Annotated in this window: 99 protein-coding genes and 1 other RNA gene; 57 read left to right on the top strand and 43 right to left on the bottom strand. The window is 50.8% G+C overall.

The annotated features are described in order from the left end of the window. Positions 1-90 precede the first annotated feature (90 nt). Both H6F91_RS11710 and H6F91_RS11705 read left to right on the top strand, forming a co-directional pair. Positions 91-720, top strand: coding sequence for an adenylate/guanylate cyclase domain-containing protein (locus H6F91_RS11710; protein WP_190772323.1), 630 nt, complete (start codon positions 91-93; stop codon positions 718-720). 167 nt (positions 721-887) lie between these two features. Continuing rightward, positions 888-1,349 (top strand): GNAT family N-acetyltransferase, encoded by a 462-nt coding sequence (locus H6F91_RS11705; protein WP_206754927.1) that lies wholly within the window; start codon positions 888-890, stop codon positions 1,347-1,349. 159 nt (positions 1,350-1,508) lie between these two features. Here the strand turns inward: H6F91_RS11705 and H6F91_RS11700 are convergent, their stop codons facing one another. Both H6F91_RS11700 and H6F91_RS11695 read right to left on the bottom strand, forming a co-directional pair. Further along, positions 1,509-1,883, bottom strand: a complete 375-nt coding sequence (locus H6F91_RS11700; RefSeq protein WP_190772321.1) for a hypothetical protein — start codon at positions 1,881-1,883, stop codon at positions 1,509-1,511. Between the two features lie 40 nt (positions 1,884-1,923). Next, a complete protein-coding gene (locus H6F91_RS11695) occupies positions 1,924-2,517 on the bottom strand; it encodes a glyoxalase-like domain protein (RefSeq protein WP_190772320.1) in 594 nt (197 codons plus the stop codon). Between the two features lie 723 nt (positions 2,518-3,240). Between H6F91_RS11695 and H6F91_RS11690 the strand changes: the two genes are divergently transcribed. From H6F91_RS11690 to H6F91_RS11640, 11 genes are all read left to right on the top strand, one after another. Then, the gene (locus H6F91_RS11690) at positions 3,241-3,933 is read left to right on the top strand and encodes a response regulator transcription factor (RefSeq protein ID WP_190772319.1); all 693 of its coding nucleotides are present in this window, start codon (positions 3,241-3,243) and stop codon (positions 3,931-3,933) included. 1,451 nt (positions 3,934-5,384) lie between these two features. After that, positions 5,385-6,791, top strand: a complete 1,407-nt coding sequence (locus tag H6F91_RS11685) for a GAF domain-containing sensor histidine kinase (RefSeq protein WP_190772318.1) — start codon at positions 5,385-5,387, stop codon at positions 6,789-6,791. Positions 6,792-6,992: 201 nt separating this feature from the next. Further along, on the top strand, positions 6,993-7,130 hold the full coding sequence (locus H6F91_RS11680; RefSeq protein ID WP_190772317.1) for a hypothetical protein: 138 nt from the start codon (positions 6,993-6,995) through the stop codon (positions 7,128-7,130). 3 nt (positions 7,131-7,133) lie between these two features. Continuing rightward, entirely contained in the window at positions 7,134-7,592 is a 459-nt protein-coding gene (gene aroQ / locus H6F91_RS11675) for a type II 3-dehydroquinate dehydratase (protein WP_190772316.1), read from the top strand. A 277-nt stretch (positions 7,593-7,869) separates the two neighbouring features. Next, entirely contained in the window at positions 7,870-8,703 is an 834-nt protein-coding gene (gene larE, locus H6F91_RS11670; RefSeq protein WP_190772315.1) for an ATP-dependent sacrificial sulfur transferase LarE, read from the top strand. A 469-nt stretch (positions 8,704-9,172) separates the two neighbouring features. Further along, positions 9,173-9,550: a DUF3110 domain-containing protein gene (locus H6F91_RS11665; protein ID WP_190772314.1), complete on the top strand. Its 378-nt coding sequence runs from the start codon at positions 9,173-9,175 to the stop codon at positions 9,548-9,550. Next, positions 9,550-10,479 (top strand): N-acetylmuramic acid 6-phosphate etherase, encoded by a 930-nt coding sequence (gene murQ / locus H6F91_RS11660; protein WP_190772313.1) that lies wholly within the window; start codon positions 9,550-9,552, stop codon positions 10,477-10,479. The genes H6F91_RS11665 and murQ overlap by 1 nt, the downstream gene beginning before the upstream one ends. Before the next feature lie 829 nt (positions 10,480-11,308). Beyond that, on the top strand, positions 11,309-12,811 hold the full coding sequence (locus H6F91_RS11655; RefSeq protein ID WP_190772311.1) for a site-2 protease family protein: 1,503 nt from the start codon (positions 11,309-11,311) through the stop codon (positions 12,809-12,811). Between the two features lies 1 nt (position 12,812). Further along, positions 12,813-13,595, top strand: a complete 783-nt coding sequence (locus tag H6F91_RS11650; RefSeq protein ID WP_190772310.1) for a hypothetical protein — start codon at positions 12,813-12,815, stop codon at positions 13,593-13,595. An 8-nt stretch (positions 13,596-13,603) separates the two neighbouring features. Beyond that, entirely contained in the window at positions 13,604-14,359 is a 756-nt protein-coding gene (locus tag H6F91_RS11645; RefSeq protein WP_190772309.1) for an AAA family ATPase, read from the top strand. Between the two features lie 103 nt (positions 14,360-14,462). Beyond that, entirely contained in the window at positions 14,463-14,918 is a 456-nt protein-coding gene (locus H6F91_RS11640) for a hypothetical protein (RefSeq protein ID WP_190772308.1), read from the top strand. A 113-nt stretch (positions 14,919-15,031) separates the two neighbouring features. Here the strand turns inward: H6F91_RS11640 and H6F91_RS11635 are convergent, their stop codons facing one another. The 3 genes from H6F91_RS11635 to cobS form a co-directional block, all read right to left on the bottom strand. Continuing rightward, positions 15,032-15,682, bottom strand: coding sequence for a response regulator transcription factor (locus H6F91_RS11635; protein ID WP_190772307.1), 651 nt, complete (start codon positions 15,680-15,682; stop codon positions 15,032-15,034). Between the two features lie 807 nt (positions 15,683-16,489). Beyond that, positions 16,490-16,882, bottom strand: a complete 393-nt coding sequence (locus H6F91_RS11630; protein WP_190772306.1) for a ferredoxin — start codon at positions 16,880-16,882, stop codon at positions 16,490-16,492. A gap of 74 nt (positions 16,883-16,956) precedes the next feature. Beyond that, positions 16,957-17,709 carry an adenosylcobinamide-GDP ribazoletransferase gene (cobS, locus tag H6F91_RS11625; protein ID WP_190772305.1) on the bottom strand — a complete coding sequence of 251 codons (753 nt, stop codon included), beginning with the start codon at positions 17,707-17,709 and terminating at the stop codon, positions 16,957-16,959. A 593-nt stretch (positions 17,710-18,302) separates the two neighbouring features. On the opposite strand from cobS, the gene H6F91_RS11620 reads away from it, so the two are divergent. Next, positions 18,303-18,761, top strand: a complete 459-nt coding sequence (locus tag H6F91_RS11620; protein ID WP_190772304.1) for a hypothetical protein — start codon at positions 18,303-18,305, stop codon at positions 18,759-18,761. A gap of 276 nt (positions 18,762-19,037) precedes the next feature. Further along, positions 19,038-20,291 (top strand): tRNA guanosine(34) transglycosylase Tgt, encoded by a 1,254-nt coding sequence (tgt, locus tag H6F91_RS11615; RefSeq protein ID WP_190772303.1) that lies wholly within the window; start codon positions 19,038-19,040, stop codon positions 20,289-20,291. A gap of 211 nt (positions 20,292-20,502) precedes the next feature. Here tgt and hisG read toward each other — a convergent pair whose 3' ends face one another. The 5 genes from hisG to H6F91_RS11590 form a co-directional block, all read right to left on the bottom strand. Continuing rightward, positions 20,503-21,150, bottom strand: coding sequence for an ATP phosphoribosyltransferase (gene hisG / locus H6F91_RS11610; RefSeq protein WP_190772302.1), 648 nt, complete (start codon positions 21,148-21,150; stop codon positions 20,503-20,505). Positions 21,151-21,219: 69 nt separating this feature from the next. Continuing rightward, complete coding sequence (locus H6F91_RS11605; RefSeq protein WP_190772301.1) at positions 21,220-22,176, bottom strand: NAD(P)-dependent oxidoreductase; 957 nt, start codon at positions 22,174-22,176, stop codon at positions 21,220-21,222. Positions 22,177-22,435: 259 nt separating this feature from the next. Beyond that, positions 22,436-23,497, bottom strand: coding sequence for a uroporphyrinogen decarboxylase (gene hemE / locus H6F91_RS11600; protein WP_190772300.1), 1,062 nt, complete (start codon positions 23,495-23,497; stop codon positions 22,436-22,438). 46 nt (positions 23,498-23,543) lie between these two features. Then, positions 23,544-23,744, bottom strand: coding sequence for a hypothetical protein (locus tag H6F91_RS11595; protein WP_190772299.1), 201 nt, complete (start codon positions 23,742-23,744; stop codon positions 23,544-23,546). A 167-nt stretch (positions 23,745-23,911) separates the two neighbouring features. Continuing rightward, the gene (locus H6F91_RS11590) at positions 23,912-24,574 is read right to left on the bottom strand and encodes a dienelactone hydrolase family protein (protein WP_190772298.1); all 663 of its coding nucleotides are present in this window, start codon (positions 24,572-24,574) and stop codon (positions 23,912-23,914) included. A gap of 241 nt (positions 24,575-24,815) precedes the next feature. Between H6F91_RS11590 and H6F91_RS11585 the strand changes: the two genes are divergently transcribed. Both H6F91_RS11585 and folB read left to right on the top strand, forming a co-directional pair. Further along, positions 24,816-26,135: a glutamate-5-semialdehyde dehydrogenase gene (locus tag H6F91_RS11585; protein WP_190772297.1), complete on the top strand. Its 1,320-nt coding sequence runs from the start codon at positions 24,816-24,818 to the stop codon at positions 26,133-26,135. 110 nt (positions 26,136-26,245) lie between these two features. Further along, the gene (gene folB / locus H6F91_RS11580; RefSeq protein WP_190772296.1) at positions 26,246-26,617 is read left to right on the top strand and encodes a dihydroneopterin aldolase; all 372 of its coding nucleotides are present in this window, start codon (positions 26,246-26,248) and stop codon (positions 26,615-26,617) included. Positions 26,618-26,873: 256 nt separating this feature from the next. On the opposite strand, the gene H6F91_RS11575 is transcribed toward folB, so the two are convergent. From H6F91_RS11575 to H6F91_RS11565, 3 genes are read right to left on the bottom strand one after another with little or no spacing between them, the layout of a single operon-like run. After that, positions 26,874-28,358 carry a DUF4335 domain-containing protein gene (locus H6F91_RS11575; RefSeq protein ID WP_190772295.1) on the bottom strand — a complete coding sequence of 495 codons (1,485 nt, stop codon included), beginning with the start codon at positions 28,356-28,358 and terminating at the stop codon, positions 26,874-26,876. A 59-nt stretch (positions 28,359-28,417) separates the two neighbouring features. Beyond that, the gene (locus H6F91_RS11570) at positions 28,418-28,996 is read right to left on the bottom strand and encodes a DUF3038 domain-containing protein (protein WP_190772294.1); all 579 of its coding nucleotides are present in this window, start codon (positions 28,994-28,996) and stop codon (positions 28,418-28,420) included. A 40-nt stretch (positions 28,997-29,036) separates the two neighbouring features. Then, the gene (locus H6F91_RS11565) at positions 29,037-29,195 is read right to left on the bottom strand and encodes a hypothetical protein (protein ID WP_190772293.1); all 159 of its coding nucleotides are present in this window, start codon (positions 29,193-29,195) and stop codon (positions 29,037-29,039) included. 390 nt (positions 29,196-29,585) lie between these two features. On the opposite strand from H6F91_RS11565, the gene H6F91_RS11560 reads away from it, so the two are divergent. Continuing rightward, positions 29,586-30,119, top strand: coding sequence for a cyclic nucleotide-binding domain-containing protein (locus tag H6F91_RS11560; protein WP_199307773.1), 534 nt, complete (start codon positions 29,586-29,588; stop codon positions 30,117-30,119). A 315-nt stretch (positions 30,120-30,434) separates the two neighbouring features. Here H6F91_RS11560 and H6F91_RS11555 read toward each other — a convergent pair whose 3' ends face one another. After that, the gene (locus H6F91_RS11555; RefSeq protein ID WP_190772292.1) at positions 30,435-32,111 is read right to left on the bottom strand and encodes a glycosyltransferase family 39 protein; all 1,677 of its coding nucleotides are present in this window, start codon (positions 32,109-32,111) and stop codon (positions 30,435-30,437) included. Between the two features lies 1 nt (position 32,112). After that, on the bottom strand, positions 32,113-33,732 hold the full coding sequence (locus H6F91_RS11550; protein ID WP_190772291.1) for a glycosyltransferase family 39 protein: 1,620 nt from the start codon (positions 33,730-33,732) through the stop codon (positions 32,113-32,115). Positions 33,733-33,992: 260 nt separating this feature from the next. On the opposite strand from H6F91_RS11550, the gene H6F91_RS11545 reads away from it, so the two are divergent. Then, positions 33,993-34,547 (top strand): superoxide dismutase family protein, encoded by a 555-nt coding sequence (locus H6F91_RS11545; protein WP_190772290.1) that lies wholly within the window; start codon positions 33,993-33,995, stop codon positions 34,545-34,547. A 62-nt stretch (positions 34,548-34,609) separates the two neighbouring features. Here H6F91_RS11545 and H6F91_RS11540 read toward each other — a convergent pair whose 3' ends face one another. The 3 genes from H6F91_RS11540 to H6F91_RS11530 all read right to left on the bottom strand — a co-directional run bounded on the left by H6F91_RS11540 (position 34,610) and on the right by H6F91_RS11530 (position 38,964). Further along, positions 34,610-36,436 (bottom strand): WG repeat-containing protein, encoded by a 1,827-nt coding sequence (locus H6F91_RS11540; protein ID WP_190772289.1) that lies wholly within the window; start codon positions 36,434-36,436, stop codon positions 34,610-34,612. 179 nt (positions 36,437-36,615) lie between these two features. Then, positions 36,616-37,989: a TIGR03279 family radical SAM protein gene (locus H6F91_RS11535; RefSeq protein WP_190772288.1), complete on the bottom strand. Its 1,374-nt coding sequence runs from the start codon at positions 37,987-37,989 to the stop codon at positions 36,616-36,618. A 27-nt stretch (positions 37,990-38,016) separates the two neighbouring features. After that, positions 38,017-38,964, bottom strand: a complete 948-nt coding sequence (locus tag H6F91_RS11530; protein WP_190772350.1) for an undecaprenyl-diphosphate phosphatase — start codon at positions 38,962-38,964, stop codon at positions 38,017-38,019. A gap of 944 nt (positions 38,965-39,908) precedes the next feature. Between H6F91_RS11530 and H6F91_RS11525 the strand changes: the two genes are divergently transcribed. The 4 genes from H6F91_RS11525 (at position 39,909) to nadB (ending at position 44,771) form a co-directional block, all read left to right on the top strand. Next, positions 39,909-40,559 carry a DUF3120 domain-containing protein gene (locus H6F91_RS11525; RefSeq protein WP_190772349.1) on the top strand — a complete coding sequence of 217 codons (651 nt, stop codon included), beginning with the start codon at positions 39,909-39,911 and terminating at the stop codon, positions 40,557-40,559. 328 nt (positions 40,560-40,887) lie between these two features. Then, on the top strand, positions 40,888-41,874 hold the full coding sequence (locus tag H6F91_RS11520; protein WP_190772287.1) for an FHA domain-containing protein: 987 nt from the start codon (positions 40,888-40,890) through the stop codon (positions 41,872-41,874). A 377-nt stretch (positions 41,875-42,251) separates the two neighbouring features. Beyond that, complete coding sequence (gene psbU, locus H6F91_RS11510) at positions 42,252-42,677, top strand: photosystem II complex extrinsic protein PsbU (RefSeq protein ID WP_190771698.1); 426 nt, start codon at positions 42,252-42,254, stop codon at positions 42,675-42,677. A 420-nt stretch (positions 42,678-43,097) separates the two neighbouring features. After that, positions 43,098-44,771 (top strand): L-aspartate oxidase, encoded by a 1,674-nt coding sequence (nadB, locus tag H6F91_RS11505; protein ID WP_347280032.1) that lies wholly within the window; start codon positions 43,098-43,100, stop codon positions 44,769-44,771. Positions 44,772-45,070: 299 nt separating this feature from the next. On the opposite strand, the gene H6F91_RS11500 is transcribed toward nadB, so the two are convergent. After that, positions 45,071-45,289 carry a hypothetical protein gene (locus H6F91_RS11500; protein ID WP_206754926.1) on the bottom strand — a complete coding sequence of 73 codons (219 nt, stop codon included), beginning with the start codon at positions 45,287-45,289 and terminating at the stop codon, positions 45,071-45,073. 438 nt (positions 45,290-45,727) lie between these two features. Here H6F91_RS11500 and H6F91_RS11495 point away from each other — a divergent pair, with 438 nt between their 5' ends. The 3 genes from H6F91_RS11495 to H6F91_RS11485 are packed head-to-tail and all read left to right on the top strand — an operon-like array spanning position 45,728 to position 49,305. Next, the gene (locus H6F91_RS11495; RefSeq protein WP_190771695.1) at positions 45,728-47,248 is read left to right on the top strand and encodes an NAD(P)/FAD-dependent oxidoreductase; all 1,521 of its coding nucleotides are present in this window, start codon (positions 45,728-45,730) and stop codon (positions 47,246-47,248) included. Positions 47,249-47,305: 57 nt separating this feature from the next. Then, entirely contained in the window at positions 47,306-48,388 is a 1,083-nt protein-coding gene (locus H6F91_RS11490; RefSeq protein ID WP_190771694.1) for a M50 family metallopeptidase, read from the top strand. Between the two features lie 29 nt (positions 48,389-48,417). Beyond that, positions 48,418-49,305 carry a DMT family transporter gene (locus tag H6F91_RS11485; RefSeq protein ID WP_347280031.1) on the top strand — a complete coding sequence of 296 codons (888 nt, stop codon included), beginning with the start codon at positions 48,418-48,420 and terminating at the stop codon, positions 49,303-49,305. A gap of 116 nt (positions 49,306-49,421) precedes the next feature. On the opposite strand, the gene H6F91_RS11480 is transcribed toward H6F91_RS11485, so the two are convergent. Continuing rightward, the gene (locus tag H6F91_RS11480; RefSeq protein ID WP_242035743.1) at positions 49,422-50,345 is read right to left on the bottom strand and encodes a LysR family transcriptional regulator; all 924 of its coding nucleotides are present in this window, start codon (positions 50,343-50,345) and stop codon (positions 49,422-49,424) included. A 233-nt stretch (positions 50,346-50,578) separates the two neighbouring features. On the opposite strand from H6F91_RS11480, the gene H6F91_RS11475 reads away from it, so the two are divergent. Then, positions 50,579-50,860 carry a hypothetical protein gene (locus tag H6F91_RS11475; protein ID WP_190771691.1) on the top strand — a complete coding sequence of 94 codons (282 nt, stop codon included), beginning with the start codon at positions 50,579-50,581 and terminating at the stop codon, positions 50,858-50,860. A gap of 454 nt (positions 50,861-51,314) precedes the next feature. Continuing rightward, the gene (locus tag H6F91_RS11470) at positions 51,315-51,557 is read left to right on the top strand and encodes a hypothetical protein (protein ID WP_190771690.1); all 243 of its coding nucleotides are present in this window, start codon (positions 51,315-51,317) and stop codon (positions 51,555-51,557) included. Between the two features lie 66 nt (positions 51,558-51,623). Here the strand turns inward: H6F91_RS11470 and H6F91_RS11465 are convergent, their stop codons facing one another. Both H6F91_RS11465 and H6F91_RS11460 read right to left on the bottom strand, forming a co-directional pair. Further along, positions 51,624-52,691, bottom strand: coding sequence for a low specificity L-threonine aldolase (locus H6F91_RS11465; RefSeq protein ID WP_190771689.1), 1,068 nt, complete (start codon positions 52,689-52,691; stop codon positions 51,624-51,626). Between the two features lie 8 nt (positions 52,692-52,699). Then, entirely contained in the window at positions 52,700-53,641 is a 942-nt protein-coding gene (locus H6F91_RS11460) for a tetratricopeptide repeat protein (protein WP_199307770.1), read from the bottom strand. A 754-nt stretch (positions 53,642-54,395) separates the two neighbouring features. On the opposite strand from H6F91_RS11460, the gene H6F91_RS11455 reads away from it, so the two are divergent. Next, complete coding sequence (locus tag H6F91_RS11455; RefSeq protein WP_190771687.1) at positions 54,396-55,364, top strand: hypothetical protein; 969 nt, start codon at positions 54,396-54,398, stop codon at positions 55,362-55,364. Between the two features lie 259 nt (positions 55,365-55,623). On the opposite strand, the gene H6F91_RS11450 is transcribed toward H6F91_RS11455, so the two are convergent. The 3 genes from H6F91_RS11450 to H6F91_RS11440 form a co-directional block, all read right to left on the bottom strand. Next, the gene (locus H6F91_RS11450; protein ID WP_190771686.1) at positions 55,624-56,850 is read right to left on the bottom strand and encodes a homocysteine biosynthesis protein; all 1,227 of its coding nucleotides are present in this window, start codon (positions 56,848-56,850) and stop codon (positions 55,624-55,626) included. Positions 56,851-57,182: 332 nt separating this feature from the next. Further along, complete coding sequence (locus tag H6F91_RS11445; RefSeq protein WP_190771229.1) at positions 57,183-57,869, bottom strand: hypothetical protein; 687 nt, start codon at positions 57,867-57,869, stop codon at positions 57,183-57,185. A 547-nt stretch (positions 57,870-58,416) separates the two neighbouring features. After that, entirely contained in the window at positions 58,417-58,767 is a 351-nt protein-coding gene (locus H6F91_RS11440; protein ID WP_190771228.1) for a hypothetical protein, read from the bottom strand. 440 nt (positions 58,768-59,207) lie between these two features. On the opposite strand from H6F91_RS11440, the gene tmk reads away from it, so the two are divergent. The 5 genes from tmk to H6F91_RS11415 all read left to right on the top strand — a co-directional run bounded on the left by tmk (position 59,208) and on the right by H6F91_RS11415 (position 62,779). Continuing rightward, complete coding sequence (tmk, locus tag H6F91_RS11435; RefSeq protein ID WP_190771234.1) at positions 59,208-59,945, top strand: dTMP kinase; 738 nt, start codon at positions 59,208-59,210, stop codon at positions 59,943-59,945. A 5-nt stretch (positions 59,946-59,950) separates the two neighbouring features. Next, positions 59,951-60,934, top strand: coding sequence for a DNA polymerase III subunit delta' (locus tag H6F91_RS11430; RefSeq protein ID WP_190789327.1), 984 nt, complete (start codon positions 59,951-59,953; stop codon positions 60,932-60,934). Positions 60,935-61,088: 154 nt separating this feature from the next. Continuing rightward, positions 61,089-61,889: a creatininase family protein gene (locus H6F91_RS11425; protein ID WP_190771233.1), complete on the top strand. Its 801-nt coding sequence runs from the start codon at positions 61,089-61,091 to the stop codon at positions 61,887-61,889. Positions 61,890-62,093: 204 nt separating this feature from the next. Next, the gene (locus H6F91_RS11420; RefSeq protein WP_190771226.1) at positions 62,094-62,417 is read left to right on the top strand and encodes a helix-turn-helix transcriptional regulator; all 324 of its coding nucleotides are present in this window, start codon (positions 62,094-62,096) and stop codon (positions 62,415-62,417) included. 92 nt (positions 62,418-62,509) lie between these two features. Continuing rightward, complete coding sequence (locus H6F91_RS11415) at positions 62,510-62,779, top strand: hypothetical protein (protein WP_190789326.1); 270 nt, start codon at positions 62,510-62,512, stop codon at positions 62,777-62,779. Between the two features lie 481 nt (positions 62,780-63,260). Here the strand turns inward: H6F91_RS11415 and H6F91_RS11410 are convergent, their stop codons facing one another. After that, positions 63,261-64,031, bottom strand: coding sequence for a hypothetical protein (locus tag H6F91_RS11410; RefSeq protein WP_190789325.1), 771 nt, complete (start codon positions 64,029-64,031; stop codon positions 63,261-63,263). A gap of 391 nt (positions 64,032-64,422) precedes the next feature. On the opposite strand from H6F91_RS11410, the gene hisS reads away from it, so the two are divergent. Next, positions 64,423-65,706 carry a histidine--tRNA ligase gene (gene hisS, locus H6F91_RS11405; protein WP_190789324.1) on the top strand — a complete coding sequence of 428 codons (1,284 nt, stop codon included), beginning with the start codon at positions 64,423-64,425 and terminating at the stop codon, positions 65,704-65,706. Between the two features lie 214 nt (positions 65,707-65,920). Here the strand turns inward: hisS and H6F91_RS11400 are convergent, their stop codons facing one another. The 5 genes from H6F91_RS11400 to H6F91_RS11380 form a co-directional block, all read right to left on the bottom strand. After that, entirely contained in the window at positions 65,921-66,448 is a 528-nt protein-coding gene (locus tag H6F91_RS11400; protein ID WP_190771222.1) for a universal stress protein, read from the bottom strand. Between the two features lie 871 nt (positions 66,449-67,319). Next, complete coding sequence (locus H6F91_RS11395; protein ID WP_242035742.1) at positions 67,320-68,009, bottom strand: Crp/Fnr family transcriptional regulator; 690 nt, start codon at positions 68,007-68,009, stop codon at positions 67,320-67,322. A gap of 296 nt (positions 68,010-68,305) precedes the next feature. After that, a complete protein-coding gene (locus tag H6F91_RS11390) occupies positions 68,306-68,485 on the bottom strand; it encodes a hypothetical protein (protein ID WP_190771220.1) in 180 nt (59 codons plus the stop codon). Positions 68,486-69,111: 626 nt separating this feature from the next. Further along, positions 69,112-69,502: a transfer-messenger RNA gene (gene ssrA / locus H6F91_RS11385) on the bottom strand. A gap of 253 nt (positions 69,503-69,755) precedes the next feature. Next, positions 69,756-72,284: an Ig-like domain-containing protein gene (locus tag H6F91_RS11380; RefSeq protein WP_190771219.1), complete on the bottom strand. Its 2,529-nt coding sequence runs from the start codon at positions 72,282-72,284 to the stop codon at positions 69,756-69,758. A gap of 428 nt (positions 72,285-72,712) precedes the next feature. On the opposite strand from H6F91_RS11380, the gene H6F91_RS11375 reads away from it, so the two are divergent. Both H6F91_RS11375 and hemH read left to right on the top strand, forming a co-directional pair. Then, entirely contained in the window at positions 72,713-76,417 is a 3,705-nt protein-coding gene (locus H6F91_RS11375; RefSeq protein ID WP_190789323.1) for a hydantoinase B/oxoprolinase family protein, read from the top strand. A 503-nt stretch (positions 76,418-76,920) separates the two neighbouring features. Beyond that, positions 76,921-78,084, top strand: coding sequence for a ferrochelatase (gene hemH, locus H6F91_RS11370; protein ID WP_190771217.1), 1,164 nt, complete (start codon positions 76,921-76,923; stop codon positions 78,082-78,084). 102 nt (positions 78,085-78,186) lie between these two features. Here hemH and trmD read toward each other — a convergent pair whose 3' ends face one another. Next, complete coding sequence (gene trmD, locus H6F91_RS11365) at positions 78,187-78,930, bottom strand: tRNA (guanosine(37)-N1)-methyltransferase TrmD (RefSeq protein ID WP_242035741.1); 744 nt, start codon at positions 78,928-78,930, stop codon at positions 78,187-78,189. A 602-nt stretch (positions 78,931-79,532) separates the two neighbouring features. On the opposite strand from trmD, the gene H6F91_RS11360 reads away from it, so the two are divergent. Further along, the gene (locus H6F91_RS11360) at positions 79,533-80,384 is read left to right on the top strand and encodes a cyanophycinase (RefSeq protein WP_190771231.1); all 852 of its coding nucleotides are present in this window, start codon (positions 79,533-79,535) and stop codon (positions 80,382-80,384) included. Between the two features lie 291 nt (positions 80,385-80,675). Continuing rightward, positions 80,676-83,411: a cyanophycin synthetase gene (gene cphA / locus H6F91_RS11355; RefSeq protein WP_190771216.1), complete on the top strand. Its 2,736-nt coding sequence runs from the start codon at positions 80,676-80,678 to the stop codon at positions 83,409-83,411. Between the two features lie 440 nt (positions 83,412-83,851). Here the strand turns inward: cphA and tatA are convergent, their stop codons facing one another. Both tatA and H6F91_RS11345 read right to left on the bottom strand, forming a co-directional pair. Beyond that, a complete protein-coding gene (gene tatA, locus H6F91_RS11350; RefSeq protein WP_190771215.1) occupies positions 83,852-84,031 on the bottom strand; it encodes a twin-arginine translocase TatA/TatE family subunit in 180 nt (59 codons plus the stop codon). Between the two features lie 231 nt (positions 84,032-84,262). Further along, positions 84,263-85,072, bottom strand: a complete 810-nt coding sequence (locus H6F91_RS11345; protein ID WP_190771214.1) for a serine/threonine-protein kinase — start codon at positions 85,070-85,072, stop codon at positions 84,263-84,265. A gap of 174 nt (positions 85,073-85,246) precedes the next feature. On the opposite strand from H6F91_RS11345, the gene H6F91_RS11340 reads away from it, so the two are divergent. Continuing rightward, positions 85,247-85,987, top strand: a complete 741-nt coding sequence (locus H6F91_RS11340; protein WP_190771213.1) for a phycocyanobilin:ferredoxin oxidoreductase — start codon at positions 85,247-85,249, stop codon at positions 85,985-85,987. A gap of 80 nt (positions 85,988-86,067) precedes the next feature. Here H6F91_RS11340 and H6F91_RS11335 read toward each other — a convergent pair whose 3' ends face one another. Both H6F91_RS11335 and H6F91_RS11330 read right to left on the bottom strand, forming a co-directional pair. Then, complete coding sequence (locus H6F91_RS11335) at positions 86,068-86,601, bottom strand: tetratricopeptide repeat protein (RefSeq protein ID WP_190771212.1); 534 nt, start codon at positions 86,599-86,601, stop codon at positions 86,068-86,070. Positions 86,602-86,851: 250 nt separating this feature from the next. Continuing rightward, a complete protein-coding gene (locus H6F91_RS11330; RefSeq protein WP_190771211.1) occupies positions 86,852-87,571 on the bottom strand; it encodes a Bax inhibitor-1 family protein in 720 nt (239 codons plus the stop codon). Between the two features lie 541 nt (positions 87,572-88,112). On the opposite strand from H6F91_RS11330, the gene H6F91_RS11325 reads away from it, so the two are divergent. Beyond that, a complete protein-coding gene (locus H6F91_RS11325; RefSeq protein ID WP_190771210.1) occupies positions 88,113-88,901 on the top strand; it encodes an RNA polymerase sigma factor SigF in 789 nt (262 codons plus the stop codon). A gap of 194 nt (positions 88,902-89,095) precedes the next feature. On the opposite strand, the gene H6F91_RS11320 is transcribed toward H6F91_RS11325, so the two are convergent. Both H6F91_RS11320 and H6F91_RS11315 read right to left on the bottom strand, forming a co-directional pair. Beyond that, complete coding sequence (locus H6F91_RS11320) at positions 89,096-89,566, bottom strand: tetratricopeptide repeat protein (RefSeq protein ID WP_190771209.1); 471 nt, start codon at positions 89,564-89,566, stop codon at positions 89,096-89,098. A 459-nt stretch (positions 89,567-90,025) separates the two neighbouring features. Next, a complete protein-coding gene (locus H6F91_RS11315) occupies positions 90,026-92,170 on the bottom strand; it encodes a recombinase family protein (protein ID WP_190771208.1) in 2,145 nt (714 codons plus the stop codon). A gap of 349 nt (positions 92,171-92,519) precedes the next feature. On the opposite strand from H6F91_RS11315, the gene H6F91_RS11310 reads away from it, so the two are divergent. Continuing rightward, the gene (locus tag H6F91_RS11310; protein ID WP_190771207.1) at positions 92,520-93,911 is read left to right on the top strand and encodes a proton extrusion protein PcxA; all 1,392 of its coding nucleotides are present in this window, start codon (positions 92,520-92,522) and stop codon (positions 93,909-93,911) included. Positions 93,912-94,086: 175 nt separating this feature from the next. Here the strand turns inward: H6F91_RS11310 and H6F91_RS11305 are convergent, their stop codons facing one another. From H6F91_RS11305 to H6F91_RS11295, 3 genes are all read right to left on the bottom strand, one after another. Next, positions 94,087-95,490, bottom strand: a complete 1,404-nt coding sequence (locus H6F91_RS11305) for an NAD(P)(+) transhydrogenase (Re/Si-specific) subunit beta (RefSeq protein WP_190771206.1) — start codon at positions 95,488-95,490, stop codon at positions 94,087-94,089. Between the two features lie 3 nt (positions 95,491-95,493). Continuing rightward, positions 95,494-95,787 carry an NAD(P) transhydrogenase subunit alpha gene (locus tag H6F91_RS11300; RefSeq protein WP_190771205.1) on the bottom strand — a complete coding sequence of 98 codons (294 nt, stop codon included), beginning with the start codon at positions 95,785-95,787 and terminating at the stop codon, positions 95,494-95,496. Between the two features lie 101 nt (positions 95,788-95,888). Next, positions 95,889-97,055, bottom strand: a complete 1,167-nt coding sequence (locus H6F91_RS11295) for a Re/Si-specific NAD(P)(+) transhydrogenase subunit alpha (protein WP_190771204.1) — start codon at positions 97,053-97,055, stop codon at positions 95,889-95,891. A 1,140-nt stretch (positions 97,056-98,195) separates the two neighbouring features. Between H6F91_RS11295 and H6F91_RS11290 the strand changes: the two genes are divergently transcribed. The 10 genes from H6F91_RS11290 (at position 98,196) to H6F91_RS11245 (ending at position 105,224) form a co-directional block, all read left to right on the top strand. After that, positions 98,196-98,735, top strand: coding sequence for a DUF2808 domain-containing protein (locus H6F91_RS11290; RefSeq protein ID WP_190771203.1), 540 nt, complete (start codon positions 98,196-98,198; stop codon positions 98,733-98,735). Positions 98,736-98,949: 214 nt separating this feature from the next. Then, positions 98,950-99,096, top strand: coding sequence for a 50S ribosomal protein L34 (gene rpmH / locus H6F91_RS11285; RefSeq protein ID WP_190771202.1), 147 nt, complete (start codon positions 98,950-98,952; stop codon positions 99,094-99,096). Positions 99,097-99,181: 85 nt separating this feature from the next. Next, positions 99,182-99,562, top strand: a complete 381-nt coding sequence (gene rnpA, locus H6F91_RS11280) for a ribonuclease P protein component (protein ID WP_190771201.1) — start codon at positions 99,182-99,184, stop codon at positions 99,560-99,562. Further along, positions 99,549-99,932, top strand: a complete 384-nt coding sequence (locus tag H6F91_RS11275; RefSeq protein ID WP_190771200.1) for a PH domain-containing protein — start codon at positions 99,549-99,551, stop codon at positions 99,930-99,932. Before rnpA ends, H6F91_RS11275 begins: the two co-directional genes overlap by 14 nt. 189 nt (positions 99,933-100,121) lie before the next feature. Then, positions 100,122-101,270, top strand: a complete 1,149-nt coding sequence (gene yidC, locus H6F91_RS11270) for a membrane protein insertase YidC (protein ID WP_190771199.1) — start codon at positions 100,122-100,124, stop codon at positions 101,268-101,270. 11 nt (positions 101,271-101,281) lie between these two features. Beyond that, a complete protein-coding gene (locus H6F91_RS11265; protein WP_190771198.1) occupies positions 101,282-101,767 on the top strand; it encodes a R3H domain-containing nucleic acid-binding protein in 486 nt (161 codons plus the stop codon). Between the two features lie 18 nt (positions 101,768-101,785). Continuing rightward, complete coding sequence (locus H6F91_RS11260) at positions 101,786-102,292, top strand: YceD family protein (RefSeq protein ID WP_190771197.1); 507 nt, start codon at positions 101,786-101,788, stop codon at positions 102,290-102,292. A gap of 236 nt (positions 102,293-102,528) precedes the next feature. Continuing rightward, the gene (locus H6F91_RS11255; protein WP_190771196.1) at positions 102,529-104,037 is read left to right on the top strand and encodes an AAA family ATPase; all 1,509 of its coding nucleotides are present in this window, start codon (positions 102,529-102,531) and stop codon (positions 104,035-104,037) included. Between the two features lie 91 nt (positions 104,038-104,128). Further along, positions 104,129-104,614, top strand: coding sequence for an SH3 domain-containing protein (locus H6F91_RS11250; RefSeq protein ID WP_190771195.1), 486 nt, complete (start codon positions 104,129-104,131; stop codon positions 104,612-104,614). A 442-nt stretch (positions 104,615-105,056) separates the two neighbouring features. After that, positions 105,057-105,224, top strand: a complete 168-nt coding sequence (locus H6F91_RS11245; protein WP_190771194.1) for a hypothetical protein — start codon at positions 105,057-105,059, stop codon at positions 105,222-105,224. A gap of 407 nt (positions 105,225-105,631) precedes the next feature. On the opposite strand, the gene H6F91_RS11240 is transcribed toward H6F91_RS11245, so the two are convergent. Further along, entirely contained in the window at positions 105,632-106,339 is a 708-nt protein-coding gene (locus H6F91_RS11240; RefSeq protein ID WP_190771193.1) for a DUF2834 domain-containing protein, read from the bottom strand. Between the two features lie 397 nt (positions 106,340-106,736). On the opposite strand from H6F91_RS11240, the gene H6F91_RS11235 reads away from it, so the two are divergent. Next, positions 106,737-108,188: a glycine zipper domain-containing protein gene (locus H6F91_RS11235; RefSeq protein ID WP_199307768.1), complete on the top strand. Its 1,452-nt coding sequence runs from the start codon at positions 106,737-106,739 to the stop codon at positions 108,186-108,188. Positions 108,189-108,692: 504 nt separating this feature from the next. Further along, positions 108,693-110,288 (top strand): ribosomal protection-like ABC-F family protein, encoded by a 1,596-nt coding sequence (gene abc-f, locus H6F91_RS11230; protein WP_190771192.1) that lies wholly within the window; start codon positions 108,693-108,695, stop codon positions 110,286-110,288. A gap of 257 nt (positions 110,289-110,545) precedes the next feature. Here the strand turns inward: abc-f and H6F91_RS11225 are convergent, their stop codons facing one another. Then, positions 110,546-110,722 carry a hypothetical protein gene (locus H6F91_RS11225; protein ID WP_190771191.1) on the bottom strand — a complete coding sequence of 59 codons (177 nt, stop codon included), beginning with the start codon at positions 110,720-110,722 and terminating at the stop codon, positions 110,546-110,548. Here H6F91_RS11225 and cysK point away from each other — a divergent pair. The 3 genes from cysK to metX all read left to right on the top strand — a co-directional run bounded on the left by cysK (position 110,721) and on the right by metX (position 114,662). Then, positions 110,721-111,713 (top strand): cysteine synthase A, encoded by a 993-nt coding sequence (cysK, locus tag H6F91_RS11220; protein WP_190771190.1) that lies wholly within the window; start codon positions 110,721-110,723, stop codon positions 111,711-111,713. The genes H6F91_RS11225 and cysK overlap by 2 nt on opposite strands. 550 nt (positions 111,714-112,263) lie before the next feature. Then, positions 112,264-113,574 carry an O-acetylhomoserine aminocarboxypropyltransferase/cysteine synthase gene (locus H6F91_RS11215; protein ID WP_190771189.1) on the top strand — a complete coding sequence of 437 codons (1,311 nt, stop codon included), beginning with the start codon at positions 112,264-112,266 and terminating at the stop codon, positions 113,572-113,574. Then, entirely contained in the window at positions 113,571-114,662 is a 1,092-nt protein-coding gene (gene metX, locus H6F91_RS11210) for a homoserine O-acetyltransferase (protein ID WP_190771188.1), read from the top strand. The genes H6F91_RS11215 and metX overlap by 4 nt, the downstream gene beginning before the upstream one ends. Positions 114,663-115,343: the final 681 nt, after the last annotated feature.

Below are 115,343 nucleotides of genomic sequence, written 5' to 3'. Positions count from 1 at the left end.
CTCGGCTCACTTCAAAAAAATTGCCGAGGTCGCTTAAATCCGTCACCTGGTTCCAAACATTTCTCCTTCAAAAATTCCTGAAATCTTGCTATGTCGTGTTCTAATTCCTTCTTTGTCTATCGTGGTAATTCTCAGCCCGAGTTGGAGCGGTTGTTGAGCGATCGCCTTGACCACCCCGATAAACGGGCTGCCATCGACAACCACATCCGCGAATTATTCGTCGAAACTTACGCGGTGCTGGTATTAGATTCCGCCGGTTTTTCTCGAGGCTGTCAGCAGAGCAATATTATTGAAGCCCTCGCCAGGGTGGAACAAATGCGGCGAACCCTGGTACCCCTGTTTGAACAGCAAGGCGGCCAAATCTTCAAAATTGAGGTGGACAATATCTACGCCGTTTTCCCGAATGTTGCAACTGCCCTGACCGTATCTCGGGAGTCTATAAAGCGGCTTGCTCCCTTAAATATGCAGGCCAGCATCGGTATTGGATATGGGGAGTTGTTGATGATGGCCGAGCCAACTCATTACAACAATGTCTACGGTGTTGAAATGAATCTGGCCTCCAAACTTGGGGAAGACGTAGCCGCTGCCAACGAAATTTGGTTGACCGAAGCTGCAGCTCAATGTCTAGACCCAGAACAGGACGCTGTTGAAAGCCATGTCATTCACATCTCAGGGCTCGACTTGAAGGCTTACCGTTGTCGTCAAGAGCAACTATCATAGCCGTCCCTATTTCCATAGCCAGAAACTTAGGAGATTTCCAAATAATGGGGATATTGTTTCTCAGAAATCTCCTTAGTAAGCCAGGGTGTAGCATGTAATACTACGTCCTGGCTTTGTTGCTTAGAACCGTCCCATCCCGATCATGGAAGGAACCGATGGAATCTAACTTGTCTTTCAGATCGGCTACCCCATCAGACATTCCTCGGTTGCTGCCAATGATCCAGGCTTACTATGCCTACGACCAACATCCTGATCCCGGCGATCGCCTTCCTCAAGCCCTGGAAGATCTCCTCGCTCACCCTCACTGGGGTCGCATCTGGCTGATCTGCTGTCCTAACCCCATCGGTTATGTGATGCTAGCCCTGGGCTATAGCCTGGAAGCACTGGGCCAGGAAGCGTGTGTCGATGAAATTTACTTGCAGGAACCCTACCGGGGACAGGGCATTGGGCGAAAAACCTTTGACTTTATTGAAGGCTTTTGTCAGCAGCAGGGCATCAAACGGCTTTACCTGGAGGTCGAACGGCATAATTCATCCGCTCAACGCCTCTACCGAAACATTGGATTTGAGGATAATGATCGCCAACTTCTGACGCGATGGGTCAAGCCTTCACAGGCAGGCCAAGTATAAAAAGAGTGGCGCAGTACATTTCACTGTGCCACTGCTGAAGCTTGCTCAAGAATCACAAATAAAACAACCTGTCATTCTTTCTTGGAAGTGGTGGCTTAGCCACCACTTCCAAGAAAGAATCGCAGGTTGTTCAATGCACGATCCCAAGTGAATTGGATGTTATTGAGGGCGATCGCCCAACGACGTCACGTCCGAGCTGGTTACAGATACCTGCCTATAGGGCACACCCCGGTAAGTCAGCTGAATAACAGGTGCTGCCGCTTGAACCGGGACAGCAGGCTCAAGTTTTATTTCTGGAGGTGCAGGAATCTCAACTGGAGGAGCCTGTACAACTGGCGCTGGGCAGGGTGCTCCTCGATAGGTTAACTGCGGGGGAACTAGCCTTTCAGGTTCTGCGATTTGGTCAAGTATTTGAGCTAGCCGCCGTTCATAGACCTTCCGAGGCTGGAGCAAATAGCTAATAAACAGGCAGAAACCAACAAAGAGAGCCGCCGCAAGGGCTTCAACTAAACCGACTTCGATCAGGGTCTCCATGGATGCCTCCAACCTATTTTAGGTCGTGACTCGGTGACAGCTAATTTGATATTTCGGCCATTTCATAAATGCGCCCCTGCCAATCCTTTAAGAGGAAATTAAGAGGCTTATCGCGACGTATTTTATACTGAGCTCCCCGGGTCTGGGCGCGCATCAGCAACAATTCCATACAATCATGGTCGAAGCAGACATGGCGCTGTCGGTCGTTTTGGCCCATGCTGGCTCCTGAAACAACATGAAGCTGAGTGTTTTTTCTGAGTTGATACCACAGTCCTTCTGGAGCATTAGCTGCCCGTGTCGGTGTAGCACCGTAGGCGGCTGTTGAGAAAAACGTGGGGTCAATTGAGGCAGCCCCCAAAGTTTGCTCGTAGTTGTAGTAGTAGTGCAAAGGCACATCCGCCGCCGACAGATCGAGCACATCTTCATAGATGCGACGGGCCAAATCCAGGTCAGACACCATCACTGTGTAGACCTTAGGTGCACTGGTAAGAAACATCCACATGGCTCCGGCGTAGGCCACCAGGAGCATAACCATAACTCCCTGAGTGGACAGCAACCCATCAACTAAGGGTAGAGCCATCAACACTGAGGAGAGGGACGATAGGGATAAATCAAACGCTGACAGCAGCAACATTTAGGGTTCCGAAAGAAAATTTCCTAAATTAAAAGCAAGGGAATATCCTTGCTTGCTTCCAGTTTATCAGCATCTTTTCGAGGGTGTTGGAAAAGGCTTCGAAAGGGGCAATTTTTCATCCACAATCCCCACTTTGTAAATAACCCCGCTTTGGGATTACCTGAACTATCCATTTTTGTGTGCTTTTTGCACACAAAAATGGATCTTTTCTAGTGCCCCGCAATTCGCAACTCTCGAAAACGTCCTTAACCTGAACTCAAGTTGGATATATCAGGCGGCTTTCTGCTTAGGATCGTGTATTGAATAACCTGTACTTGTTTTTGAGGAAGAAGCAGTTTCGCCCGCCCTCAAAAACAAGTACAGGTTGTTTTATTTGTGCTCCCTAGTACGCTGAGGCGGAAATCCATCACCTATGTTTTGTGTGGGGTGCGAAGCACCCCACACAAAACATAGGTTGCGAACTTAGGCCGCAGCCTACTAGTCCTCACCTCTGTTGTTCTCTAGCACAGGTGAAAAGAGGGATCGGAGTTCTGGTGCAAGCTCCGCATCTATCTATTACTATGCTTCTCTGGAAATTGGGATTTTGGCACGGTACGGTAGGAAAGGGTGAATGCCAGGAGAACGGCAGCATTGAGCTCTATAGCCAAAGCATGCCCCTTTCCTTTCAACTGGTACTCCTGGAAACTCTTGCCCCTAAACTGCATACATGGTGGAGATACGCAAATGACTGGACAGTTGTTGCTGGTAGATGATGAACCAGGTTTACGGCAGGCCGTACAGGCTTACCTGGAGGACAGTGGATTTACCGTGCATGTGGCCAGTAATGCCCGCGAAGGATGGGATTTGTTGGAGCAAACTCTACCCGATCTGGTCATATCCGACATCATGATGCCCCAGGTCGATGGTTATCAGTTTCTCCAGCAAATGCGCGACGACCCCCGATTTGAAACCCTGCCGGTGGTGTTCCTTACAGCTCGCGGTATGACGACTGATCGGATTCAGGGGTATCAGGCAGGCTGTGATGCTTACCTACCAAAACCTTTTGACCCAGAAGAATTGGTGGCGATCGTCAATAGCTTGTTAGAGCGGCGAGCTTCTCTCAGTCGGGCAGCCACTGATGGCGACAAATCCGACATTGCCGACATCCGTGAACAAATTGCTCAAATTCGTTCGATGCTTACCCAAAAAGGCGGTGTGACTCAAACCCCAGCTCCGATCAAAATTGACTTTACTCCCCGAGAGCAGAGTGTGCTTAATTTGGTTGTTGAGGGTCTGATGAACAAAGAAATTGCCCGTCGCCTTGAAACCAGCGTACGTAATGTTGAAAAGTATGTAAGCCGCTTATTCAGCAAAACCGGCACAAATAGCCGTACAGAGCTGGTTCGTTATGCTCTGGAGCATGGCCTGACCAATTAGAACTGGAAACTCGTCTACCCATCCGGACAGTTTTTTCTGAATCCCCTAATTTAAGGAGCGCAGTATTTCAAAAGTCAGGGGTTTTAGAAAGACTGGCCAAAATATTGCTGAAAGTTCGGGGCTGGCACATGTGTGGTATGTAGCAGATTTCAAGCACCGTAAATTCTATGAATGCTTCTGAATGCTCGTATCTAGCTCACTTGTGTGAGCCCCGTGGTTAAACAAGACCCTATACAGGAGTCAGCCCTAGGATTTCTAGGTTCTTCCCTTGAGAAGACAGGCAGAGGAGCGGCAAACCGGTAGCATCGTCATGTTGCTGGGGCATTGGCTTCAGACACTAACAGCAGGAACGGTTCGCTCAAGTTCCCCCAGGGAAGGAGGTTGGTATGCGCATGTCACGGGAAATGATGCAGGGGTTATATCTGGCGGTAGTCCTTGTAGGGGCAAGTGCCGTTGTGTTGTACCTTATTGCACTTGGCACACCCTATGGACCCTTGCATTAGGGACAGAGCACAAGGGATAAGCTGTGGCGATCGCCACAGCTTATCCCTTAATACCCTAATCTCAAATCAATAGGAAGCTATACAGAATGGGAGGAGTGGAACTGCATGCCACTCCTCCCATTCTGTATAGCTTCAGAAAAACGACATTACCTATGAATTTCATGCGTAAAGAAGGTGAGTTGAAAGTAATGCTTTAGATCCATCCATATTTGGCTGTTGTGGAGGCATTCTGTACCCTTTCTTCTACAACACACTCGCGGCACGATAGTCTAATGGTTAAGTTGAACCCATCGCAGACTTATGCTTCGCCCGAAAGTCACTGGCTCAAAAATCCTGACTTAAATTATACAGGACTTTAAGTTATAGGTAAGAAAACAATAAAGACTTCACACAAGATTTGACGAGAGATCCTTAAGAAAACAGTTTCGATTAAGACGTGGCCCCCAGCGAACTGAGCTAAAGATTTTGTAATTTAATAGACATATCTCTAGACATCAGGTATTGCAGCAGTTCCTCGTAATGTTTTGCACTGCTTTAAGCGCTATAAAATGCTTGGGTAGCTGTTGCGATCTTAGACGTCCTTTCCTATTAGAGATGGTGCTTTTCGGAAACCGTCAGTGAAATTGCTTGAATTTAACCTGAGTTGTTTAAGCTCGAATTATGCAACCCTTATAAACTCCTAGAAAACAAGGGTTTTCCTCAACCAATCATTCGTTTCGCCAGTAGAATTACGGATGATTTTATAGGGGCTTATCGATCACTCTGAGCTTACTGCATGACGAGTTTAGACGAAATTCAGACCCTTTGCATGATGGTGCAATTCGCAAATTAACTTAGGGAATCCTGAAAATAGATCAAGGCAATTTGGTGTTTTGAAGTTCCAAACATCAGACCCTTTGTTCCACCCATCTTCGCGCCCACAACATTACCCCTGATCAGAGGGTTCCAATGCTAGACCCAAATTCTAAATTACTTTGCCATTACGACGATGCTGCTGAAGCGCTAGATGAGCATCGACGGACAAAGGCGATATCAGAATTAGGGCTGATGGATATCGAAAGCGTGCCCGTATTCGAGGAGGCAACGCAAACCGCAGCCCATTTATTGAATGCACCTATTTGTATCTTGGGTTTGATGGAGCCAGATCGACAGCTCTTCAAATCGGCCTTTGGGCTTTGCCGCATTGGGCTCATGAATGAGTTGGCAACCTCCCGCCAACTCCCACGTAATGAAGCGTTCTGCTCACAGGTTTTTGATACACAACAGGTTCTTACCTTATCTGATACTCGCTTAGATGAGCGGTTTGCTAACAGCCGTTTGGTTCAACGCTATGGGATTCAGGCTTATGCTGGAGTTCCCATATTTACGTCCAGTGGCTACTGCATTGGAACATTGGCTGTGATGGACCTATCTCCTCGCCAATTTACCAGTCGTGAACTCGAAATGCTGGAGTTGGTTGCTCGCTGGTGTATGAGCGAGTACGAGCGTAGCTATCTACGTAAGCAAACGATCGCAGAAAAAATGGCAGTTAGTGCCCCAGCACCTCTTACAAGTAACATCAGTGCCATTAAAGGAACTCTGCTATCCCACATGGCTCAAGAGCTAAGAACCCCACTTACCTCTATTCTCGGTATGGCTAGTGTTCTCAATCGCGAGATCTATGGCCCCTTGACCGATAAACAGAAGGAATACATGGACATCATCCACAACAGTGGCCAGTATTTACTCTCTGTGCTGAATGAAATGCTGGAGTTAGGGGCTCTGGAAGAGAAGAACGCTTCCCTGAACCTATCCACTGTTGATATTGAAATGCTTTGTCAGCAGTCGCTTACGGCTCTTCAGCAGGCTGCACAACGGCAAGAGCAGCAGTTGCGTTTGACAATGGGGCTGGGGCCGAGCGATCGCATCTGGCTACTCGACAAGGATAAAATTCGGCAAATGCTGTATCACCTGGTTCTCAGTGTGATTCAGGCCGCCAGCCCTGATAGCGATATCCGAGTTCATGTGTCTCGTCGTGACAACCATCTAACCCTGGCTATTTCTGTCTATCATCCCTGGCTAGGAGATGGGCTGCCCCATGCCGACTACTTGTTGCGGCAATTGATGGAAAGCACTCCCGGAAGCACCTGGGATAATGGAGCGAACTATCCTGAGCTTGCTTCAGAAAACATTGATGAAGAAAGCCCTCTTGCGGAAGTGCAACGAGCTAAGAAAATCGCTACCGTCTCCCGCCAAAGCCTGGAATTGAACCTCTGTAAGCAGCTCATTGAGCTTCATGGAGGTGATATCAAGCTACAGGGTACTCCGGAGAGCGGATATCGCTATCTTGTAACAATTCCTCAATTGTCGGAATAAGCCGCAAGCCCCTGAGTTGAAGGTGGGGGCAGATGTTAGCGGCCTCTTCATAGCAGGCAGGCTCAAAAAGTAATACTTGATCATTTTCGATGATTCGTTATGATCTATTTACTGAGATCGAAAGATTAGAGGTTTTGTCCCTGTTAAGCGATCGCTGCAGGGGCAGGGCTGCTCTAAGCTACCTAAGGAGCTAGCAGATCAATGGATTTCATTGAAAATGTACTGGAAAAGCTACGGGAATGGGCACAAAAGCTGATCGAAGCTATCCTTGGGCCTGATGTGCAGCCCGAAGCTGAGCCGATTCCCATTCCTGTTGATGATCGGGGGCGCCGCCGGTAAGCCTTGCTAGACAACACTTCGCCTCTCAATCTTTTGGTTCTTCATGGGCCAAATCTTAATTTGCTGGGGAAGCGTGAGCCCGAAACCTACGGTCGTATAACCCTTCAAGAGATTGATCGTCGCTTGCGGGAAGAAGCGAATGCCCTGGGTAATGTATCTCTCGAAAGCTTTCAGGAAAATCATGAGGGGGCCCTTATAGACCACATCCATGCTGCGATGGGAGTGCGTCATGGCTTGCTGATTAACCCAGGAGCCTATACTCACACCAGCGTTGCTATTCGGGATGCCATTGCTGGCACCGAAATTCCAACGGTTGAGGTTCACCTCAGTAATATCTACCGGCGTGAAGAGTTTCGTCACCACTCTTACATCGCTCCGGTTGCCATTGGGCAAGTGAGTGGGTTTGGAGCCGATAGCTATTACTTGGGCCTGCGTGCCCTTGTGCAATATTTGCGGCGTTGACCGCAACATCTACCTGAAACAGGGAGGGCGATCGCTCTCCCTGTTTTATTTATTCAGGTGCTCTTACATTGCACAGGAAATTTCTGCTTATCAGCATGTTTTTCGTTGGGATGCCCGTTACACGGGCGTTCCAACAAAAAACATACCGTTTCTAGAGGAAGCGGAGTTCATAGCAGGTGGTATTACTCCATTGAAATGGCTTTATCCAGAATTCGTTACACTGTTTGATAGTGTAGCCAGGGAAATTTGACTTGGCGGTCAAATGTTGGGGTGAGTCATGGATTTAACGACGCGAACCTTAGCAGAAAAGTATGAGCAGCTAAAAGCCCTGTTTCAGGAAATGGAACAGGCGCTCATTGCTTACTCTGGTGGTATTGATAGTACTTTAGTAGCCAAGGTGGCTTTTGATGTGCTGGGCGATCGCGCCCTCGCCGTCACGGCCGAATCCCCTTCGCTAATGCCTGAGGATCTGGAAGATGCGCGTAAGCAGGCAGCAGAGATGGGCATTCCTCACAAAATTGTCCAGACGCACGAAATGGACAATCCGGACTACACCGCCAATCCGGTCAACCGCTGCTACTTCTGTAAAAGCGAATTACACGACACGTTAAAACCTTTGGCTTTGGCCTGGGGCTACCCCTACGTCGTGGATGGGGTAAATGCTGATGATTTGGGTGACTATCGTCCAGGAATTCAGGCTGCTAAGGAACGGGGAGCGCGATCGCCTCTGGCAGAAGTTGGCATTTCCAAGTTAGAAGTGAGAGAGCTCTCCCGTAATCTGGGTCTGCCTTGGTGGGACAAACCTGCTCAGCCCTGTCTCAGTTCCCGCTTCCCCTACGGCGAAACCATTACCGTTGAGAAATTGCAACGAGTCGGTCGGGCTGAGCGCTATCTGCGGCAATTAGGCTTGAAGAATTTGCGCGTGCGTTCCGAGGGAGACACTGCCCGCATTGAACTGCCGGTTGAGGACATTCAGGCCTTTGTGCAGACTCAAGACCTACCTGCCCTGGTCGAACAGTTCCAGATTTACGGCTTTCTCTACGTCACCCTAGATCTGGAAGGATTTAGCAGTGGCAAGCTCAATCGAGCTTTGGCCTTGAAACAGTCCTAAAAATCAACACTTGAAGGATTGAAGGACTCAGAACTAGCACTATTCTTGCTGTGGCAGTTGACATAGGGCTTGTAACCCAAAGGAGACAGCAATTCTCAGTATGGGTTTCAAAGCTGAGAGTTCGTGCCCGAAGGGCACGAACTCTCAGCTTTGAAATCCAACCCGAAAATAGCCCGCCGAAGGCGGGCTATTTTCGGGTTGGATTTCAAAATGAGAATTGCTGCAAAGGAGACCGGTTTAAGCTAATCTCTCTCCTTCCGGTATAAGTTTTGCGATAGCGGTAGTGTGGGAAAGATCACTGACAAAAATGCGTAATACCAATCCAATGTGAGGATGCGTCTAATCCTAAAAAGATATAGGGCCAGGGATTTTTTAGGAATACTTCAGGCGAATTTAACCTTTGTAGCTTACTGCTATACCATGGGGTTTCATAGTCGTGTTCCGTATTGTCCTGCACCCCGTAATTTTCATGCGTGTATACGTCCTACTGTTCAACCCTGGCACTGAAAACGAAGGCATCTATACCCTCAAAATGCAGGAGGATGACCGTAATGTTGTGCTGATGTTTGAGTCAGAGGAAGATGCCACTCGCTATGGGCTGCTATTGGAAGCCCAAGATTTCCTGTCTCCTAGTGTGGAGCCTATTGAGTCGGAAGAGGTGGAGGAATTTTGCGAGGAAGCGGAGTACGAGTGTGTTCTGGTCCCTGAAGGAACCCTTGCTATCCCCCCTGAAACAAATTTGGACGACGTTGAGTGGGATCCTGAAAAGGGGCCAGAGCCGCCACCGGATGATTTCTCCACCTCAGAGCTAGATGCGATTCGCCGCCGCTTGGAGGGATTGCTGTAATGACGCAAGCCACAGGACTATCAGAGCGCGGTCACCTTCTGACCGAACAGGCCAACCCCGCCAGTGAGCAGCTTGATAGCTTATCTACCTTAGAGATGGTGACGCTGTTTAACCAGGAGGACCAAAAAACGGTTGCAGCTATCGCCGCAGTTCGAGAAAAACTGGCAGAGGCTATTGATCGAACCGCAGCAACCCTGAGCCAGGGAGGTCGGCTGTTTTATGTAGGAGCCGGTACCAGTGGTCGGCTCGGAGTCTTGGATGCAGCAGAGTGTCCTCCCACTTTTTGTACGCCTCCTGAACTGGTACAAGGCATTATTGCTGGCGGCGAGCCAGCTTTGGTTCGCAGTTCCGAAGATAAAGAAGATCGAGCAGAGGATGGGGCAGAGGCGATCGCCCAGCGTCAAATCACTTCGCATGATGTTGTAGTGGGCATTGCTGCTGGAGGCACAACCCCTTACGTCCACGGAGCTTTGGCAGAAGCCCGTCAACGCGGAGCTACCACCATCTTTATCGCCTGTGTACCAGCCGAGCAGGTATCCGCTGCGGTAGACATTGATATTCGCTTGCTGGTTGGCCCTGAAATTCTAGCGGGTTCCACCCGATTGAAGGCCGGAACCGTTACCAAAATGGCCCTGAATATTCTTTCTACTGGAACGATGGTGCGGCTTGGTAAGGTCTACGGTAACCGCATGGTAGATGTGGCTGTTACCAATCAGAAGTTGCTGGATCGGGCCGTTCGGATTGTCCAAGACCTCACCCAATTGAGCCGAGATGGAGCGGCTGAGCTATTAGAGCGCAGCCAGCGGCGGGTCAAGCTAGCACTACTCATGCACTGGACCGGCTTGGATGTGGACACGAGCGATCGCCTTCTAACAGAGCACCAAGGACATCTCCGGCAAGCGGTAGCGGCGGCTCGTCCTGATGCTTAAACACCACCACGTACTTTAAAGCTGTCTGGAAAGGTGTTCTTTCTTACGCTTATCCAAAAAAAACTTCCAAACAGCCCTGTGTTCAAAAGTTTAAGTTTTCCTATATTTGACCTCAGTTCGGGATAAGCTGAAAAGCTCATTTTGGCGTGCGCAAAGCGTACGCCAAAATGAGCTTTTTCGAGTGCCATGCAACGCACGGTACTCGGAAACACCCTTAACCCGAACTCAGGTTATTTGGGGTGGAAGATTTGAACGATTCTCCATTCCAACCACGGTTGATTTCTGCCGCTCATGGCTAGGACCTGCTTTAAAGGTCATTTTTTCGTGTGCTTTATGCACGAAAAAATGACTCTTTCAATCAACTTTAAAACATGCCCCGGCTATTTTTATTAAGACACCAGCACGCTGTCAAGGAGTTTTTGAGGGGTCTACAACCCCTCAAAAACTCCTCAAATTTCATGTTCAAGTGTGGGTCAACCCCACACTTGAACATTGACAGACTACTAGCTAAGGATTAAGTTGTGCAGCGTCTCGCCCTCGGCCTACGTTCTGACAAAAATGACAGTAGCTATACTTAGATGCTATGTCAAAATACGCAGTTTTCGTGTTTTTACCACGTAGCCGCGAGAACATGAGGACTTTGAATTTCGGGATGGCAAGGTGCAAGATGCAACTATAACTTCGCTTATGGGGTGATGGGAAGAGTTGCAAGACTCCATATAATGCAACAACAATGCAGATCTTTTACCAGGGAAAATCCCTTCGTTTTTCTAAGAAGGGAAAATTCTCCTGATAACCTGTAAAGTTTTGTAAAAATATTGCTTGAGTGATGATAATTATTCTGATTTTGCTGGTTGCGCTCGGTGTATTGGTATGGGGATTCAATCGTGCTCGCCCCTATGGCAAGCCTGGGCTATTGGCCTGGCTGCAGTCGGTTGTACTGATGGCTCCCTGGCTTTTAGTCTTTAGCCTGTTCAGCCTGGGTATTTTCATTAACTTGGCAGCTATTTTGGTAATTCTGGTGCTATCGACAGTTGCCTATATTTACTTAGGTAACCAGCTGCGAGCCTTGGGGCAAGATGCCTCAGCTTTTCGTCGTCCGTCAGCAGTTGCTTCAGAGGAACCCAGTGGGCAAACAGAGGTAATTAGCTCCTCAGAGGCTCCTTCTCCTACGTCTGATGTCGTTAAACCAACGCTAGCCGTTGAGAAAATTCCAGCAGAAGATCTACAAAAGATTAAAGAAATTTTCGGGGTTGATACCTTTTTCGCTATCGAAACTATTCCTTATATGGATGGGGCTATCTTCAAAGGCAATTTGCGGGGAGACGCAGCCGAGACCCATCAATCCTTATCGGCTCGCTTAGAAGAGCGTATGGGCGATCGCTATCGCCTGTTCTTGCTGAATGATCCAACGGAGCGGCCGACTGTTGTGATTTTGCCTAGCCAGAATGATCCCAAGCCCACAACCCTGACCCAAAAGCTATTTGCGCTGGTATTGGCTCTGGCAACCCTGGCAACCTGCTTGGAAGCAGCGGGTATTCTTTTAGGGTTTGACCTCAGTACAGAGGTCGCGCGGATTCCAGAAACTCTAGCAATCGGTGGAGGGCTATTAAGCATCCTGGCAGTCCATGAAGTTGCCCATCGCTGGGTGGCACGGCGTTACCAGGTCCGCCTTAGCCCACCCTTCTTCCTTCCAGCCTGGCAGTTAGGGTCTTTAGGTTCCCTTGTCCGGTTTGAGTCGCTTTTGCCTAACCGTAATGTGTTGTTTGATATTTCCCTGGCGGGACCAGCGGCAGGTGGCTTATTAGCCTTCATCTTTCTGATAATCGGATTATCATTATCACATCAGGGTGGTATACAAACGGGTAGTTTGTTCCCATTGCAATCAGAATTTTTTCAAGGTTCAATTCTCGTCGGTACAATGGCTCGAATTATCCTTGGAGAAGCAGTTCAGCAGCCTTACATTGAAGTACATCCATTAGTCGTGGTGGGATGGCTCGGCTTGATCATTAATGCCATTAACCTGATGCCTGCCGGTCAGTTAGATGGAGGACGTATCGTTCAGGCCATCTACGGTCGTAAAGTAGCGGGGCGCACCACTGCCGCAACCTTGATTATTTTAGGGGTTGCCTCTCTGGTCAATCCACTAGCGTTGTACTGGGCTATTGTCATTCTATTTTTGCAACGGGATCTCGAACGCCCAGCATTAAACGAATTAACCGAACCTGATGATGCCAGGGCTGCTTTTGCGCTTTTAGCATTGTTTTTGATGGCAGCAACATTGCTCCCACTCACCCCGGGCCTATCAGGTCGGCTTGGTATCGGAGGCTAAAATGTCGTTCAATCCCCCTGTGCTCGTTGTTTTGGATATTAGCGCCCTATCAGCGGGCACCAATCGGGAATGGCTTGAATTTTCTCGGATTGGTGAAGTCCATATTCCACAGTCTGTCTACGAAGAGATGAAATTTCTCTATGGGCGCACTCCAGATCCTGATCTGGAGTCGCTGGCCCGAGCCTTTCATCACTTCTATCCCACTAGTACCTGGAAAATCACAGAGGCCACAGCCCATCACCCCAGTTTGACGGCGGCGGCCCAAGCCCTTACCAAACGGGCTCGTATTGCGCTGGCCGCTGCTCGCTGTGCCTATGCGTTGTCACTCAGTCACTCAAGCTACCTGACAGTACTGGCCACGAATGACCGAGGGCTGTTGCAAAAGGTTTACGAAATTCCGTCAAATAACTTTTGTGCCATTGATGCCCCATCTCTTATTCAGTGGTGTCGCAGTGGCCAACGACCCATTTCAGTGAGCCAAAAACTTCAACAAATGAGGGCCACGGTCGCTTCTGGAATCATCACCCAGCCCCAGACGAGCGCATCCCGCATCGTCTCTACTTCCGCTCGCTCCACGACGGCAGTTCGTCATCGCTCTCGCCCAATTACGAAACCAGTTCAACCTTCTCTGGTATCCTCAGAGGCAGTGTCTCAGTTCATTTCGCTTATGATGGCCCTGGGAGGGGTTTTAATGGCGGGATGGCTGCTCTGGGCCGTCATTAGTGGTTCCAGTTTTTTAGAACCATGGCGGCAACCGGTTAGCCCGACGGAAAAATCTGGTTGATTTGTCTCATGATTACTGCGATCGCAAACCAAAAGGGAGGCGTTGCCAAAACTACATCTACCATTGCGATCGCAGGGCTTCTTGCAGAAGAAGGCTCCTGTTTGGCGATCGATCTAGACCCTCAGGGTAACCTCACCACAGGTTTGGGGGTCGAGTTGGCTGATGGGCAACCGACGGCCTATGAAGTACTGGTGGGGAAGGTTCCCCTGGAAGATGCCACGGTGACAACCGCCTCTGGTATTACTCTTCTTCCAGGAGGTATTGCTCTGGCAAAAATCGAAAAAGAATTACAACAGCAGCCCAATCGGTTACATAGCCTCAAGAAAGCTTTGGATCCCTACCTGGAGCAGTTTGAACAAATTGTCATTGACTGCCCTCCCAGCCTGGGATTATTGACCTTGAATGCTTTGTCAGCTGCCGACGCATTGCTCGTACCTGTACAATGCCAATTTTTCGCCCTGAAGGGCCTCCAGGGGTTGATGGAGACCATCGACACGGTGCAGCAGCGGTTAAACCCTGACCTGGAAATTTTGGGGGTGCTGCCTACCATGGCAGAGGTTCATACCACCATCACCCAGGATGTGATGAAAATTTTGCGATCGCAATTCGAAGGTATTCGGGTATTCGACCCAGTACCCAAGTCCGTTCGCTTCCCAGAGTCCAATATGGTAGGGAAACCTATCCATCAATTCACTCGTGAGTGGCGACTTGTACAACCCTACCGGGAAGTAGTGCGGCAGCTATTCCTGATGTCCGAAAGGTAAAGAATTCAGATATTAGGGAGTACGTATTGAATAGCCTGTAATTTTTGAGGGGGGCAGCGAGGCCGCCCCTCCCTTAAAAATTTTATCGGTGATCCTAAAACGTATGGACGGGCGGCAATTAGAACGGGTTGAATCTTTGAAGGCAGGTTTGTTAGGGGCAAGTGCGACGCTTCCCGTAATGGGGATCATCCTGGCTCTATCAATACTTTTGTCAGCCCTGGGGCATTCTAATCCCTTCAGCTTTGCATTGAGTAATCATCCCTTAGCCCTGGCACATTGGCTGGAAGTTAGCTTATGTGGATTTTTGTTTGGGGTTACCTATCGCTACACCGTTCGGCAAGACATCAAAAATTTTCAACTGAAGTCGGGGACTGTAATGGCCTTTACCCTGGTGAGGGGTTTAGGGTTAGGAGACATGGGCTGGCAGGGAGAAATCGCCTGGATAGTGCTGGCGGTATGGGTTGGGGAAGGGATTTTGTTGTTTGCGATCGCTGCTCTCCTTCTGGATCTTGCCCTCCAAAAAGGCTGGATCAACCTTTGCAAAACGCCTCCTGAATGAGGCTATCTCACCCTCAGCGTCAATTGCCATGGGTTTATCTATCTCATCATGAATGAATTAAAAGGGACACAGCATTGCTGTGTCCCTTTTAATTCAGACTCTTCAAACGGCATCTAAGCCATGCTATTTTCGATCGCCCATCGAGCTAGCTCCGTTCGATTGTGCAAACCCGTTTTGCCCAACATATTGCTAACGTGGCTTTCAATCGTCCGTTGGCTTACATTTAACTCTTCGGCAATTTCACGATTTGCCATACCGCGGGCCACATATTGTACGACTCGTAGTTCAGTCGGTGTAAGCTCCACGTCGAAGGGGACTTGAATCTTAGGAGCCGAATCCATGCCTTTGTCTTGCCGTTGAATCAAGCGGGAAGCCTGCTTGAGAGAAGACTCGACTTGAGCCACCAATTCTTCCGGTTCGAAGGGCTTGACCATATAAACATCAGCCCCGATATTGAGCCCTTTTACCCGGTCCTGGCTCTGTCCCTTGGCGGATAAGAACAAAACTGGAATCCAACTGGTACGGGGATCTTTGCGAACATGTTCGACAAAGGAGTACCCATCCATTTGCGGCATCATTACGTCACAAATAATCATGTCTGGAGTTTCTCCCTGGAGTAAGTCCAGAGCCTCCTGCCCATTCTCAGCCGTATCGACCTGATAGCCCCGAAACTCGAGATAATCTTTAACCAGCAAAATCAGGTTAGGGTCATCGTCAATGAGGAGGAGACGTTTTTGCTCCCCTGTGCCGCCTTCTTTCGTCATACTTCTATACTCGCCATGCCTATATCCAAGACAAACCTGGAACTGTCGTATTTTCTGGTGGAATGGACGCCGAAGAAGCCGCCCACACGGAAGAAAAGGCCAGTTTGCTGACGACTAATACGCCCTGTTGATTCAGGAGCAGAAAAGTCATTGGCCACTTCTTCTTGTAACCTATTCCTGCATCTATGATACCCAGAACTTTCAGAGTAGATGCGCGAGAAGCATATTAACTATCGGCTCGACTTCTCGCTAAATTATAGTGCCTCACTTCGAAAATGGACTAATCGCTTCAGTACAAAGGATTAGAGGGTTTTTGACATCACTTAAAGGGCTTGTTTGTAGACCTAAAATCTATGGTTTTAGTTTCAGAAACAAGTGTAAATCAATAAAACCAGCAACTTATGCCCTCATTTCTGAAAGCATGCCTCTAAGATTTCTCCACAATTTAGTGGCGCCTCCTAGACAATGGCTATGGTGTAAAGCTTTCAAAAAGTGTTCTACAAAATTCTTCAGAAAGTTCAAACAGCACTCGTCAGTATGATTACAGGTAAAGGAAGAAATAACCGGAAGTGCTGCTTTCTTTCTTAATTCTTAAGCAAATTAGCGGCAACTATAAAGCGACAGCAGAATCCAGTTTCACCACCAAATTTGTCAGGTGTGTCAGGTTCTACCTGTCCTATTCAAGGAAAATTGATTTTCGCCGCTTAGTAATAGTGAAGTGCGCGCATGTGAATTTTGTCTCACATCCTTTGGCTTTATCAGCCCAGAAACGCTATGTGTAAAACCCAAGTCCTGATTTTGCCCTCGCTAGGTGGTTGGGAGAGGATGCACTACGAAGGCATACTCCTGAACGATTTGATTGCCAAGTACATGTTCTTGAATAATCCGCTCAATAACCTCAGGTGTTGCGCTGTGGTACCACACTCCGTCGGGGTATACCACCAGGATTGGCCCCTGTTGGCAAACTCGCAGGCAATTCGCTTTGGTGCGAAAGGTACAGCTAGAGCGAGCTTCTGTCGGAGCATCCAGCCCTAACTCCTTAAGCCGCTTTTTGAGATAGTCCCAAGCGACTAAACCCGTTTCTTTGTCACAGCATTTAGGAACCGTGGTGTCAGCACACAGAAAAATATGCCGTTGAATGGCAGGGATGCCTAAATTTCGGGCTGTGGTTACCAAAGACTCTTGAATAGGTTGACTCATACAGATCCAGCACAAATCAGGGGGACGAGCTGCAAACGCCTGATGGTCATCTCTCCATCAACGTGGCCCACTTTTTAGGGTAGCGTACCTAACACCAGGGTTAGCGCCTCTGTCCATTCCACGACGGCTCCATAGGTATCGCCCGTATGCCCCCCTAACCGACGGTTAAACCAGACTGCGCTTAGAAGGGCGATCGCCCCACCTCCCAAACCCGGCACAAGCCAAGGTGCTGTAGCTGACGAGTTCCAAACAAGGGACCCAAGGGCTATCCCTAGCATGAGCAGGAACCCCGGAAGGGTTCCTGTCCAGGAGGGAATGGCTGTTTTATGAAATGCTCCTTTACCATCAGGTTTCAGGTACGGATAGCAGGCGATTGCAACCTGTTGTCCCCAACGCCCCCATCCGGTTGCCAGCAGTAGCATCCAACTCAACGGGTGCTGAAGGGTAGCGATGGCCGCAATTTTCAGCGCGAGGAGGGCGATCGCTGCCATCACCCCAAAGGCCCCGGTGCGGCTGTCAGCCATAACCTCCAGTCGCCGCTGTGGATCGAGAACCGCTAGCCCATCGGCTGAGTCCATCGCTCCGTCCAGATGCAGCCCTCCCGTAATGGCTACCCATAGTAGAACCAGGACGACGGCTCGCATTAAATCGGGCATGGCTACCCATCGCAGCCCAAAGTCAACTAGACTCAAGAGCCCAGCAATCAGCAACCCCACCAGGGGAGCAAATCGCGAAACCACCTGAAACTCAGGAGCCCAAGATAGAGGGACGGGCAATACCGTATAGAAGGCGATCGCTGCTAATCCCTGCTGTACCAAACGCACCATTCATTCAACCCTGTCTATTTCATTCATAACCATTCAGGTTAAGACAAAAACACAGAGGAGGTGCTTCTCAGCCCCCTCCGTGTTCTTTATGAAATTTTCAAAACTTTGCTATATATGGGTTTGTAGGAAATTACACGCGATCACTTCTCTCGCTAGCACAAATTTTAGTCAGGAGATTCAGCCACAATACGGAATTCGTCCTGGCCAATAGCCGCCATAATCGAAAGATACGATTTCTACCATCCCATTTTCAATTTTTAGGGTTTTCTAAACTTTTGGGATTTATCTTTCGTTCAAGCCAGGAGAACCTCGACGGGTGAGTTAAGATCGCTGCATAGGATACAAATTTGTCCAGCTATCTGGTATTTGGCCCTCTGCTTTTGTAGCTATCAGGCAGTTTACCTGGCAATGGCTACAAGATCTCATCGTTAGGCTACCCATCCGTTCTTGATCTCTAACAGGTTTAACAAAATTTGTATTGTTATCCTGTTCAAGACCGATTTGTTTCGTTGTATAGAGGGTGACCCTGAGTTGCGGTACCCGCCGCTGCTCAATCTCCGAGGTTCGCTAGGGCTGTAGGTTTTGTGAGTTCTATGAATCCAGACCAACTTTCCGGAAACACCGCGTTGCCTGCCCCGTGCTTGGTGGATACCGGCATCATTGCAAGCAAGCAAGATATGCAACGGCTATTGTCTGATTTGAGCCGAGTTCGTTACGGCTACACTCAAGACAGCCATTTGCACAGCGAGGATGAGGGGTATGTTATGGAGGTGTTCGCTGACCCCCATCGCTCAACCCTGGTGGCCAATCGCACTCTGTATTTGAATGTATATAGCTTCGATTATTTGGAGCTAGGCTATACGCAAGAGGGCTATCCTTGCTTCGACCTGATCCAAGAGGGACGCCAGTTACGCCTGATTCCTCTGACCAATCCTCTTGAAGAGCAAAACGCTCGTCGCCTCAATGCCGCAGCCCTCGAAGCTGTCGTAGCGGAGGTTCTCTCGGCTAGCTGGGACATGCGGATTGACGATGAAGAGAATTTTTCCTTCTAACCCAACCGATTTTTAGTGCAGGTAGCGCACCAGAAAATCGTAGTAACAAGCTTTAACTGTGAGTGGTTCGTACTGCAAGTACGGGCCACTTGTAGCTTTATAGTTTTGTTCCATCTGTATTAAATCCAGTTGCAGAATCATGATATGCAATAGTGTGGCCCATTACTGCATATCATGATTCTGCAACTGAAGTATTGCTATTCAGTTGTAGCGATAGGCCCTATCTGTTGCTGCAACTGAATAGCAATACTTTAGTTAGGTCGACTCCCATGAATAATGGAGAAGAGTGGCGGTGGATCGCTATGGGTTAATCCATGGCTGATCTACAATAGCCCTCTGAGCGATGGATTTTTGGTGACACTTTTGGACGCTTCTTATTTTTCCTTTCAGGTACAGACCCGTTGTTCCCACACCGCAGCGCGGGCGGCCACCTTTAAAACTCCCCATGGCATTTTGGAAACGCCGCGCTTTATGCCGGTGGGCACTCTGGCCAACGTCAAAACTCTCAGCCCTGAGCAACTGAAGGCGACGGGGGCACAGATGATCCTGTCCAATACCTACCATTTGCATCTGCAGCCGGGCGAGGGGATTGTGCAGAAGGCGGGTGGGCTACATAAATTCATGGCATGGGATGGGCCAATTCTGACGGACTCGGGCGGGTTTCAGGTTTTTAGCTTGAGTGAAATGCGCACCATCACCGATGAGGGGGTCACATTTCGCTCGCCTCGGGATGGGCAGATGATCAAGTTCACCCCAGAAAAATCTATTCAGGTGCAAAATGCTCTGGGGGCCGATGTGATCATGGCCTTTGACGAATGCCCGCCATATCCTGCAGATTGGGAGGCTGTTAAACAGGCCACCGATCGCACGTATCGATGGCTGAAGCGTTGCATCGAAGCTCATCAACGTCCCGACCAAGCTCTGTTTCCTATTGTGCAAGGAGGGGTTTACCCGGATCTACGCCAGGAAGCGGCAGCGGCGATCGCCCAACTCGACATGCATGGCTTTGCTATTGGCGGCGTCAGCGTTGGCGAACCAGGCCATCTCATCCAAAAAATTGTACAGGTTACAACCCCTCTACTTCCCCTTAACAAACCCCGCTACTTAATGGGAGTGGGTACGTATCGGGAAATGGTGCAAGCTATTGCTGCCGGAGTCGATATGTTTGATTGTGTGATTCCGACTCGATTGGCTCGGCATGGAGCGGCATTGGTGCGGGGCGATCGCTGGAACTTGAAAAACAATCGCTTTCGGGAGGACTTTACTCCTCTGGATGACCAGTGTCCCTGCTATACCTGTAAAAACTTTAGTCGGGCCTATTTAAGTCACTTAATTCATGCCCGTGAGCTACTGGCTTTTAGCCTCATTTCCATTCATAACATCACGGAGTTGGTGCAGTTCACGGCGCGGATTCGTGAGGCGATACTGGGCGATCGGTTCCTCGACGAATTTGGCCATTGGCTCGAACCTCAAGAAGAATTGCTGACAGAAAAAGGTGTAGAAGCGGGTTTAGCAGAGCCCTACCCCTGAAATGAACCTAGTGGCGAAATAGCGTTCAGTGATGATAGTTAGCGATCGCAATACTAATGTTTAGAGGAGGGTACTTTGTACCCTCCTCTAAACATAGGCAAACTTAAGCCGCTGATTACTAGCATGGGTTCAGGTGACGACAAAACCACCCCTGCCACAGCTCATCAACGTTCGATCGCAAAGCTTCATCTGGCGTGCTACCTGGCTAACGCTAAACCGTTGCAGTGCTTGCTGTTTCTCGCAGTTGATCAATGACATCCTTTAATCCATCACCGTTGAGGCGGTAGCTGAGGGGATGGGCAATCAGGCGAGCGGTGCTTTCAAAGAGGGTTTCGATTTCGATCAGGTTGTTCTCTTTCAGGGTGCGGCCTGTGGCCACCAAGTCCACGATGGCTTCTGACATGCCTGTAATGGGCCCTAACTCAACAGAACCGTACAGGGGGACAACCTGCACCGGGAGATCCAGGCTTTGGAAATAGTCGTGAGCACAGTGAACAAACTTAGAGGCCACCCGGCAGTGGGGGGGGAGATCCAGGGCAGAGCGGTAAGGACTGGATGCCTTGACTGCAATGGACATGCGACAGTGCCCAAAGCCAAGATCCGCTAAATGAGCAACTCGGGGCTGTTTCTCCCGCAAAACGTCGTAGCCAATGAAGCCCAGCTGAGCCTGGCCGTACTCCACATACACGGGTACATCGTAGTTGCGAACCAATAATGCTTTTGCGCGATGGCTCTTGTCCCAAATTTCTAGCTGCCGATTAGAGGAGTCTAGAAAATCACTAAAGTCCAATCCCACTTCTTGTAGGAGGCGAATGCTGTCCTTCAATAGGCTGCCCTTGGGCAGTGCAACGGTAATCATGCAATATCACTCAGTAATTTCTGTTGACCCCAGGCATACGAGCTCATCAAGCCGGGGCCTTCTCTAACTTTACCGGGCTTCGACGCCACTCACTTTTAAGATGTCGCTGAGGGTAGCACAATAGGGAACGGCCCCATAGGTCGTAGGATTGACGTAGTGTTGGTGGGTAAAATGGCGATACGTCATACAGAAGCGATCCCATGCCGCCATCTGGATCCGAAAGACCCGGATAAAGAAGTTCGCTAAGGGTAAGACCAGGGGAATCCGGAAGTAGATTTGCTGTTGCAGATACTTGCAGATTTCCTCGATCGCTTGATTCACCGTTAGGGGCGGGTTACCCAGCACCAGCTCACGGCGATCGCTCTCCCCAAGCGGATGATCGACTAAGTGAACCACCACCTGAGCAATGTCGCGGCTGTGCAGGAAATGGAAACTACCGTCTAGCTTAAAAAATCGAATCAGCCCAATCCACTTCAGCACATCGGGCAGCCCACCTGTGAGGTGGGACATTGGCTTGTTCTGATCGCCACCAAAAACCAGGGTGGGAAAAAGGGTCGTGATTTGGGGAGCGATCGCCAGTTTGCTTAACCGCTGATGGCAGGTGAACTTGGAACGGATATAGTCGGTGCCTAACTGCCCGGCTTCCTTGAGGGGCTGGTTGTCCCGCCCTAAAATGCTGGCAGTTGAGAAGTAGAGCACTTGCTCACACACATCGGGGTCCAGCAAGTTCATTAACCGAATGGTTTTGGTGACATTAATGTCGTAGGTTTCTTGAGGACCACCCCAAGCCGCTGCTGTCAGCACCGCTACATCTATGGTCTTGAGCAGCTTGCTGAACTTTTCAATCTGATACATATCCCCCTGCAAGAGATGAATACCTGGGCGTGCCTCAGTATTCAACTTGAACTTATCCGGATTCCGTACCAATAGGAACAGTTCGTGGGAGGTCTGCTGAATCAAAGCATCGACAATGTAATGGCCGATGCAGCCGCTAGCCCCCGTCACGAAGATACGTTTGGCAGTCATGGGCAAGGGAAGTGAAAAAACTGGCGAATGAAAATAGCAACACGAATGCGCGAAATCTCCTGTATAGAAGATCTCCCGCAGCAGTATAGTTCCCTTTGGATGAAGGGTTTCGGTCAGTAAAGAGAAAATTTCGGGCTGGATTGATTATAGGTTGTGAAAGGAGTTCTAACCTCCCATAACGATCAATCCAACCCGATGATGCATCCTCAATGATGGCAGGGTGTTATGACATGTGACGAACACGTGCCATAACACTGGTTTACGCTGTTGCCAGGAGTTGATCCGCCTGTTTTGCTGTTTCGAAGAAGAATGCTGCGTTTTCCTCGGGGGTCTTGGGCAAAATGCCGTGACCCAGGTTGAGGATGTGACCGCGATTTCCGGCTTTGCGAATGGTGTCGATGATGCGATCGCGAATCAGCGCCTTTGAGCCAAACAGGATGCCGGGGTCGATGTTGCCCTGTACTCCAACGTTGGGGCCAAGACGACGACGAGCATCAGCCATATCGACTGTCCAGTCAACGCTGACGATGTCCACACCAGACTGACCCATGCGCTCCAGTACACCGGCGCTACCGCTGATATAAAGAATCATCGGTACATCGGGATACTTGGCCTTCACCTGGCGCACGACTTGTTGCTGGTAGGGCAGGGCGAAGATGTCGTAATCCATCGGGCTCAAGTGGCCGGCCCAGGAGTCAAACATTTGTACGACCTGAGCGCCATTCTCGATCTGGTAGCCAACGTAGGTGGCAATAGAGTCTGCAATCTTGCTGAGGAACTGGTGCAGGATGGTAGGTTCTGAGAAGGCCATGCCTTTGATGATGCTGTAGTCCTTGGAGCCTTTACCTTCGATGGCGTAAGCGGCTAGGGTCCAGGGGGCACCGACGAAGCCCAGAACGGCAGCTTCATTGCCCACTTCGTGACGCAGGGTACGGAGGATTTCGCCCACGAAGGGAAGGCTGGCTTCCGGATCTAGGGGATTAATGGCGTCTACCTGTTCCTGAGTGCGGATAGGGGTGTCGATGATGGGCCCGCGGCTTTCGATGATGTCGAAGGGGATGCCGATGCCCGGAAGGGGAGTCAGAATGTCGGAAAAGAGGATGACGCCGTCGGGACGGAAGGCACGCCAGGGTTGCAGAGAAATTTCGACCGCAACATCCACGGTTTCAGACCGTTCCCGGAAGGAGGGATACTTATCGCGCAGATCCCGGTAAGCCTTCATATAGCGTCCGGCCTGACGCATCATCCACACGGGGGGCCGATCCAACACTTCACCCCGGGCAGCACGCAACAAATAGGGAATCTGAGTCGATTCGGTCATTTCAACTCCGTGATTGCTAAGCAGTGTTTGTAATGCAACTGTTAGCTTACCACTCGGCGATCGCCCTTCCAGTGCCCACCCCAGGCGATTCTTTATAAAACTTCACTGGATCCATCCCGAACCGATCCCGGCTGATCCCAGACGATGTAGTCGCAGGTTCGGTTAAGGAGCTTTGTAGAGCGTTGTGTAGCTGAGGTGGTGATTGTTTGAGGTTTTGTTGCTGAGCAGGGACTTGGTTTGGGGGCACGCCGTCCCCCAAACCCCCAGGCTGAGGGACGGCTGCCCGTCCCCCAGCCCCCCTCGGCAAGGAGGTTTTGTAGAGATGTTGTTAGGCCGCTTCGCATGGCTTGGGTTTTGAAGCAGGTTTCTGTGCCTTCTTCAACGAAGGCTTTTAGAGCCTTATTAGGAAGCGTTTTAGGCTGTGGCTAGGTTTTGGCTGAAGAAGGCGAGGGTTTTCTGCCAGGCATCGGTGGCGGCAGTAGGGTTGTAGGCTTCGGGACGGGTGTCGTTGAAGAAGGCGTGGCCGGAATTGGGGTAGATGTGGGTTTCGAGGGTGCGGTCAGCTGCGCGAATGGCGGCCTCGAGCTGGCTGACGGCCTCGGAGGTGACCAGGTCATCTTGTTCTCCAAAGAAGCCCAATACAGGGCCTTGAAGCTTGGAGAAGTCGGGCTTGACGTTGGGATGAATGCCGTAGAAGTCTACAACGGCACCAATGTTGGGGCTGAGGGTGCCTGCTAATAGTGCGAGTTGTCCTCCCATGCAGAAGCCTACGACGCCGATGGTGTCAGAGGTGACGGCATCATGATTCAGCAAGTATTCAACGGTTTTCAGGAGTTTCTGGGCCGTCTGGTCGATGTTGAGAGCCATCAGTAATCGTCCAGCTTCGTCGGGGCTGGTGGTTTGGGTACCGTCGTAGAGGTCGGGGGCGATCGCCACATATCCCGCTTCTGCAAACCGATCGGCCAGGTTTTTAATATGTGGCACTAAACCCCACCATTCTTGCAACACAATAATTCCAGGCCCTGAACCTGAGGCTGGAGTTGCCAGATAGCCGATGCCTTGAATGTCCGTTCCCATAGATTCCCTTGTGTTGTATTGCGAAACGTTAATTTATAGCCGTTGACTACGATAAGGGAATTTTCAATTTGTTGCCTCATCGTTCCGTGGTCATGTTTCAAATAGATGGATGGGATGAGGTGGAAGGGACACGAAGTGCCCCTTCCACCTCATCCCATCCATCTGTCTAGAACACTACCTGATAGTTCTTGGGAGTATCCCCTTTAGAATGGGATTAGGTTTCAAGTAACTCCGTTAAGCCATGACTGCAACACCGATTTCTACCCCTGATTTGACTGTCCAGGCGAAAGCGACCCGTGAGGCGGCGCGGCATCTGGCGGTGCTGCCAGAGGCAGAGCGCAATCAGGCTGTGGAGGCGATCGCCCAATCTCTCGAAGCGCATGCAGCAGAAATCATCGCTGCCAACGAAGAAGATCGACGGATTGCGGAAGCCGAAGGGTTGGCGAAGGCACTGTATGGTCGTCTGAAATTGGATGCGGAGAAATTGTCGGGGGCGATCGCTGGAGTTCGCGATGTTGCCAAGCTGCCTGATCCGTTAGGCCGAGTGCAGATTCATCGAGAGCTGGATAATGGCTTGCTGATGAAACGGATCACCTGTCCGCTGGGAGTTTTAGGCGTGATCTTTGAGTCGCGGCCCGATGCCTTGGTGCAAATTGCAACTCTGGCTGTGAAGTCGGGCAACGGCGTGATTCTGAAAGGGGGGCGGGAAGCGATCCGTTCCTGCGAAGCTCTGACCCAAGCGATTCATGCAGGATTAACATCCATAGGCATTGACCCGGCGGTGGTGCGGCTGCTAACCACTCGGGAGGAAACCATGTCCCTTCTGAACCTGGATCAGTATGTAGATTTGATCATTCCTCGCGGCTCCAACGTGTTTGTGCGCTTTGTGCAACAGAACACGAAGATTCCCGTACTGGGCCATGCCGATGGGATTTGCCACCTGTATATCGATCGAGCCGCGGATATGGAGATGGCGATCGCCCTCACCATCGATGCAAAAACCAGCTATCCCTCGGCCTGTAACACGATCGAAACCCTGCTAGTGCATCGGGACATTGCACCTCAACTGCTGCCAAAATTAGCCGATGCTCTTCAGACGCGGGCTGTAGAACTGCGGGGGGATGCTGAAACGCAACACCTGTTAGCAACTCACGGCATCACAATTCAGCAGGTGACCGATGAGGACTGGAAGACGGAGTATAGCGATCTGATTTTGGCGATTAAGCAAGTGGAATCGGTGGATGAAGCGATCGCCCACATCAACACCTACGGTTCCCGTCATACGGATGGCATTGTGACTCAGGATGAGCAGGTCGCCCTCACCTTCATGAACCAAGTGGATGCAGCGGGAGTGTTCCATAATTGTTCCACCCGCTTTGCTGACGGATTCCGCTACGGCTTTGGCGCAGAGGTCGGCATCAGCACCCAGAAAATGCCGCCCCGTGGCCCCGTTGGAATGGAGGGTTTGGTGACTTACAAGTACTGGCTTACCGGGGAAGGCCATGTGTCTACGACCTACTCCGGCCCAGATGCTCGCCCCTTTACCCATCGCGATCTGTAATCTTTTGATTGGTTAAGTAGCAAAAGAACTGGACACTGGGTGTTCCTCAAACATCCAGTGTCGGGTTGGAATGCCAGTATTTCTGCCGGAGCTGTTTTGAGGAACGCTAAATGGCTGATTGCCTTCATATCACGAACATTCGTGCCTATGGCTACGTCGGTCTGTACCCGGAAGAACAGACCCTCGGCCAGTGGTTCTCGGTGAATCTCACCGTTTGGCTCGACCTGACGCGGCCAGCTCAGACGGATGAGATTACCCATACCTATGACTACAGCGTCGTCGCTCAGGAAATCCAGACCCTGATCCAAACGATGAAATTTAAGCTGATTGAGCGAATGGCAGGGGCGATCGCCGATCATGTTCTCCAATCCAATCTGGTGGAACAGGTGCAGGTATGCCTGACCAAGGAGCGTCCAGCCATCCCCAATTTCATGGGCAGCGTCACTGTGGACATTACTCGTACCCGTTCCAATTCCCTGTGAAGATGTGCCTAATGTTCTACGTCCTGCTTAGGCAGGCCATAGAGCATTAGGCACATCTTTAATAACCTGAGTTTGGATTAAGGGCGTTTTCGAGTGCCGCGCAACGCGCAGCACTCGAAAACAGGCACTCGAAAAAGCCCATTATTGCGTGCGCGTCGCGCACGCAATAATGGGCGGTTCGGCTTATCCCGAACTGACGTTAAAAACAGCAGTGAAACGATAAGTTTCACTGCTGTTTCCGCTATAGGTGATGAGGTTAATTCACCTCTTCCAGGAAGGTTTGGACGCGGCCATCAGGAGCCAGGATAACCCGCACCATAGCACGTTGATAGGGAGCTAGTGGGCTGACGAAGTTGTCGCCTAGCAAAGGCATATTCGTGCGATCGATATAAACCCCAGCTGCGTCTCCCAGAGGAGTAATCTGCTCCACGCTTCCATCAGCCCCTAACGTTAGGCGATACTCCAGGGTTTCGCCCAGGTTCTCAGGGGGCTGCCAGCGCTCCTGGAAGTAACTCTGAACCTCATTGGTTTGTGGAATTTCTACCCCAGCGCGGCTCAAATCAGTGGTAGGGCGATTGCGGGCCGTAGGTGGCGGGGCGATCGCTGCCGTATCTCCAGCCGCCGCTTCAGGATCCGCTTGCCTCGCCGCGCTGATGCTAGGTGCCTCACTGGTGGAGAAAGTTTCGGGTGGAGCTTGGCGCACGGTTGGGTTAGAAGGCACATTGGCACCTTGAGTAGTACTGGCCCCTCCACCAGGAATGATTTGGGGTGATTGTGGCACTCTGGTTGGTGCGGGCTGCACTGCAACAGCCCCAGGAGGAACAGGGGCCCCTTGCCCACGGGGGGCTGTATTCCCCTGGGGAGGCGGTACAGGGAAAGGGAACCCGGGTTGCACTGACCCTGGAGGTGCCCCAGGGGGAACCTTCGTAGTTTGGGACAAGCCATTGGGTTGGGGGGTTGCGCCGGGCACGGGGAGAGGCGCACCTGCTGCGGGTGGAGGCGTGGTTGGCACGGATTGAACCGCAACATTTTCGGGCGCAGACTCCTGAGCTACCTGGGTAGGGGCTGGGGCCGAAACATCCATGACAAATTTAGTGATGCCGCCAGTAGCACCAATGGCTAATACCAACATCGCCGCCATGCTGGCCCATCGTCGGGTGCTGGAAACAGCGCGTTGCTGGCTCGGTAAGGCCAACATCTCAGCAGAGTAATCGTCTAATGCGTTAGCCAGATCAAACAGTTGAACAGCACTGAGGCGAACGACATCTCCCGATTCTGGAGTGGATAAGGTTCCCAGATGAAGGTCGTGGGCCAGTAAACCTCGGGGTTCGATAAAAATCCCGCTTTCGGCTGCGGCTACTGGTGTGTGGAGCGCAATGGGTGAACCGTTTGTCGCTGTAGACCGTTCAGCACCCAGGGGAAGTACCTCTAAATTTCGCTCAAGTAGTCGAGGGGATTGAGGGGTCAACCGAAGCAGGGCAGAATCCGTCGTATCAACGTCCGAATCCAGCAAGTTCTGCACGTAGCGGCTGACCACATCGCCCAGGGCTTCCAATTGGTTGCGATCGCCCGATATCTGTACCACACGCGCATCAGGCCGCTGAGGGTCATCTAGATGGAGGTTAAACCGCACATCTCTCAATACTGTCTGGTCAGCCCACCGAGATAGGGAAGACTGGTTGGCCCGCACTTCCAGGGTGCAAGTGGGTGGGGTATATCGGCGAAGGACGGAAGTAGGCATTGGGGTTTAGGGGTGCGTAATCAGGCGTCAACAAGCAAGGGGGTCGTTGCAGGTGGTTGTTATTTAGCGCGTTCCATCAGGGACACCCATAAACGGCGAGTACCATTTGGCGCACTGTAGAACAGCAGATCAATCAACAACTTGAGGGCCAGGTAGGAGAGTTGATTGGGATTGGCCTCATCCTCCATGCGCTCCTCGTACATGTTATTGAAATTATCCAGGTAATCGCCCAGAAGGGCCGCTTCATGGGGGGGGCGGTTTTGCTCGGTTAGTTGTTCTAACAGAGTTACCCCACGTCGCACCAACTCCTGGTGCTGGTTTGCCAAATGGCAGATGATCATCACCAGAGCTCGTGCTTCCTCTACATCCATGCGCTTGCGGCCCTGGCCCTTCCGCAGGGGGCTGGCCTGGCGGAGCCGCCAGAGGGAAACGCGATCGCCGACGCGATCGGTTAAATCGAGGGCTTCCGCAGCCTGAAGCATTGCTTCAGATCCTAGGCCGGTCAGGGCTTCCAGAGATAACAACACCAGATCCAGATGGGCCTTGATGTTATCTAGCTGAGCCACATCAGGTTGATAGGTGAGGCTCAGATTATCCCAGGCGGGATGAGAGGTTGGGGCTTTGGCGGTAGAGGGCATAGCTCTAAAGTAAGACGAAACGATCAAACCGACGTTTGGGTTACAAGACTTGAAACAGCTTGAAGTCGTCCAGCACCGGAAAATGTAGAGAAATCAAGCCACAGACCTCAAGATCGTCCTGACAAACCCGATTGATTTCAGGACGGTTAGGTTTACCTGCATTTAAGCAAGGATGAGCCGGTTTTGGGCTAAATCCCATTGACACTTCCTAAAGTGGTTAGAGTCAAAGCCCTCCAAAGAACGAAGGCGCACAAGGCCAATGCAACTCATATGAATAGCCCTTGTGTAGTACAAGGCGCAAGTCAGGAGATCGGGTGGGTAAATACGAATTGGAAAGGGCGATCGCCCTCCTTCCTGATTTGAGCCACCCAACGAGGGCCAGTCACAGAACCTTCACTGACTTCGAGTAATTAATAAAACCTCTGTAAACTTGGTAACGAATTAAAGCGGTGGTCAAAGAAAACATTATACAAAGTGGGAGATTGTGGGATCTGCCTTAAGTTTTGTTCTTGGTAACTTCTGGATGGCAACATCCGGTGGGTGCGTCGAAGCGGTACGCCTGTAAGCATTCATACTGGACATCTAAACCATGGAAATGGAAAAGGTTCTTTATATTCTGAGCGAATTGAGCGATCGCGACGTAGATTGGCTGGTGCAGGTGGGTAAGAAAACTCCCGTTGCAGCAGGCAGTACGCTCATTCGAGAAGGCCAACCCGTTAATACACTCTATATTTTGCTAGAGGGCGCACTGGTCGTATCCATCTCTGCTATGGAGCGACAAATCGCGAAACTAGACAGTGGGGAGGTGGTTGGTGAAATGTCGTTTATCGATGCTTACCCTCCATCCGCGACCGTGCAAACTCTGGAAGATTCGTTAGTACTGGCAGTGCCACGTGCAAAACTGGCTGCAAAGCTACAGCAAGATGAAGGGTTTGCCAGCCGTTTCTACCGAGCGTTAGCGATTCTTCTATCTCAGCGATTGCGGGGTACGACACGCCAGTTAAGTGAGGAAAGCCATGCGGCTTCTGAGGCTCGTGCAGCCTGTCATGTAGATGGGCAATTGATGCTTGCCCAAACTCGCTTTGAGCGCCTATTGCAAGAACCTGAGTTTGTCCAGTCTTAAAGAGCTTTCGTAGGTCAAAAGCCTCACAGAAAGTTTTTCAGTCCAACTCTTAAGGGCGATACTTGCCCTCAAAGATCACAAGGCTATAGGAGAAATCCTATAGCCTTGCAAATTGATTACAGCGCTTTTCAAACACTTAAAATCTGGTTATTTTTGTGAGAGCCGCACTCCGCGCGGCTCTCACAAAAATAACCGTGGCTGACTCAAGCGCAAAGCGCTGTAACCTAAGTTCGGGTTAAGGACGTTTTTGAGTGCGCTTCGCACACCAAAATGGGCACTTCAGCTTATCCCGAACTGAGGTTGATTAGGTCAATTTTAGTTTGGTGAGCAAGTATTGGGTGGAACGATACGCCAAAGAGTCAGAGCCATTTCGTCGGCCGTGAGACGAGAAGGAACATAGGCTTCCTGTAATGCTCCAGGACGGCTGGAGAATTGCTCCATTAGCGTTGGAGAGGGATTGAGGACAAAGGTATCGAGTTGACAGGGGCGTAGTTGTTGAAGCAGGCGATCGCCCTCTCCCACCTGAATTTCTACTTCTGGCTTTAGAAACTGAGTGAGTGAAATTAAGTCATACACCTCGGTTGGCTCGGCCAACACTCGGGGGCGAGGCACCTGGTTGATGAGGGTGGCGATCGCCGGATTGTGTAGGTTTCGGGTTTTGAGGTAGCGAGGCGACCGCCACAGGTTGCCAATAGAGCAGGTGAGAGCGATCGCTAATAACACCGCAACAATTTTCTGCCACCGGCGGTTCCAGTCTTTTGGGTAATACTTGTAGGCCGCTTGGACACCCAGCCATCCCGCCACAATTAGAATCAGTGCTACATGGGTGGGAATCCAGTAGCGAGGGGCCGTCGAGCGTTTTCCGCCCAACAATAGATCCGCCAGCATTAGCATCAGTGGGGTTGGTAGGCCCAGAGCCAGCACGAAGCCCCAAATGCGGGGGGACGTGTTGCGCACCAAACCCATAGCCGCCCATGCAAACGCAATCAGAATCACAATAGAGGTGCAAATTTGCAGATTTGAGAGGGGAGTGCCAAGGGGAGCCACCGGAGTGTCGAATACCAGGATGCTGAGGGTATAAATCCAAATACCAATCCGCTCCACCAATCCCATTGGCTGTTGCATCCAGACGGTGTTACTTTGCAGCGTGTCCCAACGCGATACAACAATCCACAGCCAGGGTCCAAAGGAGACAAAGCTGGCAGCGATCGCTAATCCTCCCCTCCGTACAGTACGGGTTAAACGACCCTTTTCCAGGCAAATAAGGTAGATGCCCTGGGCGATCGCCAACGGTATTGAAAGCAGCGACGTATAAAGGCATAAGCTGAGGCTGAGGCTGTAGCCGAACCAATCATGGGCTTTGCCAGTATTGAGCGATCGCAACAACATTCCTCCGGAGAGCACCAGCAGTAGAACCCAAAGGCTGTAGGGGCGGGCTTCTTGGGCGTAGGCGATAAGCAAGGGCGAACTGGCCATTAATCCTACAGCCAGCCACCCAGCCAGGGAGGAGCACATCCACTCCCAGCACAACCAATACACGGCTGGTAAGGCAAGCAGGCTGAGAATCACGGAAAGGCTACGTAATGACTCAGGGTTGCGGCCAAACAGTGCTGTCCATTGTCGCGCGATTAAAAAGTAGAGGGGGGCATGTTCGGGGCTGTTAGCCAGGGCTTGTAGCGTAGCCTGGGCAGAGCGCGGGCTTGGCCCCTGAATGTACGGCCGTAAATCGCCTGGAGTTCGAAAGTGGCCGTCTGAAACTTCCGCCACCACTTCCGCTTCGGTGTAGCCACCAATGCGCACAGCTGTTGCCACCTCATCGACCCAGAAGACGCGCTGATCAAGCTGCGCCCACCGCAACCCAAAGCCAAGCAGCAGTAACACCAACAGAAACACAAACCAGAAGCGGGTCAGCATCCGACTCGGCCGCCACAACGGGAATCGGCCTCCCCATGAACGTGGAGTCAGCATCGCTAAAGGCTCAAATCGAGGCATATCAGTTTGCAGGACAGAGTCGTGTAGCGTCCACTCGCCACAGAGACAGGTGGACGTCGTTTGCGGTAAGAAGAGGGGGGCGATAGGCTTCCTGCACCTGCGCGGTGGGTGGAAGTTTTTGGATTAGGCGATCGCGCCACTCCACTGACGGATTCAGCAAAAACACCGTCTCTACTGTCTCACAGAGCGGCACTGCATCTACCTCGGTTCCTTTCGGTAAAATGCTCAGGCTGACAGAATCTGCCAGGTTATGGCTGAGAGAAAGGAGGTCGAAGGTTTGGGTTGCTTCTGCCAACACCAGGGCGGCTGGAACTTGGTTAATAACAGCGGCAATCTCAGCGTTATGGAGGTTACGACCCTTTTGGTACATAGGCGATCGCCCAACTCCAATGCAATTTGATAACAAACAGAGGAAGAGCAGGGCGATCGCGATGCCCCTCGTACGTTGAGGATGTTTATGCCATCCATACCCCAACCATCCTGCGAGAGCCAATACTAGCCCTAACTGCGCTGGAAATAAATAGCGTGAGGTTGCGGATACCTGCCCACCCTGTAATCCATCTAGCAACACTAGGGCGAGCGGCGTGGGTAGGGCTAAGGCCAACCCTAACCCCCATCGCGGGAAGGCGGCCTGTCGAATCGCTGACGCGACAGCCCAACCCATGGTCACCAGGACCAACAGCGCCATAATGCCCTGAAGCAGGGCGATCGCACTGGGAAACGGCGCGATCGGTACATCAAACACTAGAATGGCAACGCTGTAGAGCCATACGCCAACGATCACGGGCCAGGGTAATGGCGACTCTGCCCATGACACATTCGACTCCAGAGCTGACCAGTTCTGCACCATGACCCATACCCAGGGCAAAAATGCAATAAATCCTATTCCGGCTGCCCAGCACCAGGGCTTCCAGACCATGCTCTTGCCTTTCAGGGCCAGAACTCCAACGTAAGCTCCTTGCCCAACGAGTACGGGCAGGAAAAGTAATGAGGTGTAGAGGTTTAGCGTCACCATCAAGCTATAGGTAGCCCAGGCTGCAAAGGTGGTGCGATGCAATGCCCGAGCCAAAGCTCCACATCCCAGGACCAACGCCAGTGCCCACAAACTGTAGGGCCGTGCTTCTCGCGAATAAGCAATAAAGTAAGGAGAAATTGATACCAGAGCCAGGGCCAGTTCCGCCATCCTAGGCAACGGATCGATCTGACGGCACAACCCATAAAGGGCCGGTAGTAGCAATAGTCCCAGCAAAACTGAAAGGCTGCGAATGGCAGCGACGGAACTGCCAAATAGACTCATCCAACCCCGAGTCAACAGAAAGTAGAGTGGCGCATGTTCGGGACTTCGGGTTAAGGCGTGAACCGTTGCTCCAAAAGGCCGATCGCCTACCTGTTGATACTTTTTTAGATCGGTGGGCGATCGCCGTTGCCCATCTACCACCGCTGCCAAAATTTCAGCCTGGGTGTAGCCGGAGACCCGTGTTGCCGTTGCAACCTCATCCACCCAGAACACGGGAGTATCTAATTGGTTAACCCGGAAGCCGATACCGAGTAAGATTAGGAGCCCCAGTACCACTGGCCAGACAGTTCGGATGAAAGCAGTTGGGCTGGGTTGTGAAGGCATTGCGATCGCCACACCAACATAAAAATTCGCTCCCTACCATACCTGTTCCCTTGTCCCTTTGGAAAGCTATGGCTCTGTTTGCCTTTTGCCCATATGGGAGAGGAGCTGATCAACTCTGAGTTTAGTTGCTGTGGAGGAAAGGCTTAGCCTTTCCTCCACAGCAACTAAACTCATGCCTAAAACCTTATTCACAGAGGTTTCGAGTTCCTGCCATTCCCAGTATGATAGAGACGTTCTAGCCCCTTACCTCTGTTTAACCCATGCTAGCTGCACGTAGACTTACTCGCCTCTTGTCCGTTCTAGCTCTATTGGGATTGGTGGTATTCCTGTATTTAGGAGTGCAAGGAGAAGCCTGGGCCGAATCCCTGTCTACTGCAACTCTGGAGAGCACTTCCTCAGACAATAGCCTGCGAGGAGAAATAACGTTTACTCCTACGGAGTCGGGCGTTTTAGTTGAAGCTCAGGTGACCGGAGCCCCGGCCGGCCCACATGGTTTTCATATCCACGAGAATGCCAGTTGCGCAGATGCTGGAAATGCGGCTGGGGGGCACTTTAATCCAGATGGTTCTCCCCATGGCAATCTTCAGCGTGATGGATTCGCCAATGCTCATGCCGGAGATTTAGGCAATTTAACCATTGCTGCTGATGGTAGCGGTTCGTATCGGGAGGAAATTCCAGGTTTAACTCTGACCGATGGAAAGTATGCGATCGCCAACCACGCGGTCATTCTCCACGAAAAAGTTGATTCCTATGTGCAACCCACCGGAGATGCGGGCGGACGCATCGCTTGCGGCATTGTCCAAGTTGCTGAATAAAACAGTTCTGTTGAAATAAAGCAATAAGCAGGGCATAGCAATGCTATGTCCTGCTTATTGCTTTAAGGATGTACAACGCCCAGGTATCCCCAACCATTGCCCTTCTTGACAGCAGCGCGACCGCCTCGGAAAGAGCTGGCATCTTCAAATTGTGGCTCTACAAGAAACTCGCCCTGCGGGTTAATGTAACCCCATAGATTGCCCATCTTCACCGCCGCCAATCCCTCCGAGAAGGGGTAAGCATCTTCAAATCGCAGGGGGATGACCATGTGCCCCAGGGGGTTGATGAAGCCATAGTGATTCTCATTCCGCACTAGGGCTAAGCCTTCGGTAAAGCTAAACGTATCATCAAAGGCAGGGGCAATAACGGTTTTACCGGTTTTGTCGATGTAGCCATATTTGCCATCAATACGCACCCGAGCCAACTGCTGGCTGAAGGTGTGGGCGACGTCAAACTCGGCGGGAATGACCAACTCTCCACTCTTGTTGATGAAGCCATACTTGCCATCAAGGGTAATGCGAGCCAGTCCTTCGTGGAAATAGTCGGCACTGTCAAATTGCGGCCGAATGACGACAGCGCCGTGGCGATTCACATAACCGTACTTGTGGTCAATTTCTACCGCTGCCACTTCTTCCCGAAAGGCGTGGGAGGCACTTTCAAAGGAGGGGGCGATCGCAAACTTACCTCGCTTATTGATGTAACCGTAACGATGCTCCACCTCCACCCGCGCTAACCCATTGGAGAAATTCTCAGCTCCATCAAATTGGGGGGGAATCAAGATTTTGCCCGCTGGGTCAATGTAGCCCCACTGGTGGTCGATCGCCATTCGCGATAACCCCTCAGAAAATTGGTACGCCCCTTCTCGATACAGGCTTAAGGGATCAACTTCGAGCAGAGGGGGAATGATAAACCGCCCCGCCTTGTCGATGTAACCCAGGCGGTCTTCTACCATGACTGCCGCCAGCCCTTCCGAGAAATCTCGGGCAAAGGAGAAGTGGGGTTCAATCACCATTTCGTAGGTGGGCGGTGGTGGCTCTCCTAAAAATTCAGCCAGTTCTTCTGGGGAGAGACCCCGTTGTTTGGGGCTGGGCAATGCCGCTAGGGCAGCCATCGCAGTTGGGTACCGCTCTGCCATATCGGGATGCACCATCTGATCCAGAATTTTCATCAATTCAGGACTAACGGCGGCCTGGTCATGCCACTCTACAATCCGCGTTGCGGGGTTGCGGGGAAGCTGGTTGGGGGTATAACCGGTGAGCGCCTGAATGCCCATCATGCCCACCGCATAGACATCGCTAGCAGGAGTCGGGACGCCATCGATCTGTTCCTTAGGCATGTAGCCCGGAGTACCCACGGGGGTCGTATACTTGGGCTCTCCGGTTGGAGTTAGGGTAAGGTGCCGAATGACTTTAATGCCACCGACATCAGAAAGCATCAGCTTCTTGTCCTTCCAACGGCGGATCAAATTTTGCGGCTTCACGTCTTGATGAGCAATGCCCCGCTCGTGAAACACAACTAATAACTCTAGAATTTCGCGCAGTTGGGCAACTACGTCTTTTTCGTCCCAACGATCGCCCAGCACAAAGGTCTGCCGCAAATCATGACCATCAACCAGTTCTTGGACGAGATAAAACTCCCCGGCCTGCTCTAGATGGTCGAGCAACCGTGGTGTTGCCCCCGTTGCTCCCAGGTCGTAAAGCTCCTGAACCCCAGTATCGAAAATCATACGGGCTTTTTCTAGAACCGAAGGGAGTTTTGAAGTGGGTTGTAGCTTTTTAACAACGCACTTGGGGTTGCCCCGGCGATAGGTGTCTTCCGCCAGGTAAGTTCTCCCAGAGCCTCCCCGGCCCAATTCGCGGATTGTCTCGTAGCGCCCGCCGATCAGCATTGGTGCCCTCTAGGTCACAAGAATTATTAACGTTTTGCTAAGAAGCTTGAAAACTACCGTAGGAGGTAGAATCGAGCGATCGCACCTCCCTTCAGAATGCCCAGTCTCATTCTCGAAATCTCTTTGAAAATCAGATTCCCTCCGCATTTTCAACAATCCCTGGCATCCCAATCAAGGGGTCATTTCCCCCGTCCCACTGCGACCGAACCTTCCTCTAAACTCAGCGGTTGCCCACAGGTCTGGATCAATTCCTCGACATCCGCAATGGGCAGGATCGGCACTCCTAATTCCCGGGACACCTCATCCACGGTTCTGTCATCCAAAAACCGGGAATCATCATGTTTCAACATGAGAGACGGCAATAGAATAGCATCCCCCAGGTGGCGTCCCTTCAAACGGCCAATCAAATCCTCCCCGGTTAGGAGCCCCGTCACTGTGATGTCTTGACCCCAGTAGGTGCTATTCAGGGCGGCCATCGTTACTGTTAAGCCTTTCACCTGATTAAGACGCTCGACCACGGGCTGAAATGCAAATTCAACAGCGTTCCCAACAACCCAGGTCAGCTCACAGGCAGGAGAGACCTGTGCAGGCAGTTGTTGAGCAGCCTGGAAGAAGTCTTTCAAGAACAGCTGAATCGACCCAACGCCGTTGCCAATTTGTGGATAAGACTCATAATGAGACTCTGGCGGTAGCGCCTGCCGACCGATTAAGAACCACTCATCGGCTAACCAGGCGAAGGTCGACCCTAGTGTTTTACGAAATTCTTCTTGAAGCGACTGTACTTGGGCGATCACTTCCTGTGCTTTCTCGGTGGAAACAGGAATTAATTCGTCCTCGTCAGGGCGAAAGCGCGTGAGACCCACCGGTACCACCGCCACAGAAGCCACCGCTGGTAAATCCCCCCGGTGAAATTGTGCTAAGTCTCGCAGGGTACGCTCTAGATGTGGCCCATCATTAATGCCAGGACAGAGTACCACCTGAGCATGAATTTGTAGCCGCTGCTCCTGAAACCAGGCGAGCTGATCCATAATTTGCCCAGCTCGGGGGTTTTTGAGCAGGCGGCCCCGAATTTCTGGCTCGGTGGCATGGACACTGACATAGAGTGGCGAGAGGCGCATTTGGGCAATGCGATCCCACTCCGGTGCTGTTAAATTCGTCAGGGTAAGATAGCTCCCGTAGAGAAAGCTCAAACGGTAGTCATCGTCCTTAAAGTAAAGGCTCTGGCGCTTTCCGGGGGGTTGCTGGTCAATAAAGCAGAAGGGACAGTGGTTGTTACACTGCATCAAGCCATCAAAGAGCGCGCTCTCAAACTCTAGCCCCAGGTCTTCGTCGTAATCTTTTTCCAGCTCGACCTGGTAGGTTTTGCCATCCCGACCCAGCACTTCCAGTTCTAAAAACTCGTCCGCGCATAAGTAGCGATAATCGATCAAATCGCGGGGACGATCGCCATTAATTGCGACCAGGCGATCGCCCACTTCAAACCCTAATTCTTCAGCAATAGACCCTGGCAGGACACATGTGACCTGGGCAGGGCGAATAGTTCCTTCACGCATAGCCGCACAACAATTCCTCTCCCATTCTCAAGCATTTTTAAGAAAGTTAGTGGCGAGTGCGGTTAAAATCGCTACGCCAAAGGCGAGGCGATACCAGACAAAAACCCAGGTGTTTCGGGTTTTCAGATAGCGTAAAAGACCGGCGATCGCTAGATAAGAAAAGATGGCCGCAGAAATAGTGCCCACGATTAGAGGCATCAACTCCTTCTGGCTAACGCCCGTCTCCAGCACGTCTTTGAGCTCGACTAGTCCCGCCAGCGTGATTGCCGGAATCCCCAGCAAGAACGAGAAGCGTGCGGCAGCGGCCCGTTCCATTCCCATAAATAGTCCGGCTGTGAGGGTCGAACCGGAACGCGAAACCCCTGGAATCAGCGCTAGAGATTGAGCCAGTCCCATCAGTATTCCATCCCTGGTGGTGAGGTCGTCGTAGTCACGCTTGCGGCGTCCTAACTTTTCCGCCAGCCCCAACAGTAGGGCCATGAGGATAGAAACAATGGCAATGGTGGAGAGCGATCGCAAAGGCGAGTTGTCAAAGTCAGGAATGAGAACTTTAATCAGCAACCCAAAAAACAGGATCGGGATGGTACCTAACGCAATGCCCAAGGCCATGCGGAATTCCTGGGTCTGGAAGTCGCGGCGAACAAGAGAAGCGATCGCCCCTCGCACAATCTGGCTCAAGTCACTCCAGAAGTACCACAGCACTGCTGCAATACTCCCCAACTGAATAATGGCAGTGTAGGCCACACCTGGATCGCCCCACCCTAGAGCTACGGGTACCACTTTAAGGTGAGCAGTGCTGCTAATAGGTAAAAATTCCGTCATTCCCTGCACAAAGCCCAAAACCAAAGCCTGAAACAGACTTATGGGAGCGGCGGCTGAGGTATCTACGGTAGGAGCTGTGGCGATCGTCCCCGTTAAGGGCAATCCACCCATAACTGGATTAAATAGTGCTCCCAATGCGACTCCAAAACTCATCTCAGACACGGGCAGTCCTCTCAGCCTGGCTAGAAATGTCTCAATGAGTCTACCCTATGCTTTTTCCCTTCTATCAGGTATCCCGAGGCAACTTTATGGAAGTACCAATATCGAACTTTGTGAGCTGAAGCGCTGACAAAGTTAATGCTTCAGCTCATAAAACACAGCAGGCTCTACGGTTATCTTCTTGATGTGTGCGGGTCATGTCTCAGGGTACATCCCACTTTTGTAACGTCAGTTCGGGATAAGCCGAACCGCCCATTATTGCGTGCGCGTCGCGCACGCAATAATGGGCTTTTTTGAGTGCCGCTCTTCGCGCGGCACTCAAAAAAGCCCTTAACCCGAACTGAGGTTTTGTAAGTGAAGCGGGCTTCGCCCGCTTCACTTACAAAAGTGGGATGTACCCATGTTTCAAGCATGAGATGGCTGTGTGAATGAGACGGTAAGCGCCCCATTCAAATGTTTAGAATAGTACCGAGGATGTGCCTAATGCTCTAGGTCCTGATTAACCAGGACCTAGAGCATTAGGCACATCCTCTTGGACGAGTAGTAAATTACAGCAAGTTTTCGGACACTTGTCCAATTACGGTTCAGGCGTTTTCTGAGAGGGTGAGCTTTTCCTTACAGAGGGGGCTCAGTCAAACTAAAACTTCTAGACACTGCACTGAAGCTTTGAACTTTGCTAGTTTCTAGACACTTTAAGAATATCTAAATATGCCCCCCGGGGGATTGTCCGTACAATCGAAGACACAGCAGGCTATTAGAAGCATCCCCTGGCATTGCATTTTGGGATGCAATCTTTTGTTAAATAACGTAAACTAAATGAGTGCGATAAATTGTTTCAATTAATTAAGCCATTGATTACCATTTCGTCGTCTACCCCCTCGCTGGCCGAGCGTCAGGAAGCCGCTTCTTCCCTGACTTCTGCTTCTCTCAAGGCTCCCATGGGTTCCCTTTCCGGTATTGGGAAGTGGGGTGTTTTGGGGGTAGCCGTGTTTCTGGTATCTGTTCCCGTCTTTTTTCAGGCTCCGCTTGTACGGTTGGTGCCACTACTCAGTCTGTTATTGACGGGGGTGCTGGTAATCATGGCGCGTTCTCTTGCCCGGCAGCCGGATACCTGGGTACTGGGTGACCTGACTTATGGTTTTGCCTGGACCTGGTTGGCGGGGTCAATCTACTGGGGGTGGTTTCGTTGGGAGCCGCTGCTGCACTTGCCCATTGAGGCGATCGCTCTACCTTTTGCTCTGATTGGGATGCGACGCATACAGACCCCTGTAGGCCATTGGTTTTACTTGGGTTCCCTACTGGGGACTGCTTTGACAGATCTGTATTTCTACCTGGTCAATTTGATTCCCTATTGGCGACAATTGATGCAGGTAACTCCTGATCAAGCTCCACCGATCTTTCAGGCGGCTCTGGCTCAGATGCAAACTCCTTGGGGAGTTGGTAGCGCTGTGCTGATCGTCAGTCTACTGTTGGTGGTGGGTTTATTGCCGTTGCGATCGCAACAGCTTCACCATTGGGCTTTTAGTGGCGCTATCCTTAGCACGGTTATGGTTGATGGTTTGTTTCTTCTGCTGGCTATGGCTGCCTGAGTTCACACTACCTACCCTGAACCCTGTCAATGCTGTGCGAATCCTGAAAGTTGATGTCAGGTGCTGAGTTAGTAAGGCTATGATTTGAGTATCTTGGGCTAACTTAGTAGTTGTAGTTCGCGGGCATGATCTAGCTTCTGGCTGGGCAACCAGTTTAGGAGGCCATGTGACTCCAGCGATAAACCTTGGCGGAAGATCGAAATTTTGTCCTGTTGCAGGTCAAAAACTCTTGTGGATGATAACCAGAAGATGACTGTTGTCTTCTCTCATCCGTTCCGCAGCCTCAGGATGCATCAGTAAAAGCAAAGTAGCGGTTTCATGGTTCGCAGTGATTGCACAACCTGTTCCCCACCTAATCCTACGAACTGAGTCCGGTAGCCGTTATCTTTCCTTGACAAGTAACAATTGCTGGACAATTGGTCGAGGAGATGACAACAACTTCGTGTTGCCTGACCGCTGGATTTCTCGTAACCATGCGATGCTTCAGCGCATGGAGACGGGCGAGTTCTATTTAATCGACTTAGGAAGCCGGAATGGTTCCTTTGTCAATGGACGGCGTGTCAGTGTTCCTGTCACGCTGCACAATGGCGATCGGCTCACTTTCGGGCAAACCGAGCTGGAGTTTTATTCTCCAGATATGGCACCCGCCTCGGATTCCTCCCTGGGTATTGACTCTCAAGAGTTTACGGCTACAGCTACCCTCCACGTACGACGTCTGATCTCCGTGCTGGTAGTTGATATCCGGGACTTTACTGTGATGACTCGACAGATTGACGAAAAGATTCTCTCAGAAGCGATCGGCACCTGGTTTCGCTGTGCCGGAGACATTATTCGGGAGTATGGCAGTTGGGTCGATAAGTATATTGGTGACGCCATTATGGCCGTCTGGATCCACGGAGCCCAAGGCGTTAGCCAGGAAGAAATGGTACGGATCGCCCGTGCCCTCAGTTCTTTACACAAAATGACTAGTCGCCTGCATGAGCGGTACCCGCTTCCATTTCCGTTACGGGTTGGGGCCGGCTTGAATACGGGCTATGCCATGGTGGGCAATACGGGGACGGGCGATCGCCCCGATTACACCGCCCTGGGTGATACCGTAAATGCCGCCTTTCGCTTAGAATCGGCTACGAAGCAGATTGGCATGGATGTGGCTCTAGGTGAGGCGGCTTACGAGTACCTCATCACCAGCATGTCGAACCCGAACCTGTTCAAGCAGCACTCGGTCAATCTGAAGGGCTATGACACCCCAACCGTGACCTATGCTGGCTCCTTTTCTGATCTAGATACTTTTTTGCAGTTGACTACTCCTTCTTAGGAGATTTCCAGTAATGAAATTACCCCCAGAATGTTGGTGCTTTGCCCGCGAAGCGGGCAAAGCACCAACATTCTGGGTAAATTCTTATGCAGAAACCTCCTTAAAGGTTAAGCCTCAAAAAACGATGGTGGGCGTCGCAATACGACACCCACCATCGTTTTTTGAGGCCTAATCCAAACAGATGGAAATGAACTCTATAGGCATCACTTTTTGGTCATTTGTAATGGTAGTCTCTATAGGTAGAGTCTGGAATTGGATAAAAGCGGCTTCGCTCCCTGTTCATATACTCTTTTTTTGCTTTTGCTGTGTTTTATTTAGCCTCTTGGGCTAAGACAATCGGAATCATGAAATCGGAGAAATCGGAAGGGATTCAACCAATGAAGCGATTTGTAGGGTTGTTGTTGTCCCTGGCTGTGCTAGTGGCTAGCTGGGGTTGGGTAGGGGATCTGTCGGCGATTGCCGCTCCTTTCAGTCGTCTCGTGCCCATCTCATCTCCCCTGGTGGCGTTAGAGTTTCGTAACGCTGTCGATGACAAGCTGGCAACAGAATTCGGCGCAAAAATCGACCTGAATAACACCAACGTGCGGGCATTCATGCAATATCCGGGGCTGTACCCCACCATCGCCAAGCAGATTCTAAAGAATGCTCCTTATCAAGACGTGAACGATGTTCTGGATATTCCCGGACTGACGGATCGTCAATTGGAAGTACTGCAAGCCAATCTGGATAAATTTACCGTTAGCCCTCCCGAAAACGCATTTGTTGAAGGGGATGACCGGATCAATAACGGGATTTATCGCTAAACAACTCGTTGGGCCTGTCCCTCCGTTTGGCTTCTAATCCTATGTTTTAATTTATAGCCCTTAGCTTTTGCTAAGGGCTTCTCGTTTTAAGGGAGTTCCTCATTCTCAGCGCTTAAGTATGCTTGGGGTTGAAGTTGGTGAGTACCGCTGTGCGCGTTGATTAAGGAGATTTCCAACAATGAAATTACCCCCAGGATGTTGGTGCTTTGCCCGCTTCGCGGGCAAAGCACCAACATCCTAGGTAGATTCTTATGCAGAAACCTCCTAAGTACGGTGGTGTGGGGCACTTAACACATTTGCACATTGCTATAGTTTCATTGCGGCAACAGGAGAATGTGGGGCTAAGGCCATGTTCTCCTGTTGCCGCAATGAAACTAGAAGGTGACTATAATTATGTTCTGCTCATGAGTGTTGTTGCCTGTGTCTCAATCTGCTGCGTGGGATGACCTGAATCCGTTTGATGTCATCGTTGTAGGGGGAGGGGCCGCCGGTCTCTACAGTGCCCTCTGTCTCCCCGACCACTACCGGATTGGCCTGATTACAAAAGAACCTTTGGAGCAATCTGCGAGCGACTGGGCGCAAGGGGGCATTGCAGCGGCGATCGCCCCCGATGACTCCAGCGAACTACATCTAACCGATACATTAAAGGCGGGCGCAGGGTTATGTGATCGGGATGCTGTTACCCTACTCGTGAAAGAGGCGAGTGATTGCATCCAGCATCTCATTGATCTGGGGGTTGCCTTTGACCGTCAGGGCGATGCCCTGGCTATGACTTTAGAGGCCGCCCACTCTCGCCGCCGAGTACTGCATGCTGCAGATACTACAGGTCGTGCTGTCGTGACTATTCTGGCCCAACGAGTATTGGCCCGTCCTCACATTCATGTGCTTCAGGGGTTTGTGATGGATGTGTGGATGCAGGGTGGTGAGTGCCAGGGTGTTTTGTTGCAGGTTGGTGAGGAAGTCCGAGCGGTACCGGCTCGGGCCATCATTCTGGCGACCGGGGGCGGAGGGCAGGTGTTTGCCCAGACGACTAATCCCCCTTTAAGTACGGGGGATGGGGTGGCGATCGCCTGGCGGGCCGAAGCCTTGCTACGGGATCTAGAATTTGTCCAGTTCCACCCAACTGCCCTTACCCTGCCGGGAGCGCCTCGCTTTCTGATCAGTGAAGCTGTGCGCGGGGAAGGAGCACATTTGCTGGATGATGAGCAATATCGCTTTGCCTTTGACTATCACCCTGATGGCGAATTGGCTCCCCGAGATGTCGTGAGTCGTGCCATCTTTACACATTTACAAAAGACCCATCCCGACAACCCGAATGCTCATGTCTGGCTAGATTTGCGCTCTATTCCACCGGATCGAATTCAGCATCGCTTTCCCAACATTATTCAGGTGTGCCGTCAATGGGGAGTGGATGTATTTACGCAACCCATTCCCGTTGCTCCGGCGGCGCATTATTGGATGGGCGGCGTTTTTGCCGATCGCTACAACCAGACAACTATCCCCCGGCTCTATGCAATTGGAGAAGTGGCTAGTACGGGGGTTCACGGTGCGAATCGGCTGGCGAGTAACTCCTTACTGGAATGCCTGGTCTTTGGGGCGCAATTTATGGCCCTTCAGCTACCGGAGTTGGACTATTCACCTACTTCATCTGACGCATCGGATACGCTCTTAACGGATCAGGATAAGAGCCAGATTACGACCATTCGGCAGATACGTACCTGGTTGGCGGGCGTGACGTGGCAGAGTGCCGGAATCTGTCGCACCGAGGAAACCCTGGAGCAGGCGATCGCCCAAATTCAGGTTGCTCAGCAGGAATTTGCAAACCTGTCCCTGAGCCAAACCCTCAATAAGTATCTGCAAACCCTGGCAAGTCAGGGTGGAGCTTTAACAATCGATCACCTGATCCTACGAGATTGGGGCGAGACTCGTAACCTATTGGATATTGCCAGTTTGATTTTACGAGCTGCCCACTTTCGTACGGAAAGCCGGGGCGGTCACTTCCGGACTGACTACCCAAGTACAGACGATCAACAGTGGCGAGTCCATACGCTGGTGCAGGGCGATCGCCAGTGGAAGTCTGCTCCCGTTGAGTAGGGCTACATTTTCTATCGACTAAACCTTTGATGTTCAGTTGGTTTTGTTGATAGGAGAGCGTGAGGCTCAATCTCACGCTCTCCTACGAAGATTGTGCAGTTAGTCATCTGTAATTTCTTTTTGTGAGCGTGGCAGCGAAGCCATCAAGCTCACAAAAAGAAATTACAGATTGTTTTATTTACGATCTTTACGGAAGGACGTATGGACGTTTGTTGCTATGTAAAACACATGGGATGCAGTGAGGGGTATGGAAAGCGCAATCCCGCTGATTGACTACTGTATCGCTACAAGATCTACTGTTAACGAGTACCGGACCCCTGAGTGCTTCCAGGGCCGCCCTCCACAGGAGGCTCGTAAGATGAATCTTGGTTGTAGTCAGATCTCAGCTTTGATGTCGGCAAATCTGATGGGGGGTTCATCAAATCTGACGGAACTGCTTGCTGGGCGAGGACAGGGGATGCAGCACTGATGGAAGCACTAAACAGCCAAACCACACTACCTAATAAGACGCGACTCATAGTTGGCATAGTGCGGATAACACACTATTACTATAGGGCAGTTTTACGGACACAAGGGGGCAGCGAACGTAATTGCACGGAAACTTGACATAGATAGGAGTTTGTGGTTTCCGTTTCCCTAGCATAAGAAATAGGATGACTAAGGTATAGAGAGCTCTGCCAGGGACAACGTGAACGATTTCAGTAAATTTGCTTGTTTATACCAATTTTGCTCAGCAGCTTCTTAAATTCTAGATGAACTTCAACATATATTCATAAATATTCAGGGGTTATTACGCTTCTCGATGAAGAAGCTAATTCCTCTTGAACTTCTATCCCACGAAGAATTACGGAAACGGATGACGCTTTTCCTTAGGCTGAAATATGGAAAGTAGGCAATGCCTATTTGTGCCGTTCATCTGGTTGTATCCCATGCGATTGCAATTCGCGATGTGACCTATGGCAGATTTTGACGCAATTATTGTTGGTAGTGGTATTGGAGGGTTGGTTGCCGGAGCCATGTTGGCTCGCTACGGTTGGCGATCGCTCGTCTGTGAAGCCCATACCCAACCGGGTGGTGCCGCTCACGGCTTTTCCCGGCAAGGCTTTCGCTTTGATACGGGGCCATCTTTCTATTGTGGCCTTAGTGATCCAACCTCCCTCAATCCTTTAAGGATGGTGCTGGATGCTTTGGAGGAGACGGTGGAGGCGATCGCTTACGACCCGCTTGGTCACTATCATTTTCCGGAAGGGGTATTTCCTGTCTGGTGTCGCAGTGAGGATTATCAACAAGCGATCGCCGCTGTCACACCCACCGGAGCCAAAGAGTATGCTGCCTTCGAGCAGCGTATGTTGCAGCTCTATGAGGCCTTGAAAGGAATTCCGACCTTGGCCCTACGCCCAGATTGGCAGGCAATTCCAGTTTTACTCAGCCGCTATCCTCTGGCCCTGCTTAAGCTCTTGCCCCATTTACTTATGATCCAGGGGTCGGTTGGGGATGTGTTGGATCAAACAGTACACAACCCCTGGGTACGACGATTGGTGGATTTGGAGTGCTTTCTCCTGTCAGGGCTTAAAGCGGAGGGTACCGTGGCCCCTGAGGTGAGTTTTATGTTGGGGGAGCGATCGCGCTCTGTCGTGGATTACCCAGTTGGCGGTAGTGAGGCGATCGTTCAGGCCCTTGTGCGGGGGTTAGAAAAATGGGGTGGCCAGCTGCGGCTTAAGACCCCGGTGAGACAGATTCGGGTAGAGTCTGGTCGTGCGATCGGTGTGGAACTTGCAGATGGAGAGGTGGTCACAGCTCCGGTGGTGATTTCAAATGCTTCTGTTTGGGACACCTTTACCCATCTTTTGAAACCTGAGGATGTTCCTGCGGCTTACCGTCAACAGGCGCTACAAACTCCAGCGGTAGATAGTTTTATGCATCTACATCTGGGATTCCGCGCGTCTGGATTGAAGGGATTAACCGGGCACCATGTCGTGGTTCACGATACCCAACAAGATATTACGGTCCCTGGGAATACTTGTATGATTTCCATCCCGTCGGTTTGGGACGCGGCCCTCGCTCCGGAAGGGCATCACGTGCTTCATGCCTATACTCTGGAACCGTTTGAGGGTTGGAGCCGGGATGCAGATTACGATCGCCGCAAACAAGAGCGAGCGGCATCTCTCTACCGAGCTGTAGAGCGGGTGATTCCAGATGTACGCGATCGCATCACCCTGGAACTAATCGGCACTCCCCTGACCCATGCCCATTACCTGCGACGGCATCACGGCACCTATGGAGCGGCGATCGCTGCTCATCAAGGCCAGTTTCCACCACCCCAAACCCCCATTTCGGGGCTCTACCGGGTGGGTGACAGTACAATTCCCGGCATTGGGATTCCGGCAGTTGCTGCCTCTGGCATCCTTTGTGCTAATGCTCTTGTGTCACCCCAAAAGACAGCTAATCTGCTCCGACAAGTTTTATCCACCCGGTAATACGGCTATTATCAATGGCCTAGGTTCCGTTACAACGTACAGGCTATCTCTATCGGTATGAGCTTCATTCTTGGCCTTTTTTTACATTTATTCGCTGCTTTTGCCTGGCCCTATTTCTCAATTTTCTGCCATGAACATGGGCATTTCTTCGCTGCAAAGTTAGTGGGTTTCCGCCCCTATCATTTGAAGATAGGTAGCCGTACCTCTATTACTTGGAAGTGGCTATTTAATTCAAAAATTGAACTGGGTAGCTATCCAGGTGGTGGTCTTACTTTTGCTTCAATGGCTAATATTGACGGCTCAAACTTTAAGACTTTAAAGCTCAGAACGTCTATTTTTTTGTTGGGGGGAGCTTTTGCTAATCTCCTGCTGTTTTTAATGTCACTCACAGCCTTTTGTCTGCATCCCTCAATTCTACTTTTATTTTTTATATATATAGAGCTTTATCTAATAATCTATTCCCTTTTTCCGATGAATGTCATGATTGGAGGAGTCAAACACCCTAATGATGGAAAAATACTGCAGACTACTCTTAAGAAAAACTATCAGGAATACTATAGAAATGCTGCTATTAGCTACCAGGAGGCTATTTCGGCGTATGGGGATTTGCCTAGAAAAAGGTCTTTTCTTGGAGGAGATCCAAATCGACTTCAGCTATTAATTGACGCTCAGGTAGCTGTTCTCTACGAGCATTATGATGAAGCTGTCAAATTATTAGAACAATTACTTGAGCTGGGTAGTCTTGATAAAATCGAAATCGCTTATATTTTAGATACCCTGCTTTCTATTGTGATCAACAATGGGCAAATGCAGTACTTAACTCAGGCCGATCATTGGTCAGAACGAGCAATAAAAGCGGCAGGTCATTCTAAAACAATCCAAGGAACACGAGGCGCAATTTTGGCAGAATTAGGCCGTTATGCAGAAGCCAAGAAAATGCTACTTCCCTTAACGGAGCCTGGACAAGAAGCAATCGATTTTACAATTAGCTGCTGGTATCTCGCCAAAATAGACTATCACCTTGGAAACTCCGAAAAAGTTCGATATTGGTTAAAACAAGCTGAACAGTTTGGCTCGGATAGTGCAAGTATTTCGAGCATATTAGATCGCATATTAAATGAGATTGGGGAAAAACCTTAGGGGCTTAAATTAGTTTCATGCTGTTTTGGGTGAACACATTTAAAGGGGAACTGGCTGCTTTGGGGGCAGCGCTGATCTGGGCGATCGCCTCTTTCATCTACCTCAAATTAGGGCAACGCATGTCGCCCATCGTGTTGAATAGCGCGAAAAGTACGATCGCTATCCTCATGATTGGTCTCACCCTGCTGGCGATGAGACTAGAACCGGCCTTTACATGGCAGTCTCTGAGCCTGTTGGTTGTAAGCGGAGCTATCGGTATTGGCTTAGGAGATTCGGCCTTCTTTAGCAGTATTAATACCCTCGGTCCCCGCCGAGCCTTGTTGATGGAATCCTTGGCTCCCCCACTGACAGCCCTGATCGCCATGGCCGTTTTACAGGAGCGGTTAGGGGCGATCGCCTGGTGTGGCATTTTCCTGACGGTGACTGGAGTAGCCTGGGTAGTAGCCGAGCGTGAGGCTGATGTAGGAGGCGATCGCTCCCATGTGGGCCGAGGAGTTTTGATGGGCCTGGCGGCGGCTCTTTGTCAAGCCGTGGGTTCCGTCTGCTCTCGGGCCGCGCTAGCAGATACAACTGTCAGTCCTATCTGGAGTACCTTGATCCGTCTGGTTGCAGGAGTGCTGGTTCTGGCGATCTGGCTGGGGGCACAACCCGCGCCTTTAAAGGAATTGCGGTGGTTGCGATCGCCCCGCTTTTTAGCTGTCATTGTCGTTACAGCTTTCGCAGGCACCTTCATTGGTATCTGGCTCCAACAGATTGCCTTAAAGTTTACGGCTGCGGGAATTGCGCAGTCTCTCAACTCGACTAGCCCTCTGTTTGTGTTACCCATTGCGCTATGGGCCGGAGAGCGGGTGAGCCTTCGCTCCGTGTTGGGGGTGATTGTTGCCCTGACGGGAATCTGGTTGCTTTTTCGGGGGTAGCTTTACGTTTCGGTTAAGGGCGTTTTCGAGTGTCGTGCAACGCGTAGTACTTTAAAACGCCCATTCTTGTGTGCGCCTCATATACAAGAATGGGCACTTCAGGTTATCTCATGAGGTTATGAGGCTTGGGGAAGCTGGGAGGGCGATCGCTCAGGATAGCTAGCCGTCCTCAGTGCATCTAAAAATGCATATACAGCAGGGGGAAGGAGCGCATCCTGTAACACAATGGCACGAATCACACGTTCCAGCGGGACAGGCAGCTGGCGCACTTGGATTTCGGGCGGCAGTGGCTCCGCTGCCAGACGAGCGATCACGGTTGCCCCTAAGCCACGCATCACCATGCCCACAATAGTAGAGTCTTCTTTAATTTGATAGGCCGCTCGCAGAGGTTGATTAAGCTTTTCAAAATGCTGACGAATCAACGTGAAACAGTAGTCCGTTTCATTAGGCAGGATGAGGGGAAACTGATGTAGCACATCCCAGGTAATGGGGTCAGGGGGAATTTTAGCCTTGGGTGGAAAGAGCACGATATATTCATCCCGGAATAACTCCCAGGCTTCAAAGTCATCCGCGGTGGGTAAACAGGTGAAACCGACATCTGCCTGCCCCCGACGTAGCGCCCCTTCGCACAGATCATCGCCTTGATACTCTGTGATGGAGAAGTTGATGTTGGGGAGGCGTTCATGAAAACGAGCGATGATGTCCGGCAAAACATGGGTGGCAACGCTGCGGAACACGGAAATGCGCACGTCACCGCCCTTCAGACCCTTGGCGATATTGGCCTCTCGCTCCATTTCATCCAGCAAACCCATCATGGATTGGGCATGCTTAACCATGCGCTCGCCGACTGGGGTCAGTTGGGCTCCATGGCGGCCTCGGGCACAGAGGACGATGCCCATCTCGGCTTCCAGACTGGCGATCGCATGACTAACAGCCGATTGCGATACACCCAACTGTAACCCCGCTTCACCAAAGTTACCGGATTCGGCCACGGCAATCAGGGCACGCAATTGGGATAGCTTAATCTGGTCTCGCAGCATAGTCGCCCCCATTTCACAACGTTGTCAAGGTCAGGCTAAACGGGATAGGTCCCAGTTTATGAAACCTTTTGATATCTAATGATTTTTACCCATCTTTTCCGTTCTATTGCGATCGCTTTCCATGAATTTTATTCATATACGCGATTCATCATGTCTGTTGAATCTTTCAGTTGAGGTTCCTAAAGTGGATGCATCAAAGGCATTCGACCACAACAACCGAAAGGATTTCAACCATGAAAAGTGATTGTTATGTTTGGCAGAACGGGCAAGAGTTATCCTCCCAGGAGTTTCAAAGCTCTGTTCAAAAACGTTCCGTAAAGTCTCCTTCGGCTTGGCAGTCTCTAGGTTATCGATTGATGAGCTATTTTTCAGGCAGCTCTGAGCCACAAATTCGGCAACGGACCTACGGTGATCAACTGGTCTGGCATGTGTATGACCCTATGACTCAGCAGCAGATGCAATTTAGCTCTGAACAGGAAGTGCGCATGTGGCTTGACCAGCGTTACTCTGCTTAAGGTGTTGTGAAATGGTGTTAATGCGATAGATCACCATGCATCAACAGTGTGTCCACGAATCCATGAATCACATTAATGCTCACCATATAGCGGGGATTCTTCTCCGCTTTTTTCATGGGGCGATAATGCTATCAGGACTGACGCATTTGTGTCAGGACTTACGCAAGCCCGCTATCCATAGTGTATTTGTGTTGTGGGTGGGGTGCGAAGCACCCCACCCACAACACAAATGCGTAAGTCCTGTGTGTTTCCGATCTGGCGAGAGATAGACGTGGAAGGAAGTTCCACCTCCATCTCGCGTCAGATCGGAAAATACTGTGTTGAGAATGCTAAAGTTCAGAAATTTTCTAGATGCCCGTTCCCGTGAATACCCCGTTAAGGCGAATTTCCCTGCGTAAGGACTATGGGAAAACGCGCCAAAATACGGATTTCACGCAGATGTACGATTGTTAGGATGTCCTCGGATTCGGTGGCAGTCAAGCTTTCCGCCAGTTACATCCTCGTTATGCTTCTACCTCAAATTCCAGTTGATGAATTAATAGATCATATTTTGGCCGTTCGTCGTATCTCTCGTCACGAGCAGGATTATGTCATGTCAATGCTGCTTGCTAAGCAGCGGTTATCGGACAAAGAACGGATACAAGTTAATCAGATCTACGATGGCTTGCGAAGTGGTCGCATCCGAGTCGTGGACTAATTTCAAAAGAGAAGGGTGGGCGTTAGCGCCCACCCTTCTCTTTTGAAATGTGCCTGGCACAAGGTGCTAAGCTCCAGCGATCGCTGCCGTTAGCGCAATTCTTTCAACCTGGCGCCTGGCTGCTTCTAGAAATGCGGCAACAGCTTCGGGCGAAGTGTTAAAGGCTGTTACCAAACGGATTGTACTGGCATCCTCACTTTCCCAACGGTAAAACTGAAAGCCTTCTGCATATAACCCTTCAATAACCGCATTGGGCAGTTTTACGAAGAGTTCATTGGCCTGAACGGGATAGCACAGATGCACCTCGGGCAGTGCCGCCAGCCCATCGGCTAATTGGCGAGCCATACGATTTGAGTGGGTAGCATAGCTGAGCCAGCGATCGCCCTCCAGATACGCCTCCAATTGTGCTGATAGAAACCGCATCTTGGAAAACAGATGTCCCCCCCGCTTGCGACGGAAGTGGAATGTCTTGGCATATTCAGGATTGAAGAACACCACGGCTTCCGCTGCAAGTGCTCCGTTTTTCGTCGCCCCAAAAGACAGCACATCCACCCCGGCCTTCCAGGTCACCTCAGCAGGGGTGCAGCCTAGGGAGGCGATCGCATTCGCAAATCGCGCCCCATCCATATGAACCGGGACGTTGTACGAGTGGGCGATGCGGGCAAGCTCTGTCACCTCATCCACCGTATAAACAGTGCCGGCCTCTGTGGCTTGAGTCAGGCTCACGGCTGCAGGTTGCACATGATGCACGACCCCGATCCCACCATTTTTCAGACTGGTGTCTAACTCTGCTGCCACGAGCTTGCCGAGGTTGCCGGGCATCGTAACGAGCTTGGCTCCACCCGCGTAGAACTCTGGCGCACCACATTCGTCCACGTTAATATGCGCGTCTTGATGGCAGTAGATCGACCCGTATGGAGGCGTCAGCACCGACAGCGCCAGGGCATTGGCTGCCGACCCGGTCGCCACCGGGAAAATGTGTACCTCTTTCTCGAAGACCTCAGTAAATCGGGCTTCGAGTCGCTGGGTAATGCTATCAGCGCCATAGGGCATGGCAGTTCCTTCGTTGGCTGCCGCCAAGGCCGCCAAGATTTCGGGAGCCATGCCCGTTACATTGTCACTACAAAAGTTCATGGAAATTTCTAGTTGCTAGGAGTACCCGTAACGCGGGATGGGGAAGAAGACTCCTGGGAACCGGAAGGAGAAGCACTGGGGGCATCTGTCTTGGGTTCTTCTGGGACAGGGTTGGCGGGGTCGCTAGGACTTTGGGCCCCACTGGCCAACTGGCTAATTTGATCACGATATTGAGCTGGAGCCAGGGATGCGGCCTGTTCAAACAAAGGCTTGGCCTCATCCTGACGACCTGCGGCGCGTAGAACAATGGCTTTACCCAATAGAGGCCGGAAATCTTCACCGGCAGTTTTGATGGCTTCGTCGTAGATGGCGATCGCTTCATTAAAGCGCTCTTCTTCGGCGTAAACCTGACCCAGCAGCAGTTGAACTGAGGTTAAGTTGATGCTACCGGGTTTCGCTTTATTTTGCTCATCGGCGATCTTGAGGGTGTCTTGAAGCAGGGCGACCGCAGCCTCTGGCCGCTTCTGGCTGATCATCAGACCTACCAGCCCCTGCAATGCATTCATGTCACCGGGTTGGCGAGACAGGATGTCGCGGTATACCCCGGCAGCACCTTCCGTGTCACCCACTTGCTGTTTCGCCTGGGCCAGAAGGACATGGTATTCCGTTTGGTCAGGATTAAGTTTTGCTAAGCGTTCGAGGGGAGCGATCGCCCCTTGCACATTCCCCTGCTGAATGCGAACCTCAAGCAAACCCCGCAGGGCCGTCTGGTTATCGGGTTCTCGCTGAAGTACCAATTCATACCCACGGGCCTGATCTTCCAGGGCTTTCTGCTGATCTGCAGGACTAGCCGCAGGGTTTGCCGCATTATTGGCAGTTCGGTTTCCTTGCTGGAAAGCCCCGACTACCGGAAGCAGCATCAATGCCACAAATACCAGGGATGCGGCGATTAGAACGCTGCTTAAAATAACTCGATTGCGCTTAATAAACACAGAACGGCCCAAACTCATTCTGCCATTATTACCCAACAGCTTGATTTCGAGTCGATAGGACTAACCAGCATTTCTTTAGACTCGAAGCCTGCACCAAACCCCAAAAACCGGAATTTCCCGTTATAAAACAGCCAGAAGATGAGGGTTCTGGGGTTTGGCTTGGCAAGATGTAAGCTCCTTACCTGGAAATCGTTCCACAGTTCTACCCAGCGAGATACATAAGGAAACAGGTTTGTTTTTTAGGCACTTCAGAGTGGATGAGGGCGATCGCCCTCCAGCCGCTCAGCTACAGAAGAAAGAGGTTTTGTGGGAGTTAACATTTGTGCAGCCCTCCATGCTCTGTGGATCTGCCATGTCATATGAAGGGTTACAGAAATATTTCTAGGCGCTAAATTGTGAAGACTGAGCTTCCCACAAGAGTGCTCAGAAAACCCGCAGACCTACCTGATGAAGCCAAATGCTTTTGTATAACAAATAAAGATAAAGACCAAAGGATAGCCTTTGAACCAGCAATCTTCCAATCGATGGTGGGTGAGTTCTAAGTGGATGCTAACCTAGTGTTTACTTAAACTTGGTCTTACACTGTCGGTGGCAAGCGGGTTCACCGGGTCGCCTCTGAACAGCCCTTGGCTGACAGATTTCAGGTTTTGGGCTAACCTGCCTTCCTGTGACCCTCTCGCGGGTTATCCTGACCCCTCAAATCTCAACGAGTTTTGAGCTATTCCACCCGCAGAGACCGATAATGGATCAGCCTTCAGCTTTGAATTTTGAAATGGACTCCTCCGCCGTGCCGACTCCATCCGAAGGGATGTCATCACCAACGCCTCCCTCCCCTGAACCCACCGCTGACGCTCCCGAGCTCAACGATGAGATTGTTGTCAATCCCCGACAGCATCCCATTCCGCCGGCCAGCGAGCCGATGCAGTATCGCGCAATTGGGCTGGTTGAAGGAGTTTACACTCCTTCAGACGATCAGTTTACCCGTGGCAACCTAGTGACCGGCGATGGTACCGTAATCGATGCGGTGCTATTAGGGCGGGTCATGAGCTTAGTGAAAAAGCACATTGACCTGGAGAAGCCTCATCTTTGGGTGGTTTATCCCCGTACTCGTGAAAAAGGGTATGACCTGCACGTCCAAATCGTCGGCATCTGGGAACCCGAAAACCTATCGAAGCAAGCTTCCGAAGAAACGCCCTCAGAATCAGCTGCTGAATCAACGTCTTCCAGTGGCCTGGTTGCAATTCCTCCCAAGCCGCCTAATTCCCAAGAGCCGCAAGATCCCAGTGATGGCTACTTCTCCATTCGGGGTGAGATTCTTTTCTACTCTGAAGAGCATAAAAATCTGATTGTCCGGATTCAGCAGACTTCGAAGAAGAAAGATAAGCCGCCCAAAGCCTTCAAGTTGCTCTTGACGGGTGAACTGACGGGCAAAACTGTTGGCTACTTCTGGGATTTCCACATCCAGCGGGAAGGAAACCTGCTGGTTATCCGGGAAGGCAAAGCCATTGGGCTGGTGCCACCTCGTAAGCGCAAAGGCCGTCCTGACTTTAGCGGCCCTGGCGCCAAGAAGCGACCGCCCAGTCGCAAGCCCTGGAAGAAACCGACTCCGACTCGGGCAGGTGAGCCAGGTAGCGCGCCACCCGCAGGTGCTCCTCGGGATTCTGGCCCCCGGGAGGCTCCCGGTCGGCCCATCAAGCGGGCGAACCGTCCCCCCCGGGAATCTCAGGGGGATCAGGGCTAACAAAGAGGAGGGTAGGCATTAAATATTTGCCTTCCTCCTGATCTCATTCAAAAGAGGGGCAGGCAAAAAGCGCCTGCCCCTCTTTTGAATTGAATGCAAAGATGGGCACTTCCGCTTATCCCAACTGAGGTTATTCGAACCTGAGTTCGGGTTAAGGGCGTTTTCGAGTGCCGCGCGTTGCGCGGCACTCGAAAACGCTCATTTTGGCGTGCGCAAAGTGCACGCCAAAATGAGCACTTCCGCTTATCCCGAACTGAGGTTATTCGAGATTAATTTGGGCACCCCAACGATCCTGGGCAAGAAACGGGCGATCGCTCGGTAGGGCCGCTACGGGCTCTGTTAGGGTAAAACGCCCCTCCTCAATCCACTGTTTCAATTCCTGGGCGACCTGTCGAGATAAATAAATGCTGGCAAGGGGAGCGACCCGAACGCGTTTGCCATCGATGGTAATCCGCCCCGATTTGAGTTGGGCGTAGCTGACTTGCCCAAAGGTCGGTCGCACCCGTCGGGGAATAGAAAAATCGACGACGGGTGCCACTAAATCTGCATCCTGCACGGAGCAGCGCAGCACGACCTCCTCGTTCAGTACAGGTAATGGCACTCCGATCCCTAACATGAGGGAAGGGCCATAGCTTTTGAAGTAGCAGCCCTTAACCCAGCGAGGATCCATTTGCTTCGCATCGCCAATGAGGGCCAGGGTCGCTGCTGGGCCAATCGGAGTGTGATTGGGCAATCGTTTTTGAAGGGGAAAGTGCTGTGTTCCCTCCCAGGCCACATAGCCGATGCCACCTCCCAGGAAAAGGCGAGTACCAACCCCAATGACTTGTAAGTCGGGGTCATTAAAGAGCGGAGAGATGGCCCCTGGGTTAGAGTAAACGGCGTTACCTAGCTGGGGCTGCAAAGGACCCAGATAGGTAAACAGTGGGCGATCGCCTCCATTGACTCCCACAATAAAGTTTTGATATAGGTTGCGCGGATTGTAGAGATAAAACTGGTTGATCGTGTCGCGATTGATGGTGGTTTCGATGGAGGAGCGAGGGTAGCAATCTGTTACCTGCCCAATCGCTCGCACTTTCACGGGTTTTCCTGCAATTAGGTCAGCAATGACATGGCCGCCGCCGCGTTCCTGAAGGGGCGATCGCAGGCGCATTTCCCGTGAATCTTCCAGATCGCCGGCCTCTCCCATGCCACTGTAATCAGCCATCTGGCTGGCTCCCAAGTACAAATCCACGGCCCCGAACCCAGCATAGGCCTGTACCCCATCCAACCAACACTGGCGAATTTTAATGGGTGGATCCGTATGCCCTAGATTAAGAATGGCCCCAGAGGATTCCATCGGCTCGAAAGTGCCTGTGGTTACGACATCTACCTGACGAACCACCTCGGCCACGCTCGTTTCTTGCACTCGGGCTTTTAGTTCTTCAACTGTCCAGACCACGGCCTTCTTGGCCTGAATTTTTTCGTTAATTTCAGGAATAGTACGCATAGGAGGAAGCAGGCAGAGGGCAGGAGGCAGAAGGCAGAAGTACAACTCGAACTATAGCCCCGAACGGGCTCTCTAAATTTCCCTTTTCATTGCCTCTTCCCAGACGATGCGATCGCCGATGGACTGCGCGTCTCATAACCTGTATTCCTTTGTGTGGAAACGGCTATGCTGCCGCCCCCCCATGAAGAAGTACAGGTTAGGAGGTTTCTGCATAAGAATTTACCCAGAATGTTGGTGCTTTGCCCGCTTCGCGGGCAAAGCACCAACATTCTGGGGGTAATTTCATTACTGGAAATCTCCTTAGAGAAGTACAGGTTGCTTTATTTACAGTCTTAAGGCATCCACTCCAAAAACAGCCCCCACTGCGTGTCCTTATCTTCAGGAGAATTTTGCCAACGAAAATCAGCGGAAAGGCGCAGGTCCGGTGTAAAAGCATAGCCAGCAGACAAGGCAGTGAGACCTACCTCGTCGTCACTGCCGGGATCAACCCAACTTTGGGTGAGGGAAAGATCGGCCGCGCTCGTACGGGACGGAACAGCAACTACCCTCAAACCTAAATGGATGCCATCCGTGTCATAGGCATCGGTTTCCAGGCTGCGGTAGCCCAGAACAGGGGCAATATTGATGTAGCTACCCAAGGGGAGTACGTAGTAGCGGAGGTCAGCTCCAAATTGGCTGCGATCGCCCTCCCAGTTTTGCTGAAATTCACCACTGACCGTAAGGGGAGTATCGCCCAGAAACAAGTCTTCTACGCCAACCCCAAAACCAGTTCCTTCATCTGTAGAGGGAAGCTCCACGCCACCCACTCGCAGCCGAGTTCGAAAGGCCGGATCATGGTGAATTTCTGCATCAACATCAGGGACTTCTTCTACCCAACGCTGAAGAAGAGGGCTCTCCTCTAACACCTCAGGGGGGATATCCACAGGATTGGGATGAGATTCGTTGGCCTGGAGGGGTAGGGTGAGAGCGAGCCAGAGGCCAGCACCTGCTAGGCCCATAACGTGCAAGCGATACTTCATGTTCATGCTGCTGTTATACACAGGACTTACGCAAGTCCGCCATATTTCAAGCATTTTTATTGGTGTAATGGGCTCTCTGGGCACCAACAAATATGTGTAAGGAGATTTCTGAGAAACAATATCCCCATTATTTGGAAAAAAGGCGCGGCGAAGCCGCGCCTTTTTTCCAAATAATGGGGAAGTTCTTATCTGGAAATCTCCTAAATCCTAAGAACCCGTTTGAGAAGGCTGCCCTTCTTCCCCCCAAAGGGTAGAAGAGCAACCTTCTTAATAGACTTTCTGCACAAATTGCTAGACAGTGAAGCCGCGTTAATTCACGCCCTCAAAGACCGTTCCGTGCAGGAGGCCTCATAACTTTGCAAATAACTTCTAATACAGAAAATTCTTACGGCATCCCTGAGGAAGCCTTATGGGATAGCTCATCCAGTGACCTATCATCAAACACTTCAATGCTATGGGTGATAGGCAATAGGTTTGAGATACTTTGAGCAATGAGGCTGAATTAGGGTTCAGCCCCATTGCTCAAAGTCATGATCCTAGGTTGGTTCTAGACAGCCGGAATGCTTTCAATCAAATCCCAGCGATTTGTTGTGGTAAACGCATCGTAGAGTTGGTTGAACATTCGGCGGCAATGGTTGTCTTGGCTGAGGGGTAATTCCTCATTCTTGACGACCACGTTCATTTGAACACCTTCATCGGTTTCAAATGCTCTGTCAATGAGAACTTCGATAGTCACCAGGCGCGAGTAAGTTACGCGGCCCGGTACTTCGCGGGCCACCATATAATCGTCCTCATCGTAAATAACGTCACAGTCGCAAGAGCGCAACACATCGCCCAATCTTTGTCGGAAAGACTCCAGCGGTGTCGCCACTTTAAAGAGGCTGGAATAACGAGCCATCGCTCAACTCCCGAATAGGCATTTAGCTCAGAGACTAACTGAGGTTTCAAAGGTTCCTCGTTGACTTCAAAAAGACACGAAACCTGAGAAGGGCAGTCTCAAGCGATTTCTGAAATAGCTGACTCCGTAAAATTAGTCCAGTTAACCGAACTTTACGTTGCTATTTCCCAATATTATGCATACTACGTAACAATTTTCACTCACCCTGAACATTTTTCACGACGAGCTTACTCTGTTTGACGTCGTCGTTGGCTTGCGGCTTCATTCCAAAGACCTGGATACACAAGGCTTTGAAGAATTTTCTTAGAAAGAAGATTGAGAAACCAGCCTATAGTATTTTCATACTTTTTTCCAATCCTCAGGCAAAAACTACCAATTTTGTCAGATCTTATAAGTACAGAAACCGACAGTGCCATATACAAGGGACATTATTGGTGGGAATTCGAGGCTCGTTGATCGTTTTTGAGGGGGGCGAGGGGGCTGGAAAGTCGACCCAGCTGCAGCGAGTCTGCCAGTGGTTACAGCAAAGTGATCTCTGGCAACAGCTGAAAGCTATCGGAATTGCCTCAGAGATGGTGATTACCCGAGAACCTGGCGGTACACCTCTGGGTTCTTCCATTCGGCAGTTACTGCTGCACTCTCCCGTGCAGGGAGATGAGGTAGAGGTAATGGGCGATCGCACCGAGCTCCTCCTCTATGCTGCTGACCGCGCCCAACATGTTGAAGCCATGCTTAAGCCAGCGCTAGCTCAGGGGGCTCTGGTGTTTTGCGATCGCTACACCGATTCCACAGTCGCTTACCAGGGATACGGTCGAGGTCTCGATCTGAGCCTCATTCACCAACTCAACCAAATTGCTACAGGGGGTCTCCGCAGTGATCTGACCTTATGGTTAGACATTGATCCAGTTGTAGGTTTAGCCCGCACCCAACGACGAGGTGCGGCTGATCGCATGGAGCAAAACAAGCTTGATTTTCATCAACGAGTGCGGCAAGGCTTTCAATCACTATTCCACGAAAAGGAATCGCGGACGGTGCAGATTGATGCCAGTGCGACTGAAGATGTTGTCTTTGAGCGGGTTCAGGCTGAACTGTGTCACTATTTGAAACAGGTCTATGGGGTCGAACCGGCTGCTGTAGCTGTACCCTCTGATCTGAGTCTAACGGTGCCTCCCGAATAGGTTTTATGGCGATCGCAAATCCTTCCCTACATTCGATTTATGAGTCAGTCGTAGGGCAGCCTCAGGCTATTGAGTTGCTGGTCTGTGCAATGGAGCGCGATCGCCTTGCCCCTGCCTATCTCTTTGTCGGACCAGCCGGCACTGGCCGACGGCGGGTAGCAGAGTGCTTCATTCGCTGTATGCTTGCCGGGAGCCCGGAGATGCTCCACTCACCTGTGCTACGCCAAAGAGTGGAACAGCGCAATCATCCTGACCTGCTGTGGGTCGAACCCACCTATCTGCATCAGGGAAAGCGCTTAACTCCAGCAGAAGCCGCCGAAGCTGGGGTAAAACGTAAAGCTCCCCCACAGATTCGTCTGGAGCAAATCCGAGAACTGAGTCAGTTTTTGAGCCGTCCGGCTCTGGAAGCTCCCCGTTCTGTCGTCGTGTTGGAAGCCGCTGAAACGATGGCCGAAGGGGCGGCTAACGGTTTGCTCAAAACCCTGGAAGAACCGGGACAGGCGACGCTAATTCTGATGGCCCCCGACGTAGAATCCTTACTGCCCACCTTGATTTCTCGGTGCCAAAAAATTCCCTTTCGGCGGTTAAGTGATCCGGATATGGCCACCGTGTTGCGCCGGGTGGAGCAGGATGAGGTTTTGCAGCACCCCGAGATCCTGGCTCTGGCTCAGGGGAGCCCAGGGGAGGCGATCGCCCACTGGCAACAGCTTCAAACCATTCCCCCAGAATTGCTAGAGCAGCTCACTCAACCTCCAACGACGCTGCGGCAAGCCTTAGAACGAGCGACTCAAATCCACCAGAGCCTTGATACAGAAGCTCAACTGTGGCTGGTGCAATACCTGCAACATCGCTACTGGCATCAGTTTCACCAGAGCCAGTACCTGCACCATCTGGAGACTGTACGCAAACAACTCCTGCGATTTGCTCAACCCCGTCTGGTTTGGGAGGTGGCATTGATGCAAATGCTACCGCAGGAAAACCGAATTTAGTGTTTTGTCAACTTTTAGGGTGAGATACGCGATACATACCAATCTCAAGCATGTTCATGAGGCCAGAAGGGATGGATTGAGGTTAAGCTCCAACCTTTCCTTCTGGCTGAATGCCTGTGAGTCAACCGGTAAAAACAACTTCGAATCTGCCATGATGCACGGTTACATCCCTCCCCACCGTTTTTTCCCATATCTGACCTGGACCGATATTGACACCATGCCTAACCGGGCTAATGTCGTGATTGTGCAACCCATTGGGGCGATCGAACAACATGGGCCACATCTACCGTTGATTGTGGATGCGGCGATCGCCACCGCAGTGGTTGGTAAAGCCCTGTCCCAGCTAGATCCCAATATCCCTGCTTACAGTTTGCCCCCGCTTTACTACGGCAAATCCAACGAACATTGGCATTTTCCGGGCACCATCACCCTTAGCGCCCAAACTCTCATTCAAATGCTTATGGAAGTAGGGGAAAGCCTTTATCGTGCAGGCTTCCGGAAGTTTGCCCTGATCAATGGCCATGGTGGTCAGCCCCAAATTATGGAAATTGTGGCGCGGGACCTACATCAGAAATACGACGATTTCCTGGTTTTTCCCCTGTTTGTCTGGCGAGTCCCCAACCTACCGTTCCAAGACCTGCCACCCAAGGAGTTGGAGTACGGTATCCACGCCGGGGAAATCGAAACCAGCGTGCTACTGTCGCTTCTGCCCGAACAGGTGCGGATGGATCAAGCGGTAGCCGAATACCCTCCTGAATTGCCTGAGGAGAGCGTACTGAGCATGGAGGGAGCCTTACCGTTTGCTTGGACAACACGAGATTTGAGCCGGAGTGGAGTCTTGGGTGACCCCTTGCCTGCAACTGTGGAGAAGGGCGATCGCATCCTCAATGCTGCCGTCGAGAGCTGGGTCTGTGTTCTTAAGGATCTTCATCGGTTCCGACAGCCCCAGGTTTGAGACGTTCAAGGCTTATACATTCTTGTAGTGTGCGAAGCCCACTACAAGAATGTTTGAAAGCAGGAGAGCCTGATTCTGTCGCCGCTCTGCGGTGAGTCTGTAGAAAAAGCTGAACTTCGTCGAAAATTTGCGTTTTTATCCTTCGATCCAGCCTGCCCCCTTTAGAATGGAGAAACAATAGGTACATATACACGGTGTTAGGGTATGGCAAGTGATGACGTTCAGATCTCCCATTCCCTTTCGGATCGAGAACTGCAAATTGTAGAACTCGTTGCGGCGGGGCTTACGAACCAAGACATTGCGGAAAAGCTTGAAATTAGCAAGCGTACCGTAGACAACCACATCAGCAATATCCTGACCAAGACAGAAACGGGAAACCGAGTTGCCCTCGTCCGTTGGGCCTTGCAATGGGGCAAAATCTGTATCGATGAGGTCAACTGCTGCACGCTACCCCCACCTCCTGGAGGTGCGCCAACTCCCGATATTGTGGCCGAGCCCGCGGAGGATACAGAACAAGTAGTCTCATAGCTCGAATAAACTAGCCTGACTTCTATACCTACAAAGTTCCCTGCCTCAGGTTAGCTTCTTCTCCATGACGATTGGATGTAGCAGATTGAACGATGACCGAAGAACACCATTGGATTACCTGCACAACCTTGCCGCTGGCTATTTACCGTGAAGTTGCCACCCACCTGCGGCAAGTGCCTGGAGTAGAGGCGGAGGTTTTGCCGCAAACCTCTTCTCAATTTGACTACTTACAAAGCCAGGCCGGAGGCTTGCGCTATTCTCTGAGTGCAGCCGATGACAATGCCCGCCAACGAGTCTCACAGATTTTGCAGTACTATGGCGATCGCTTTGGTCCCTGGCAACCCCTTCCCCAACCAAGCTAACCTTCAATCCGATTAAGAACGAGGGCGCGAGATAATTGCTACCTCACGCCCTCGTTCTTTCGGTCATCCTTATGAAAGCAAAATACCCCCTACTTGTCCTGTAAGTAACGTCAGTTCGGGATAAGCCCAACCGCCCATTATTGCGTGCGCGTCGCGTACGCAATAATGGGCTTTTTCGAGTGCCGCGCGAAGCGCGGCACTCGAAAAAGCCCTTAACCCGAACTGAGGTTAAGTAGGGGGTATTGGCTGTTTATATTGGGCAATTTGGTGAGGGGCGATCGCCAAACTATTTAATGTTTAAAGAGCTGTTTGAAGTTGGTTTTGTGCTCCAGGAAGCCAGAAAAGTGGCAATTTTTGAAGGGGTTTTAGACCGAGAACGAATAAGCACCTACCTCAAAGAGGCAGGTGCTTGTGGAGTTAGAACGGATTCCTGCTAGACATTAATCTACAGGTACCGATCCCGTGCCATACCGGCAGAAATTTACCAGAGGCCCCGAACAGGCTCGTTCGAGTAGTTCTGCTGGGTGTTGCTGGGAGCTTGAGTGGCAGGACGGTTGTAGTCCACTGTGGGCTGCTGCTGGGTGGTCTGGCCTGTTACAGGGCGGTTGTACCGAGGACGGCTGTCAACCTGAGGCTGGTTGATGTAAGTTTCACGGGTGTAGGTATCGCGCTGAACTCCACGATCAGCTTCACCAGTCCCCTCCACTTCATAGTCGTCTACACCAGGATCGTCACCTTCGTTGTCATTGATCACGCGGTTGGGAGAATTATCGATGGAAGATTGACCTTCACGATCAGCTTCCCGAATGGGGTTATTTTCAGACTGGCGGACAGGACCCCGGCCTTCACCGGTACCCTCTACTTCGAAGCTATCTACGCCGGGGTCGTCACCCTCGTTATCGTTAATCACACGGTTGGGGGACTGATCCAGAGAGGACTGCCCTTCATCATCAATTTCGCGCTGAGCATCAATCTGAGGCTGGCGAACATTGGGGCGACCTACGGGCTCACCAGTGCCTTCCGTTTCAAAGTTGTCGACACCGGGGTCATCACCTTCGTTGTCGGTGATCACGCGGTTAGGAGATTGATCTAGCGAGGAGCCGTCTTGCAGAGGAGAGCCGTTCTCGATGATCTGAGCGACGGTGGTTTCCCCACTGTTGGAGGTGTGCTCGTGAGCTTGAGCTGCCTGAAAAGGCGCAAATGCCAACCAAGCTAGTAGAGAAATGCCCGCAGTAGTAAAAATAGATTTCATGACCGTTGTTTCCACTTGCTAAAAAGGACTAAGCAGGTAAGTTACTGCTACAAACGGACGTAGAGAACAAATCTGCAATTTCACTAACCGCTGGTTAGTAAAGGTGCCAGAATAATCAAGAGACTAAGATCAGACTCTGAGTAATTTAGGCAGCAGAACCGGGGCAAGAAGCCAACCTGTATGCCTCCAGACCCTTCGGTAATATGCAGTTTGTTTAAGCATTTGGGCTTAATTAAGCCTTGTGCTCATTTGTCTTGTCCAATGCTGTTCCACGCTATTGTCAGATGAAAAGCCCTGATTTTTAGCCTGCCAATGGTTAGATCGAAGGGCATCTTGGGGTGTATATTCGTTAGTTTGGAACTCTGGTTGGCAGGTTACGACACAAAAAACTATGGGCGCAATTCAAGCAATTCGAGGTACACGAGACATTCTGCCGGGTGAGGTGGGTTACTGGCAGCGGGTCGAGGCGATCGCCCGCGAAATCCTCCATCGAGCTGCCTACCAGGAAATTCGCACCCCTATTTTTGAGCAAACAGACCTATTTGAACGGGGCATTGGCGAAGCGACCGATGTGGTCGGCAAGGAGATGTATACCTTTTCAGATCGGGGCGATCGCTCCCTCACCCTGCGGCCTGAAAACACCGCTGGGGCCGTACGCGCCTTCATCGAACACAACCTTTATGCTCAGGGAGGGGTGCAGCGGCTCTGGTACCTCGGTCCTATGTTTCGTTATGAGCGCCCCCAGGCCGGGCGGCAGCGGCAATTTCACCAACTGGGGGTAGAGGTGTTGGGTAGCAGCGATCCCCGTGCTGATGCGGAAGTGATTGCCATTGCTACTGATTTTCTACGGGCTATTGGCTTACAAAATCTGAAGCTGGAATTTAATTCAATTGGAGATGCCAGCGATCGCCAACATTACCGGGAATCTCTCGTAGCTTACCTCACTCCATACAAGGAAGAACTCGACGAAGATTCACAGCATCGGCTGACCCGTAACCCTCTCCGCATTCTCGATAGCAAAGATGCGAAGACCCAGAAAATTTTGGAAGGGGCTCCCAGCATTTTGGATTGTCTCAGCCCTGAATCCCAGGCACGCTTTGAGCAGGTGCAGCAACTCCTGACGGATCTAGGCATTTCTTTTAACATCAACACTCGTCTAGTGCGAGGGCTGGATTACTACACACATACCGTCTTCGAGATCCAGTCTGATGACTTGGGGGCTCAGGCAACGGTTTGTGGTGGTGGGCGGTACGACGGTCTGGTCACTGAATTGGGTGGCCCTGCAACTCCTGCTGTGGGTTGGGCCAGTGGTTTGGAGCGATTAATTATTCTGTTGCAACAAATTCAGCCACTACCTGCTGCAGCGTTAGATTTTTATGTCGTATCTCGGGGCGATCGCGCTGAAGCGAATGCCCTTAAACTGGCCCAAACCCTCCGACGCTTGGGTTTTGCCACGGAGCTAGACCTGAGCGGCAGTGCTTTTGGTAAACAGTTCAAACGAGCCGCTCGCAGTGGTGCCCTCGCCTGCTTTATCGTAGGTGACGAAGAAGCAGCAGCGGGTACTGCTCAGTTGAAGTGGCTGGGGAGTGGAGAGCAGCAGGCGATCGCCCAAAGTAGCTTGGCTCAAGAGGCGGATGCTCTACGGCAGCAAATTGCAGCCCTCCGTCAAGGCTGATATAGCCCCAGGGTTTGTTTTAAGGTCATTTTTACGTGTGCGGAACGCACGAAAAAATAACCTTTCGGCCAGCTTTAAAACACACTCTAGGCTTTTCGCTAGGGTGAAGGTAAACCATGGTTGAGGGGTGGCACGTTGTGCTACCCCTCAACTATTTGCGGCGGAACTTTCCTAAGGGAGAACAGGGCGATCGCTTCCAGATGGCGCTCCTAACCTACAGGGATGCAACGACCCTATCTTCCTTACGAAGATTACCAGCCTCCCCTTCGCTTTGAACAATGAGAACTGGACAGGATGCATGGTGCAACACATAGTTACTGGTGCTACCCAATAAAACCTCTGTGAGCCCTCGCCGTCCCCGACGACCCATCACAATGAGATTGGCATGCCAGAACTTGGCAATCTGGCAGATGGCTTGGCCTGCTTCCTGTGGGTGGATACTGACCTGTACCGATACCCCCTTCTGCTGCGCCTCCTCGCAGAGATCCTCGAAGTACTGTTGAACTTGCTGGGATTGCTCCTCCATCTGAACCTGTTGCCAGTGGTAAGCCTGATTAACTAGCTGAGGAGCCAGCCCCATTTCCCCAGGAAAAAGAAGAAACTTAGGTACCAGTTCTTCCGTCAAACTGTGAAATAACAATAATTGGGCATGGTGCAATTGGGCCAGAGCTAAAGCCTGGTCGAACACCTTTTTCCCTAAAGGCGAGTCATCAATAGCAGCTAGGATTTTCTGGAAATTCATACGTTGCTCCTGCCGATACTTGTTTGATTCAATCTGCACAAGGAGGGGAGGTAGGATAACGAAACTCGATGTGAACTGTTGGCGTTCAGGGTTTTAGGCCCTTCATCCAACCACAACTTTAGGTTTTTTCAAAAAGAAAAATGAGTATGAGTTACTTCTCAGTTGAGGCAACTCACGAACCCATGTTCACACGCAAGGGGCTCACTCTATTTGTAACTTAAAGCTACAGTACATTCCTCCAAATAGGATATTCTGCGACATTGCTTAATGGATTAATTCATGGGTTTCTATCAACCTTTTATAAGCGAGCTCTTCATTAGAAATCGATACATGACCCATTTAATCTAATGTAATTATTCAAGTTATGGCTTTAGTGATTGATTATTCATCTTCAATTTATTGCGGCATTTTCTAATCTGCTAGGTATGAGGGAAGGGCGTGGGATGAAATCTCACAACGCTCTCTCGTACCTAATAGCTTGGAAAGCTACTTACTGACTTAATGTATTCATTCCTATTTGTGACCATTTCTATAAGAAAATTAGATGTTCTACTCCCATTCTTTTTATAAAAAATGGTTGTAGCTATAACTCAAAAGAGAATGGTTGAATTGATGTTATATAGCAATGGACAAGTCGGTTAAGTACAGCAACAGTAGCGTGGGGCACGCTGTATCTCAAGCTACTGTACTTAATCAACGCGCACAGCACTATAGATACTTGGCTGTCTACCTTCAAGGATGAGGGTAGACAGCAAAAACTGTTCAGGATTTTGCTAGACATAACGCTTTAAACGCGCCATAGCAAAAATCAGGGCTTCTTTCTCGTTACGAACCAAGAAAGAAGCCCTGATTTTTGCTATAGGAATGGGTCTTAAACTAGCATGCGTTCTAAGGCATTAATATCGGGGATGCTCAGGGTTTCTCGCTCCCGCACAATCAACCCCTTACGCTCCATGCGGCTCAGCACTCGGGTTACAGTCTCCCGAGCAAGTCCGCTCAAACTGCTCAGCTCCCGATGAGGCAGGTTAGGGATCTCGATGCCCTGCTGCCCTGCTCGGCCCTGACCGTCGGCCAGAAACAGGATGATGTCAGCGACCCGTGACATACTGTCAGACTCCCGCAAGCGCAGACGGCGGTTAACTTGCCGCAGCCGTCGTGCCATGAGCTGAGCCAATCGGATCCCCGCCTTGGGTTCTGATTGAAGGAGGTTAACAAAGTCTTGAGCAGGAAGGTTCCCAATGGTGGTAGGGACCAGGGTAATGACGTCTGTTGAGCGGGGAACCTCATCCAGTGGAGCCATTTCTCCAAAAAGCTCTCCGGTTCCCAAAATGTTTAGGGTGACTTCTTTGCCATCCAAGTTGTAGGTGCGAATCTTGACCCAACCTTTAAGGATGAAATAGACCGAACTTCCCCAATCGTTCTCCAGCAATAGCACCTGATTCGCCGGATGGTTACGAATAACCACATGGCTAATGGCTTGCTCAACCGATTCTTCGGGTAAGCCTTCAAAAAAGGGAGCATCGCGAATTAGATCTGGATCCCGAGAGTCACGAGAAGTCATTCGATCCTGTACTGGAGTCATATCAACCTAGACACTAGGATAAACATGCATACCCCTTGTTGGTCAGCGAATTCAACCAGAGCAAGAAGCGGCTATGCACGCTCCTAGGTGCAGCTCATCGCCATGGTATAACCGGGTAGGATTGTAAAAGGTTAACGCAAACTGGGAACAAACGTTCAATTTCCTGGCAATTCCAAAGAATTAGGCTGGAACTTTATGGTTGAGTTCGGTCTACTGAACAGAGGGTGTTTGAACCCCTGAGCCAGGCTCAAGGAGGTCAAACACCCTCTGAAGAATTATCCCTGGTTACGGAAACGCTCTTCCGGTTGGAAATTCTTGCAGAGGCAGCGCTCCAAATACCGAACCCGGTAGAAGTACCAGAACCGGCGAGGATCGAGAATAAGGGGCGATCGCTCGTCAAACACGGGTTGGTTCAGGAAGTGCCAGAGGGGTACGAAGAGGTTCGGTTTCATCATAGGGGGGAAAAAACAGGTTAACAATGAGGTGTGCTCTGGAATCGCTATAGATAGCGCCCAACCCTCTTGCGATTCCACTTTCAGAATGCCCAATTACGTATGTGATCGCACATTCTAGAAACGGGAATCACAAAATTTTTGTTCAAGATTTGTTGTGCCCTATCAGCATAAATGCCGAAATCTTTTTATTCTTTTTACAGCGAGCACATCATTTGAACATAACTCTATTGCAAGCATCCTCTAAACAATAGGAAAGCATAGTTTGCTGACCCTAATGAGAAGCTTTTTGAAAGCTTGATATTTTGCCCGTCCTCTTGACAGAGACAAGTTTATGACAATTTGTCGTCAACCCTTATAAATCAACCGGAGTGAGAGTTTAGCTACTGAATTATGTAAAAGTCTCCTGACTTAATCCTTAAAGAAATCTCATCAAAAATAAAGAAAGAGGGTAGCTGTTTAGTGGCTACCCTCTTCTCTTATCCTGATGAAATTACCTACAATTGCTGGAACAAACCTGATAGTATTCCTTGCTTAACTAAAATTTGATTAAGATATACTTTCAACCCATTAATTGGGCATAGTGTAAGCACAATTAATGGGTTAAGAAGATTGATTTGAGTTATTAAAAGTGGAGCTGAGGAGAGTCGAACTCCTGTCCGCACTGGTTATTAATACCCCACTCACTCACAGGCTTAGCTTCTCTAACCCTCGAAGCAGGAATCGTCATTTATCCCTGACGATGGGATTCTCTGGTGAAGTCTTAGCCAGTTCTCAACCAGAGGCAAGAAACTGGAGCATCCGTTGGGGGTTGGTCTACGATCCTTAACGGAGTCAAACCGCAGACGCTCGAACCAAGAGTGGTTTTTTAGGCGGCAGCTACAGCTACGCGCTTACGAGCAAAAGGTACGATGTTGTTCGCATGTACTTGTTTTGAGCCATTTATTTACGAGAGTTAGCTCGCTCTCGGCCTGCATCATAGAATAACGTTCGCCAACACGTCGAAACCGTTACAGCCCCATGTGCTTTAACCATTATAGCCACTCCCTTCCATTTCGGGAGGGTTTCTCATGAAGGTCAGCAATTCTCATTTTTGAAATCCAGCCCGAAAACCGCTCGCCCCAAGCGAGCGGTTTTCGGGCTTCAAAGCCGAGAGTTCGTGCCCGTAGGGCACAAACTCTCGGCTTTGAAGCCCATAATGAGAATTGCTGCATGAGGGTTGGGTGTGGTGCAGAAAAACCATCACACCCAACCCCGCAGAGACATTGCAGAGCTAGGCGACAAGCTCAATTTGTCTGTTCGATAACGTGGCTCTATTCGATAGGGTGGCAATTTTGACTTGTGCTTCGGTACCCGAGCCATCTGCATCAAAGAACAAGCTACCTGTGCTCTGGTTGTAGATAAAGCGCTGATTAACTGTGCTGGCTGTCGTTCCTAAGCGGAAGAGCGAAGCATTGAGCAGAGATCCAATTGCTTGCGTGAGATTAAATTCTGTGCGAGAAATTAAAATACGATCTTCTGCTCTGTTGAAATCTGTCAGGGTATCAGCACTTGTGGTGCGTACTCCTGTGAGGTTGAAGCGATCGCCCCCATTCCCCCCGGTCAGAACATCCCCACCGGCACCACCCAGCAGAGTGTCGTTACCATTACCGCCGTTCAAGCGATCGTTGCCGTTGTAGCCGACGAGAATTTGGTTGCCACTGCCACCTGCCAAACGATTATTGCCAGCGTTGCCTGCTACAAGGGTTGTGACGCTGGAAATAGCTGCATTGCCAGCAATATCTACACTTCTCGCTGTGAGGTTGAATCTGCCGTTTGTCAGATTGGGTGTATTCAGGCTCCAGCGACTGTTGTTGGCGGCTACGACGGTTCCCAATGCAGTCGTGCCTTTACGGACCGTTACAGCGCTACCAGACTCAGCAATGCCATTGAGGATGAATCTATTCGTTCCAAGCGGGTTGCTGTAGCTTGTAAGGGCGGGAAGGGTGGAGATACGTCTGTCGAGGGCATAGGTTCTGGATACACCAGCGATCGCATTCCCAGCAGTATCAATGGTGCGGGTCAGCAGATTACGAGAACCGGGTTGGAGAACCACGTCTGCGGCACTCCATGTGTTTCCGTTGATGGTCGCTGTGTTCCAGGTTGCCCCACCATTAGCTGACACCTGGATCGATTCACCCGTCGCTAGTGTACCTGTAAAGGTTCCTGTTACGGTCTGGTTCGCCTGATTGGTGATGAAATCTCCAGCTATTCGGGAGTCGGCACTGAGGGAGGAAATAGCGCTAACTGTTGCACTGGGGGCGATCGTATCGATGTTAAAAGTGTGGGTTACAGGGTTGCCGATGTTACCGGATAGATCGACCGTTGCCAGGGTAATACTTTGGCTGCCTTGCCCCAGGGCTGTAATATCGGCGGGAGTTAGTGTATATTGCCAGGTCGCTGCATTGCCGTTGCCAAAGACAACCACATCACGAGTGCCTGGTGAGCCTGAAATTGTCAAACTAATTTGGGCACCAATTTCTGTTTCGCCTGATAAAGTCACTTCCGCAGCGGCTTCGGCGGCGTTGATGACGTTATCACTGGTAACCGGATCAAAGGTGGGATCGGCTGCTGTTGTATCTAAGTCGAAGATAATGCGAATCGTATTTGAGACGTTGCCATTTGGCTTGAGTTGGCGCACATCGACAGTGTAGCGGCCATCTGTCGTGGGTGCGGTATAGCTGGTAAGCCATTCGCCATCGTTAATGCTGTACTGCACCGTATGGTTTTCTAAAACCCCGGTCACGGTGAGGTCGGCGACGTTGGTGTAATAATCTGTGGGGATGTTGGAGTCGGTGGTGAGGGCGATCGCTGGCATAGGAGGTGGTGCCGCATCGACCAGAACCGAGCGTGTACTCACTGCGCTAACATTACCGGCGGCATCGGTTGCCGTAACGCTGATTGTCGTGTTGCCATCGGCTGGAATGTTGAAAGAACCAAAGCGGATACCCCAATTGCCCATGCCACTAGCAAAGGCATCAAGGGTAACGTTCCCCCAGGTAATCTGGAGATAACTTCCCAACTGAGCGGTACCCGAAATTAGCACTCCTGCTTCCTTTTCGGCTTGGGTAATGATGTCGTCAGTGGCGACGATGTTAATTTGTGGAGCCTCTGGGGGTACCGTGTCAGGCCCATCTTCAACGTTAAAAACGGAGAGTCTGAGAAGGGCTGAGTCGCTCAAACCACCTGCATCTGTGACCGTGAGCGGGAGGATAATGACAGCTTGCCCGTCTAAACCCAAAGCCTCGAAATCAAGAGACACACCATCTTTAAGTTTGAGTTGATTACCAACAAACTCAAAGCGATCGTCGCCAACACTGTAGGTAAACGTCTCTCCCTCATCAATGTCGGATACTGGACCTATAAAGCCAGCGATCGCCCCCGGCGTATTCTCAAACACAGGTGTTGACGCATAATTAAAACCAAAGCCATTTGGTCGATCGTTGACGCTGTTGATGGTTAATGCAACTGTTGAGGCCGCTTCAGCATAGGCTGTACCATCCGAGCCATTCCACCCAAAGCTATCGGTGCCATTAAAGTTGAGAGCGGGCACAAAGCTCAGGTTATTAAGATCGGCAGCGGCAATTTCTTGATTGAGTGTGACAGCAGTACCGTTGAGCCTGAGCACACCATTTGTGGGGAGTGCTGTGATTTGAATTTTGCTGAGGCTATCCCCTTCTGGATCATCAAATGCGGCTGTGAAGTCGTTAAGGGTAAAAGCAATGGTCGTATCCTCGTCGCCTGATTTAGCGAAATTGGTCATGAGCTTGCCTTGGAAGAGGAAGGTGAATGAGTACCCGATACAAAAGGGGCGATCGCTGAAATGCTCAGAACGCTTAGAGTGATATGGCTTTGGCTGAAATGACTGCGATCGCTTGACACCAAATCAGTGCTTAACACCCACACAGGGTGTTTTTAATTACACAATTTGAATGAAACAAATTCCGAAGAAGTACGATGCAGGAATAGATTAATGCCGCTTTGTCATCCCCAAATTCGCATCCTGCATCTTTACTAAAACAAAACCTAGAACCGTTGTTTTTTGTCGCGCCGTGACGGAAAAATAACGGTTCTGAGTTTTGCTGCAATATATGAGCAAAGCTTTGCGTGTATATATTTCAACTGCTGCTACCGGGTTTTGGGAGTGCTGGCACAATGGATGCAATGTAAGGATTGATAGGAACAGCAGCGATGACCGCAGCAGGAAAATGGCAATTTTGGATTGATCGGGGCGGCACCTTTACCGACATCGTGGCCCAGAGCCCAGCGGGCGATCGCATCGTTCACAAGCTCCTCTCCGAAAACCCCGATCGCTATCCTGACGCACCATTGCAGGGTATCCGCGATATTCTCGGTGTTGCGTCCGATGCCCCCATTCCTGCTGAACAGATTGCCTGTATCAAGATGGGCACGACGGTGGCGACCAATGCATTATTAGAGCGGAAGGGCGATCGCACGGTTCTGCTGATCACCAAAGGCTTTCACGATGCCTTGCGTATTGGCTATCAGAATCGCCCCGATATCTTCGCCCGTCACATTGTCTTACCCGAAATGCTTTATGAACGGGTGATAGAAGTGGACGAGCGAGTGACAGCTCAGGGAGAAGTGTTGATCTCTGTTCGCCCTCTGGTCAGTGGTTTGATTGAAGATTTGCAGGATGCTTATAACGCAGGCATTCGTTCTTGTGCGATCGTGCTGATGCATGGTTACCGTTACCCTGACCATGAGCAGCAAGTAGCTGAATGGGCACGACAGGTTGGCTTTACCCAGGTATCGGTGTCCCATGAAGTTAGCCCACTGATGAAGCTGGTGAGCCGTGGCGATACGACCGTCGTGGATGCTTACCTGTCACCCATTCTGCGGCGTTATGTCGATCGCATTGCAGCAGAACTGAACTTGTCAGGTGACGAGTCGCCCCGCCTTATGTTCATGCAATCCAACGGTGGATTGACCGACGCCCAACTGTTTCAGGGCAAGGACAGTATTTTGTCCGGGCCAGCGGGTGGCATTGTGGGTGCAGTCCAAACCAGCCAGCACGCGGGGTTCGACAAAATTATTGGCTTTGATATGGGCGGCACCTCTACGGATGTCTCGCATTTCAATGGTGAATATGAGCGCACTTTCGAGACGGAAGTGGCTGGTGTGCGGTTGCGGGCACCCATGATGGCGATTCACACCGTTGCTGCGGGTGGTGGGTCAATTCTGAAATTTGACGGCTCCCGTTATCGTGTAGGACCAGCATCGGCTGGGGCAAATCCCGGTCCGGCTTGTTATCGCAAGGGTGGGCCGCTGACGGTCACCGACTGTAACGTAATGCTGGGCAAGGTACAGCCCGAGTTTTTTCCCAAGGTCTTTGGGCCAGCGGGAGATTTGCCTCTGGATGCGGAAGTGGTACGTCAGAAGTTTGCAGCCCTAGCCGAGGAGATTCAGCAAAAAACAGGGGATGTGCGATCGCCCGAACAAGTCGCCGAGGGGTTTCTGGCAATTGCTATCGAAACGATGGCTAACGCTATCAAAAAGATCTCCATCCAGCGGGGCTATGACGTCACCGAGTACACCCTGTGTTGCTTTGGAGGTGCGGGAGGACAGCATGCCTGCCAAATCGCCGATGCCTTGGGCATGAAGCAAATCTTCCTGCATCCTTATGCAGGTGTGCTGTCGGCTTATGGGATGGGATTGGCGGATTTGCGATCGCTCCGAGAACGCGCCATCGAAGCAGAACTCACCGAAGCGCTGCTGTCCACTTTGGAACGGGTATTAACGGAATTAGCCATAGCGGGTCGAGACGACCTCCAGCAACAGGGCATTAAAGCGGCAGCCAGCGATGCTCCGTTACAATCCGCGGGCCAAATTCAAATTGTTGCCAAGGTACACCTTCGCTACCAGGGTACCGACTCGTCTCTGCTGGTGAATTGGGGGAATTTGGCGAGTTTGCGATCGCAATTTGAAGCCCAACATCAGCAACGCTACGGCTTCAGCATGGAAAACAGACCTCTAGTAGTGGAAGCGGTTTCTGTGGAAGCGATCGGGGCAATGGATGTAGCTGGTGAGTTAGGTAGGGAGGAAGGCAGAGGGCAGGAGGCAGACGGCAGAAGGAAAGAGGCCATTGCAATGGTGTCTCTTTATAGTGGTGGTGCGTGGCATGAGGTTCCGGTTTACCGGCGGAGTGATTTGGGGGTGGGCGATCGCATCCCCAGCCCAGCCCTCATCATTGAACCCACCAGCACCACCGTTATTGAACCCGGTTGGGAGGCTACACTCACGGCACAGTCCAGTCTGCTACTCACCAAACTTGCTGAGGCTCAGATGGGGGACAATTCTGTTCCATCGACCCATCCATCCCCCTACCCATCGACCCAGCCCGACCCCGTTCTGCTCGAGATCTTTAATAACTTATTTCGGGCGATCGCCGAAGAAATGGGCGTCACCCTCCAGAACACCAGCTACTCCGTCAACATCAAAGAGCGGTTGGACTTCTCCTGTGCCCTATTTGACTCTCAGGGGCAATTGGTTGCCAATGCCCCTCACATTCCCGTTCACCTTGGCTCCATGAGCGAAAGTGTGAAGAGTTTGATTTCAGCAGTGGGTGATTCTATACAACCGGGCGATGTCTATGTTTCCAACAACCCCTACAACGGCGGCACCCATCTCCCAGACATCACAGTTATCACGCCGGTCTTTCCCCCGGATTCACCCACGGTTCCGCTCTTCTATGTAGCTTCGCGTGGTCATCATGCGGATGTTGGGGGCATGACCCCAGGTTCCATGCCCGCTCACAGCCAGACGATCGAACAAGAAGGTGTTTTACTCGATAACGTGCTGCTGGTTCGGGATGGGCATTTCCGAGAAGCCGAAATTCTGGGACTTTTAACCACTGGGCAGTATCCGGCACGTAACCCTGTGCAGAACCTGGCAGATTTGCAGGCGCAAGTGGCGGCCAATAAGCGAGGGGTGCAGGAATTGCAGCGGATGGTTAGCTGCTATGGGTTAGAGCAAGTGCAGACCTATATGCAACACGTTCAGGACAATGCAGAAGAGTCGGTGCGGCGGGTGATTACGGTGCTGTCTGATGGGCAGTTTACCTATCGCATGGATGATGGAACGCAGATTCAGGTGGCGATCGCCATCGACCACCCCACTCGCTCTGCCACCCTGGATTTCACAGGCACCTCTCCCCAACAACCCAACAACTTCAATGCCCCTCTCGCTATCTGTAAGGCTGTAGTCCTATATGTATTCCGCACACTGGTGGACGATAACATTCCACTGAATGCTGGTTGTATGAAGCCTCTGAGCATCAGTGTGCCGGAAGGGTGTTTGCTCAATCCAACCTATCCGGCGGCGGTAGTGGCGGGGAATGTGGAGACGTCGCAGGCGATCGCCAATACTCTTTACGGTGCTTTGGGGGTGATGGCAGCAGGTCAGGGCACCATGAATAATTTCACCTTTGGCAACAAGCGCTATCAATATTACGAAACAATCTGTGGTGGTTCAGGGGCGGGACCAGGCTTTGCCGGAACTGATGCTGTCCATACTCACATGACAAACTCTCGGCTCACGGATCCGGAAGTGCTGGAATGGCGCTTCCCGGTTTTAATTGAGAGCTTTAAGATTCGCCCCCATAGCGGTGGTAGAGGGCAATATGCTGGTGGAAATGGGGTTATTCGTCGGATTGAATTTCGAGAGGCAATGACGGCCTCCATTCTGTCAGGCCATCGTAAAGTTCCACCTTTTGGATTAGCTGGAGGGGAACCGGGGGTCATCGGGCGCAATATTGTTGAGCGAGAAGACGGCCAAATCGAATTTCTCAAGGGCTGCACAGAAGTTGCGGTACACCCAGGCGATACGCTGATTCTGGAAACTCCGGGGGGTGGAGGTTACGGGTCTTCTTCTTGAGTTGATCGCACTACGCACTTAGGAGGTTTCTGCATAAGAATCTACCCAGGATGTTGGTGCTTTGCCCGCGAAGCGGGCAAAGCACCAACATCCTGGGGGTAATTTCATTGTTGGAAATCTCCTTAAAACCAGAAGGGTTATGTTTGAAAAGCCGCGCGAATTGCAGCTGTTCAAACATAACCTGTGCGTAAAGCTCTATCAGTTTTGACAGACTCAGGGCTAAAGGGGAGATTGCTTCTAACATTCCCCGTTTTTTGTTAATCCCAGGGCGAGGGCTACAAGTTTTGCACGGAAACCTTATGGTTTCTACCTAAAATTCATTCTTGAAGCCGCCGCGCCATCCCGCATAATAGGAAATATTCGCACTAATGATGGGTAGGGTAACTCAGCGGCAATGCCAGGGTAATCCCCTCTGGAATAGTGTGTCTTCCTAAAATCATTGTTAAAATCGGTTACAAAGATTAAACTAATCCAACCATCCAACGAGGGAAGCAGTGGGAGCTATGGGTCGAGTCGGTGTCCTCTTGTTAAATCTGGGCGGGCCGGACAAATTAGAGGATGTACGTCCTTTCCTCTACAACTTGTTCGCTGATCCAGAAATCATCCGTTTGCCGATTCCCTGGCTGCAAAAACCCCTGGCCTGGTTTATTGCAACCAGCCGCAGCGGCAAATCCCAGGAAAACTATCGTCAGATTGGTGGTGGGTCGCCCCTCCGCCGTATCACGGAAGAGCAGGCGCAAGCCCTCCAGCAAGAGTTAACCCGCCAGGGTCAGGAGGCTCAGGTCTATATCGGGATGCGCTACTGGTATCCCTTTACGGAGGAGGCGATCGCCCGCATCAAACGCGATGGTGTTGAGCGCCTAGTCATCCTTCCCCTCTACCCCCAGTTCTCCATTAGCACCAGCGGTTCTAGCTTCCGATTACTTGAGAAGCTGTGGCGGGAACACCCCGACCTCAAGCCACCCGAGCACACTGTCATTGCATCCTGGTATCAGCGTCCGGGCTATCTGCAAGCCATGGCAGATTTGATCGCCCAACAGCTTTCTCAGTTTGAAAATCCTGACTCCGTTCACATCTTCTTCAGTGCCCATGGGGTGCCCGTGAGCTACGTAGAGGAAGCGGGAGACCCTTACCAGCAGGAGATTGAGGAATGTACGCGGCTAATCATGCGGACCCTCAATCGACCCAATGAGTACACTCTGGCTTACCAGAGCCGAGTTGGCCCTGTGGAGTGGTTGAAGCCTTACACCGAGGATGCAATCACGGAGCTGGCTGAGCGGGGTGTAGATAAGCTACTGGTTGTGCCCATTAGCTTTGTCTCCGAGCATATCGAAACCCTTCAGGAAATTGACATCGAGTATCGGGAGATCGCAGAAGAGGCGGGAATTCACACCTTTCAACGGGTACCTGCACTGAATACTCATCCCATCTTCATCGACGAGCTGGCAAAGATTGTGGTAGATGCCCTCAATAAACCCAGTGTGGATGTGGCCGAAACCCTGCGTCCCAACGATACGATGAAGATCTACCCGCCTGAGGGGTGGGAGTGGGGCCTGACGCCGGGTGCCGAAGTGTGGAATGGTCGTCTCGCTATGCTGGGCTTCCTGGCCCTCCTGGTGGAGCTGATTAGTGGTCACGGCCCTCTCCATTTTGTCGGATTGCTCTAAACAAAATTTGACTTTCACAGAATAAAAATCTGTGGAGACAAAAACTTTAGAAGCCGCAGTTCCCAAGGAACTGCGGCTTCTTGCTTTGCCTACAGGGTCCGTTCAAATAGGCTTAATCTCAGATGCCTGTTGTTCAACCCAGGCTTCCCACAGGTCAGGTCGGCGCTCTTGGGTGCGCCGAAGCTGTTGTTCATGTCGCCAACGCGCGATCGCCCCATGATTTCCTGACAGCAACACCTCAGGCACCTTCATTCCTCGAAACTCAGCCGGACGGGTATATTGCGGGTAATCCAGCAAACCGGCCTCAAAACTTTCAGCCTTTAACGACTCCTCTTTACCCACAGTTCCAGGCCGCAAACGAATCACTCCATTCATCAATGCCAGGGCTGGAATTTCTCCACAGGTCAGAACAAAATCTCCCAGAGAAACCTCGCGGGTCACTAACTCTAACACCCGCTCATCAACCCCTTCATAGTGACCACAGAGAATCACTAACTGATCGTAATTCTGGGCCATGTCTTGAAATAGCCCTTGCCGCATCGGCTCCCCTTGAGGTGTCATAAAGACTACTTCTCGACGGGGTAACACGGGTAAGGATTCGATCGCCGCAAAAATGGGTTCCGGTTTCAGCAGCATGCCCACACCACCGCCATAGGGTTCATCGTCCACCTTCCGGTGTTTGTCTATGGCAAAATCGCGCGGATTTGTGAAATGCACCTCAGCAATACGGTTGGCCAGAGCTCGACCCATTAACCCAGACTCAAGCGGCGAGGTAAAAAAATCGGGGAATAGGGTTACTACATCAAAGCGGAGGGGTAATGGCCCCTGAAGATCCATCATTGTCATTGCCCAAATATTGCCATCTGTCCATCATGAGCAATTTTTCTCGCCCCTTTCAACGATATAGCAACCACCTGAAAGTTTGAACTATTGAGAATAAACACAGCCATTCTTCTCAGGACTTATGCATTTGTGTTGTGGTGGGGTACTTCGCACCCCACCACAACACAAATGCATAAGTCCTGCTTCTGATAAGCTTCAAGCCCTGAAAACAGTCCAAAATGTCAAGGTTTCCTGTCTCAACAACAGGCGCTGTCCGATAGATTAATTTAGAAGGGGTTGAATGAATTGATTCTGGTGTGCCTGTCATCCTAAACATCAATTCCTAGAAATCTTCCAGATATGGAACGTTTCAAACACCTCGATCGAACGTGGACGGAGTGAACGGGTAGGATATGAGGATCGGTTGATTGCATTAGAAGCGTGAGGTCTTGTCTTATGAAAAGCGCTGCAAAAGCGATCGCCCCCCTCTTCGATTATCGTGGCTAGCCCGATGAGTGATTCCGCTAACCAGACCGGATTAGGGTTCTCTACTCATGAAAAAACAAACGTTTGCCCTAAACCGGTTATTGCGGCAAATCACCAACTTCACCCCAAGGAACGGTATGATGCTGCAATTGGAAACTGAAACCCTGCTTCCCAGGATGTCCGAGAAAACGAATACAGCAGTACTGGTAATCGGTGGTGCCGAGGACAAAGTCCACGGACGGATGATACTTACAACATTTTTTAATCGTGCGGGTGGCACCGATGCCCGAATTGCGATTATTCCGTCTGCCTCACGGGAACCTGTGATCATTGGCAACCGCTACCAAACCATCTTTGAGGATATGGGAGCCAAGGCCATTGAGGTGATCGATGTTCGCGAACGGGAGCAAGCTGATGATCCCCATTGGCAAAGCTTCCTGGACGATTGCACGGGGGTGTTTATCACCGGGGGCGATCAACTGCGGCTCTGTGGTCTGCTGGCCGATACGCCTATCATGGATAAGGTTCGCATTCGCGCTCAACTTGGCGAAGTTACCCTCGGTGGCACCAGTGCTGGGGCTGCCATTATGGGCCAGCATATGATTGCTGGGGGCGGCAGTGGAGAATCACCCAACCGTTCTCTGGTTGACTTGACCGCCGGACTCAACATTATTCCAGATGTGATTGTGGATCAACATTTCCACAACCGAAACCGGATGGCCCGTCTGATGAGCGCGATCGCCTCCTATCCCGATCGCCTGGGCATTGGCATTGATGAAGACACCTGTGCCATGTTTGAGTCGGATGGATCGTTCCAGGTCATCGGGAAAGGCACCGTTACAGTCATTGATGCCGGAAACATTTCATTCACAAACCAGCCCAGCGTGGGAACAAGCGATCCTCTCAGTATTCACAACATGAAGGTGCACATTATGTGCCATGGCGATCGCTACGATTATTACAAGCGAAAGCTTCTGCCCAAACACGTCTAATTCACGATAGAAATAGTCGTTTGGTATTGGCGATTGTAAGGTTTTACCAACTTTTTGATAGTTTTGCTACTAAACTATCCTTAAATCACTCTCTCCTTAAGGGGTTCGTAATTAACGTCTTAATGAACGCATGCTCGATTCCTTCAGACTCTTTTTACGGACGCTCTACCTATTGGCAACAACTCGTCGTCAAAGTGTTCTCCAGGAACAGTTTGATGGTTTCCTGGCAAAGGACACTAGAGCTTTGTTGTGATGGCCCGCATCTGCTCTCACCTTCAGACCTAATCCTGTATGAAAATCCTTAAGACTCAAACACTGCGAGGGGCAAATTACTGGAGTATCCGGTATAAGAAGCTAATCGTTGCTCGACTGGATCTGGAGGATTTAGCAAATCGGCCGTCTAACGAAATACCGGGCTTTTATGAAGGCTTAGTGGAAACCCTTCCGAGTTTGGTCGAGCACTTCTGCTCCCCTGGATGTCGTGGTGGTTTCCTGATGCGTGTTCAGGAAGGCACGATGATGGGGCACATTGTCGAGCATGTTGCTCTGGAGTTGCAAACCCTGGCCGGGATGCCCGTTGGCTTTGGCCGCACTCGGGAAACCTCAGAGCCCGGAATCTATCAGGTCGTATTTGAGTACGAAGATGAGCAGGCCGGACGTTATGCTGCGCGGGCTGCTGTTCGTCTCTGCCAAAGCATTGTTGATCGCGGCACCTACCCGGCTGAAGAGCTAGAGCAAGATTTACGGGATTTACAAGAATTTGCCCAGGACTCCTCCCTTGGGCCCAGCACCGAGCATATTGTCACAGCCGCTAAGGAGCGCAATGTTCCCTGGATGCCGTTAAGTGTGCGATCGCTCATCCAGCTTGGCTACGGGGTTCACCAAAAACGTATTCAGGCGAGCTTGACCAGCTTTAGCGGGATCTTAGGCGTAGAGCTAGCCAGTGATAAGGAAGGGACAAAGCGGATTCTCCAGGACGCTGGGGTTCCCGTTCCCCGAGGCACCGTTATTTACTATGAGGATGAGCTAGAAGAAGCCATCGATGAGGTAGGTGGCTTTCCTATCGTCATTAAGCCGTTAGACGGTAACCATGGCCGAGGTATCAGTATTAACCTCACGACCATGGAGCAAGCGGAGGAAGCCTACGAAGCCGCTCTGGAAGAATCTAAGACGCGATCGGTTATTGTAGAACGCTTTTATACTGGCCGTGATCACCGCATTCTGATCATCAATGGCAAAGTGGTTGCGGTGGCTGAGCGGGTTCCTGCTCATGTTATCGGTGATGGCAAGTCCACTATTCAAGAATTGGTTAATGAAACAAACAGCGATCCACTGCGGGGTTCAGGCCACGCTAACGTTCTGACCGCTATTGAACTCGATCGCGCTGCTTTTCAAATGCTTGATCGCCAGGGCTACACTTTAGAAACAGTGCTGCCCGCTGGAGAAATCTGCTACTTAAAGGCGACAGCCAACCTCAGTACAGGTGGCATTGCCATTGACCGCACTGACGAAATTCACCCTGAAAACCTCTGGATCGCCGAACGAGCAGCCCGTATTGTCGGTCTGGATATTGCTGGCATCGACATGGTGATTGAGGATATTTCTCGTCCTATGCGCGAGGTGGATGGAGTCATCGTCGAAATCAACGCGGCACCAGGCCTGCGGATGCACTTCTCCCCCAGTCAAGGCACCCCTCGCAATGTGGGAGCGGCGATCGTTGATATGTTGTTCCCACCGGGAACCCCTAGCCGAGTTCCCATCATTGCCGTTACTGGGACAAATGGAAAAACTACTACTAACCGCCTGATCGCCCATATCTTCAAACAAACCGGGCAGATTGTGGGTTACACCACAACAGACGGGATTTACATTGGCGATTTCCTGGCAGAAGCAGGGGACACGACTGGTCCTCAGAGTGCCCAGGTTATCCTGCAAGACCCAACTGTAGAAGTTGCCGTGCTGGAGACGGCGCGGGGCGGTATCCTCCGTTCTGGCCTGGGATTTGACCAGTGCGACGTAGGGGTTGTGTTGAATGTCGCTGCCGATCACCTGGGTATTGGCGATATCGATACGGTTGAGGATCTGGCTCACCTGAAGAGTGTGGTAGCAGAATCCACCAGCCCTAATGGCTATGTTGTGCTAAACGCCGATGATGCTTTAGTCACTGCGATGGCAAAGCGAGCTAAAGCGCAGATCACCTATTTTTCCATGAATCCAGAGAACCCTATCATTCAGCGCCATACGGCTCAGGGAGGCTTGACGGCGGTGTATGAAGACGGTTACCTCTGTATTCTCAAAGGCGACTGGACGCTACGTATCGAGCGAGCGGCAGATGTGCCCCTGACGATGGGCGGCCGAGCTCCGTTTATGATTGCCAACGCTCTAGCGGCTTCTCTGGCCGCATTTGCTCAAGGGGTGCCTATCGAGACGATTCGAGCTGCCCTGGCGACATTCCAAGCATCCGCAAATCAGACCCCAGGCCGAATGAATCTATTCAATCTGGGTAAGTTTCATGCCCTGGTAGATTATGCGCATAACCCCCATAGCTATGAGGCTTTGGGTGGCTTCATTCGCAATTGGGATGGTGAAAGAATTGGCGTGATTGGAGGACCTGGCGATCGCCGCGACGAAGATTTCATCACCGTGGGTCGGCTCTCTGCTGCCATGTTTGATCGCATCATTGTCAAAGAGGACGATGATACCCGTGGTCGCCCGCGAGGTGACGCTGCCAAGCTCATCGTTGAAGGTATCCGGCAAATTCAGCCCAACATGAATTACACGGTGATACTGAATGAGACAGAAGCAGTTAATCAAACCCTCGACAACGCGCCCGACGGTAGCCTCGTGGTGATTCTGCCGGAGAGTGTGAAGCGGGCGATCGCCCTTATCGATGCCCGGCGGCCGTTGCAAGAGGCGATCGCCCTCCAAACTCCCACAACTCAAACTGAGGCCAACACCGAATTCTCAGAAGCAACTGCTTCAGATAATGGTTCTTCTGACGGTGTTGAATTGGAAGAACTTGTCTAAGGAGATTTCCAACAATGAAATTATCCCCAGGATGTTGGTGCTTTGCCCGCGAAGCGGGCAAAGCACCAACATCCTGGGTAGATTCTTATGCAGAAACCTCCTAAAAACTTGTTTGAGAAGGTTGATTTTCTAGCTGAAAGGCATGGAAAATCGACCTTCTAAATTAGTCTTTAAACGACTTCTAAAAGATTTACTTACAGCGCTTCGCACTTGAATCAGCCACGGTTGTTTTTGTGAGAGACGCGCTCTGCGCGTCTCTCACAAAAACAACCGTATTTTGAGCGCTTGAAAAGCGCTGTAATAGATATACTCATAGCCATTTTTGGCATAACGAAAACGGCTGCAACTGACATTAATGCACAAGTCCCAATATGGAGCAATCCATACAGAGAATGTGCTTAGTATTAAACACCAAGCATATTCTCTGCATGGATTGGAAGTTATTCCTTGGTGTCGTCGCCTTCTTCCAGTTCACCACTATTACTTTTGATTTCTTCCTTAAATCCCCGTAGGGTTTTTCCCAGGGCACTGCCCAATTCTGGGATGCGTTTTGGCCCAAAAATTATAATAGTCAAAACCGCAATAATTGCGACTTCAGGCCAGCCAAGACCAAATAACATGAACGTCTCCTGTAATCCGTTTTACCCGCTTTTCTGCTGTTTTATGGGTGCAGCGTAGTCGCTTAGCTTCTTTCCATAGCCTGTTCTAACTATACCCTTGCGTGGCTAGTTAGGATATCAAGAGCATTTTAGAGCAAGGCTTCAAAATGCTCTTGATATCCTAACTAGCTGCAATAGCAATATCAATGGAGGTATTCTGCAAATTTTAGAGATTGTTGGTTTCCCTGCGGCTTACAGTCGAGGTAATGAAGCTAAGGCCTCATCCGCTTGTCGAAATCGTTGCATCAGCTCGGGCTCCGTCATTTTCCGGAACCATTCAAATAGCTCTGGGTTAATCGTTAGAAACTTTTCTAACTCCAAACGGAAGCCCCGCTTCGGCATATCCTGAGGATCCATTCCCGTGATTGCAGATACCAGCGTAACTCCAAGACTGTAGAGGTCTGATGCAGTTACAGCGCGTCGTCCCATTTGTTCGGGAGGGATATATCCATCCGTGCCGACCAGACTAAAAGTGGTTCCATCGCTAGGAGCTAGAGATTTGACCGAACCAAAATCCACTAGACAGATTTGTGACATCAGTTGGCTCGGATCTTCCGAAAGCAGAATATTGCCGGGTTTGATATCGCGATGAATAATAGGTGGTTTTCTACCGTGTAGGTAAACCAGAATTTCCAGGACAATGCGTGCGACCTGGCACGCCTCTGCCTCTGTCAAGAGGCGTCCTTCCTCCATGTAGCGGTACAACGATTTCCCAGGCATATAGCTTTGAATTAGGGCTAACCCCTTGCCATTGCGGGGTAGGGCAATCTCGAAATAGCCCAAGTAGCGGGGCGTAGCTGGATGTTCCAGAGTTTGCAGGATATCCACTTCCCGCTTAAACAGTTTCAGGTCATCGGGGGCCATGTTCTCGTCAATGAACAAGAGTTTCAGGATGACTGGGGAATCCGTGATAAGGTCACGGGCCAATAATGTCCAGCGCCCTGCTTTTTTCCCTAGCTGTTGTTCAACTTCGTAGCGATCGCCCAGTATTTGACCTGACATAATGATTCCTATAGTGACTACGTTATTCAGGTAGTTGTCTTGGTGATTGCGGGCCTCCTGCAATCCATCCTACTTGGTGACCTGGATACAGTTGCTTCTCTGTTTCTAAAGCTTACAGTTCCCCGTCGGGAACGTATCATCTCATATCTTTATATCGCGATCTTGAATTCCCGTATGCCTTCTTCTACCTCATCTCTTCGAAGCCAACTTCACCCCCTGATTCACCAACTGGCGGATCGGTTGGAAGCGGTTTGGCAGCATCATCTAGAGCTGCAACCTTACCATCTACCCGAAGACCTGGGGTACGTGGAAGGCAAACTCGAAGGGGAAAAATTGATCATTGAGAACCGCTGCTACCAGACACCACAGTTTCGCAAAATTCATCTGGAACTGGCTAAAGTAGGCCAGGGCTTAGATATTTTGCACTGTGTAATGTTTCCCCGCCCAGACTATGATTTACCCATGTTTGGGGCTGATTTAGTTGGAGGTCGAGGACAAATTAGTATGGCCATTGCCGATCTCTCCCCAGTTCGTTCTGACCATACCCTACCCGACGCCTACCAACAGTCTCTCCAGGCACTTCCTTCCTCGGAGTTCTCAGACAACCGCAGTTTTCCGACGTGGGCCACGATCTTCTCAGACTTCTGCCTGTTTATCCGGCCCCAATCTCCCGAGGAGGAGACGGCATTTTTGAATCAGGTGGAAGCTTATATGACGGTGCATTGTGAGCGGGCGATCGCCACGCCATCTACCCCGGAGCAACGTAGCGAGATCATGGCCGGACAGGAGCGTTACTGCACTCAACAACAGCAGAATGACAAGACCCGTCGTGTTCTCGAAAAAGCCTTCGGAGCCGAGTGGGCAGAACGCTACATGACGACAGTTCTATTCGACCTGGCTCCGGCAGAAGACTAGGACGCGTTACCTTTAAAACAGGCTCTGAAGCCCAAAAAGAAAAATTGCGGGTGCATTGCACCCGCAATTTTTCTTTTTTACTAGGTGGATGGGACTAAGCGTTTTCGCAGAGACTCTGCTCGGCGCTTCGCCGTGCTATTTTTAGGCTCTGACTTGAGGGCTGCTTCGTAGGTTTCTAAAGCCTGGGCAACCAGTTGTTTCTTCTCATAGGCAAAACCAAGGTTGTTTAGAGCCGTCACATAACCCGGCACCTGATCCACGGCTTCTTTATAGTTACGGATGGCAAGGTCATATTGCTCCTGGGCAGCATAGGCGTAGCCCACGGCATTGTGCAGCAGTGCTTTATTCTCAGCACCTTCTAAGTCTTTAGACTTCAGCGCTTTTTGGAACTCAGCGATCGCCTGAGTGTACAGGCGCTTGTCCAACAAAATACTGCCCAATTCGTAATGTTCCCGCGCATTTCCTTTTCCTTGTTTCAGTTGAGCTTGCAACCGATTCAGCCGAGTTTCAGTACGCCGTGTGCGTAGAACCTGACGAACCAAAAACACCGCTGCGATGGAGAGCAAGCTCACCAGAAGGCCAAGATAGAGCGTTGGAAACGTCCCTTCGTTCATATCGTTAAAACCGCCTGTAATCGGAGTAAAAATTCCCTTTTCTCCTAGCCTACACCACAACCCTGTACTTCTTGGGCACAGCTATAGCCTTTGTCGCGTTAGTTGGGATATCAGGAATGAGTGGGAAGTACTGCTCTCACTCACTTCAGGCCATTTAGGTTAAGACACGAAGAGAGGGTAAATGCAAAGCATCTACCCTCTCTTTTACTCACAGCAGACTGGCTGCATTCAACGCTGCGATCGCTTGTTCCTAATCACGGTTCAAAGCAATTAGCAGCCGCAGAATGAACACGAACAGGTTGATGTAGGTCAGATACATCGACAAAGCTGCTGATAGATACTGCTCATCGCGGTAAGCCCGAGGCAACACAAAAAAGTCGACAACGGCTGAACCAACAAACAGCAATACGCCTATCCCAGAGATGGCAATCTCTATGAAAGTTGGAGTGTATACCCCAAATAGGGAAAGGGCCAGTTGTGCGATTAGCACAACGAACAAGGCCATAATGCCAATACGGATAGTTTGTGACAGGGCCATGCCATCTTGTTCAGATAGGTTAGAGCCAATTTGTCGCGCAGCGATAAAAGTGACTCCACATCCCAAAGCGGCAATACCGAGGCTAGCAATGCCTACAGTCCCAAGAGCCACAAAGACTAAACCGCTCAAGGTATACCCTGATAGCAAGCTATAGGTGGCTAAAAGCGGTAGTGCAGTTCCGTTATTACCTTTAGCTGCGACGCCCTGGGCAACAAAGAAAAGGGCCAATTCAGCAACAAAGGCCACCCAGAAGGTGGTCATAAACAGACCTGGGTTACTCTGGATCACACCCAATCCGCCATAGGTACCCAGGGCGGTCAGAATCAGCCCACCACCCAAATAGGGCAGCGCATTCTTAATAACATTGGGCCCGACTAGAGCCTGAGTTTGCGCATCACGGAATGCCTTACGAAAATTACTCGTGCTGGTCATAACTCAATCAATCTCCAAAGGTATGCATGGTTTAAACACCTTCTGACCTGAGTCATCAAATTTTTAGAAGATGCTTGAAGAGGTCCACGGAGAGACCAATGTTTTGCTAGTGGAAACTGCAAAAGTTTCTTTTCAAACACCCCCTTCTATCAGGGGCAGTAGATATTCATGCCTTTTCTACGCTTCCATACTCCCCTACTCTAAACTATTTGCTAAATTTCAGTTGTTCAATTGCTGACTTCGCATTACGAAGTAACCAATAGTTTCCTTTTGTTAACGATAGGTTCATGCCTCTCTATACCCTTAGATAGAGGCAGAAGATTTCTCGAATTGTCGCAGCTACAGCAAATTCGGGAACTATAACCGCAGGAGGCGATCGCTTCAAGCCTCAAACGGGCTCATCCGTAGGGTTACACAACATTCCGTAATTACGCTGAGCTAGTTAGGGGTCTCGCCCCACATTTCCCAGTGAATTAACGATGGTTGTTACCTCGCCATCCTTAGAGAATTAGCCTAAATCAAACCCCGCAGGTATCCACAGATGACGGCTAATTCCTCCTCCCTTCGGTCTCGTAGCATGGAATTGCTGATGGCCTATCAGCAGAACCCGTCTGTGAGCATTCGCAACCGACTCGTTCAGCTCAATGCCGGTCTGGTACGCAAGATTGCCCACCGTGTTAGCCACCAATGTGCAGAACCCTATGAAGATCTCGAACAGATTGGCTATTTGGGTTTAATCCGGGCTATTGAGCGATTCAATCCGAGCCAGGGTTGTGCCTTCAGTTCCTTCGCCGTTCCCTACATCCGTGGCGAAATGCTGCACTTCCTGCGCGATCGTGGCAGTGCCCTGAAAGTACCCCGCCGTTGGCAAGATCTCCAGAAAGAAGGCCAGCGCGTTCGCATTCAGTTGACTAAAGATCTGGGACGCAATCCCAACGAACGGGAAGTTGCAGACGCCCTCGGTATCTCCCTGGCAGAGTGGCATGAAGTGCGTGTAGCTGTGAAGAACCGCCTGCCCCTCAGCTTGGATGCAACGGTTCAACAAGTGGATTCCACCATCACTCTGGGCGAGACCCTGCCGGATATCAACTACCAGGCCATCCAGCGTCTGGAGGAAGACCGCCAGCAGCTCCAGCGTGCCCTGAACCAGTTGGAAGATAAGACCCGCGCTGCTGTGGAGTTTGTGTTTTTCAACGAACTGTCTCGTAAGGAAGTAGCTGAGCGGATCGGTGTCAGCCCTATGACCGTTACCCGTCGCATCCAGCGCGGTCTAGAGCAGATGATGACTTTCCTGCAAGTACAAGCTCTGCAAACAGACGCTCAATCCTAAGTCACTCAATCCTAAGTCACTCTAAAATCCCCTGAAAACTTGGAAGACACACCATCTAGATGGTGTGTCTTCCAAGTTTTTAAAGCTGCGATAGGGCATTTCGCTTCCTGATGTCCAAGCTCCGCTTCGGTACTTATACTCTCTGGGAGTCCAACTGGCTCCTAGATAACCTCTTATAAGTTAGTAACCAGGAATTAGCTCAGACGGGCATTGCACTCCAGGATAAGTCGTTGGTTTGCAACGGCATGGGGTTGAAGGGTTAACGCTCGCTGAAAGGCTTGGATGGCAGCAACATATTCGCCCAGAGCGGCATGGCATAATCCCTTGCCATGAATGGCTCCGAAATGGATAGGGTTGCGGGCAATAACTTGTTCACAGTCTGCCAGGGATTTTCGATATTGGTGCTGGACAAAATAGAGGACAGCCCTACGATTCCAGGCTTCTGCAAAATCTGGTTGGTCGTCAATTAGCTGAGTCAGCACTTGCTCAGCCTGCAAATATTTGCCAGATTCCATCAAAATTTGGCTCTGTTCCAAGATTTCTAGGCCATAAGTTCCCTTTTGCGTGAACCAGCGCCGCCAGAGTTCACGGGTGGCTAACTCGCGGACCTCTTCGTCTTCACTTTTCAGGTCGGCGAGCAATGCCTCAATGCTTTTATCCTCCATGGACTTAAACCTCGGCTCTCAGCTTGCTGTGGTTGTCTCTACTGCCATCTTGCACCAGAAAACGCCAAGGAGATTCCGCCCCTTGACCCTTACAGATGGGACTGCCGTTATAGCTATACGCACTTATGTTAGGGCAGAAGGAAAGGATTAGGGGGCTTAACCCTTTTCTTCTGCCCGCTGTAAACCATAAAACCCCATCCCTCCTGAGCGCAAAGTTCCCTGCAAGGGCGACAAACTCTTTGTTAGCTCGTCAGGTGGATCTCATATAACGCCTTCGACCAGAGCTTGCAGCTTATGAGCGTCTCACTGGTGGAAGAGTAGAACGATTTCGTCCAGTGAAATATGAAATAAACAAGTGTGTTTCATAGAAACAAATGAGCGAGAAGAGGGCGATCGCCCTCCTCTCGCTCATAGTTAAGATTTTGTAGAGTGCCAGCCAGGGGCTATAAACGGTGTAAGCTATCCCCTTACTTCATGGCTGTATTCCTCCAATGGCCGGGCTGCATTGACGAGGGTAAGCAACGGTCCAGTTTGCTCTTGACCGGTGGTAGCGAGATCACTGTGGCACAGATAGACGCGATCGCCCGTCCGGTGCAACAAATCTCGCACTTGCCGCTCCAGTCGCTGTTGATCAGCCTCCAGAACATCAGCCGTTGTCCAGGGGCGACCTGACCATTCCTGCAACATCAGGGGAGCCCCAAATAGGTCACTGTTCCCGGTGAGCCAAAGGGGAGAGCCCGCATCCAGCCAGAACTGCCAACGATGGAATAGCCGTGCTGCCCGGTATTGATAAATCGTAGCCAGGGTAACGGCCTTGCGTTCTGTAATCGGTCGAGCCGGATAGGGATCCGCGGTGAGGGTGCCATTGCGGAGCAGCGTGATGAAATGCCCTACTGAGGTGCTCATGTCTCGGCGGCGACCCTGGGGATTGGACGCCTCTACCTGAAATAGGCGAGAGTCTACTTCCCAATAATGTTGCGCCGTTTCCATAAACTCTCGTAAGGCGGCCAGGCGATCGTAAGCCAGATGACTTCCCCCCAACAGAAACCGCTGAATAGCCCGATCAAGAAGGGTCACTGGGCTGGGTATTAGCCGTTGTTGTTGCTGAAGCTGTTGATCCGAAATCCATTGCCGAATCTGTTCGTAGGCATCTGCTGCCCGATATCCCAGACGATCCCAGCGAGGAAATGCTGTGATCGGCAACAGGGTCGGTCGCTCTAAGTCGGGCACAAAACAGTGATCCACCAGCAACCCGGCCCGCACAGGGTCGATATGAGATTGTTCCAGAGTGGAGGTTTGAGGATCCAATAGAGCCGGTTGGCTCAGGATGATGAGCAATTCAGCGATCGCCCCCATCTCCAACATTCCTCCCAGCCCTGGGTAAACCATCGCCATGATGGTCAGCAGGACCCGTACGGTAGGATATCCCACCAGGGGTTCTTGCTCATTCAACGCCTCCACGGCTACTCCCTGGCGGCTGAGAATTTCGCGCAGCGTGTAACGGGCGATCGCATCCAACCCGGGTCCAATAATAGCGACCTCTTGCGACTCCACTTGCCCTGATTGAATCCCCTCTATCACGACTTCTGCGGTCCGTCGCAACAACTGCGCCCGTGACACTGTTTGGATACTGCGAATGGTTTCTGGCATGGCTGGTAACAACACCGGCTCTCGTACCCAGCCCACCAGGGTTTCTGCCCACGCTACCCCTAAGCTATCGGAGGGGCTGGGCAATGTCAGGACTTGACAACGCTCCTGCAGACTAGCGAGAGCTTGAGGATCTGCTCCTAAACCCCGACGAATTGCTCTGTTGGGGTTGAAGGTGAAAACTCCGGGGAGATCTTGGTCTAGGAAGAAGTTGAAGAGTTGGAGAGCGATCGCCGGATACTCATCCACATCATCCGCCAGCACCGCCCGGTATCGTTGCCGCAGTCGCTCCTGATAACCAGGATGGGGTAGTAAATAGCGCCAGTAAAGGTCTGTTACCAGGCCATAGGTGAGCAATCCCCGCTCAAGGCACCATTCCCGCCATCGTTGTAATACCTCTCCAATAACGTCCCATAGAGGCGAAGATCCAAATCCATCCTCTAAAACGCCCGGAATATTCTCCAGCGGTATAGTGCCAAAGGCGGCAAGCTGGAAGAGGTCGAGCGATCGCCGCACCACAAAATAATCTGACACCCCTTCCATTTTGAGGCGACCGCTTTCCAGGTCCGGTTGCCACAGTCGGGTTGCCAATTCTTGCTCAGTTTCAGGACGTAGCCGCAACGGGAAGCGGGCTGGAATACCCAATTGCTCTACCAGTAGGGGGTAGAACAGAATGACCTCATCCTGAAAAAAACCCAGAGGAGTTGTGGAGTCAAAAGGGTAGGGGAAAGGTGGGGTATCGGACCTACCTTCCCCCAGTAGGTTAGCTAATTGCTCTGCGAGATGAATTCGGTTGTCCCCCGTTGCCGCGAACACCAGCATCGGCTGTGGGGGAAGTTCGGATTGGGGATCTCCTAAGACTTGGGCTAGGGTGCCAAATTGCTCCACCAACCGCTGGGTCTTGCCACTTCGGGTGCCGCCCAAAATCCATTGGTTAGGAAATACAAGGGGAGTCATGGAACTTGGCGACTAAATTCTGCCGTCCGCTTTCTCAAATACTATACTTTCTTCATTCACCTTTACCTCGCTTACAGGATAGGTTGTCGATCCCGAATCTCATCAGGGATCTCACCTATCTGTCGTGGGGATGTTTAAAAAGTTGCACTTTTCGTGTACCTATGTCTGAGAAATACCCTCTAGGGGGATCTTCCTTAATCATCTGTTAAGGAAATTCGTTTCCCAAATGTCGGTTTTAGCATTCGGGCCTTGCTAGTCTTACCCCGAAGTCCCTTCAATGTCATGATTTATCCTTGCCTCTCCACGTTTGAACCGTTACCCCGGGTTTATCGGTGTTTAGTGCAGTTTTATGAAAAACTCAGTTTCCACAGTGTTTAACCGCTTAGCCCAGGGTGCCAATCAATGGCTTATGCGGACTCCTGAGCGCGCCCTTGACGAAGCCTACGAAGCCGCCATGCGGATTAAGGCTATTGAAGACAACCATTTCAATGGGGCTCGTATCTCTGTGGAGTATGGCAACTACGGCCGTAGCACCATGGACTACTTCCAGAGCGAGTTGCGGAAGTACCTCAACATTGCCAAAGTTCGGCTAGCGGAATTTCGAGCTAGTAACACACTGCTTCGGCTTTCCAACCGCTCATTCACCGAAGTGCAGATGGATGAAGCCGACACAGAGGAGTACCGCATTAATATCATTGATAAGCCAGCCCTCATTCTGCGTAAGTTAAACGCGATTGATGAGATCATCGCCCGCTACAGCTATGCTGGGCCTCCTCCCTCCGCCATTATGGTGGTCTCCGAGAATAGCCAAAAACCTGCTCGTAACGGAAAGCGCCCAACCCCAGCAGTACAACGGGCTAATGGGAACTCTCTTGCCGATCGTCCCACTCCTCTCAGCCGCCGAGCTAAAACCGAGGAATTGGTAGACAACGTAGAATCCATCGCCGATAAGACAGGAGTACTACCTCGTTCGATTCTCAAAAGTGTGGAACGGGTCAAGCGTGAGCTCGATCCCAATGCCGAACGGGACGTTGTTGATAACTATCGGCGTTCCAAAATGCGCACCACGATCGCCGTCCGATTGGTCCTGTTACTCGTTATTATTCCGTTGCTGGTACAGCAGGTTAGCAAAAGCTTTGTCGTGGGTCCTATTGTGGATCGGATGCGAACTCCGGAAGCTTCTGCTCTGTTCATCAACATGGATATGGAGGAGGAAGCTCTAACCGAGTTGAATCGTTACGAAGAGCGGCTGCGATTTGAACGGCTCATTGGGAAGGCTCCAGACTTGACTGATGAGAAAATCGAAGAATCGCTGAAGGAACGGGCGGTTGAGCTGGCAGAAGAATTTCGGCTTCAGAGCAATGATGCGATTAAAAACGTCTTCTCGGATATGCTGGCTGGGGTGGCTTTTATGTTCATTCTGGTTAATAGCCGCGAGGAGATCGAGATCCTCAAATCCTTTATTGATGAATTGGTTTATGGCCTCAGTGACAGCGCCAAAGCGTTCATCATCATTCTCTTTACCGACATGTTTGTTGGTTTCCACTCACCTCACGGCTGGGAGGTATTGTTGGATGGGGTAGCACGCCACTTCGGCTTAGAAGCTAATCATGATTTTATCTTCCTGTTCATTGCTACCTTCCCAGTGATTCTGGACACTATCTTCAAATATTGGATTTTCCGATACCTCAACCGGATTTCTCCTTCTGCTGTGGCAACTTACCGAAATATGAACGAGTAATTTCAGCCCCACTCCTTTTTAAGGAGACACTGAAGCGTCAGCGAAGCTTGGTAAGGGCATGAGTTAAGGCGAGGTTTAACAGACAGTGCCCAAAACGCTAATCAAATGAAACGCTCTAATCAATAAAAAGGAGGCTGCGACTTCGCAGCCTCCTTTTTTCATCGAATCGAGGTCACTATAGCTGTTTCACAGAAGCCACCAGATCCGTCAGCACATCGCGTGCGTTGCCGAATAACATCATGGTCTTGTCATCGTAGAACAGCTCATTCTCAACCCCTGCAAACCCGGCGCTCATCCCGCGCTTGATCACAATCGTGTGGTGCGCTTTGTCTACTTCCAGAATGGGCATGCCGTAAATGGGGCTTTGAGCATTGCTCCGTGCCGCTGGGTTCACCACATCGTTAGCGCCAATCACCAGTGCTACATCTACCCGCTCAAATTCAGGGTTGATGTCCTCCATGTCATAGAGTTGGGGATAGGGCACATTGGCCTCGGCCAGCAGTACGTTCATATGACCTGGCATCCGTCCAGCCACCGGGTGAATAGCATACTTCACTTCCACACCCAGACGGCCCAGTTGATCGGCCAATTCGCGAACGGTGTGTTGAGCTTGGGCCACAGCCATCCCGTAACCAGGAACGATCACAACGGATTGGGCATAGCCCAGCATCATCGCCGCTTCTTCGGAGTCGATGGGATGGACAATGCGATCGCCCACCTCAGACCCATCTCCACCTGTCGTTTTCTTTGCGTCATTAAAAGCCGTGAACAATACATTCGTGAGGGAACGGTTCATCGCCTTACACATAATTTGGGTCAGGATGATCCCCGATGCCCCTACCAGTGCTCCAGCAACAATCAGCATGTTGTTCATCAACACAAACCCTGCGGCACTGGCAGCCAACCCCGAAAAGGAGTTGAGCAGCGAAATCACCACGGGCATGTCTGCCCCGCCGATGGGATTGGTGAACAGCACTCCCAAAACCAATGAAATCCCGATAACGCCCAGGAAGATGGCCTGTTGGGTTGAGTCCTGAATCAGCAGGACGCTGCCCCCCAGAAACAGAGCAACCAGACCCAGGCTGATCAGACGCTGCATAGGCAACACAACGGGTGCACCACCGATAATTCCCTGCAGCTTCGCGAAGGCAATTAAGCTTCCCGTCAGGGTTACACCCCCAATCAGAACACTCAGCAGAATTGTAATCAGGTTACTCAGGGTTGGGACTTCCCCTGCTCGTAGTAACCGTTCAAATTCCGCCGCTGCCACCAGAGTGGAGGCCCCCCCACCCAAGCCGTTGAGTAGACCCACCATTTGAGGCATAGCGGTCATTTCAACCTTTTGGGCCATCACGATGCCAATCACAGAACCGACCAAAATCCCCGCGAGGATCAGCGGGAAGTTCATCGGGGTTTGGTAGAGGAGTGTAGCAGCGATCGCCAGCAACATCCCCACTGCTGCCAAACTGTTGCCCTTCCGCGCCGTTGCCGGTGATCCCAATCGCTTCAGGCCCACGATGAAGAGTGACACGGCCACTAAGTAACCCAGTTCAATACCGTTATTCAAAACACTCGTCATAGCTTAGCCCTTCGCTTCTTTCTTCTTGAACATCTGCAACATGCGATCGGTTACCAGGAAGCCCCCAACGACGTTGATGGTGGCCAACACGATCGCAATAAAGCCCAATGCATTGATCCAGTTCACCCCAGAACCCAGGGTCACAAGCAAAGCGCCAATTACCGCAATCCCGGAGATAGCGTTTGATCCTGACATCAGGGGCGTATGCAGCGTCGGCGGAACTTTGTTGATTACCTCAAATCCAATAAAGGAGGCCAACACGAAGACCACCAGGGCGGCGATTAACGGTTCGGTCATAGTCAAAAGTCCTTGAATTGTCTTGGAAGGGAAGGGTTGATTTTTCATACTGCAAGGTAAGAAAAATCAACATTGAATGTTTTAGATTCAGGGGCAACACCCTAATCCAGAATGGAGGGCTGGCGGAGTTGCTCTAGGGCTGCCTTCACGCGGGCGTTCCGTAGTTCGCCGCCGTGGGTGACACAGACGCTCGAAATAATGTCGTCTTCAAAATTCAGATTGGCCTGCCCGTCCTTAATGAAGTGCTTCAGCAGGTTTGTAACGTTTTTGGCGTACATCTGGCTGGCATGAATCGAGGTGGAAGAGGGCAGATTGATCGGTCCCAAAATCGTGACGCCATGCTTCACTACATTGCCACCAGGCTCAGTACAGGCGCAGTTGCCGCCCTGCTCTGCCGCCATGTCCACAACGACAGATCCCGGTTTCATCTGGGCCACCATCGCCTCAGTTACCAGCAGGGGAGCTTGTCGCCCCGGCACTTGAGCGGTTGTAATGACGAGGTCAGAGTGCTTCACGTGCTCAGCGACAACTTCGCGCGATCGCTCCTTCGATGCCTCAGAAATTTCCTTGGCATAGCCTCCTTCAGCCACGGTGTCCTCATCCATGGGCACTTCCACAAACTTGGCCCCAAGGCTCTGCACTTCTTCCTTCACCGCCGGGCGAATGTCAAAGGCCTCGACCACCGCTCCTAGACGACGGGCGGTAGCGATCGCCTGTAGCCCGGCTACCCCAGCGCCAATCACAAATACCTTTGCAGGAGGGATAGTACCCGCTGCCGTTGTCAACATCGGTAAAAAGCGCGGTAGAGCAGCAGCCCCAATCAACACCGCTTGATAACCTGCCACACTAGCCTGGGAGGACAGCACATCCATGCTCTGGGCGCGACTTGTACGGGGGATTAGCTCCATGCTCATGGCAGTAATGCGTCGCTCTGCCAATCGCTGCATCATGCCAGGATCCCCAAGAGGATTCAGCAGACTAATCAGGATGGAGCCTTCCCGCAGTAGCTCGACCTCAGATTGGCCATCGCGATCGTGCAAAGGGCTCACCTTCAACACAATGTCGGCGTTATTCCAGGCTTCATAGTGGTCATGCACAATGTGGGCTCCTGCCGCTTCATAATCAGCGTCACTGAAAAAGGAGCCACTTCCAGCCTGAGTTTCTACCTGGATCTCTAAACCAGACTGCACCAGGCGGCTAACCAGATCTGGGATCAGGGCAACGCGCCGTTCTCCCCCTTCAGTTTCACGAACTACGGATAACTTCATGGACGTTCCTCAGTAAAGTCTCGTTGGCAAAAGTACCCATCTTGCTCATCCGCAGTAATCGTTAAAAAGAGCGATTTATGCAGCAATAGTGACGGCATTGATGAGAGATTTTGAAGATTAAAGATGGGCTTGTTAGAAGTTCCGCAGGCCTAGCGAACTTCCTAGAAATGGGGTGAACCCCTCAGTACCATTCAAAAGTTTCGGATTATTTTCGTTGGCTCATCAGGCACGGATTTAGATTTCCTTTAGAAAGGGAAGTGCTTAGGACAAGAGCTGATGTTGCTAAGATGCCTCCCCTTTTGTCGTCGATAACAGTACGACACAATAACTTAAGATTCTCAACAGCACCAAATGAGTATTTATTCTTGGGTTTGCAGCGGCTCTAGTCATCTTCTAGAGTTATTTGCATCCTAAGAGTGATCCCCATTTTTCAATACATATCTTCAACTTGTCTTAGGAAGTATTTGATTTTTTGACGAGGCTGATAGTCTCATCATAGCGATCGCGAAAGCTCCTAAAGGCATATCTTGTAATCAACTGTTACGCCTTATCCATTGCTTCCAGCAATGCTCAAGCTATTTCAACAAAAAATAAGAAACGTGACGAAATAAGTTCGTTCTTGTCCCCCACGTCTGCCATAACTATTGGGTCGCTCATATTTATTTGCATGCAAAACTAGAGCCTTTAATTTGCTATCTAGACTGACAAAAAACAAAACTTACCCTTTCTTTTATGCGTTATACGGTGATGACAAAAAACAGGATTTAAGTTCTGTCGCTCAGTCTATTCCTGGTGTCGTGGTAGTTAGAACGTCAGGAGGGAATGGGATAAGTAGTTACAATTCAACATCAGACCTAAAAGGCCGTGCTGCTCATAAAGTGAGCAGCACGGCCTTTTAGGTCTGATGTTCAATGAGGTTGAGCTGCCTACAAGAGCAAAAATAAGCTCAAGGCATGATTCAAGAGAATTAGTCTTTGGATAGAAACTATTCAGAATATAGCTCTGTAGGATTTGTCCGGATTGGGCACTTTTACAGGAGAGATATCGTCACATCACGTAACAGGTTGTCCTTCTATGCTGGTAAAGTCATAGAGTCTGTAAACGTTAAGCATTTGTAATGTCCCGGTGTGGGCGTGGTTTATGGTTTCTAAAATCCCTTTCACTCGTACCGTTTCCGCTCTAGCGATCGCCGTAGGGCTGCTGGCATCAACGGGTACAGCGTTGTTCGCACAATCTCTGCCCGGTTTGGTGATTTTCAGCGGTGTTGATCGAGACAATATTCTGGGCTATCGGCTCGACTTTGAGGGCGTTCCACGGCGTCGTGATCGCTATCGTTTGCGAATCTCAGGGACAAAGCTACCCACGGCCGTCTCCCAACTGACCATTACGTATCCAGAAAACTACGATGGCAGCTTTGACACGGAAGACATCGAGCTGCGCGTCGAAGGTCAAGAGGTCCCCGTCAGCGAAGTGCGATGGAGCGAAGAAATCCGAGAGGTCAGTATCTATCCAGTTGACTCCATTCCGGCTAACTCCCGGGTTGAGGTCGTTATGTCTAACGTCAGGAATCCTCGCCGAGCTGGTATGTACTACTTCAATGCCCTCATTCTGCCAACGGGTGATATTCCCCTACGGCGGTACGTCGGCACCTGGATCATTGGTATCGGCGACACCAATTAAAGTGAAGTGTGGCACCTTGTTAGAAGTCGGAGTTCTTCAAGAATTCCGACTTCTTGCTGTGCTCCTACAGCTTGATCCGTTTTCACTTTTCATGGGCGATCGCCACATTGCTGCTCTGACAAAAGCGCTCAAACCCTCAAATATTTTGCCTTCTACAACGTCTCGGTGCTACCATTACTGATTGTGACTTTTTGGAATCGGAGTAACCCTAACAATGACAAAGCGCACCCTGGAAGGAACCTCTCGGAAGCGTCGGCGTGTTTCCGGCTTCCGCGCACGGATGCGAACTGCAACGGGCCAGCGGGTCATTCGCGCACGGCGTCGCAAAGGAAGAGCACGGCTCTCTGTATCTGAGGGTTAAGTATTGAGTTGTCTGGGCTCCTTTTGAGGTAGGTATTCATCCGATAGCCACCAGACAGCACTCACGATGATCTCTGGATGGCTTTGTGGTGCTACCAAAAACCCACCGGCTCAGACGCCGAGAAGACTTTAATGCGGTTTACCAGGGTGGTCGGCGGTTTAGAAGTTCACACTTCACCCTGCTGGTACTGGTCGATTCCCCCGGTCGAGATGTTGAATCTTCAAAGCCCTTACCCTCCCGCTTCGGGATTTCTATCAGTCAAAAAGTTAGCAAGCGCGCTGTAGTGCGAAACCGCATTAAGCGGCAAATTCGCGCTATTTTGCGGGAATTTCTACCTCATTTGCAGGTAGGCCGACGACTGGTCATTAGCGTTCGACCCAATGCGGTTGGGTGCGAATACCAGGAATTTCTGAGAGAATTAAGAAAATTGCTGACGCAGGCTGAGGTGCTTGATGGGCATTCGTGAAGAGACGTTTTATGAAGGTGGCCCCCATGTTGGCGACCTGATTTTCAATATTCTCCTGGGCTTTACCGTGATTTGTCTTCCCCTGACGGTGGGTTCAATCGTCCGCGCCATCTGGTTGCGATACCACATTACAAGCCGCCGAATTTCGGTGACAGGGGGGTGGATGGGGCGTGATCGCTCAGACATCATCTACTCTGAAATCCGCCAGGTGGTTACCGTGCCCCGTGGCTTAGGGCTATGGGGGGATATGGTATTGACCCTGAAGGATGGCAGCCGCCTGGAACTGCGCGCAGTTCCTCGTTTTCGAGAAACCGCTGCTTATATCAACGAAAAGATTGGGGCGAAGGCTCCTGTCACCAAGGCAGGCTAATCGGGTCTTGGAGTCAATGGTCTAGTGGCCGACGGTCGCCCTGTCAAGGGGCGATCGCTCCCCCGGTAAGCAGGTAATTCCGATCGTTTAATTGTTGGGGATTCCGATACATTAGATTAGGTGTTATTGGTTTCCCAGAACCCCACACATCTCAACCCACCAGAGCACGCAGGATATAGATTAAGACACATGGATTTTGGCGTTAGCTTTCTTTCCAACAACGTAATGTTGCCAATCCTGGATTTCTTCTACGGGATTGTGCCCAGCTATGGTCTTGCGATCGTTGCGCTGACTCTGGTGGTACGGTTTGCCCTGTACCCCCTCAGCGCTGGCTCGATTCGCAACATGCGCCGAATGAAGGTGGCTCAGCCTGCCATGCAGAAGCGCATGAAAGAGATTCAGGAGCGCTACAAGGAAGAGCCGGCAAAGCAGCAAGAAGAGATGTCCAAAGTCTACAAAGAGTTTGGTAATCCTCTCGCAGGTTGCTTTCCAGTTCTCTTGCAGATGCCCATCCTGTTTGCCCTGTTCGCAACCCTGCGGGGGTCACCATTCTCTGATGTGCCTTACTCCGTAAACCTGCAAATTTTACCGAAAGAGCAGGTCGAACAGATCCAGCCTCAAGCCTTTACCTCTAAGCCTCAAAACATTTACGTTTCCGACGGTGTTCACGTCCCCGTTGCCGCTGTTATTCCCGGCGGAAGCCGATTGGCAGTCGGTGAGAAGACTCGGATTGATTTCCAGACCACAACGGGCAAACCCCTCAGTGCTGTAATTGAGGAGTATCCCGACACTGAAATTACTCCCAAGTGGACCGTTACCAAAGGGCAAGATCGCATCAACATTACAGAAGATGGTGTTGTTGAAGCGCTTCAGCCGGGTGATGTGACAATTCAGGGTAAAGTGCCTGGGCTTGCCTCCAATAAAGGATTCTTGTTCATCAAAGCGCTGGGCCGTGTTGGAGCTGTTGATCAAGCTACTGGTGCAATCAACTGGGATATCGTCGGGATGGTTGCCTTCTTCGGCATCTCTCTCTACGTCAACCAAATTCTTTCAGGTCAGACCCAGGGGCCAAACTCAAACCCTCAACAGGCGGCCGTTAACAAGTTAACTCCCATCCTGTTCTCGACCATGTTCCTGTTCTTTCCCCTGCCTGCGGGTGTGCTGATGTACATGAGCATCGCTAACCTGTTCCAGACAGCACAAACCTTCATTCTGTCGCGTGAGCCTTTACCGGAAAACCTGCAGAAGATTGTGGAAGAGGAAGAGCGCAAGTCCGGTAGTGGGGATTCGCGGGATGCTCTCCCGTTTGAACCCGGTCGCAAAAAGAAAGCTTCGTAAGGGTGTGACCCATGGACGACAAGGTTCAGCAAGGCGAGAGTTGGTTAGAGAACTTATTGCAGCTATCGGGGCTAGATGCCTCGGTGAAGCATGAAGCCGCTCATATGGCAGATGATGGGAGCTGTTGGATCGAAATTGATGCCAGCTCCCTGACTCCCGAGCAGATTCAAGCGCTAACGGGTTCCCACGGCGAGGTATTGGATTCTATGCAGTACCTCATCAATACCACTCTCAACTTGGGTAAGCAGGAAGGTAGCCAGCAGCCTTACACCATTGAGCTGAACGGCTATCGAGCACGCCGACAGGCTGAGCTCAAGCAGATTGCCGAAAATGCGGTAAATCGTGTCTTGGAGACAGGGGAGGAATACGAAATTCCTTCTCTGTCCTCTGCAGAACGTCGTCAGGTGCATACCTATTTGAAGGACTACGAACATATCAAGACGGAGAGTCGAGGCCAGGAACCGGATCGGCGTCTGGTGGTGCGTCGGCTCGACTAACAACGGAAGGTCGTCATCATGACTAGCATCCACATTCCCCGTCTGATTCACCTCCCGGATCAGACCGAACGGGTGGAGATTAAACAGCATCTCCTGGATTTGGAAACGCTTACCCCTGTGCAGGGCTTTGTAGAAGTCAGCCACCGGGGTAATTATTTAGACGTCAAGGGTCAGGCTGAAACGATTATGACTCTGACCTGCGATCGCTGTCTGCAACAATTCAACCACCGTCTTAGTATCAAAGCTTCCGAAATGATCTGGTTGGAGGAAGCGATTGACGAATCGCTTCTGGAGCCGGAACGGGAAGTCCTGATGGAAGAGCTAGTAGAGACGGTTTCACCTCAAGGCTACTTTGAACCAGAAACCTGGCTCTACGAACAACTTTGTCTTGAAATCCCCCAGCGTAAGCTGTGCGACTCCGAATGCCCTGGCATTGAGCTGAGCGATGAGCTACCTGAGGTTGAGACAAAGGTTGATCACCGATGGGCTTCTCTTGAAGCGTTGAAACGGCAAATCTCTAATTAATCGCAAAAGAGGGTAGGACTAAGTCCTACCCTCTTTTTTTGGACTGGAGCGTGTTTCAGAGCTGTCTGGAAGGTGTTTTTTTCGTGCAGAAGGCACACGAAAAAACACCCTTTAAAACATTTGGCTTAAGGATTTGAAAAAAAACTATGTCAGATAGTTAGGATGTTAGGGACGAATGGCTGTTCGCCCCAACTGCGCGAGCATTATCCTTTTCAGCAGTCGCCCTACGCCTTGTCATGAGCTTTAATCAGGAATTTGAGCTACTACTGCGTGCCCGCTACCCACTCATCTATGTACCAACCCGGGAAGAAGAACGAGTGGAGGCGGCGATCGCCCGCGTTGCCCAAGCCGGAAACCGGAGCGTTTATACTTGGGATTTTGTTGAAGGCTATCAGGGTAACCCCAACGATGCCGGATTTGCCCGTCGGAACCCTTTGCAAGCGCTTGAACTCGTCGAGAAACTTCCCGTTTCAGCTTCAGCCATCTTTATCTTGCGAGACTTTCAGCGCTTTCTTGAAGACGTGGCTGTGGCCCGTAAATTGAAGAACCTGACCCGCCTCCTTAAATCCCAACCCAAAAACCTGGTAATTCTCTCGCCGCAGATCACGATCCCCGATGACCTGAGTGAATTGCTGACTGTGCTAGATTTCCCGCTACCAGACTTCAACGAAATCAAAGGGGAACTACAGAACCTTTTAGCGTCTACAGGAGCATCCCTGGGGCATCGAGAGCTAGATGCCCTGGTGCGCTCCTGTCAAGGTTTGTCGATGGATCGGATTCGACGGGTGTTGGCGCGGGCGATCGCCGACCACAAAGCTATCCAACCCGACGATATTGAACTGATTTTGGAAGAAAAACGCCAATCTATTCGCCAAACCCAAATTCTTGACTTTTACCCGGCGACAGAAAAGATTTCTGACATCGGTGGCCTTGATAATTTGAAGGACTGGTTACTACGTCGAGGCGGCGCATTTTCGGAACGAGCGCGGCAGTATGGGTTGCCGCATCCTCGCGGGCTTTTGTTAGCCGGGATTCAGGGGACGGGGAAGTCGTTGACGGCGAAGGCGATCGCCCATCACTGGCACCTACCCCTGCTCCGGCTAGATGTCGGTCGGCTCTTCGCTGGACTGGTGGGGGAGTCTGAATCCCGTACTCGTCAAATGATCCAATTGGCTGAAGCACTAGCCCCCTGCGTGTTGTGGATTGATGAGATTGACAAAGCCTTCGCTGGGTTTGATGGACGCGGCGACTCTGGCACCACCAGCCGTGTGTTTGGCACTTTCATTACCTGGATGGCTGAAAAAACTTCGCCTGTGTTCATCGTGGCAACGGCGAACAACATCCAAGCGCTACCGCCCGAATTGTTACGCCGGGGCCGATTTGATGAAATTTTCTTCGTCGGTTTACCTAACCAGGAGGAGCGGCAGGAAATTTTCTCAGTTCATCTTTCCCGGCTGCGTCCTCATAATCTGCAAAGCTACGACTTGGAGCGATTGGCTTACGAAACCCCTGATTTCTCAGGAGCGGAAATTGAGCAAATCCTGATTGAGGCAATGCATATTGGCTTCAGCCAGAATCGCGATTTCACTTCAGACGATATCCTGGAGGCGGCCAGCCAAATTGTTCCACTGGCTCGCACCGCCAAGGATCAGATTGAATTCTTACAGGCCTGGGCCGCTGCTGGTAAAGCACGTATGGCTTCTCGAATGAGCAGCCAGATGATGGGCGGTGCTTCATTTCACTAAATCCGTTTGAAAAGTTGACTCTGCTTGTGCGTTGCACCAGTAAAATAACGTTTGCCAAAACTTTTCAAACGTTCTCTCAGGGAGAAAATCGATGGCCGGTGTGGCGAAATTCTTTTTAGGGTTTGTGTTGGCGATCGCCATCCTCTTCTTCGCAGGGGTGACGACCGCTCGTTATATGATTACCCGCCTAACTGCGCCACCGCCAAGGCCTGTTTTCCCAAATGATAATCCTATACCCCCGGAAGCTGAGGCATCCCCGAAGCCTTCAGCAACTCCGGCTCCTGAGGCTTCCTCAGAAGCGGCAGCCCCTTCTGCCTCTCCTTCCCCTTCTGTCTCTCCTTCCCCTTCTGCCTCTCCTTCTCCTTCCCCTTCTATGGCCCGAGCACGGGTAACGCAACCCATTGGATTGGTGCTGCGTTCTGATGCAAGCCAGTCATCTGAACAATTAGGTGGGGTTGATTTCAATACAGAAGTGGAAATTTTGGGTACTAGCCCAGATGGACAGTGGCAGCAGGTTCGTACAGCCGCAGGACAAGAGGGGTGGATTAAGGCAGGAAATACAGAAGCTATCCAATAGTCCTTTAATTTCCATTCTTTATAAAAACTCAAAGTCCTAATTTTGCGATCGCAAAGTGATAGCAAAATTAGGGCTTTTGAGTTTTTATAAAGAATTACTTGAGAACCAATTCAAGAACCCGGTTGTGGAAGAGCGTTATCGTACTGTGCTCTTCCACAACCGGATTCTTGAATAGGCTCTGAACGGAGTGAATGAGGGTGGGTACTATGAAACATCGTAAAGAAACATACTCAGACCAAATACTTGAAAATGCCTGGAAGCTAAGCTGCAAAGGGTTTTAGAAGTAGAAGAGATAAAGCCAGCAATGAAAGATTATCAAGAAACGTATCTATCCCTAAACCTTAGTTACAATGCCAACCTTTCGGAATACCCGGCTATCAAACGAATGGTAGGTTAAATGAGTAATTCGCTATACCTTTTAGCCGAGCCGCCAATAGCACGTATGTATAAGAACACGCGAAAAGATTGGGTTAGCGCCGCGCTGACGGCCTCCCTGGGAGCTGGTATCGCTACGACCTTTGCTGTGAGCCAGGGACAAAACCCCCTGATTGCGATAGGAATTACGGCCTTTGCAACTGTTGCGGCTCTTGTAATTGACCATTACGCCTAACAAGTTTGTAACTTCTGAGTAGTTAACTGCTCATAGTTCTGTAAAGCTACGTTTCAAGTCATGTGGATTCATCCCAATCGCTGAGCAGCCTACGCTCAGCGATTTTTTTCGTCATTTTTTAGGTATGAAGCGCTGTGCGCGTTGCTTGAGTACAGCAATGCGCACAGCGCCGCCCCGCCACTGCCCCTGTTGGAGCTGCTCCCCTAATTTCCCTTCCTCCCAACTGCTAGAAAATCTTCAGCACTTCCTATCCCAGCAAAATGAAACTAATCTAACCTCAGTTCGGGATAAGCTGAAGTGCTCATTTTGGCGTGCGCTTTGCGCACGCCAAAATGAGCGTTTTTGAGTGCCGCGCAACGCGCGGTACTCGAAAACGCCCGCTGAGGTGATTACTCCTGGATGTACCCTCACTGTGAAGAAGCTGGAGGGCCAGATGCAGTTGCATAGCGATCGCCAGGGGCGGGTGTTTCGCCTTGAGACTCTGCCTGGTGTGGACGTACCACCCAGTAAGCCAGTGCCCCGAGCAGGGGAATGAACGCCAGTGCAGTGAATGCGGTTGGATGTTTCACAGAGCGACGGCGCATGTCATCCTGCATCAGCGCCGGAAAAAGCAACCACAACAAGCAAAAATCCAGGCTCATCACATGGATAAAACGGCGGGTTTGCCATTGATGGGCAAAATCGCTCCAGTCTCCCAGGGTAAGGCCGTAGAGTACCAGGGGAATGGTGCCCAAGGCGATCGCCCCTGCCGTCCAACGTGAATCAAGCAGCTTCAGAATCAGGCTTTTCTGACCAGTAAACGGTTGGCCTGGTTTGCGTAGAGCCAGGTACGGTAGGATAGTAAAGGCCCCAACCCCAAAAGAGCCAATCGTGAAGGGGTAAGCTTTCACCGTTTGACCGCGTCCATCAAACAGCATCACGGCTGCATAAATCATCGGCCAGATACCCATCACATTAAACAGCGACACGATGAGTGGATTAATCCCATCCCATTGCCCTGTAGAAAGGCGCTTAATTAGGGAAAAAGTTTCGCTGGGGTTGTCAGGGGGAGCCAAAAAGAAGGCATAAACAATCAAGCCAACCCAAACGAACCAGAAAAGACGGGGATTAATCATAACGTCCGATGAAGACAGACTTTGTAAATGACTCTTTTAAGATTTGCAGGTCTTTGAAGATTTGTGAATAGGCCGAAATAAGTACAGCATTGGATGAGAAGGCTTATTTTTTTTGATAAAAGGTTATCAAAAATCTAACCTTGCATTTACACATTACCTATCGCTCTACGCAGAGAAGTTCAATTTTGAATTTTTCGCAATTGAAAATGCAGCTAAATAAACATTTTCAGTGAATTAAATGACCGTTGAAGAAGCAGAGATAGGTAGCCTGCAATCTCTCTCAATAGGGGTGCTGCGATCGCCTGAAACCCTTTCCAGCAGAAGAGGTAAGGACTTTCAGCTATTGGTAATTTGAAGAGAAGCAGGAATTACGACGGAGCTCAAGGAAGGTTTAACTATGGTGAACGCCAACAATAACCCCCAATATGATCCAATGCTCGACCCAACCGTAGATCCCATGATGGATCCGATGTTAAATGTAGATACGGTGAACGGCGAGCTTATGGACAACACTGTTATCCAATCTAGTGATATGCAGTCGGGCGAAGATTTGACAGAAGAGCAGAAATCGAAGCGCCATATCGCTGCTGAGGCCATCGGGGCTGCAGGCGGTGGTGTTGCTGGAGCCGCCATTGGTAGCATGGTTGGTGGCCGTCTGGGAGCCGCTGTGGGTGCAGTCGGTGGAGCGCTCGCTGGTGCAGCCATCGGTGACCAAGTAGCCGAAAATCTGGATCAAAAACTGGATACCGCAGTTCACGCTGTAGAAGGTGCTGTGCAGGACGTGACCCACCGTGTTGAAGGGGTTGTTGAAACCGTTCAACATAAGGTTGAAGAGGTCGACCTGAAAGGAGCGGTTAGCACCGTTCAGCACAAGATTGAAGAGGCTGATGTACAAGGCATTAGTGCTTCCGTTCAACACAAGATTGATGAGGCTGATGTACGGGGTGTAACCAGCACTGTACAGCAAAAGATTAACGAAGTAGATGCACACGGTGTTGCCGAGTCCGTCAAGCACAAGATCGATGAAGTGGATGCCCGTGGCGTTAGTGAATCCGTCAAGAGCAAGATCGATGAAGCGAATGTAGCTGGTGTTTCTAACGCCGTGCAGCGCAAGATTGAGGATGTCGATACCCAGGGTATCGGTGAGTCTGTAAAGGGCAAAATCAATGAAGCGAATGTAGCCGGTATCTCCAACACGGTACAGCGCAAGATTGATGACGTCGATACCCAGGGTATCGGTGAGTCTGTGAAGGGCAAAATCAGCGATGTTGATACCCAGGGCATTGGTGAGTCTATCAAAGGCAAAATCAGCGATGTCGATACTCAGGGCATTGGTGAGTCTGTCAAAGGCAAAATCAGTGACGTCGATACTCAGGGTATTGGTGAGTCTGTAAAAGGCACCGTTGATGAAGCTCGAGGAAAAATTGCGGGCCAATCCAACGATCAATCCCCCGAACCTTATGCGGCTCCCATCTACTCCAGCAGTATGGATATGGATGTTGAGCGTGACCCCTTTGCTACACAACCTCCCATCGATCCTCTAATGATGTCAGCTCCCATGTTGGGTAGTGAGTCTAGTATTGGTTCCGACCCCATGATGGGTATTGATTCAACGGATTACTCAAGCTCTGATCCGCTGGTTGGAATTGAATCAACCGATTACTCTGATCCCATGATCGGAATTGAACCGTCGGCCTATTCTGACCCTATGCTTGGCATTGATCCACTGACCACATCGGAACCGACTCCGATGATTGACCCCATGACCGGCGTTGATCCAATGTTCATGCCTGACTTGGAAGCTTCCTCCGATCGCTCTGAAGAAGAGCGGCGATATGGGCAAGACTAAGGTTGTAGTGTTCTAACCTACAACGAACTAAAGTTGGTGGGCACTTTGTGCCCACCAACCGTACCTTCAAGTTGAAAACCCTTGTGGTAGGCGCGCTACATGCGACGTACTTACCGCAAGGGTTTTGTTCTGGTTTTTTGTGCAGATTTACCTGTTTCAAACATGTGAATGGGGTGTAGTGAAAGGGGCACTTTATGACTCTTTTACTACACCCCATCTATACGACGGAACACTACCAGCTACTAATCTATGTGAATGAAAGTACCCGATTGGGGGATAGTACGGGCTGAAATGCGTGTTATACTACATTTTGTAGTATAAGTGTTTTAACAATGAAGTTAGTTCCTTGTCGCTAACCTAGATTTTGATCTCCCGGCTGGTGTATCCGGTGCCTATTTATATACCGTCGGGCTGTCTCCACAATCGGTTAGCGATTTCTTGCTTCGCTGCGCCGCAGTCCAGCGCTACAAGGACTGCTCCGTACTCACAAGAAGGAGCTAATTTATGTCGAGAACTCCCATTCTTCAGGCGAGTCACTTAAGCTATGAACTCGCTACGCTGCGGACGCTGTTTAGTGATGTTGCGGTGACAATATGTGAGGGCGATCGCATCGGTCTCATAGGCCCCAACGGTTGCGGCAAATCTACCCTGCTTCAGCTGCTCGCAAAGCAACAAATTCCTGCAGCTGGAACCGTTAGCACAGCTGTTAATGTTTACTACTTGCCCCAGATCAGCACTCTCCAACCCAGCGATGAATCTGTAATCGATTGGCTTAACCGGGCAACCGATGAATGGTGGGCGGTTACAACTCTATTAATGGAGCAATTTACTACAGAGCTTTCCCTTACACAGCCCATCCGGAGTTTAAGTGGGGGGGAATGGACAAAGCTATGGCTCGCGCTGGCTTTATCAAAGCAGCCGGATATCCTGCTACTCGATGAACCCACTAATCATTTGGATCTGCTGGCTCTGGAGCAGTTGCGTGTAGCTCTAAATCGGTTTACTGGAGCTTTTGTCATTGTTTCCCATAAGCCGTTTTTTCTGGATCAAGTGGTGAACACCATCTGGGAGCTGACTCCTGAAAAACTTCGAGTTTATGGCGGAAACTACTCCTTTTACCGTGGCCAGAAGGAAACAGACCATGAGGCAACCCTGCGAACCTATGAAGTAGCGCGTAAGGAGTTGAAACGGGCAACAGCCGCAGCTCTACAAGAGCAGCGACGGGCAGCGCAATCTCGCCGACAGGGGCTAAAACAGGCGGGAAGTATGCCCAAAATTCTTGCCGGGGCTAAGAAGCGACAGGCTGAGGTGACAGCCGGTACCGCCCAGAAGAAGTACGAAGCAATGGTTCAAGCAGCCCAGCAAAAGGTAACTGAAAGCAAAATTAAAACCTCTAAAGCGACTCGGGTTCAACTAAATGAGTGCAGTCAGAAACGGAAAAACCTGCTCTCAATTCAAGGGGCAGATCTGCAAGTGGGCGATCGCCCTCTCATCTCTCAAATCCAACTCCAGGTACGGTCAGGCGATCGCATTGCTATCACGGGCGCAAATGGTTCTGGAAAATCAAGCTTGGCCCAAGCCATTTTGTTTGACAGTGCTCCTGCCCAGCTGACGTCGGGTGAAGTCACAAGGTCAAGCGCGATGAAAGCGGTTTATTTGGATCAGAGCTACAACCTGATTGACCGCCAACAGACTGTGCTGGAAACCATGCAAAACGCAAACCCTAATCTCAGCTATCAAGTGGTGCGGCAGCAGTTGGGGCATTTCCTATTCTTTGGCGATACGGTACACCAACCAACATCGGGCTTAAGTGGCGGGGAGTTGGCCCGGTTAGCGATCGCCGTCATCAGTATTTCCGAAATCGACTGGCTCATTTTGGATGAACCAACCAATAACCTGGACCTGGACACGGTCGATGCCATGATTGATGGCCTCAACGAATTTCAAGGGGCTCTCTGGGTGATTTCCCATGATATTCATTTTCTCAGCCGCATTGGATTGGAGCAGGCCTACCATGTGGCCCATGGAAAACTCCATTTCCTCGTTCATAGCCCCGATGATGCGGATGCCTATTACCAGGAATTACAACATGGCTTCTAGAGCGCGTTTTTAAACCGCTGAAAGGTTGTTTTTTCGTGCGCGAAGTGCACGAAAAAACAACCTTGTAAATATAGGCTCTAATTAGTCACGCATCCCGCCATTTGCCCTTCTCAAAGCTTTACTGTCTGGGACCACTGAGTGTTCGTCCTTCCAGCATTTATGAACGGAATTTAAAGGAACGCGCTTGCTGGGCCATAGAGCATTATTGTGTAGTTTTCCATCGACTATCCTTAAACTGGGGTTAAAGCGCTAAAATCCTATCGACTTACCGGGGTATAATAAGAGGATGTCCCTGGTATAGGCGATCGCATTCCTGAAGCGCAGCCGATTTTGAGTTGCAGGTTTTGGGCGATCGCAATGTAGGGGCAATTACTATTCCCATCCCAAGGCATTCTTTTCCAGGGCCCATCCGTAATCGAAGAGGACTTTTCCATGGCTATTGCAAACGACGTTACAGAGCTCATTGGTCATACTCCACTGGTGCGGCTCAACCGCATTCCCCAGTCTGAAGGGAGTGTTGCCCAAATTGCCCTCAAGCTAGAGGGTATGAATCCTGCTGCCTCTGTCAAAGACCGCATTGGTTACGGCATGATTCAGGCTGCAGAAGAGGCAGGACTGATTAATCCAGAAACGACCATTTTGGTCGAACCAACCTCTGGTAATACCGGGATTGCCCTGGCTATGGTTGCTGCCGCCCGTGGGTATCGCCTGATTCTGACCATGCCCGAAACCATGAGTTTGGAGCGGCGAGCGATGCTCCAGGCCTTTGGAGCCCAGTTGGAACTGACTCCAGGTAGCGAAGGTATGAAGGGAGCCATTCGACGGGCTGAATCAATCGTGAACTACTTGCCTAATGCGTTTATGTTGCAGCAGTTCCGCAACCCTGCCAATCCCAAAATCCACCGGGAAACGACCGCTGAAGAGCTGTGGAATGACACCAATGGCGAGATTGATATTCTCATTTCTGGTGTTGGTACAGGCGGCACGATTACAGGGGTAGCCGAAGTGCTGAAGCAGCGTAAACCTGGTTTTCAGGTGGTTGCTGTTGAACCGGCCAATAGCCCAGTTCTGTCAGGTGGGCAGCCTGGACCCCATAAGATTCAGGGAATTGGGGCTGGTTTCGTTCCCGATGTCCTGCGGGTAGATTTGATTGATGAAGTCATCTCTGTAGTGGATGATGAGGCGATCGCCTTTAGCCGCCGCTTAGCGCGAGAAGAAGGTTTGCTATCAGGCATTTCGGCAGGAGCTGCGCTAGCCGCTGCCATTCACATTGGTAAGCGTCCTGAGAATGCGGGTAAGTTGATCGTTGCCATTCAACCAAGCTTTGGCGAACGTTATCTCAGCACCGTACTTTTCCATGATCTACCACCCGTTCAAGTAGCAGACCTGGGGCCTCTTAAGCAAGAACTAGCTCCTATTTCCTGAGATTCAATGTTTGTTTAAAGAGATGTTAGGGAAACGAATTCTAACAGCTACTTTGAAGGTGTATTTAGAACACCTACTAACATCATTACTCGGTAACATTTCTGCAATTTCCATTGTGCCAATGTATCCTGGAATTTGATTTTTCTGTTCCACTTTTTAAAGTGAATATTGATAGCTAGAGCTAATCTAGCTATCAATATTCATTGCACAATGGTCATCTGCACAACTGATCCAGATTGTATGAATTCATGCCGTCATTTGTTAATACAAATCGGGCATAGCCATTTGTCTTCATGTGAGAGTTTCTCAAATTGGGATACTCCGATGTATAGATTCTGAATGAGAGCACTAATCTACACAAACTAATGGAGTGGTATTGCTGCTCCATTAGTTTGTGTAGATTAGAAGCTCCTTTTATTAAGAAATGAGCTGTATTTTTCTATCTTTTTAGAATTGACTATATTGTTATCCTTGTTGCTAAGTTTTTTGGGCAACACACTGTACAATCCCTTCGTTAGCCTGCAGTCAATTCAGTTATTCAACGTTCATCATGACCTCCTCCTACCGCTACGAAACGCTTCAAATTCATGCGGGACAAGAACCGGCTCCCGGTACTAATGCCCGTGCAGTGCCCATTTATCAAACCACCTCTTACGTCTTTGATGATGCGGATCACGGGGCGCGGTTGTTTGCCCTTCAAGAGTTTGGCAACATCTACACCCGCATCATGAATCCCACAACGGATGTATTTGAGAAGCGGGTCGCTGCCCTGGAAGGAGGAGTCGCTGCCCTGGCTACTTCCAGTGGTCAAGCCGCACAGTTTTTAGCCCTCAGTACTATCGCTCAGGCAGGAGATAATATCGTCTCCACCAGCTATCTTTACGGCGGTACTTATAACCAATTCAAAGTGACGTTGCCCCGTTTAGGCATTGATGTCAAGTTCGTAGAAGGTGACGATGTCGAGTCCTTCCGACAGGCGATTGACGATCGCACCAAGGCTATTTATGTCGAGAGCATCGGTAATCCTCAGTTCAACGTCCCCGACTTTGCAGCCCTGGCTCATGTCGCCCATGAAAGCGGCATTCCACTAATCGTAGATAACACCTTTGGAGCGGCAGGTTATCTGGTGCGTCCTATTGATCATGGAGCTGATATCGTTGTGTCCTCAGCTACCAAATGGATTGGTGGACATGGAACTTCTATTGGTGGTGTTATTGTCGATTCCGGGAAGTTTGACTGGGGCAATGGTAAGTTCCCCGTTTTTACGGAACCTGCTCCGGGCTACCATGGCCTCAATTTCCAGGAAGTATTTGGTCCAAACGGCCCCTTCGGTAACATTGCCTTCATCATTCGAGCACGGGTGGAAGGACTGCGTGACTTGGGGCCTTGCCTCAGTCCTTTTAATGCCTTTTTGCTGCTTCAAGGCTTAGAAACCCTTTCCCTACGGGTCGATCGCCACGTGTCGAATGCCCTGGAATTGGCCCAGTGGCTACAACAACAACCCCAAGTGGCCTGGGTAAATTACCTGGGTTTACCAGAACACCCCTATCACGCCCGTGCCCACAAGTATCTCCGTCATGGCTTCGGCTGTGTGCTGAACTTTGGCATTAAAGGTGGTCTAGAGGCGGGTCGTGCGTTTATCGATCAGGTCAAACTTGCAAGCCATCTGGCTAACGTGGGTGATGCCAAAACTCTGGTTATCCACCCTGCTTCCACAACCCATCAACAGTTAAGCGAAGCTGAGCAGAAATCGGCTGGGGTAACACCCGATTTAATTCGCGTTTCAGTGGGCATTGAGCACATTGATGACATTCGAGAAGATTTTGCCCAGGCGTTTGCGGCGATCGCTCAAGGTTCATGATTTACAGGCATTTGCTTTCCCCTGAAACTCAGGTTCACACTATCGCAGAACCCGTACTGCTGGAGTCCGGCGTTTCCCTGCCTCAAGTTGAAGTGGCCTATCGTACCTGGGGTAAGCTAAATGCCAGCGGCGATAATGCCGTGCTGGTATGTCATGCTCTTACCGGTGGAGCCGATGTCGACCAATGGTGGGCACCGCTGCTAGGCCCAGGGTGCTGTCTCGACCCTGAACAGGACTTTGTGATTTGTAGCAACATCTTGGGAAGCTGCTATGGTACGACCGGACCAACCTCCATCGCTCCGAACACAGGGCAGTCTTATGGCCCTACCTTTCCTGCTATCACTGTGCGCGATATGGTGCAGGTACAGGCCCGTTTGATACAGGGCTTAGGGGTACGATCGCTCCGCATGGTTATCGGCGGCTCCCTGGGCGGAATGCAGGTTCTGGAATGGGCCTTGCTCTACCCTGAAATGGTGCAATCTTTAGTTCCAATTGCGACATCAGGCCGTCACTCTGCCTGGTGTATTGGGCTCAGTGAGGCCCAACGACAGGCAATCTACACGGATCCCAATTGGCAGGGGGGCTATTATGAGCGCGATCGCCCCCCTGCTAAAGGCTTGGCTGTTGCCCGCATGATGGCCATGAGCATGTATCGCTCTTGGGCAAGTTTTGAGGATCGGTTTAGTCGTCAATTGGCTCAAGATGTTGCAGAAGAACCATTTGCCGTTATTCGCTATCTCCATCACCACGGAGATAAGTTGGTAAATCGCTTTGATGCTAATACTTATGTCACTTTGACCCAAGCTATGGATCGTCATGATGTAGGGCGCGATCGCGGTGACTATGCTGCAGTCTTAAACTGTATCCACCAGCCTACCCTTGTCGTAGCGATCGACTCCGATGTTCTCTATCCCCCTATGGAACAACAGGAACTAGCAACCTATATTCCCAATGCCGAATTAGTCTGTATTTCCTCCCGCCACGGGCACGATGCTTTCTTGATTGAAATGGATGTACTCAACAGTCACATCATGCAGTTTCGCCAAACCCTAACAACCCAGAACAAAGCTATCAGCTCAACACGCTAGAAATTGTTTCTTACCGTCCGCTGATTGGATATATCTCACATCCCAAAACTTTAATTCTGCCACCTCTTCATGGCGGTAGAATTGGAGTCTTGGGTTTTGGTAACTGTGCCAACCTAATTACTAAAAAATCCTATTTCACCTTTCGCTGGCTGCTCTGTCAATACAACTGTCGATCTGGGTCTATTGATTGTTACCGCTTGCTTGAGCAGTCTGACTACCCAAGCGTGCAAGTTGCTGACTCTCTCCAATAACTGTCGTCTCTGGTTACCAATCGTAGTGAGATGCACCTGATACTGGGTTCCCAGTTCAGAAATTTTTCTCATCTCGAACAACTTGTCCTCCAATTCAGGACTGTATTGCTTGCATTTTTTGCTCGTGGATCACCCCTATCATGACTTCGAGTGGTTCAGAGCTGAGCCCTCTGTCCAATTCTCGGGACCCTTGCACCTAAAGCTGGGAGATTGGTTAAAAAGCTTGATATGAGGGATTTAGGAGATATTGGAGCAGGAATTTTCGAATTTTTTGAGAAAAGGGGTTTACAAAGTTGCATGGAACTTGTTACATTGGCAAAGCGCTGGAAGAGGTGACCCACACATCAAGCGTCCTGAACAATAGCCAAGCGCTATGGGTAGTGAAAACATCCTTTAGTAAGTTCGGTTAAACTCACCACAAATGAGGAAG

It is taken from the genome of Leptolyngbya sp. FACHB-8 (assembly GCF_014695575.1).
In the GTDB taxonomy this organism is placed as follows: domain Bacteria; phylum Cyanobacteriota; class Cyanobacteriia; order Elainellales; family Elainellaceae; genus Vacuolonema.
Note: the sequence above shows the minus strand (reverse complement) of the source record. Positions and strands in the feature narration are given on the sequence as shown.

Excerpts from the sequence above, each read along its gene's own strand:
- hemE (WP_190772300.1), bottom strand. The coding sequence starts at position 23,497 with ATGACCGAATCGACTCAGATTCCCTATTTGTTGCGTGCTGCCCGGGGT.
- H6F91_RS11305 (WP_190771206.1), bottom strand. The coding sequence starts at position 95,490 with ATGACGAGTGTTTTGAATAACGGTATTGAACTGGGTTACTTAGTGGCC.
- H6F91_RS11540 (WP_190772289.1), bottom strand. The coding sequence starts at position 36,436 with ATGCTGATCGGCGGGCGCTACGAGACAATCCGCGAATTGGGCCGGGGA.
- H6F91_RS11560 (WP_199307773.1), top strand. The coding sequence starts at position 29,586 with ATGGAAATGGAAAAGGTTCTTTATATTCTGAGCGAATTGAGCGATCGC.
- H6F91_RS11400 (WP_190771222.1), bottom strand. The coding sequence starts at position 66,448 with ATGAATTTCCAGAAAATCCTAGCTGCTATTGATGACTCGCCTTTAGGG.
- H6F91_RS11545 (WP_190772290.1), top strand. The coding sequence starts at position 33,993 with ATGCTAGCTGCACGTAGACTTACTCGCCTCTTGTCCGTTCTAGCTCTA.
- H6F91_RS11640 (WP_190772308.1), top strand. The coding sequence starts at position 14,463 with ATGGACGGGCGGCAATTAGAACGGGTTGAATCTTTGAAGGCAGGTTTG.
- H6F91_RS11525 (WP_190772349.1), top strand. The coding sequence starts at position 39,909 with ATGGGTTCCCTTTCCGGTATTGGGAAGTGGGGTGTTTTGGGGGTAGCC.
- H6F91_RS11710 (WP_190772323.1), top strand. The coding sequence starts at position 91 with ATGTCGTGTTCTAATTCCTTCTTTGTCTATCGTGGTAATTCTCAGCCC.
- abc-f (WP_190771192.1), top strand. The coding sequence starts at position 108,693 with ATGTCGAGAACTCCCATTCTTCAGGCGAGTCACTTAAGCTATGAACTC.
- H6F91_RS11430 (WP_190789327.1), top strand. The coding sequence starts at position 59,951 with ATGGCGATCGCAAATCCTTCCCTACATTCGATTTATGAGTCAGTCGTA.
- H6F91_RS11335 (WP_190771212.1), bottom strand. The coding sequence starts at position 86,601 with ATGAACGAAGGGACGTTTCCAACGCTCTATCTTGGCCTTCTGGTGAGC.
- H6F91_RS11570 (WP_190772294.1), bottom strand. The coding sequence starts at position 28,996 with ATGCCCTCTACCGCCAAAGCCCCAACCTCTCATCCCGCCTGGGATAAT.
- hemH (WP_190771217.1), top strand. The coding sequence starts at position 76,921 with ATGGGTCGAGTCGGTGTCCTCTTGTTAAATCTGGGCGGGCCGGACAAA.
- H6F91_RS11440 (WP_190771228.1), bottom strand. The coding sequence starts at position 58,767 with ATGGCTCGTTATTCCAGCCTCTTTAAAGTGGCGACACCGCTGGAGTCT.
- murQ (WP_190772313.1), top strand. The coding sequence starts at position 9,550 with ATGACGCAAGCCACAGGACTATCAGAGCGCGGTCACCTTCTGACCGAA.
- H6F91_RS11410 (WP_190789325.1), bottom strand. The coding sequence starts at position 64,031 with ATGAAATCTATTTTTACTACTGCGGGCATTTCTCTACTAGCTTGGTTG.
- H6F91_RS11310 (WP_190771207.1), top strand. The coding sequence starts at position 92,520 with ATGAAAAACTCAGTTTCCACAGTGTTTAACCGCTTAGCCCAGGGTGCC.
- H6F91_RS11555 (WP_190772292.1), bottom strand. The coding sequence starts at position 32,111 with ATGCCTCGATTTGAGCCTTTAGCGATGCTGACTCCACGTTCATGGGGA.
- H6F91_RS11330 (WP_190771211.1), bottom strand. The coding sequence starts at position 87,571 with ATGACCAGCACGAGTAATTTTCGTAAGGCATTCCGTGATGCGCAAACT.
- cysK (WP_190771190.1), top strand. The coding sequence starts at position 110,721 with ATGGCTATTGCAAACGACGTTACAGAGCTCATTGGTCATACTCCACTG.
- H6F91_RS11680 (WP_190772317.1), top strand. The coding sequence starts at position 6,993 with ATGGATTTCATTGAAAATGTACTGGAAAAGCTACGGGAATGGGCACAA.
- H6F91_RS11300 (WP_190771205.1), bottom strand. The coding sequence starts at position 95,787 with ATGACCGAACCGTTAATCGCCGCCCTGGTGGTCTTCGTGTTGGCCTCC.
- H6F91_RS11700 (WP_190772321.1), bottom strand. The coding sequence starts at position 1,883 with ATGGAGACCCTGATCGAAGTCGGTTTAGTTGAAGCCCTTGCGGCGGCT.
- H6F91_RS11320 (WP_190771209.1), bottom strand. The coding sequence starts at position 89,566 with ATGGAGGATAAAAGCATTGAGGCATTGCTCGCCGACCTGAAAAGTGAA.
- H6F91_RS11475 (WP_190771691.1), top strand. The coding sequence starts at position 50,579 with ATGAAAAGTGATTGTTATGTTTGGCAGAACGGGCAAGAGTTATCCTCC.
- H6F91_RS11325 (WP_190771210.1), top strand. The coding sequence starts at position 88,113 with ATGACGGCTAATTCCTCCTCCCTTCGGTCTCGTAGCATGGAATTGCTG.
- H6F91_RS11250 (WP_190771195.1), top strand. The coding sequence starts at position 104,129 with ATGGCCGGTGTGGCGAAATTCTTTTTAGGGTTTGTGTTGGCGATCGCC.
- psbU (WP_190771698.1), top strand. The coding sequence starts at position 42,252 with ATGAAGCGATTTGTAGGGTTGTTGTTGTCCCTGGCTGTGCTAGTGGCT.
- H6F91_RS11535 (WP_190772288.1), bottom strand. The coding sequence starts at position 37,989 with ATGCGTGAAGGAACTATTCGCCCTGCCCAGGTCACATGTGTCCTGCCA.
- H6F91_RS11290 (WP_190771203.1), top strand. The coding sequence starts at position 98,196 with ATGGTTTCTAAAATCCCTTTCACTCGTACCGTTTCCGCTCTAGCGATC.
- H6F91_RS11265 (WP_190771198.1), top strand. The coding sequence starts at position 101,282 with ATGGACGACAAGGTTCAGCAAGGCGAGAGTTGGTTAGAGAACTTATTG.
- H6F91_RS11445 (WP_190771229.1), bottom strand. The coding sequence starts at position 57,869 with ATGAAGTATCGCTTGCACGTTATGGGCCTAGCAGGTGCTGGCCTCTGG.
- H6F91_RS11260 (WP_190771197.1), top strand. The coding sequence starts at position 101,786 with ATGACTAGCATCCACATTCCCCGTCTGATTCACCTCCCGGATCAGACC.
- folB (WP_190772296.1), top strand. The coding sequence starts at position 26,246 with ATGGCTGATTGCCTTCATATCACGAACATTCGTGCCTATGGCTACGTC.
- larE (WP_190772315.1), top strand. The coding sequence starts at position 7,870 with ATGGATTTAACGACGCGAACCTTAGCAGAAAAGTATGAGCAGCTAAAA.
- H6F91_RS11340 (WP_190771213.1), top strand. The coding sequence starts at position 85,247 with ATGCCTTCTTCTACCTCATCTCTTCGAAGCCAACTTCACCCCCTGATT.
- trmD (WP_242035741.1), bottom strand. The coding sequence starts at position 78,930 with ATGACAATGATGGATCTTCAGGGGCCATTACCCCTCCGCTTTGATGTA.
- H6F91_RS11605 (WP_190772301.1), bottom strand. The coding sequence starts at position 22,176 with ATGACTGCCAAACGTATCTTCGTGACGGGGGCTAGCGGCTGCATCGGC.
- H6F91_RS11235 (WP_199307768.1), top strand. The coding sequence starts at position 106,737 with ATGGTGAACGCCAACAATAACCCCCAATATGATCCAATGCTCGACCCA.
- H6F91_RS11240 (WP_190771193.1), bottom strand. The coding sequence starts at position 106,339 with ATGATTAATCCCCGTCTTTTCTGGTTCGTTTGGGTTGGCTTGATTGTT.
- H6F91_RS11380 (WP_190771219.1), bottom strand. The coding sequence starts at position 72,284 with ATGACCAATTTCGCTAAATCAGGCGACGAGGATACGACCATTGCTTTT.
- H6F91_RS11665 (WP_190772314.1), top strand. The coding sequence starts at position 9,173 with ATGCGTGTATACGTCCTACTGTTCAACCCTGGCACTGAAAACGAAGGC.
- H6F91_RS11345 (WP_190771214.1), bottom strand. The coding sequence starts at position 85,072 with ATGTCAGGTCAAATACTGGGCGATCGCTACGAAGTTGAACAACAGCTA.
- H6F91_RS11215 (WP_190771189.1), top strand. The coding sequence starts at position 112,264 with ATGACCTCCTCCTACCGCTACGAAACGCTTCAAATTCATGCGGGACAA.
- H6F91_RS11565 (WP_190772293.1), bottom strand. The coding sequence starts at position 29,195 with ATGGGATTTAGCCCAAAACCGGCTCATCCTTGCTTAAATGCAGGTAAA.
- H6F91_RS11685 (WP_190772318.1), top strand. The coding sequence starts at position 5,385 with ATGCTAGACCCAAATTCTAAATTACTTTGCCATTACGACGATGCTGCT.
- H6F91_RS11415 (WP_190789326.1), top strand. The coding sequence starts at position 62,510 with ATGACCGAAGAACACCATTGGATTACCTGCACAACCTTGCCGCTGGCT.
- H6F91_RS11455 (WP_190771687.1), top strand. The coding sequence starts at position 54,396 with ATGGACTCCTCCGCCGTGCCGACTCCATCCGAAGGGATGTCATCACCA.
- H6F91_RS11465 (WP_190771689.1), bottom strand. The coding sequence starts at position 52,691 with ATGAACTTTTGTAGTGACAATGTAACGGGCATGGCTCCCGAAATCTTG.
- hisG (WP_190772302.1), bottom strand. The coding sequence starts at position 21,150 with ATGATTACCGTTGCACTGCCCAAGGGCAGCCTATTGAAGGACAGCATT.
- H6F91_RS11590 (WP_190772298.1), bottom strand. The coding sequence starts at position 24,574 with ATGGGAACGGACATTCAAGGCATCGGCTATCTGGCAACTCCAGCCTCA.
- H6F91_RS11395 (WP_242035742.1), bottom strand. The coding sequence starts at position 68,009 with ATGACTTCTCGTGACTCTCGGGATCCAGATCTAATTCGCGATGCTCCC.
- H6F91_RS11295 (WP_190771204.1), bottom strand. The coding sequence starts at position 97,055 with ATGAAGTTATCCGTAGTTCGTGAAACTGAAGGGGGAGAACGGCGCGTT.
- H6F91_RS11490 (WP_190771694.1), top strand. The coding sequence starts at position 47,306 with ATGAGCTTCATTCTTGGCCTTTTTTTACATTTATTCGCTGCTTTTGCC.
- cphA (WP_190771216.1), top strand. The coding sequence starts at position 80,676 with ATGAAAATCCTTAAGACTCAAACACTGCGAGGGGCAAATTACTGGAGT.
- H6F91_RS11635 (WP_190772307.1), bottom strand. The coding sequence starts at position 15,682 with ATGACGAAAGAAGGCGGCACAGGGGAGCAAAAACGTCTCCTCCTCATT.
- H6F91_RS11695 (WP_190772320.1), bottom strand. The coding sequence starts at position 2,517 with ATGTTGCTGCTGTCAGCGTTTGATTTATCCCTATCGTCCCTCTCCTCA.
- metX (WP_190771188.1), top strand. The coding sequence starts at position 113,571 with ATGATTTACAGGCATTTGCTTTCCCCTGAAACTCAGGTTCACACTATC.
- cobS (WP_190772305.1), bottom strand. The coding sequence starts at position 17,709 with ATGGTGCGTTTGGTACAGCAGGGATTAGCAGCGATCGCCTTCTATACG.
- rpmH (WP_190771202.1), top strand. The coding sequence starts at position 98,950 with ATGACAAAGCGCACCCTGGAAGGAACCTCTCGGAAGCGTCGGCGTGTT.
- H6F91_RS11360 (WP_190771231.1), top strand. The coding sequence starts at position 79,533 with ATGCTGCAATTGGAAACTGAAACCCTGCTTCCCAGGATGTCCGAGAAA.
- H6F91_RS11645 (WP_190772309.1), top strand. The coding sequence starts at position 13,604 with ATGATTACTGCGATCGCAAACCAAAAGGGAGGCGTTGCCAAAACTACA.
- H6F91_RS11425 (WP_190771233.1), top strand. The coding sequence starts at position 61,089 with ATGCACGGTTACATCCCTCCCCACCGTTTTTTCCCATATCTGACCTGG.
- H6F91_RS11375 (WP_190789323.1), top strand. The coding sequence starts at position 72,713 with ATGACCGCAGCAGGAAAATGGCAATTTTGGATTGATCGGGGCGGCACC.
- H6F91_RS11630 (WP_190772306.1), bottom strand. The coding sequence starts at position 16,882 with ATGAGTCAACCTATTCAAGAGTCTTTGGTAACCACAGCCCGAAATTTA.
- H6F91_RS11585 (WP_190772297.1), top strand. The coding sequence starts at position 24,816 with ATGACTGCAACACCGATTTCTACCCCTGATTTGACTGTCCAGGCGAAA.
- H6F91_RS11620 (WP_190772304.1), top strand. The coding sequence starts at position 18,303 with ATGAATCCAGACCAACTTTCCGGAAACACCGCGTTGCCTGCCCCGTGC.
- H6F91_RS11390 (WP_190771220.1), bottom strand. The coding sequence starts at position 68,485 with ATGATGAAACCGAACCTCTTCGTACCCCTCTGGCACTTCCTGAACCAA.
- H6F91_RS11225 (WP_190771191.1), bottom strand. The coding sequence starts at position 110,722 with ATGGAAAAGTCCTCTTCGATTACGGATGGGCCCTGGAAAAGAATGCCT.
- yidC (WP_190771199.1), top strand. The coding sequence starts at position 100,122 with ATGGATTTTGGCGTTAGCTTTCTTTCCAACAACGTAATGTTGCCAATC.
- hisS (WP_190789324.1), top strand. The coding sequence starts at position 64,423 with ATGGGCGCAATTCAAGCAATTCGAGGTACACGAGACATTCTGCCGGGT.
- H6F91_RS11315 (WP_190771208.1), bottom strand. The coding sequence starts at position 92,170 with ATGACTCCCCTTGTATTTCCTAACCAATGGATTTTGGGCGGCACCCGA.
- H6F91_RS11550 (WP_190772291.1), bottom strand. The coding sequence starts at position 33,732 with ATGCCTTCACAACCCAGCCCAACTGCTTTCATCCGAACTGTCTGGCCA.
- H6F91_RS11655 (WP_190772311.1), top strand. The coding sequence starts at position 11,309 with ATGATAATTATTCTGATTTTGCTGGTTGCGCTCGGTGTATTGGTATGG.
- H6F91_RS11470 (WP_190771690.1), top strand. The coding sequence starts at position 51,315 with ATGTCCTCGGATTCGGTGGCAGTCAAGCTTTCCGCCAGTTACATCCTC.
- H6F91_RS11480 (WP_242035743.1), bottom strand. The coding sequence starts at position 50,345 with ATGCTGCGAGACCAGATTAAGCTATCCCAATTGCGTGCCCTGATTGCC.
- H6F91_RS11245 (WP_190771194.1), top strand. The coding sequence starts at position 105,057 with ATGTATAAGAACACGCGAAAAGATTGGGTTAGCGCCGCGCTGACGGCC.
- H6F91_RS11690 (WP_190772319.1), top strand. The coding sequence starts at position 3,241 with ATGACTGGACAGTTGTTGCTGGTAGATGATGAACCAGGTTTACGGCAG.
- H6F91_RS11450 (WP_190771686.1), bottom strand. The coding sequence starts at position 56,850 with ATGCGTACTATTCCTGAAATTAACGAAAAAATTCAGGCCAAGAAGGCC.
- H6F91_RS11495 (WP_190771695.1), top strand. The coding sequence starts at position 45,728 with ATGGCAGATTTTGACGCAATTATTGTTGGTAGTGGTATTGGAGGGTTG.
- tatA (WP_190771215.1), bottom strand. The coding sequence starts at position 84,031 with ATGTTATTTGGTCTTGGCTGGCCTGAAGTCGCAATTATTGCGGTTTTG.
- tgt (WP_190772303.1), top strand. The coding sequence starts at position 19,038 with ATGGAGAAGAGTGGCGGTGGATCGCTATGGGTTAATCCATGGCTGATC.
- H6F91_RS11255 (WP_190771196.1), top strand. The coding sequence starts at position 102,529 with ATGAGCTTTAATCAGGAATTTGAGCTACTACTGCGTGCCCGCTACCCA.
- H6F91_RS11420 (WP_190771226.1), top strand. The coding sequence starts at position 62,094 with ATGGCAAGTGATGACGTTCAGATCTCCCATTCCCTTTCGGATCGAGAA.
- H6F91_RS11650 (WP_190772310.1), top strand. The coding sequence starts at position 12,813 with ATGTCGTTCAATCCCCCTGTGCTCGTTGTTTTGGATATTAGCGCCCTA.
- H6F91_RS11530 (WP_190772350.1), bottom strand. The coding sequence starts at position 38,964 with ATGAGTTTTGGAGTCGCATTGGGAGCACTATTTAATCCAGTTATGGGT.
- H6F91_RS11460 (WP_199307770.1), bottom strand. The coding sequence starts at position 53,641 with ATGAGTTTGGGCCGTTCTGTGTTTATTAAGCGCAATCGAGTTATTTTA.
- H6F91_RS11275 (WP_190771200.1), top strand. The coding sequence starts at position 99,549 with ATGGGCATTCGTGAAGAGACGTTTTATGAAGGTGGCCCCCATGTTGGC.
- H6F91_RS11500 (WP_206754926.1), bottom strand. The coding sequence starts at position 45,289 with ATGAGTCGCGTCTTATTAGGTAGTGTGGTTTGGCTGTTTAGTGCTTCC.
- H6F91_RS11575 (WP_190772295.1), bottom strand. The coding sequence starts at position 28,358 with ATGCCTACTTCCGTCCTTCGCCGATATACCCCACCCACTTGCACCCTG.